The 115,343-nt window shown below is 39.4% G+C and carries 105 protein-coding genes and 2 pseudogenes (2 of these 107 only partly in view); 15 read left to right on the top strand and 92 right to left on the bottom strand.

Translation table 11 applies throughout. The annotated features are described in order from the left end of the window. Together I585_RS17625 and I585_RS17620 are read right to left on the bottom strand one after the other, a co-directional pair. On the bottom strand, positions 1–1,027 hold the 5' portion of the coding sequence (locus I585_RS17625; protein WP_010740674.1) for a glycoside hydrolase family 31 protein. The gene continues 1,241 nt to the left of window position 1, outside the view; 1,027 of the gene's 2,268 nt are visible here — the first part of the coding sequence; its start codon is at positions 1,025–1,027; the stop codon falls past the left edge of the window. 3 nt (positions 1,028–1,030) lie between these two features. Continuing rightward, complete coding sequence (locus I585_RS17620) at positions 1,031–2,038, bottom strand: LacI family DNA-binding transcriptional regulator (protein ID WP_010740675.1); 1,008 nt, start codon at positions 2,036–2,038, stop codon at positions 1,031–1,033. Between the two features lie 343 nt (positions 2,039–2,381). Between I585_RS17620 and I585_RS17615 the strand changes: the two genes are divergently transcribed. Beyond that, on the top strand, positions 2,382–3,701 hold the full coding sequence (locus I585_RS17615) for an IS1380 family transposase (RefSeq protein ID WP_010740676.1): 1,320 nt from the start codon (positions 2,382–2,384) through the stop codon (positions 3,699–3,701). Between the two features lie 357 nt (positions 3,702–4,058). Here I585_RS17615 and scrK read toward each other — a convergent pair whose 3' ends face one another. The 20 genes from scrK to I585_RS17515 form a co-directional block, all read right to left on the bottom strand. Next, on the bottom strand, positions 4,059–4,922 hold the full coding sequence (gene scrK / locus I585_RS17610; RefSeq protein WP_010740677.1) for a fructokinase ScrK: 864 nt from the start codon (positions 4,920–4,922) through the stop codon (positions 4,059–4,061). A 4-nt stretch (positions 4,923–4,926) separates the two neighbouring features. Beyond that, on the bottom strand, positions 4,927–6,345 hold the full coding sequence (locus I585_RS17605; RefSeq protein WP_249023829.1) for a glycoside hydrolase family 32 protein: 1,419 nt from the start codon (positions 6,343–6,345) through the stop codon (positions 4,927–4,929). Between the two features lie 237 nt (positions 6,346–6,582). Further along, complete coding sequence (locus I585_RS17600; RefSeq protein ID WP_010740676.1) at positions 6,583–7,902, bottom strand: IS1380 family transposase; 1,320 nt, start codon at positions 7,900–7,902, stop codon at positions 6,583–6,585. Positions 7,903–8,049: 147 nt separating this feature from the next. Further along, positions 8,050–8,502, bottom strand: coding sequence for a DUF624 domain-containing protein (locus tag I585_RS17595; RefSeq protein ID WP_010740679.1), 453 nt, complete (start codon positions 8,500–8,502; stop codon positions 8,050–8,052). A gap of 105 nt (positions 8,503–8,607) precedes the next feature. After that, entirely contained in the window at positions 8,608–9,717 is a 1,110-nt protein-coding gene (locus tag I585_RS17590; RefSeq protein ID WP_010740680.1) for an ABC transporter ATP-binding protein, read from the bottom strand. A 121-nt stretch (positions 9,718–9,838) separates the two neighbouring features. After that, the gene (locus tag I585_RS17585; protein WP_010740681.1) at positions 9,839–10,702 is read right to left on the bottom strand and encodes a helix-turn-helix domain-containing protein; all 864 of its coding nucleotides are present in this window, start codon (positions 10,700–10,702) and stop codon (positions 9,839–9,841) included. 442 nt (positions 10,703–11,144) lie between these two features. Continuing rightward, entirely contained in the window at positions 11,145–11,969 is an 825-nt protein-coding gene (locus tag I585_RS17580) for a mannose/fructose/sorbose PTS transporter subunit IID (RefSeq protein WP_010740682.1), read from the bottom strand. A gap of 16 nt (positions 11,970–11,985) precedes the next feature. Then, on the bottom strand, positions 11,986–12,780 hold the full coding sequence (locus I585_RS17575) for a PTS mannose/fructose/sorbose transporter subunit IIC (protein WP_010740683.1): 795 nt from the start codon (positions 12,778–12,780) through the stop codon (positions 11,986–11,988). A 17-nt stretch (positions 12,781–12,797) separates the two neighbouring features. Further along, the gene (locus I585_RS17570; protein WP_010740684.1) at positions 12,798–13,289 is read right to left on the bottom strand and encodes a PTS sugar transporter subunit IIB; all 492 of its coding nucleotides are present in this window, start codon (positions 13,287–13,289) and stop codon (positions 12,798–12,800) included. After that, positions 13,286–13,723, bottom strand: coding sequence for a mannose/fructose/sorbose PTS transporter subunit IIA (locus tag I585_RS17565; RefSeq protein WP_010740685.1), 438 nt, complete (start codon positions 13,721–13,723; stop codon positions 13,286–13,288). The genes I585_RS17570 and I585_RS17565 overlap by 4 nt, the downstream gene beginning before the upstream one ends. Before the next feature lie 183 nt (positions 13,724–13,906). Next, positions 13,907–16,708, bottom strand: a complete 2,802-nt coding sequence (locus tag I585_RS17560; RefSeq protein ID WP_010740686.1) for a sigma-54-dependent transcriptional regulator — start codon at positions 16,706–16,708, stop codon at positions 13,907–13,909. A 42-nt stretch (positions 16,709–16,750) separates the two neighbouring features. Next, the gene (locus tag I585_RS17555; protein WP_010740687.1) at positions 16,751–17,566 is read right to left on the bottom strand and encodes an HAD family hydrolase; all 816 of its coding nucleotides are present in this window, start codon (positions 17,564–17,566) and stop codon (positions 16,751–16,753) included. Positions 17,567–17,637: 71 nt separating this feature from the next. Beyond that, on the bottom strand, positions 17,638–18,384 hold the full coding sequence (locus tag I585_RS17550; protein ID WP_010740688.1) for a DeoR/GlpR family DNA-binding transcription regulator: 747 nt from the start codon (positions 18,382–18,384) through the stop codon (positions 17,638–17,640). Positions 18,385–18,514: 130 nt separating this feature from the next. Continuing rightward, positions 18,515–19,480, bottom strand: coding sequence for a carbohydrate kinase family protein (locus I585_RS17545; RefSeq protein WP_010740689.1), 966 nt, complete (start codon positions 19,478–19,480; stop codon positions 18,515–18,517). A gap of 54 nt (positions 19,481–19,534) precedes the next feature. Beyond that, positions 19,535–21,034, bottom strand: coding sequence for a glycoside hydrolase family 32 protein (locus I585_RS17540; protein WP_010740690.1), 1,500 nt, complete (start codon positions 21,032–21,034; stop codon positions 19,535–19,537). 43 nt (positions 21,035–21,077) lie between these two features. Beyond that, on the bottom strand, positions 21,078–22,190 hold the full coding sequence (locus I585_RS17535) for an ABC transporter ATP-binding protein (RefSeq protein WP_010740691.1): 1,113 nt from the start codon (positions 22,188–22,190) through the stop codon (positions 21,078–21,080). A 64-nt stretch (positions 22,191–22,254) separates the two neighbouring features. Further along, positions 22,255–23,619 carry a NosD domain-containing protein gene (locus I585_RS17530; protein ID WP_010740692.1) on the bottom strand — a complete coding sequence of 455 codons (1,365 nt, stop codon included), beginning with the start codon at positions 23,617–23,619 and terminating at the stop codon, positions 22,255–22,257. 69 nt (positions 23,620–23,688) lie between these two features. Next, positions 23,689–24,519, bottom strand: a complete 831-nt coding sequence (locus I585_RS17525) for a carbohydrate ABC transporter permease (protein ID WP_010740693.1) — start codon at positions 24,517–24,519, stop codon at positions 23,689–23,691. Between the two features lie 13 nt (positions 24,520–24,532). Continuing rightward, on the bottom strand, positions 24,533–25,420 hold the full coding sequence (locus tag I585_RS17520) for a carbohydrate ABC transporter permease (protein ID WP_010740694.1): 888 nt from the start codon (positions 25,418–25,420) through the stop codon (positions 24,533–24,535). Positions 25,421–25,443: 23 nt separating this feature from the next. Beyond that, a complete protein-coding gene (locus I585_RS17515) occupies positions 25,444–26,745 on the bottom strand; it encodes an ABC transporter substrate-binding protein (protein WP_010740695.1) in 1,302 nt (433 codons plus the stop codon). 553 nt (positions 26,746–27,298) lie between these two features. Here I585_RS17515 and I585_RS17510 point away from each other — a divergent pair. Then, entirely contained in the window at positions 27,299–28,279 is a 981-nt protein-coding gene (locus I585_RS17510; protein WP_010740696.1) for a LacI family DNA-binding transcriptional regulator, read from the top strand. A gap of 122 nt (positions 28,280–28,401) precedes the next feature. On the opposite strand, the gene I585_RS17505 is transcribed toward I585_RS17510, so the two are convergent. From I585_RS17505 to I585_RS17360, 30 genes and pseudogenes are all read right to left on the bottom strand, one after another. Further along, positions 28,402–29,043: a hypothetical protein gene (locus tag I585_RS17505; RefSeq protein WP_010740697.1), complete on the bottom strand. Its 642-nt coding sequence runs from the start codon at positions 29,041–29,043 to the stop codon at positions 28,402–28,404. Between the two features lie 12 nt (positions 29,044–29,055). Further along, positions 29,056–30,888, bottom strand: coding sequence for a phage tail tip lysozyme (locus I585_RS17500; RefSeq protein ID WP_010740698.1), 1,833 nt, complete (start codon positions 30,886–30,888; stop codon positions 29,056–29,058). 66 nt (positions 30,889–30,954) lie between these two features. Next, positions 30,955–33,018: a CD3337/EF1877 family mobilome membrane protein gene (locus tag I585_RS17495; protein WP_010740699.1), complete on the bottom strand. Its 2,064-nt coding sequence runs from the start codon at positions 33,016–33,018 to the stop codon at positions 30,955–30,957. Positions 33,019–33,086: 68 nt separating this feature from the next. Then, positions 33,087–33,530 (bottom strand): hypothetical protein, encoded by a 444-nt coding sequence (locus tag I585_RS17490; protein ID WP_010740700.1) that lies wholly within the window; start codon positions 33,528–33,530, stop codon positions 33,087–33,089. A 73-nt stretch (positions 33,531–33,603) separates the two neighbouring features. After that, positions 33,604–36,117, bottom strand: a complete 2,514-nt coding sequence (locus I585_RS17485; RefSeq protein WP_010740701.1) for an ATP-binding protein — start codon at positions 36,115–36,117, stop codon at positions 33,604–33,606. Between the two features lie 115 nt (positions 36,118–36,232). Further along, a complete protein-coding gene (locus tag I585_RS17480; protein WP_010740702.1) occupies positions 36,233–36,970 on the bottom strand; it encodes an AAA family ATPase in 738 nt (245 codons plus the stop codon). After that, positions 36,967–37,926, bottom strand: a complete 960-nt coding sequence (locus I585_RS17475; protein WP_002330482.1) for an IS30 family transposase — start codon at positions 37,924–37,926, stop codon at positions 36,967–36,969. Before I585_RS17475 ends, I585_RS17480 begins: the two co-directional genes overlap by 4 nt. Before the next feature lie 70 nt (positions 37,927–37,996). Then, the gene (locus tag I585_RS17470) at positions 37,997–39,490 is read right to left on the bottom strand and encodes an AAA family ATPase (protein WP_244266020.1); all 1,494 of its coding nucleotides are present in this window, start codon (positions 39,488–39,490) and stop codon (positions 37,997–37,999) included. Positions 39,491–39,615: 125 nt separating this feature from the next. Continuing rightward, on the bottom strand, positions 39,616–40,008 hold the full coding sequence (locus tag I585_RS17465) for a TcpE family conjugal transfer membrane protein (RefSeq protein WP_010740704.1): 393 nt from the start codon (positions 40,006–40,008) through the stop codon (positions 39,616–39,618). 2 nt (positions 40,009–40,010) lie between these two features. Further along, complete coding sequence (locus I585_RS17460; protein WP_010740705.1) at positions 40,011–40,229, bottom strand: TcpD family membrane protein; 219 nt, start codon at positions 40,227–40,229, stop codon at positions 40,011–40,013. A gap of 18 nt (positions 40,230–40,247) precedes the next feature. Continuing rightward, on the bottom strand, positions 40,248–41,204 hold the full coding sequence (locus I585_RS17455; protein WP_010740706.1) for a conjugal transfer protein: 957 nt from the start codon (positions 41,202–41,204) through the stop codon (positions 40,248–40,250). A 35-nt stretch (positions 41,205–41,239) separates the two neighbouring features. Next, on the bottom strand, positions 41,240–41,947 hold the full coding sequence (locus I585_RS17450) for an LPXTG cell wall anchor domain-containing protein (protein WP_010740707.1): 708 nt from the start codon (positions 41,945–41,947) through the stop codon (positions 41,240–41,242). Positions 41,948–41,964: 17 nt separating this feature from the next. Beyond that, the gene (locus tag I585_RS17445; RefSeq protein ID WP_010740708.1) at positions 41,965–42,342 is read right to left on the bottom strand and encodes a hypothetical protein; all 378 of its coding nucleotides are present in this window, start codon (positions 42,340–42,342) and stop codon (positions 41,965–41,967) included. 1 nt (position 42,343) lies between these two features. Further along, positions 42,344–42,703 (bottom strand): hypothetical protein, encoded by a 360-nt coding sequence (locus I585_RS17440; protein WP_010740709.1) that lies wholly within the window; start codon positions 42,701–42,703, stop codon positions 42,344–42,346. Positions 42,704–42,707: 4 nt separating this feature from the next. Next, positions 42,708–43,259, bottom strand: coding sequence for a hypothetical protein (locus I585_RS17435; protein ID WP_010740710.1), 552 nt, complete (start codon positions 43,257–43,259; stop codon positions 42,708–42,710). 64 nt (positions 43,260–43,323) lie between these two features. After that, positions 43,324–44,702: pseudogene (locus tag I585_RS23900) on the bottom strand (M23 family metallopeptidase). A 145-nt stretch (positions 44,703–44,847) separates the two neighbouring features. Then, a complete protein-coding gene (locus tag I585_RS17425) occupies positions 44,848–45,810 on the bottom strand; it encodes a class A sortase (RefSeq protein WP_010740714.1) in 963 nt (320 codons plus the stop codon). Between the two features lie 56 nt (positions 45,811–45,866). Continuing rightward, positions 45,867–49,139 carry a VaFE repeat-containing surface-anchored protein gene (locus I585_RS17420; RefSeq protein ID WP_010740715.1) on the bottom strand — a complete coding sequence of 1,091 codons (3,273 nt, stop codon included), beginning with the start codon at positions 49,137–49,139 and terminating at the stop codon, positions 45,867–45,869. 172 nt (positions 49,140–49,311) lie between these two features. Beyond that, positions 49,312–49,812, bottom strand: coding sequence for a hypothetical protein (locus I585_RS17415; protein WP_010740716.1), 501 nt, complete (start codon positions 49,810–49,812; stop codon positions 49,312–49,314). Between the two features lie 33 nt (positions 49,813–49,845). Next, positions 49,846–50,331 (bottom strand): antirestriction protein ArdA, encoded by a 486-nt coding sequence (locus tag I585_RS17410; RefSeq protein ID WP_010740717.1) that lies wholly within the window; start codon positions 50,329–50,331, stop codon positions 49,846–49,848. A 16-nt stretch (positions 50,332–50,347) separates the two neighbouring features. Beyond that, positions 50,348–50,896 carry a hypothetical protein gene (locus I585_RS17405; protein WP_010740718.1) on the bottom strand — a complete coding sequence of 183 codons (549 nt, stop codon included), beginning with the start codon at positions 50,894–50,896 and terminating at the stop codon, positions 50,348–50,350. Next, positions 50,886–52,136, bottom strand: a complete 1,251-nt coding sequence (locus I585_RS17400; protein ID WP_010740719.1) for a replication initiation factor domain-containing protein — start codon at positions 52,134–52,136, stop codon at positions 50,886–50,888. Before I585_RS17400 ends, I585_RS17405 begins: the two co-directional genes overlap by 11 nt. Positions 52,137–52,533: 397 nt before the next feature. Next, complete coding sequence (locus tag I585_RS17395; RefSeq protein ID WP_010740720.1) at positions 52,534–52,845, bottom strand: hypothetical protein; 312 nt, start codon at positions 52,843–52,845, stop codon at positions 52,534–52,536. 27 nt (positions 52,846–52,872) lie between these two features. Further along, on the bottom strand, positions 52,873–54,333 hold the full coding sequence (locus tag I585_RS17390) for a hypothetical protein (protein ID WP_244266019.1): 1,461 nt from the start codon (positions 54,331–54,333) through the stop codon (positions 52,873–52,875). Between the two features lie 88 nt (positions 54,334–54,421). Next, positions 54,422–54,832, bottom strand: coding sequence for a DUF961 family protein (locus tag I585_RS17385; protein ID WP_010740722.1), 411 nt, complete (start codon positions 54,830–54,832; stop codon positions 54,422–54,424). A gap of 2 nt (positions 54,833–54,834) precedes the next feature. Then, complete coding sequence (locus I585_RS17380) at positions 54,835–55,185, bottom strand: hypothetical protein (RefSeq protein WP_010740723.1); 351 nt, start codon at positions 55,183–55,185, stop codon at positions 54,835–54,837. Between the two features lie 403 nt (positions 55,186–55,588). Then, positions 55,589–55,855 carry a hypothetical protein gene (locus I585_RS17375; RefSeq protein ID WP_010740724.1) on the bottom strand — a complete coding sequence of 89 codons (267 nt, stop codon included), beginning with the start codon at positions 55,853–55,855 and terminating at the stop codon, positions 55,589–55,591. Between the two features lie 107 nt (positions 55,856–55,962). Beyond that, entirely contained in the window at positions 55,963–56,592 is a 630-nt protein-coding gene (locus tag I585_RS17370; RefSeq protein WP_010740725.1) for a GyrI-like domain-containing protein, read from the bottom strand. 66 nt (positions 56,593–56,658) lie between these two features. Continuing rightward, entirely contained in the window at positions 56,659–57,546 is an 888-nt protein-coding gene (locus I585_RS17365) for a helix-turn-helix transcriptional regulator (protein ID WP_010740726.1), read from the bottom strand. A gap of 100 nt (positions 57,547–57,646) precedes the next feature. Continuing rightward, on the bottom strand, positions 57,647–58,600 hold the full coding sequence (locus I585_RS17360; protein WP_010740727.1) for a zinc-binding dehydrogenase: 954 nt from the start codon (positions 58,598–58,600) through the stop codon (positions 57,647–57,649). A 126-nt stretch (positions 58,601–58,726) separates the two neighbouring features. Between I585_RS17360 and I585_RS17355 the strand changes: the two genes are divergently transcribed. Then, positions 58,727–59,092 (top strand): ACT domain-containing protein, encoded by a 366-nt coding sequence (locus I585_RS17355; protein WP_010740728.1) that lies wholly within the window; start codon positions 58,727–58,729, stop codon positions 59,090–59,092. 245 nt (positions 59,093–59,337) lie between these two features. After that, entirely contained in the window at positions 59,338–59,658 is a 321-nt protein-coding gene (locus I585_RS17350; protein ID WP_010740729.1) for a hypothetical protein, read from the top strand. Positions 59,659–59,694: 36 nt separating this feature from the next. Here the strand turns inward: I585_RS17350 and I585_RS17345 are convergent, their stop codons facing one another. Beyond that, entirely contained in the window at positions 59,695–60,198 is a 504-nt protein-coding gene (locus I585_RS17345; RefSeq protein ID WP_010740730.1) for a S26 family signal peptidase, read from the bottom strand. 305 nt (positions 60,199–60,503) lie between these two features. On the opposite strand from I585_RS17345, the gene I585_RS17340 reads away from it, so the two are divergent. Next, positions 60,504–62,078 (top strand): MFS transporter, encoded by a 1,575-nt coding sequence (locus tag I585_RS17340; RefSeq protein WP_034709506.1) that lies wholly within the window; start codon positions 60,504–60,506, stop codon positions 62,076–62,078. A 44-nt stretch (positions 62,079–62,122) separates the two neighbouring features. Here I585_RS17340 and I585_RS17335 read toward each other — a convergent pair whose 3' ends face one another. From I585_RS17335 to I585_RS17325, 3 genes are read right to left on the bottom strand one after another with little or no spacing between them, the layout of a single operon-like run. Beyond that, on the bottom strand, positions 62,123–63,118 hold the full coding sequence (locus I585_RS17335; RefSeq protein WP_010740732.1) for a sugar kinase: 996 nt from the start codon (positions 63,116–63,118) through the stop codon (positions 62,123–62,125). After that, positions 63,111–63,764: a bifunctional 2-keto-4-hydroxyglutarate aldolase/2-keto-3-deoxy-6-phosphogluconate aldolase gene (locus I585_RS17330; protein ID WP_010740733.1), complete on the bottom strand. Its 654-nt coding sequence runs from the start codon at positions 63,762–63,764 to the stop codon at positions 63,111–63,113. The genes I585_RS17335 and I585_RS17330 overlap by 8 nt, the downstream gene beginning before the upstream one ends. A gap of 14 nt (positions 63,765–63,778) precedes the next feature. After that, positions 63,779–65,608: a glucose PTS transporter subunit IIA gene (locus tag I585_RS17325; protein ID WP_010740734.1), complete on the bottom strand. Its 1,830-nt coding sequence runs from the start codon at positions 65,606–65,608 to the stop codon at positions 63,779–63,781. Positions 65,609–65,882: 274 nt separating this feature from the next. On the opposite strand from I585_RS17325, the gene I585_RS17320 reads away from it, so the two are divergent. Continuing rightward, positions 65,883–67,082 (top strand): enolase C-terminal domain-like protein, encoded by a 1,200-nt coding sequence (locus I585_RS17320; protein ID WP_010740735.1) that lies wholly within the window; start codon positions 65,883–65,885, stop codon positions 67,080–67,082. Between the two features lie 67 nt (positions 67,083–67,149). On the opposite strand, the gene I585_RS17315 is transcribed toward I585_RS17320, so the two are convergent. The 7 genes from I585_RS17315 to I585_RS17290 form a co-directional block, all read right to left on the bottom strand. After that, positions 67,150–67,683: a helix-turn-helix domain-containing protein gene (locus tag I585_RS17315; RefSeq protein ID WP_010740736.1), complete on the bottom strand. Its 534-nt coding sequence runs from the start codon at positions 67,681–67,683 to the stop codon at positions 67,150–67,152. Positions 67,684–67,790: 107 nt separating this feature from the next. Beyond that, positions 67,791–68,498, bottom strand: a complete 708-nt coding sequence (locus I585_RS17310; protein WP_010740737.1) for a GntR family transcriptional regulator — start codon at positions 68,496–68,498, stop codon at positions 67,791–67,793. 174 nt (positions 68,499–68,672) lie between these two features. Continuing rightward, positions 68,673–69,680, bottom strand: a complete 1,008-nt coding sequence (gene lplA / locus I585_RS17305) for a lipoate--protein ligase (RefSeq protein ID WP_010740738.1) — start codon at positions 69,678–69,680, stop codon at positions 68,673–68,675. Positions 69,681–69,787: 107 nt separating this feature from the next. Further along, the gene (locus tag I585_RS17300) at positions 69,788–70,525 is read right to left on the bottom strand and encodes an MBL fold metallo-hydrolase (RefSeq protein ID WP_010740739.1); all 738 of its coding nucleotides are present in this window, start codon (positions 70,523–70,525) and stop codon (positions 69,788–69,790) included. Beyond that, the gene (locus I585_RS17295; RefSeq protein WP_010740740.1) at positions 70,522–71,298 is read right to left on the bottom strand and encodes a DUF975 family protein; all 777 of its coding nucleotides are present in this window, start codon (positions 71,296–71,298) and stop codon (positions 70,522–70,524) included. The genes I585_RS17300 and I585_RS17295 overlap by 4 nt, the downstream gene beginning before the upstream one ends. A 94-nt stretch (positions 71,299–71,392) precedes the next feature. Continuing rightward, a complete protein-coding gene (locus I585_RS23460; protein ID WP_010740741.1) occupies positions 71,393–71,557 on the bottom strand; it encodes a hypothetical protein in 165 nt (54 codons plus the stop codon). Between the two features lie 75 nt (positions 71,558–71,632). Further along, on the bottom strand, positions 71,633–72,712 hold the full coding sequence (locus tag I585_RS17290) for a M42 family metallopeptidase (RefSeq protein WP_010740742.1): 1,080 nt from the start codon (positions 72,710–72,712) through the stop codon (positions 71,633–71,635). Positions 72,713–72,891: 179 nt separating this feature from the next. On the opposite strand from I585_RS17290, the pseudogene I585_RS17285 reads away from it, so the two are divergent. Further along, positions 72,892–73,298: pseudogene (locus I585_RS17285) on the top strand (NUDIX domain-containing protein). Between the two features lie 48 nt (positions 73,299–73,346). On the opposite strand, the gene I585_RS17280 reads toward I585_RS17285, so the two are convergent. From I585_RS17280 to I585_RS17230, 12 genes are all read right to left on the bottom strand, one after another. Continuing rightward, positions 73,347–74,519 carry an ABC transporter permease gene (locus tag I585_RS17280; protein ID WP_010740745.1) on the bottom strand — a complete coding sequence of 391 codons (1,173 nt, stop codon included), beginning with the start codon at positions 74,517–74,519 and terminating at the stop codon, positions 73,347–73,349. Then, positions 74,506–75,642 (bottom strand): ABC transporter permease, encoded by a 1,137-nt coding sequence (locus I585_RS17275; RefSeq protein WP_010740746.1) that lies wholly within the window; start codon positions 75,640–75,642, stop codon positions 74,506–74,508. Before I585_RS17275 ends, I585_RS17280 begins: the two co-directional genes overlap by 14 nt. A 15-nt stretch (positions 75,643–75,657) precedes the next feature. Then, on the bottom strand, positions 75,658–76,587 hold the full coding sequence (locus I585_RS17270; RefSeq protein WP_010740747.1) for an ABC transporter ATP-binding protein: 930 nt from the start codon (positions 76,585–76,587) through the stop codon (positions 75,658–75,660). Positions 76,588–76,903: 316 nt separating this feature from the next. Further along, positions 76,904–77,596 (bottom strand): winged helix-turn-helix domain-containing protein, encoded by a 693-nt coding sequence (locus tag I585_RS17265; RefSeq protein ID WP_010740748.1) that lies wholly within the window; start codon positions 77,594–77,596, stop codon positions 76,904–76,906. A gap of 18 nt (positions 77,597–77,614) precedes the next feature. After that, positions 77,615–78,460: a class C sortase gene (locus I585_RS17260; protein WP_010740749.1), complete on the bottom strand. Its 846-nt coding sequence runs from the start codon at positions 78,458–78,460 to the stop codon at positions 77,615–77,617. An 87-nt stretch (positions 78,461–78,547) separates the two neighbouring features. Continuing rightward, positions 78,548–78,676 carry an LPXTG cell wall anchor domain-containing protein gene (locus tag I585_RS22990; protein WP_081631762.1) on the bottom strand — a complete coding sequence of 43 codons (129 nt, stop codon included), beginning with the start codon at positions 78,674–78,676 and terminating at the stop codon, positions 78,548–78,550. A gap of 24 nt (positions 78,677–78,700) precedes the next feature. After that, positions 78,701–80,485, bottom strand: a complete 1,785-nt coding sequence (locus I585_RS17255; RefSeq protein WP_010740750.1) for a SpaA isopeptide-forming pilin-related protein — start codon at positions 80,483–80,485, stop codon at positions 78,701–78,703. Then, complete coding sequence (locus tag I585_RS17250) at positions 80,475–81,524, bottom strand: pilin N-terminal domain-containing protein (protein ID WP_010740751.1); 1,050 nt, start codon at positions 81,522–81,524, stop codon at positions 80,475–80,477. The genes I585_RS17255 and I585_RS17250 overlap by 11 nt, the downstream gene beginning before the upstream one ends. Beyond that, positions 81,525–84,233, bottom strand: coding sequence for a SpaA isopeptide-forming pilin-related protein (locus I585_RS17245; protein WP_010740752.1), 2,709 nt, complete (start codon positions 84,231–84,233; stop codon positions 81,525–81,527). It abuts the gene before it with no gap. A gap of 21 nt (positions 84,234–84,254) precedes the next feature. Then, entirely contained in the window at positions 84,255–85,445 is a 1,191-nt protein-coding gene (locus tag I585_RS17240; protein WP_147284188.1) for an ABC transporter permease, read from the bottom strand. Further along, positions 85,421–86,497 (bottom strand): ABC transporter permease, encoded by a 1,077-nt coding sequence (locus tag I585_RS17235; RefSeq protein WP_010740754.1) that lies wholly within the window; start codon positions 86,495–86,497, stop codon positions 85,421–85,423. Before I585_RS17235 ends, I585_RS17240 begins: the two co-directional genes overlap by 25 nt. Before the next feature lies 1 nt (position 86,498). Then, the gene (locus I585_RS17230; protein ID WP_010740755.1) at positions 86,499–87,434 is read right to left on the bottom strand and encodes an ABC transporter ATP-binding protein; all 936 of its coding nucleotides are present in this window, start codon (positions 87,432–87,434) and stop codon (positions 86,499–86,501) included. A 126-nt stretch (positions 87,435–87,560) separates the two neighbouring features. Between I585_RS17230 and I585_RS17225 the strand changes: the two genes are divergently transcribed. Further along, complete coding sequence (locus I585_RS17225) at positions 87,561–88,655, top strand: sensor histidine kinase (protein ID WP_010740756.1); 1,095 nt, start codon at positions 87,561–87,563, stop codon at positions 88,653–88,655. Continuing rightward, the gene (locus I585_RS17220) at positions 88,652–89,290 is read left to right on the top strand and encodes a response regulator transcription factor (protein WP_010740757.1); all 639 of its coding nucleotides are present in this window, start codon (positions 88,652–88,654) and stop codon (positions 89,288–89,290) included. Before I585_RS17225 ends, I585_RS17220 begins: the two co-directional genes overlap by 4 nt. A 102-nt stretch (positions 89,291–89,392) precedes the next feature. On the opposite strand, the gene I585_RS17215 is transcribed toward I585_RS17220, so the two are convergent. From I585_RS17215 to I585_RS17180, 8 genes are all read right to left on the bottom strand, one after another. Next, on the bottom strand, positions 89,393–90,457 hold the full coding sequence (locus I585_RS17215) for a DUF2922 family protein (protein WP_010740758.1): 1,065 nt from the start codon (positions 90,455–90,457) through the stop codon (positions 89,393–89,395). A 354-nt stretch (positions 90,458–90,811) separates the two neighbouring features. Then, on the bottom strand, positions 90,812–92,077 hold the full coding sequence (gene dltD, locus I585_RS17210; protein ID WP_010740759.1) for a D-alanyl-lipoteichoic acid biosynthesis protein DltD: 1,266 nt from the start codon (positions 92,075–92,077) through the stop codon (positions 90,812–90,814). Then, positions 92,077–92,310, bottom strand: coding sequence for a D-alanine--poly(phosphoribitol) ligase subunit DltC (dltC, locus tag I585_RS17205; RefSeq protein ID WP_010740760.1), 234 nt, complete (start codon positions 92,308–92,310; stop codon positions 92,077–92,079). The genes dltD and dltC overlap by 1 nt, the downstream gene beginning before the upstream one ends. Before the next feature lie 190 nt (positions 92,311–92,500). Continuing rightward, on the bottom strand, positions 92,501–93,754 hold the full coding sequence (gene dltB, locus I585_RS17200) for a D-alanyl-lipoteichoic acid biosynthesis protein DltB (protein WP_010740761.1): 1,254 nt from the start codon (positions 93,752–93,754) through the stop codon (positions 92,501–92,503). Beyond that, on the bottom strand, positions 93,754–95,265 hold the full coding sequence (gene dltA / locus I585_RS17195; protein ID WP_010740762.1) for a D-alanine--poly(phosphoribitol) ligase subunit DltA: 1,512 nt from the start codon (positions 95,263–95,265) through the stop codon (positions 93,754–93,756). The genes dltB and dltA overlap by 1 nt, the downstream gene beginning before the upstream one ends. Before the next feature lie 45 nt (positions 95,266–95,310). Continuing rightward, on the bottom strand, positions 95,311–95,460 hold the full coding sequence (locus I585_RS17190) for a teichoic acid D-Ala incorporation-associated protein DltX (protein WP_010740763.1): 150 nt from the start codon (positions 95,458–95,460) through the stop codon (positions 95,311–95,313). 263 nt (positions 95,461–95,723) lie between these two features. Next, positions 95,724–97,736 (bottom strand): FtsX-like permease family protein, encoded by a 2,013-nt coding sequence (locus I585_RS17185; protein WP_010740764.1) that lies wholly within the window; start codon positions 97,734–97,736, stop codon positions 95,724–95,726. Beyond that, positions 97,726–98,493, bottom strand: a complete 768-nt coding sequence (locus I585_RS17180) for an ABC transporter ATP-binding protein (protein WP_010740765.1) — start codon at positions 98,491–98,493, stop codon at positions 97,726–97,728. The genes I585_RS17185 and I585_RS17180 overlap by 11 nt, the downstream gene beginning before the upstream one ends. A 428-nt stretch (positions 98,494–98,921) precedes the next feature. On the opposite strand from I585_RS17180, the gene nrdD reads away from it, so the two are divergent. Both nrdD and nrdG read left to right on the top strand, forming a co-directional pair. Further along, complete coding sequence (nrdD, locus tag I585_RS17175; protein ID WP_010740766.1) at positions 98,922–101,114, top strand: anaerobic ribonucleoside-triphosphate reductase; 2,193 nt, start codon at positions 98,922–98,924, stop codon at positions 101,112–101,114. A gap of 119 nt (positions 101,115–101,233) precedes the next feature. Next, positions 101,234–101,836: an anaerobic ribonucleoside-triphosphate reductase activating protein gene (nrdG, locus tag I585_RS17170; RefSeq protein WP_010740767.1), complete on the top strand. Its 603-nt coding sequence runs from the start codon at positions 101,234–101,236 to the stop codon at positions 101,834–101,836. Here nrdG and dinB read toward each other — a convergent pair. The 8 genes from dinB to I585_RS17130 all read right to left on the bottom strand — a co-directional run bounded on the left by dinB (position 101,828) and on the right by I585_RS17130 (position 112,736). Continuing rightward, positions 101,828–102,949: a DNA polymerase IV gene (dinB, locus tag I585_RS17165; protein WP_010740768.1), complete on the bottom strand. Its 1,122-nt coding sequence runs from the start codon at positions 102,947–102,949 to the stop codon at positions 101,828–101,830. The genes nrdG and dinB overlap by 9 nt on opposite strands. Positions 102,950–103,625: 676 nt before the next feature. Beyond that, the gene (locus I585_RS17160) at positions 103,626–104,156 is read right to left on the bottom strand and encodes a hypothetical protein (RefSeq protein ID WP_010740769.1); all 531 of its coding nucleotides are present in this window, start codon (positions 104,154–104,156) and stop codon (positions 103,626–103,628) included. Between the two features lie 183 nt (positions 104,157–104,339). Next, positions 104,340–105,356, bottom strand: a complete 1,017-nt coding sequence (locus tag I585_RS17155; protein WP_244266018.1) for an HTH domain-containing protein — start codon at positions 105,354–105,356, stop codon at positions 104,340–104,342. A 132-nt stretch (positions 105,357–105,488) separates the two neighbouring features. Continuing rightward, complete coding sequence (locus I585_RS17150) at positions 105,489–107,588, bottom strand: heavy metal translocating P-type ATPase (RefSeq protein ID WP_010740771.1); 2,100 nt, start codon at positions 107,586–107,588, stop codon at positions 105,489–105,491. A 64-nt stretch (positions 107,589–107,652) separates the two neighbouring features. Continuing rightward, the gene (locus tag I585_RS17145; protein ID WP_010740772.1) at positions 107,653–109,827 is read right to left on the bottom strand and encodes a heavy metal translocating P-type ATPase; all 2,175 of its coding nucleotides are present in this window, start codon (positions 109,825–109,827) and stop codon (positions 107,653–107,655) included. Then, entirely contained in the window at positions 109,828–110,037 is a 210-nt protein-coding gene (gene copZ / locus I585_RS17140; RefSeq protein ID WP_010740773.1) for a copper chaperone CopZ, read from the bottom strand. Positions 110,038–110,060: 23 nt separating this feature from the next. Beyond that, the gene (locus tag I585_RS17135) at positions 110,061–110,501 is read right to left on the bottom strand and encodes a CopY/TcrY family copper transport repressor (protein ID WP_010740774.1); all 441 of its coding nucleotides are present in this window, start codon (positions 110,499–110,501) and stop codon (positions 110,061–110,063) included. A gap of 177 nt (positions 110,502–110,678) precedes the next feature. Next, positions 110,679–112,736, bottom strand: coding sequence for a heavy metal translocating P-type ATPase (locus I585_RS17130; RefSeq protein WP_010740775.1), 2,058 nt, complete (start codon positions 112,734–112,736; stop codon positions 110,679–110,681). A 248-nt stretch (positions 112,737–112,984) separates the two neighbouring features. On the opposite strand from I585_RS17130, the gene I585_RS17125 reads away from it, so the two are divergent. From I585_RS17125 to I585_RS17110, 4 genes are all read left to right on the top strand, one after another. After that, a complete protein-coding gene (locus tag I585_RS17125; protein ID WP_010740776.1) occupies positions 112,985–113,623 on the top strand; it encodes a TetR/AcrR family transcriptional regulator in 639 nt (212 codons plus the stop codon). Positions 113,624–113,697: 74 nt separating this feature from the next. Further along, entirely contained in the window at positions 113,698–113,949 is a 252-nt protein-coding gene (locus tag I585_RS17120) for a hypothetical protein (RefSeq protein ID WP_010740777.1), read from the top strand. Between the two features lie 42 nt (positions 113,950–113,991). Further along, entirely contained in the window at positions 113,992–114,192 is a 201-nt protein-coding gene (locus tag I585_RS17115; protein WP_010740778.1) for a hypothetical protein, read from the top strand. 18 nt (positions 114,193–114,210) lie between these two features. Beyond that, positions 114,211–114,411, top strand: coding sequence for a hypothetical protein (locus I585_RS17110; protein WP_010740779.1), 201 nt, complete (start codon positions 114,211–114,213; stop codon positions 114,409–114,411). A 49-nt stretch (positions 114,412–114,460) separates the two neighbouring features. Here the strand turns inward: I585_RS17110 and asnS are convergent, their stop codons facing one another. Beyond that, positions 114,461–115,343 carry the 3' portion of an asparagine--tRNA ligase gene (gene asnS / locus I585_RS17105; RefSeq protein ID WP_010740780.1) on the bottom strand. The gene runs 416 nt beyond the window's last position, so only the last 883 of its 1,299 coding nucleotides appear in the window; its start codon lies off the right edge, out of view — the gene reads right to left on this strand; its stop codon occupies positions 114,461–114,463.

The raw sequence follows: 115,343 nt of genomic DNA, 5'->3' as shown, positions 1-115,343 counted from the left end.
TGCTTTGATTTCCTTGTTGCCAATCAATCCACCAAAAATCTACTCCTTGATCCTCTAGAGGGTGATGCACATCGACAAAGTAACTTTCTACAAACGAATCGTCAGTCATATCAAATTCCGCTGGTTCTTCAAGTAAAACGTTTAACTTTAAACGTTTAGAAACAGCTGGATAACAGTCCTCAAATGCACGAATACCATCTGCTGGATGGACATTTAAGGTAATTTTCAATCCTCTATTATGAAGCTGTTCTAAAAACTTTTCTGGTTCTGGAAAAAGGTTTTTATTCCAGGAGTAGCCCGTCCACTCGCTGCCAAATCGCTCCGGTACATCTCGAATATGCCAATCCATATCCAGCACACTAACTGCAAGAGGGATTTCCTCACTTTTAAATCTGTCCATTAAAGCCAAGTAGGATTCATCCGTATATGCCCAAAAACGGCTCCACCAATTTCCTAGAGCATATCTTGGTATTACAGGAGTTGGTCCTGTTAGTTTATAAAAGTCATGTAAGGCATTTTTGTACTGATGCTGATACCCAAAAAAATAAATGTCAACATCGTTATCCGTCCTCGGAATAGCTTTCCCATCTTCCGCTACAATGAACGAATTGGAATCGTCGAGAACTGCATATCCTTGCTCAGAAATTATTCCTTCATCTAAGTCAGTACTTCCATTAATATTATCAAGTGTGCGAGTTGTACCTTTTAGCGTATCAACTACTTCACCATAAAACCATTTATTATTATAATCAGTGAAATTTGATTTCATATCTATGGTCAGCCCTTGACTTGTAAACTCTTGCTTATCATAACTTAGATGAAAATAGTCTGTATAGATTTCAAGGGAATTTTCCGATTCGACAAAATCAAATTCGAATTCAGGAAAATTTCTGTCCAGCACTACTTGTGTTTTTTGATTTATAAAACATCCTGATTTTGAGTATTCCATTCGTATTAAACACGGGGTTAATAATGTGAAACGATAATTATCCCCCATGATTTTGTTTTTGCTTGATGCCTTTACCATTCTCTATTCTGTCCTTTCTAAAACCGACTTACGTTTGATTAATTCCCCTTCAACTAGGAAATGACTGTCTACCGTTTGATCCGGATTTCGCAACATTGTATTTATTTTACTAACAGAAATCTTACCTTTTTCTTTCTGTCTAAGATCAACTGTAGACAAGGAAGGATCTAATAATTTAGCAAATATATTATTGTCAAAACTTACCAAAGATTTAAATTTCAATTTACAATCACGCAACCTATGAATATATTGTGCTGCCAGATAATCTGAGTTAATTACTGAGGCGGTATAACTTTGTTTTTCTGAAACAAAGTTCTCTAACTTATCCTCGGAAAACAAGAGCTTTTCATCTAGTTTTAAACCGTATTCTACAAGTGCATCAACATATCCAAGATACCTCTGAGGCACAACCCCGTCATCATTCAATGAAAACTTCGGACTAAAAAAAGCAATTTGACGATGACCATGTTCTAATAGTAATTTAGTTGCAGTGTAACTAAGCTCCCTATCATCATTATTTACAAAAACAATATTTGATCTTGTGATAGGAATATTATAATAACTATCAATAAAAATAATTGGTTTACTAATTTTATCGATCAGCTCAGTAATGATATGTTCAAATGCCCCTACAACAATAAAGCCATCAAAATTCCAATTTCGTTGTAATACATCTATATCCTTCAATTCATTAAATCCATGGAACATAATAAACATACCAAGTTTCTTTGCTTCGAATTCAAGTCCAGTCATCAAATCCGAAATAAAGGGATCGCCAAAATCAATTTCATCTTTTGTAGAGTAATATAAGATACCAATCATTTTTGATTCTTGGGCAACTAAAGAGCGAGCATTTAAATTAGGAGCATAATTATATTTATCCATTACTTTACGAATTTCTCTTTTTTTCTTTTCCGAAACTCGATTTGGTTTGTTGTTCATAACATTTGAAACAGTTGCTATGCTCACACCTGCTTCTCTTGCAATATCTTTGATAGTTATTTTTTTCATTCTTTTCTCCCCAGAAATACGTTAAACGTTTTACTTAACTCAACAAATGAATAATACCACCACGCAAAAAATATGTCAACGTTTTCAATAATTATTTTAAAAAAATTGGAATACTTATACTAAAAACCTTTCATATAGGGACTCAAATAAAGTTAAACGTTTAATCACATTTGCTTATAGTTATCTATAAACCTGAATAATTCATAGAATTTCTGAAACTCTATTAAAAGCTTATTAACGCACGGTTCTTCTTTTCTTTTACCGCACCCTTTGGGTGTACAAAAAGAACCCCAATCTGCTATGGTTAAAGTGTCTAAACTAAACCAAGAAAGGGGTTCTCTCAATGGCTACATTACAGGAAAAACACGTAAAATTCAACTCTAAAATGGTGGTGTCAAACACCGGTGGTAATCTTTCGTCAGATGCCGGTCTCATCTTGGTGAAGGAATTCATGAATTCGCTTGGATTTTATTCGTTCGCGAAGCAATTCCTCCACTTCAATGAGGACCGTATTTATTGGACTCATGACAACATCTCCCTGCTCGAACAGCTGCTCTTCCAGTTGATTGCCGGATATTCCGCAGATTCATCCGCCAATCTCTTGAAGGAAGATCCCATTTTTCGGTTGGTTTTGGATAAGGAAGCCATCGCCTCCCAGGCCTCGCTATCCCGCTTCTGGGACCGGATCAGCGAGGAGAACATTGCACAGTTCCAGGAACTGAACCAAGCCATGCTGGACAAGGTCCGCATGGAACGGAACAATACCCAAATGATCATCGATTTAGATTCCACACATTCGGATACGTTCGGGAATCAAGAAAAGACTGAGCACAATGCCCATTACGGCACACAGGGCTATCATCCGTTGGTAGCCTTCGATGGCCTTACGGGAGACTTTCTGAAAGCAGAACTTCGTTCTGGAAATGTGTATACGTCAAAAGGTGTAAAAGATTTTCTGGCACCGATGCTCACACATTACCGTCAAGTCCTTCCCTGCACTGATATTTTGGTCCGGGGAGACAGCGGCTTTGCGACGCCCGAGGTCTATGATACGTGTGAATCCAACGAAAGTTTCTATGTCATCCGCCTGAAATCAAATAAAGTCGTGGAAAAACTAGCGGAAACCTTTGTCCTGGTTGGGGACGACCATCCCTGGGAGGAAAGGGAAGTCCACTACTATTCCGCGTTCTATCAAGCCAATAGCTGGTCCCAAAGACGTCGAATCTGTATCAAATCGACTCGGGAATCGAATCAGCTGGTGTTCAGTCACGAGTACGTGGTCACTAATTTTCACGAGGAACTATCCGCGAAAACCATCTTCCAGATTTACCATAAACGCGGCACCATGGAGAACTTCATCAAGGAAGCAAAAAATGGGTTCTATTTCGACAAGACGGATAGCTCAAGCTTCTTGGAAAATCATGCACGGATGATGGTAAGCCTGTTGGCTTACAACCTGGTCAACTTCATGAAGACCATATGTCTACCTGAAAAGGAAGCGACATTCCAAGTCGACACATTGCGGCTCCGCCTGTTCAAGGTCGCGGGTAAATTAGTCCGCAGTGGCCGTAGATTGCTTTTACGGATGAGCTCCTCCCATGTCTATCAAGACTTGTTTTATCAGTTACTGGACAAAATCCAGCAACTCAGTTGGCAAGTGTAAAATAGCAATCAGCTTTTAAAAAGACATGGAATCACTAAGGGATTCGTGCGCCCAAAAACAGCTCCAGATTCCCTATCTTCGTTAAAAAAACAAAAGGAAATCTGTTTTCGCAAGTACAAACCGGTTGAAAAAAGAAAATTCAACTCAAATCGATGTATAAACGTTATTTTCCCAAAAAAATTAGATCTATGAATTATTCAGGTTATTCTTTCATTTTTAGAGATTCTTTCAAATATCGAAACGGACTTTCTGATCACTCTTACTCCTCATTTCCAATAAAGGAACTACATTTATATATATGATCAAGGATCGCACAACAACGTTGAGGCACAATTATTAATAAGCTAATTCATTATTTTAGATTTCTTTCTTTGCTAATGCTAGACAGCCAATGACTCCTGCATTGTTTTTCAGAGAAGGGGTTACAATATAATTTTTCATTTCTGGAGTTCTTACATAGTTCTTCATTAAAGAATGAAAGGCTGCACGAACTCGTTCTACCATGTGAGATTGCTGCATCACACCACCACCTAATATGATTACATCAGGAGAGAGTATCAGTGTAGTATTGTAGACGCATTGGGCAATGTAAAAAGCCTCGCTTTCCCAAACAGTATCAGTCTCAGAAATATCCTGCCCTTTTCGACCTGTTCTTGCTTCAATTGCTGGACCAGCCGCCATTCCTTCTAAACAATTTTTGTGAAATGGACAATTTCCTTGGAAAGAATCCCTTTCGTGTGGAACTACAAGCATATGGCCCATTTCAGGGTGACTAAACCCCTCGATGAATTCTCCTTTTTGAATTGCTCCTCCACCAATACCAGTTCCAATAGTGTAATACACAACACTATTTTTCCCTCGCCCCTCTCCGCAAACATATTCCCCATATGCTGCAGCATTTACATCTGTAGTCCAAGCAACGGGAACATCAAAGTGTTTCTTCAAACTCCCTACAAAATCAAAATCTTGCCAACCTGATTTGGGAGTAGAGGTGATATAGCCATAGGTCGACGAATCTTGTTGAACATCAATTGGCCCAAAAGAGCCAACACCGATACTCTCAAGTTCTGTTTGATAATCATTAAAAAAGGCGATTACCAGATTCATCGTTTCTTCAGGAGTAGTTGTAGGAAAACTAGCTCGTTTTTCAATGTTTAGATTTTTATCTCCAATAGCACAAACAAACTTTGTCCCACCTGCTTCAATTGCACCAAAAACCATATTTTTATCCCTCCATTTTGAGTGAATAATTTTCTAGTTGCTCTATGACTAATAAATCTTCTGATTTGATAACAAATAGTTCATCGCTATTTGTTGGATATACTCGGTTTGTAACGACATATTCCCCTTCATTAATAAATAGTTCTAGCGCATTTGTATCCAGAATCAGACGAACAAGAAGCTTTCCATCATTCACACTTAATGGAGCGACAGAATTATCTTTGTTCCCCACTCCTGAAAGCTCTCTATCTACCAAAACCGTCATCTGCTTCAAGTCAAAATGAATCCTTGTTTTTTCTTTCATGTCTTTTGAACATTTTACAAAAATGTCAAAGGCTTCTGCCTTAGATTTTTCCATATCGATGGTAAGTAATACGTCCGAAGCGCTCGTTAGTGAAGTATTGAAACTTGATTTAGAATCTATTTGAAGATCTTCCACAAGCTCTGAATCTACACGATAATCGTTCAATTCTACGATTGGGTATTGGTAAAGTTTGTTCTTCTTAATTGTTAACTCCCGTGCAATTGTCATCGCTCCGGCCCAACCATCATTCTTTTCAGGCATTTCAGCAAACCAGATGTTCATCCAAGCAATCATTATCCTTCTGTTTTTTCCATCAGTAAATGTTTGTGGTGCATAAAAATCCTTGCCATAATCTAAAGTGAAGAAGTCTTTTTGTTCAAACTTACATGTATCGTAGTTAAAATTTCCCAATAAGTAATACGGACTACTGTTTTTAGTCCCAAACATCGGAGATATAATTAAAATATCTTGTTCATCAAGTGTAAATAGATCTGGGCACTCCCACATATCTCCTTGCTGTCCGTTACTTTCAGTCGCGATGCCTCGATACTCCCAATCCTTCAAATCTTGGGAGCTATAGATTGCAGCCTTCCCTTTTCCATCCTTCTTTGTCCCTATGATGGCATAATACATCTCATCCTTTTTCCATATCTTAGGATCGCGAAAATCTTCGGTCGCTTCGTTTGGAAATGTAGGGATTGCTGGGTTATTTGAAGATTTTGAAAAACTTCTTCCATCTTTCGAAAAAGCAATATTCTGCGTCTGACGCGGCGTTCTACCATCAACATTTCCTGTATACATTAAGACTAGTTGCTCCTCTACCGAAATCGCACTACCTGAAAAACAACCATGCCCTTGTTCAACACTGGAATAGTCGTATTCTTCTGATGGAGCAAGAGCAACAGGAAGATATTCCCATTTAATTCCATCGCTACTTTTAGAATGTCCCCAATGCATCGGTCCCCACTCAACATCATAAGGATAAAATTGGAAAAACAAATGATATTCACCTTGGTGGAAAACTAAGCCATTAGGATCATTCATCCAACCTAGCGGTGTCATAAAGTGCATTTTCAATCTAGATTTTTTTCCCTGTACACTTGCTCCGTTCTCTTTAATATAGTCATTTGCTTTTTTTAACTCATTTTCATGATCCTGAATAATTCATAGATCTAATTTTTTTGGGAAAATAACGTTTATACATCGATTTGAGTTGAATTTTCTTTTTTCAACCGGTTTGTACTTGCGAAAACAGATTTCCTTTTGTTTTTTTAACGAAGATAGGGAATCTGGAGCTGTTTTTGGGCGCACGAATCCCTTAGTGATTCCATGTCTTTTTAAAAGCTGATTGCTATTTTACACTTGCCAACTGAGTTGCTGGATTTTGTCCAGTAACTGATAAAACAAGTCTTGATAGACATGGGAGGAGCTCATCCGTAAAAGCAATCTACGGCCACTGCGGACTAATTTACCCGCGACCTTGAACAGGCGGAGCCGCAATGTGTCGACTTGGAATGTCGCTTCCTTTTCAGGTAGACATATGGTCTTCATGAAGTTGACCAGGTTGTAAGCCAACAGGCTTACCATCATCCGTGCATGATTTTCCAAGAAGCTTGAGCTATCCGTCTTGTCGAAATAGAACCCATTTTTTGCTTCCTTGATGAAGTTCTCCATGGTGCCGCGTTTATGGTAAATCTGGAAGATGGTTTTCGCGGATAGTTCCTCGTGAAAATTAGTGACCACGTACTCGTGACTGAACACCAGCTGATTCGATTCCCGAGTCGATTTGATACAGATTCGACGTCTTTGGGACCAGCTATTGGCTTGATAGAACGCGGAATAGTAGTGGACTTCCCTTTCCTCCCAGGGATGGTCGTCCCCAACCAGGACAAAGGTTTCCGCTAGTTTTTCCACGACTTTATTTGATTTCAGGCGGATGACATAGAAACTTTCGTTGGATTCACACGTATCATAGACCTCGGGCGTCGCAAAGCCGCTGTCTCCCCGGACCAAAATATCAGTGCAGGGAAGGACTTGACGGTAATGTGTGAGCATCGGTGCCAGAAAATCTTTTACACCTTTTGACGTATACACATTTCCAGAACGAAGTTCTGCTTTCAGAAAGTCTCCCGTAAGGCCATCGAAGGCTACCAACGGATGATAGCCCTGTGTGCCGTAATGGGCATTGTGCTCAGTCTTTTCTTGATTCCCGAACGTATCCGAATGTGTGGAATCTAAATCGATGATCATTTGGGTATTGTTCCGTTCCATGCGGACCTTGTCCAGCATGGCTTGGTTCAGTTCCTGGAACTGTGCAATGTTCTCCTCGCTGATCCGGTCCCAGAAGCGGGATAGCGAGGCCTGGGAGGCGATGGCTTCCTTATCCAAAACCAACCGAAAAATGGGATCTTCCTTCAAGAGATTGGCGGATGAATCTGCGGAATATCCGGCAATCAACTGGAAGAGCAGCTGTTCGAGCAGGGAGATGTTGTCATGAGTCCAATAAATACGGTCCTCATTGAAGTGGAGGAATTGCTTCGCGAACGAATAAAATCCAAGCGAATTCATGAATTCCTTCACCAAGATGAGACCGGCATCTGACGAAAGATTACCACCGGTGTTTGACACCACCATTTTAGAGTTGAATTTTACGTGTTTTTCCTGTAATGTAGCCATTGAGAGAACCCCTTTCTTGGTTTAGTTTAGACACTTTAACCATAGCAGATTGGGGTTCTTTTTGTACACCCAAAGGGTGCGGTAAAAGAAAAGAAGAACCGTGCGTTAATAAGCTTTTAATAGAGTTTCAGAAATTCTATGAATTATTCAGGGTAACAAATAGAAATTAAGTTTAGGATTGATTAAGAAAATACCGACTAGTCTTTTTAAATTGTTTTTTTTATTATGGACAGGTGTGTTGATTGCATAAGCCACCAAAAGTAATAACATTGCTCCTGTCATGATGAAATATACTCTATTGAAAAATTGTCCAAGTAGCACAACCTGAGCACCCCAAAGAATAATCAAGAGCAACAGCATAAAATAGGAAGTGTTTATCGAAAAAAAAGATTCTTTAAATCCCTTAAAAAAATCCTTCGCCCTTATTTCTTCCCCATCGTTTATCCTACCTATTCCTTGAACAAGGTTATATCCGCTAGGTATGATACCAAAAATAATTCCGCCAAAAAGTACCCCAATGATGAAGAGAAGATTCAACACAATTAATTGATAAACCAATTCAAAAAGTCTATGAAATTTAGTAAACCGCTTAATATCCATATTTTTCCACCTTACTTATATTGTCGTAACAATAAATTACTCTTAACCTGAGGCACAATAACCAAATGAGCCATTCCCTTCAAACAAACGATCAACGAGTAACTTTTAAGGAATCGAAATAACTTCCTCAGTTTCTATATCAAAGAAATGAGCCTTACTACCATTAAACGCTAGTTTTATTTTCTCCTTTGGTTCTAAAAAGTCGCGTGCATCTACTTTGGATACAAACTCAGTTGTTCCTACTTTTGAATACAGCATTGTTTCAGCACCCAATAATTCAGAAACAACAACTTCTGCAATCACTGTTGAGTCTGGAGTTACTTCTATTGCAATCGGTTCTGCGTGGATATCTTCTGGACGAATTCCGAAAATCAACTTCTTACCTTCATACCCTTTGGCCTTTAAAACTTTATATTTCCCTTCTGCAACACGCAAGCGCAAATCATTACCATCTGTAATATATCCATTAGTAAGAGTAACATCAAAGAAATTCATGGCTGGTGATCCGATAAAACTAGCTACAAAAACATTTTTTGGTTTATTGTAGACTTCTTGGGGTGATCCAATCTGCTGAACAATACCATCTTTCATAATTACAATACGATCAGCCATAGTCATCGCCTCTGTTTGATCATGCGTAACATAAATAGTAGTCGTATTTAAACGCTGGTGAAGCTTAGCAATTTCTGCGCGCATAGCAACTCTCAGTTTTGCATCTAAATTTGATAAAGGTTCATCCATTAGAAAAACCTTTGCATCACGAACGATAGCTCTTCCAAGGGCTACTCGCTGTCTTTGTCCACCAGATAATGAGGCTGGCTTTTTATTCAAGTAATCGGTCAAGCCTAATATTTCTGCCGCATTCTCCACTCTCTTTTTGATCTCGTCTTTATCAAATTTCCGTAACTTTAAGCCAAAAGCCATATTATCAAAAACTGTCATATGTGGATACAGCGCATAGTTTTGAAATACCATCGCTATATCTCGGTCCTTTGGCGCAACCTCGTTCATTCTTTCTCCATTAATGAGAAATTCGCCTTCAGAAATACTCTCGAGACCTGCAACCATCCTTAAAGTAGTAGATTTACCACATCCAGATGGTCCTACAAAAACAATAAATTCCCTATCTGCTATTTCAAGATTGAAATCAGTTACAGAATAATTGTCATTGTTCTCGTATTTTTTATAAATATGTTTCAATGATAATTCTGTCATCAATAGTCCTCCATTTCTATTTGATATAAAATACCATAAATGAAAGCGCTGTATATTTCATCGTCAACCTGCCTAAAATAAAAGTTGATTACTAGGTAAAATATCCAAACGGAAAAGTCCCTCAAGAAAAAAGCGAGACGAGTAAATAGCATAAAAAAAGAGAATTATTATTTTTTAGATTGAGCATCGTTCGTTCTTGGAATTTATCAATTTTATAAAGTAACGAGTTCCGGTGCATAAACAATTCTTTTGCTGCTGAACTAAAATTACCTTGTTGTTCCCATAATACTCTAATTAAACGTCTCATTTCTTCATCATCAAACCAGTCTTGATATAATGACAATAAGAGTCCACTCTCACTAGCAATCTGGTTAGAAAAGACAGAAATGATGCAATCGGATAGTTCCAAACATTTCACGTTAAAATTCTTTTTCAAAGAATCAATGAATGCTTTCTTTTCTTCACGAAATAATTGGCTAAAATCATGTTTCCATACATGAAACGATCCTAAAAAAAGCCTTGTTGAAAAATCAAAATCCATATCTAAAGCAAGAAAAATCCCCTCTAAGTCATTCACAAATAAATTATCTAGACCTCTCTTTTCAACGATTAATAAAAATTGTTGGTAGAAAAAAAGGTCTACAGAATTCGGAAATATCTCTCGTATTTCTTTCAAGATGCTTTCTTTCTGAGAGTCTTCTAAATGTTTCATATAAACTTGGATTATCCGGTATTCACCATCCTCTGTATTTTGTTTGTTCTCAAACAAAATCTCATACCAAGGATGTCTTTTTTTGTTGATTGATTGACTTTGATTTAATCTAGAAAATAAGAGAACTTCTCGTTCAGTTAAATCCTCCCTCAAGAAACATGCATACCCATCTAAGATTGGAACGTTTATGGTTTCACTGGAGAATGGTCCTTTTTTTAACAACATTGCTTCTGGATAAATAGCTTGGATTTCTTTAAAGCTCATCCTTTCCATATTCTTCACCTCCTCTTCGGTAATCAAACTCCGCATCTTCTTTTCATAATAAATAAATCTGATAATAATTTCAATATCGCTACGAAAACGAGATTGAAATTATTAATCAATACAAATAATATGAAAATCGTCGCATTTACAGTATAAATTACTTTTATTTCAACCATTACCGAAACTTTCTGTAAAGAAAAAGCCCAATCATCAACTTAAATGACTGGGCTTCATGGTAGTATAAACGTATTTAAAGATAAAACAACACTTATCATCGGTAACCGAAAAAGTAATACGCTGCAAAATCTCTTTTTTCTTATGTCATAGCTAACAGATTTTCTATCTAATCTTTGACTATTATTTTATCTCACAAAGTAATTCTTTTTCTATAAATCACGTTTGATACGATCCATAGGTATGAGCATTAAGGTTTTGTCAAAGAAAATACAAACTATCCTAAAAATCCAAAGCCTTTACCAAGTATTCCAACAATAAAAATTGCAATAATGATTAACAGTGGACTAACATTTTTCTTTAATAACCATGAAACAAATAAGGTCAAAAGTAATGCCAACAATCCTGGCATAATACTATCTAAAACATCCTGAACAGTTTGTGTAACTACCTTACCACTGTCATTAGTAATCTTCGTGGCAACAATTGGAATGTTAATTGTAGTCCATTTATTGACCAATGCTCCCATTACGAACAACCCAACGATCGAGGCTCCTTCAGTCAATTTCTTGATACGATCGCCAGCCATCTCTTTAATGATTTCATTACCCTTTTCATAGCCTAAGGTTAAACCAAAATATTTGGTTGCTAAACGGATAACATTGATTGCGACAAAGAATAACAACGGACCTCCCATACTACCACTCAATGCCAATGACGCACCTAATGCTGCTAGTACTGGTCGTGCTGTTCCCCAAAAAATTGGATCACCCACACCTGCTAAAGGCCCCATCAATCCAATTTTCATTGCGGCAATTGAACTTCCAGGAAGGTTTTTCTTGTTTGACTTTTCTTCCTCCATCGCGGTAACTACACCAAATATTGGAGCCGTCAGCCAAGGTTGTGTATTAAACCATTCTAAATGACGTTGTAAGGCTTCATTCCGTTCCTTTCCAGGAGCATAAAGTCTTTTGATTGCTGGAATCATCACGAAACAGAATCCCATATTTTGAACTCTCTCAAAGTTAAATGATCCGAGTAAAAGGTTTGAACGCCAAAACATACTGTGTAAATCTCTTTTTGTTACTGCTTTATTTTCCATCTTTTTCCCCTCTCTATCATGCATCTAAATCGTCATCATCGTAGCTCATAGCTGCTTGCTCTGTCGCAACTACTGTTTTATTGCTGTTAATGTATTTCAACTGAATAAATAGTAGAGCGAAGCATAATCCTAGACCGCCAAAGCCAACAAGATTGAAATTTGTAAAAGCAGCGAATAGGAAACCAATGTAGAAGAATGGTTTTAGATTTGGAACATCCATCATATTGATCACCATGGCATAACCAACAACCACGATGATGCCTCCACCGATTTGTAAACCACCAGTAATCACCTCTGGAATACTATTCAAGAAGTTGCTTACTGCTTGTGCGCTAATCATAGAAATAATCAACGTCGGAATCATCACTCGAAGCGCCTGCATGGCTAGAGCCAACAAATGCATCGCTTCTATTCCACGAAAATTACCTTCCGCTGCATAGTTATCTGCCTTGTGGACAAAGAAAACTGTGATTGTTCGGACAAAAATGGTCAGTGCTTGACCAGCAGCTGCTAATGGTACAGCTATTGCGATTCCTTCTCCAATTCCCTGATTAGCTGTGATAACTAAGATAGTGGAGATAACTGATGCGATTGCTGTATCCGGCGCCATAGCAAGTCCAACATTCATCCAACCTAACGCCATCATTTCCAATGTACCACCAAGAATAATACCAGTAGTTATATCTCCCAAAACAAGTCCTACCAACGTACATGCCACTAATGGACGATGTGTTTGCGCTTCGTCAAGTACGCTTCCCATCCCACAGATTCCCGCTACGATTAATAGCAGAATTATTTGTAATCCATTCATATTTATCACTCCTTCTGCTATTTAGTTAACTCGGTTTCCAATACTTTGGAAAAATCAGCGCTATTATCACCAGGTAATTGACGCATCTCCAGTTTTACTCCGAGATTTGCCAACTGTCTAAATGCCGTGACATTGTTCTCGTCCACACTCACTGCTTTCGTAATGTGTATACGATCTTTTTCAAAACGCATCCCACCAACATTTACTTCCTTCAAATCCACTCCACCTTCAACTAATCGAACAATATCTTCAGGCTTTTCAAATAATAGAAATGCCGTTGTATTTTCATATCGTGGAGAATGATATGCTCGAATCATCTTGTCCACTGTTACAGCACTGGCCTTCATATTTGCAGGTGCGACTGACAAAACCAATGTTTTACGCATTTCATCATTTGCCACACCATCAGATACAATAATAATTCTTTCAGCAGGTCGTAACTTTACCCACTTGGTTAATACTTGTCCATGAATAAAACGATCATCAATTCTTGCTAATACAATGTTCACAGTAAATCATCCTCCTTCGTTTCTTGTTCCTGAATTACTTTAATCTGTTCCGAAAATACTTTGAAACTTTCTTGATTGATAGTTTTCAATGCACCTGTTAACTCTGAAATGGATAGGGACTCTTTCAAAGCACCAGCTTCCAAAAGTACCGGAAGGTTCACACCAGTTACAATATCCATGTTTTTCTTGTCAAAAACCAATTGTGTCGCTGAATTGTATGGGGTTCCTCCGAAGACATCTACCATGAATAAGACTTCTTCTTCAGGGGGAAATTGTTCCAACTGTTGTTGAAATTTTTCTTGTAATTGCGGAATTCCTTCTCCCTTTAAAAAGGGAATTGCAACTATCTTTTCATCTTTACCAAAAATCATTTGAAAAGCATCTAATAATCCGGTGGATAATTGTCCATGGCCACTTACAATAATTGCTGTCATCTACTTCTCTCCTCTCTACAATGAATAAAGCAATTTGTGTGCCAAACAGTGTTTCAAAATTCATATATCCTTCTAAATATTGTTCTACCAATCCATTTTTATTGAAAAAAAAGCAAGTATATCAGAAAATAAAACACTTTCTGAAACGCTTGCTTTTTACCCTTATTAGTTTTAAAACACTTTTTACAGTTCTGAAACACTTTTATCATCTATTAACATTTCTGCTATAAAAATTTTTTCATCTTTTGAAACTTTCAATTGCAATCCTTCCTCAATCCGTCGTAAGCTCTCTTCCACATGATCTAGTATCTCTGATACTTCTTTGGAAACAGTCTCCTCAAAACTCAATGGCGTCTGTTTAATCACGCGCTCAAATACAAAGGCCGTGTGAACAACTAGCTTAATAATTTGTGAATTAGGAAATGAAACACCTAATACTGATCCCAAATCTGAAACCCACTCTAAAAGCATATCAGTTACATGGTATGGATTCAGATATACTAGGTATGTTTTCAGTGTGTCTTCACACAGATCCTTGACTACGATATTCTTCTGACCAGTTTTATCCAAGGGTAGATTTGTTACACCAATCACCTGTTTTAATATCTCTTCTCCAGTACCTTCAATTAAGTACTCCAAAGAAATGTGAGGTGCGTCTATCTTCGGATCTTTCGTACCCACGCTAGCAATTATTTGAAATTTTTCTAAAAGTTCTGGAATTTTTTCTTTCAATTTTAATGCAGAAACCGTTAACACTTGAATAGCATCGTCTGTTGAATCATAGATGATATTTGTAATTAACCCCTCTATTTTTTTTGCTGTTCCACTACCGGTTGTACAAATTGACAAAATCGCTTTAGGCTTCCCTCGACTATCATCATGCAAATGGATTGAAGCAAAAAAATCCTTTTTTACTGAATCATAAACTGCATTCAAATCAAGATCCATATAATTAATTTTTCGAACAACATCAAGCACAATCGAAGTAGTTACGTTAGGAATCGTTTTGATTTTAACACCGCTTGTCTGTTCCAATCGTTCTCCCATCATCGCCGGTGATCCCATGTCCACCAACATCAAGACCCCTTTTCCGCAATCAAGCGCTTTGACTTTTTCAACCATCGCTTCAAATAATTCTTGCGGTGAAAGCGTCAGAGGCATATTTAACGCTTCGATTGGTGCTGCTCCTAAAAGATCAGTAGCCACCTCTACCATTGAAGTAGCAGTAGTATTCCCATGAGCTACGACTAAAACACTCACCTTTTGGGTTTCATCAAGTGTTTCAATGGATGCAATCAACATCGTTAAATAAATGACTTCAATTTCAGGAATCAAAAGATTGAACTCATTCTTGATTTCTTGTTTAAATAATAAAGCGACTTGATACTCCTTGTCGTGCTCACGCTTGACTTCTTCAATCTCACTATCAATTAAGATGTTGGATTGTTTTCCCCGCCTTAGATACGCATCAATATGCATACCAATGTAGTAAATAAAACGACGATCAAAATGGCAATCCAACTCTCTTTCAGCAATTTTTTTCAAACCTTCAGCAAACATGGGTATCTTTTTATCGACAAATTTTAACAAATTATAATTCGCACTGTTTTCTTTTACAAAATTGCGTATATATAGATGCAAGTCTGTTAAAATATATTGGTGAATATTCTCTTCATCAATTCCTTGGTCCTTTAATACCTTGACTTTTTCTTCAATTGATTCATAGATATTAAACTCATTGAACTCTTCATTCGACAAATTGGCTTGTTCTTCTGGATAGATCACGGTCATCACACTGATCAAGCCTGACAATTCCTTGGCTTTTTCGAGATTGGTACGACTTGATGCCCAATCAGATTGGATTTCGGCAGGCAAATAGCGTAAACGGATCTCGATCTCCTCAGTTTGATGTAAATTGTTAAGAAAAGCCTGTGCACAAATTAGTTGTACATGTGATTTCAATTGACCAACATTACCAAAATTCGCAGCTTGAATCAAAGCGCTGAATACATCAATATTAATTCGCATCGTCTTTTGTATGCGCTTGGACTCATTTCCAAATAAGAACTTGATTAATTCCACTCGCTCCTTTATTGAGCGCTCCCGTAAGGAAGGAATCATAATCGTCATTGGAATTCTTCTAAGAAAAGTCCCTAATAAAGCTGAAGAAGGATTTTCTGTTGTTGCACAGATTATCAATACCTTAGCATGCCGCTTCACGTTATTTTCACCTAATCGATTAAAGGTTCCATTATCGATGAAATAAAAAAGCATTTCCTGTCCTTCTGGTGGTAAACGATGCACTTCATCTAGTAATAAAATTCCACCATCCACTTGTTCAACTAAACCTGCATGATCTTCATCAGCACCGGTAAACGCTCCTTTGCAATAGCCGAAAAGATGTGACAACAGTAATTGTGGATTATGGTAGTAATCAGCACAATTAAAACTTTCAAAGGGGGCTTCTTCTGGTAATATATTTTCATACTTCGCGTATTCAAAGATTCGATTCGCAAAAAAAGTTTTCCCTGACCCGGTAGGACCTAACAACAACATATGTAAGCCAAAAGGAGGGTAATATACCGCCGCCTTGGCTTGCGAAATCGGTTTTTTTAAACTTCCATCATGACCAATTACACGATCAAAAGGATTTTTCTTTATCCTTTGAACTTTTACAGATTTATTTTTGTGATCAAAAGCTAGTAACTCTTGTAGGCTTTTCACTTCTGTTTCTTGCGAAATGGTCCTCTCAAATAGTTCTTCAATAAGTATAGTTGGAAAATATTTCACTGGATAAGTCTTTACCTTGATCAGTTTCTGGGCCCGAACTAGCTTATTAAGTTCTAAACTTGCATTAGAGCGAGTCAATTGTAAAGCAGAAGCGATTTCTTGTGCAGAACTGCCCTCATCAGAAAGGATCTGCTCCTTTGAGGCATTCTGCCAAATTTCCAACAATTTTTGATACACTTTATCGATTCGTTTCACCGTTTACACCTCAATTATTGATACACTTTTTCTCATTATATCTTAATGAAAGAAAGTTGCCAATGCGTGGTAGAATCCATTTTCATTATTTCCTCTAGTTACTATATCTGATGAACGTTTCACTACTTCAGGCGCATTCCCCATTGCAATACCAATCCCAGCTTTCACAAGCATCGGTAAATCGTTATAGTTATCACCGATCGCTAAAATTTCTTTTAAATCAACATGAAGCGCCTGTGCAATCAAATTCATGGCTGTCAATTTTGATACTTGCTGATGAGTAACTTCTAGATAGGTTTCTTTCGACCGATAAAAAGAAATATCCAAGAGTTCAGATTGTCTTAGCTTTTCTTCTACTATCTCTAGCATTTCTGGATTCCCCATTATTAAAAATTTATGGACAGGATGATAGTCTTTCAAGAATTCTTTTAAGTTCACTATTTTTGGCCGCATTTCAGTAATGGCGGCTTCTTGGCAGTGCCACCTATCGAGAGCTTCAACATACCAATGTTCATCAGAATAAACACTGATACTAACATCCGCACAGTGCTGTTTTACTAGTTTATAAATAAGCAATGCATCTAAGCGTTCTACTGGTAAACTATACAGTGATACAAATTTTTTGTTCTTCTCTTCTCGAACAATTAGTGCACCGTTATAGCAAACTAATGGCGTTTTCAGCCCTAACTCCTTCGTTACTTCCGTCATCGCCAATGGTGGTCTTGCTGATGCTAAAACTGTTGGAATACCAACAGTGTTCATTCTTTGAATGATTTCTTTTGTCTCACCTGTCAGCTGATGTCGTTCATCCAGCAAGGTCCCATCAATGTCACTAAAAACTAACTTAATCGTACTCATGCTATCCCTCCTAATGCTTTTGATCAGTTAAAAAAGACTTCCCGAAGCTACACGATTCGTTATTTTCACATCTAATACAAGATATTGGTACTCTTTTCAAACAACGATAATTGATTTGGTTTTAGCTCTTGATCGGTAATAAATACGTCAATATCTTCATATTCGCCACCCCTGAACGTCGACTGTTTTTGAAATTTTTGCTGCTCTGAAATCAAAACAACCTTGCGCGTTCGTTGAATTACTTTGCGTTTAATTCTAGCGTTCTGCTTTTCCTTAAAATAGAAACCATCTTCTTCAAGACTCGCAGCCCCAATTAGACTTAGATCAAACTTCACTTGACCTAATTGCTCCAATGCTTCTTCACCATAGAAAAAACGGTTCTTATCATCAAATTTTCCACCTAAAACGGTCAAGTTAATTAAGGGCTGATTTGCAAGTACAAATGCATTATCAAGTGCGTGGGTGTATATTTGACAAGGTACTTTAATATTTTGCGATACCTGTAAAAGTGTTGTTGACACATCGATGAAACAGACACTATTCGGTTGAATTTGTTTTACAGCAAGCTGAGCCATCTTTTGTTTTTCCTGTGAAAGCTGATTTAATCGCTCAAAGTAATTTAAGACCTGTAATTTTTCTTCAGGCATTATGATGCCACCATGCGTACGGATTACTTTTCCATTTTCAACCAATTGGATAATATCTCTTCTAGCGGTATCTCTGGAAATGTCAAATTGCTCTACGATTTCTTGGGTGCTAACCTCCCCTTTGTCCTCCAGCATCAACATAATTTTTTTAAGACGTTTCTCTTGATACAATTTCAACCCCTCGCTTTCATCCATATAGTAGCATTTTTAATAAGCATTTAAAAGTATTTTTAAGTTTTTGTATGCATTTAAACAAATATAAAAGCATAAATGCGCACATTTATGCTTTTATATTGTATTCTTATTTACTAATTGTCAGAAATTTATTTATAGTCTCAATCTCTGGCATCGAGCAAAGTGCCCCTTTTTTTGTAGTAATTAGTGAAGCTGCTCCATTAGCGAACGTCAACATCTCAGTTAGTTGTTCTTTCGTTAATTCTTTCAGACCATAGTCAAGAATAAATTGAAGTACACATCCACAAAAAGTATCCCCTGCACCAGTAGTTTCGATGGTCTGTTCATTCTTAAAAGCACGAACTTCAATCATATCTTCTTCATAATATGCTCGGCTTCCCTTATCCCCCATCGAAACAAGGATCAATTTAATCGGATATTTATCTCTAATTTTTTTAACCCCTTTTGAATAATCCTCTTCTCCTGTAAGCCATTGAATTTCGTTGTCTGATATTTTAAGAATATCACAATAACTAAGCCCGACTTCTACTTGTTTTCGAGCCTCTTCTAAATTCTCCCATAATGGTTCACGAATATTGGGATCAAATGAAATCAGGCAATCATTGCTTTTAGCGATAGTCAGTGCCTTTTTCGTTGCATTGCTTACTCCTTCATGGGTCATGGAAAGTGTTCCAAAATGAAAAATCCTTGATTGCTTGATTACCTCTTCGTTTACTTCCTGTTCATTTAATTGCATATCTGCTCCTGGATTACGACAAAAAGTAAAATCTCTGTCCCCGTCTTCCCCATTATGCACAAAGGCTAAGGTGGTGTGAACATCTTCATCAAAGGACAAATTGCTCATATCAATTCCCAATTTTTCGGCCTTTTCTTTCAAAAACCAACCAAAATTATCATCCCCGACTTTCCCAATGAACGCTACATTGCGATTAAATTTTCTTAACATCGCTAATACATTACAGGGTGCGCCACCAGGATTCATTTCCAATAATGGATTGCCTTGTTCACTTAGACCATTTTGAGTAAAATCAATTAGAATTTCGCCTAGGGCGGTTACATCAATCGTTTTCATTTTCATCCTCCATATTCAAATGCTCGAAGATCTGTACTTTCTTCGAGCATTTGGCTACATTGTTTTCGTTAATTCCCACGTTTCAAGCTGATCGATCACAAGTGTGCCCTCAGCAACAGAAACATAGTTCTTATTTTGATCCTCTTTAGCAAAAACATTTAGACTGTGATTCGTTTTATAATCATCAGTGAAAATCTCTATAGAGGATTGATCTACAAACAAGTGAATCTTTAGTGTTGCTTTATCCTTTAGTAGCAAATTACTTTTTGTAGTTCCTTGACTCCAATCGTCTGAGTTGTCGCGAGAAACTCTCAGCATCTGCTTTCTTAAATCGAAGGTCGCAATCGTAGCTAGATGATCGTTGCTCCTCAAGCGTAGCTCAAAGGAATCAGCGGTACTGTTAGCAAGATCGATCGTCATTTTCAGTTCAAAACAATTGCCGTTAGCTGTAGGAATCAATCGTTCGCCTTTTTCAATAATGGACTTTTCATGGATCGCTTCAACTGATTTCCGAATGGAGCGCAGCTCTTCTATAGGCACAAACTTCAATGTATTATCCGTGTCAAGAATTGCTTCTCGCGGAAGGTTAAAAGAACCACACCAGCCTTCTTTGAAGGTTGGCCCCCAATCCTTCCACCACGGCATCCAATCCCAACCATTCGCCCACGCAATAAGAATGCGTCTGCCGGATTGATCAACAAATGATTGCGGTGCATAATAATCAAATCCCCAATCAATATTTCCTACAGTCGTGTAATTGAACTTTCCAGTTTCATAATTCATATCTCCGACTAAATAAATACTCGTTCGTTCTTTCACTCCCATTGGAGAAAACGTTAGAACATACTTTTCTCCGTTGGCATTTTTCAATGGGAAAAAATCGGGACATTCCCACATATAGCCAAATTCTCCTCGGCTTTCTGCAAGAACATTAAAGAAGTCCCAATCTTCTAAATTTTTTGAACGATACAATAGTGCTTGTCCAAGCTCATCCTTTTTCCCACTACATACCAAATAGAAATAATCTTCATGCTTCCAAACTTTTGGGTCGCGAAACTCGCCCACATCATAACCACTTGGCGGAGCAGCAATAACCGGGTTCTTTTCACTTTTGACAAAATGGATACCATCATCGCTGTATGCCATACACTGATTTTGAACAAACCCGTCTCCATAAATTGTCGAGGCGGTGTATAAAAGATAGAGCCGCCCTTCATGTTCGATTGCACTTCCAGAGAAACAGCCACCTTTGGGATGATTGTCATAGGTTTCGCTTGGTGCTAACGCAAGAGGTAAGTATTCCCAGTGCAGCATGTCATCACTGATTGCGTGTCCCCAGTGCATTGATCCCCAATAGGAGTCATAAGGATTATATTGATAGAAGAAATGGTACTTACCTTTAAAATAAATGAGCCCATTCGGATCATTTAGCCAGCCTTCTTCAGCCATAAAATGATACTTTTGGCGCATTGCTCCCTTCCCCACTTCTGATCTTTTCTTATCTATTTCAGCTTGAGCACGAACAATATTTTTTTTCATTAATTCAATGGACAAGAGAATCCCTCCTAACTTTAACGATCACTTTCCAACGATAAACTTACTTCGTACACTTAATTCTCAATTCTGTCTTTGGATCAAAGAAATGCCCCTTTGAGAGTTCTAACGCTAAGCGAACAACCTCACCTGGACGATGGAAGTCTCTAGCATTAACTTTAGAAACAAATTCTGTTTCGTCAATTTTGCTGTATAACAACGTTTCTGATCCTAAAAGCTCTGACACGACAATCGTTGCATCTATTGCTGACTCAATAACTGAATCCAAGACGATCTGTTCGCTTCTAATATCTTCTGGCCGAATACCGAAAATCAAGTCTTTTCCTTCATAGCCCTTAGCCACGAGCACTTTATTCTCACCTTCTGGTACTTTTAACTTGAAATTTCGTCCATAAGTGATATAGCCATTTTTTAAGGTCACATTGAAAAAATTCATTGCAGGTGAACCAATGAAACTTGCAACAAAGACATTTTCAGGCAAATCATATACTTCTTTAGGACTACCAATCTGTTGAATCAAACCATCCATCATAATGACGATCCGATCCGCCATTGTCATCGCTTCTGTCTGATCATGAGTAACATAAATGGTTGTCGTTCCTAAGCGTTGATGCAATTTTGCGATTTCAGCACGCATGGATACACGTAGTTTTGCGTCCAAATTAGACAAGGGCTCATCCATCAAAAAGACTTGAGCATCACGGACGATCGCACGACCTAAAGCGACACGTTGACGTTGTCCTCCAGATAAAGCCGCGGGTTTTCTCTTTAGATACTCCGTTAAGCCTAAAATTTCCGCCGCTTCTTCTACCTTCTTTTTAATTTCAGCTGTTGGATATTTTCTGAGCTTTAAGCCAAAGGCCATATTGTCAAATACAGTCATATGTGGATAGAGCGCATAATTTTGAAAGACCATTGCGATATCTCGATCCTTTGGTGCTACATTGTTGATGACTCTATCACCGATTTTCAATTCTCCTTCAGTGATATCCTCAAGACCTGCTACCATCCGAAGGGTTGTAGATTTCCCACAACCAGAAGGACCTACAAAGACGATAAATTCCTTTTCATCAATTTCTAAATTGAAATCAGTTACGGTATAATTCTCCGCATTCGAATATTTTTTATAAATATGTTGCATGGAAAGTGTTCCCATCGTTTTTACCCTCACTTTTTATACTATTAAACACTGCTAAACCTTAAAGATAGTTTAATAGTGCTTACCTTAATTCGTTCAATATAGAATGCTTAGCTGGAGTCGGAGTTGCTCTAAAGGCATTGTCTTCTTTATCCAGTTCAACTTGCGCTTCAGAACCAGAGTCGAGCACCGTATTTCCAAAAGATTGTCTTTCAATTAATACCGTCTTGACCTCAAGAGCCTCGTTTGCATCATTGGTCAATAAGGCTTCTACTTGTGATGCAAAACAGGAATCACTGGATGTTAATTCTGATTTTGTAGCGACTATATGATTATTAGAAATATAATTTCCATTACCAGTAACAACATGGATAATTACAGGAGTTGCTCCTTTTGGTGAAATTTGATCCTTGTCAATAATTTCAGAAAAATGGTTGCCAATCACCGTGTTGCTGTTACCATTGATTGATAAAAGTCCGAAGGTATCATCTAAACCGTTATTCCTTCCTTGCAACGGTGCCCAAGGTTCATGATCATGCAAAAGATGGTTTGATGAAATAGAATTTTCGGAGCTATTTTTATCTAAAATAACCATTCCTGGGTAAAAGGCATGAAGTCTGTTATTGCTAATAAGTGAGCGAGTAACTCCTTCAAGATGAATACAGCTAGCTCCTCTAGGGAAAACATTATTTGCCGTCACTAGCAGTCCACCAAAATTCTCTGCATAAATGGAATAGCCCTTGAAACCTGCACCAATCAAATTATCTGTCACCTTCGATGCCTGTCCCCAACCGCGTAATTCTATACAGCTCCCACATTCCGCGATAAAATTATCATGAATTGTAAGTGCATCCGCGTGATAGGAAATAATTCCATGCTCCAAATAGACAAATCCCATGCCTGTAATTCGAAACGAATCATTCGCACTGGCAACGTGTATTCCCGTTATCCCATTTGTATAAGTGTTTTCTGGATTCGTTTCATCCGAACCATCATCGACAAAGTGTAAGCCGTCGATACAAAAATTTGAAAATTCAACAGAACTAATTCGCGGATCACCGCTACGCTGAATGTAGAATGCCGCGCCAGCAGCCTCTTCTTTCGATGAACCCGACAGATCGACAAGAATGCGACTGCCGCCAGGCCAAAGCTCATGTAGATCACTCCATTCATCCTCTGGCACATTATAGCGGATACTAGAAGAAGTAAAGCCATGTCCAGAACCCATGATCTTTAAGAAACTAATATCAATAACAACCTGTGTTTTCAAGTGATAATCACCTGGTGGAATATAGATGACTGCCCCTGGTTTCCCTCCATCATTTTCATCAATCTCTTTTTGTCTTTTTTTAATGTCTAAAAGAATACTGTTAATGACTTCGCCAATATCGTTAAATGGATCTCCTATTGCCCATTGGGTTACATCATAATAATTTTTACTCACCATTACTCCTCCTGATGAGCGATTATTTAATTAGAATCGCTCTTTTGTTCCTTCAAATACGTTTTGTTTTGACTAGCTCTTAACTGAACCAGCGGTTATTCCTTGAACAATGAATCGCTGTGCCACGATTGATAAAACCATTACAGGTAAACTAAAAATTAGAGCTCCCGCACACATCGGACCCAAGTCCATACTATAAGCTGATAAAAATTCGGATAATCCGACCGTAAATGTTTTTGCCTCTGTACTAGTCAATAACAACGACAATAAAAATTCATTCCAAGATAGAAATAGCGTAAATACAAAGGCTGTAGCCAAACCTGGTGTACAGATCGGCAAGATGATTCGAATAAATGTCTGGAGACTTGAAGCCCCATCCATACAAGCTGCTTCATCAATACTTGTTGGAATCCCTTCATAGAAACCAAGCATGACCCACATAACAAAAGGCATATTTATCGCTGCATAAACAATAATTAAGGCAACTCTCGTATCATACAAACCAAGATTTGTAATCAACTCATAGATCGGTACAGCAATACTCGATGTCGGAATCATTTTTAAACACAACACGACAATAATCAAAAAGGTGGCAATCTTAGCTCCTGAACGTTGAATAGCATAGGAAGATAACGCCCCTAAAATTACTGCAATCAAAGTACTGCAAACAGCAACTAAAAAACTATTAAAAATGTAATGAAAAGCCGGCATCCGTTCAAACAAGCCAGTGAAATTTTCCACAGATAGAACCGTTGGAAAAAATTTTGCAGGAATTGAAACAACTTCAGCACCTGGCTTGAAGGATGAACTAATCAAGTACAGATAGGGAAACAGCCAGACTACAGCACAGACAACCGCCAGAATTATCAGTAATTTACTTTGAACACTTCTTTTTTTCTCCACTTGATATCCCCTCCTACACCGATTGTTTTTTCTTCGGGTTCCATAGTCCTTGCATGAACACTAGAGTGAACACAACGAGTACTACCACAAGTATTAATGCCATGGCACTTGCATACCCGACTTTGTTGTATCTGGTCAGTGTTTTATAGATGACAACACTGATAAGTTCTGATGAATTGTTCGGTCCACCCTGCGTCATCGCCCAAACAATATCGAATGTTCTTGCAGCATCAATAATTCGGATGGATAATGCGGTTAATAATACTGGTTTAATATTTGGTAGTTTGATTTTAATAATTTTTTGCCACCAATTTGCCCCATCAATCGTAGCCGCTTCAATCATGCTTCCATCAAGCCCTTGAAGACCGGCAAGAATCATCAGCATCATGAACGGGGTCGTTAACCAAATATCCGCAAAACAACAAGCCAATAACGACCATTTCTCATCCGCAAGCCAAAGGATCTGGTTCGAATTTTCAAGAAGACCAACATTTACTAATAGTTGATTGATAATGCCAAACTGCGCGCTCAACATTAACTTCCAAATCAAACCAGCCACTAGCGGTGCAATCATTAGTGGGGTCAAAATGAGTGACCGGATGACCTTGTTTCCTTTAAAGTTTTCTTCAAAAACCAAGGCTAGGATCGTTCCTAATATTAGTTCGACAACAACAGCAATAAAGATGTAGACAAGCGTATTTTTTAACGGCTGTAAAAAGCTTTCATTTCCAAAAGCTTTAATATAATTGTCAAAACCAACAAACTCCTTCATACCATTTGGATCAAAGCTATATAGACTATCAAAAGCCATTTTGAAAATCGGATAAATCATAAAAATCCCCATAAATAATGCGCCTGGTAAAAAGAAGGCAAGCACGGTTTTTCTGGATATCAACTGCATGGTTTTTCCTCCTTGTTCTTGTCTTACTCTATGATGGTCTCAATTTCAGATTTCGCATCTTTAAGAGCATCTTTAGGAGTCGCTTTTCCAGATAACGCCGACTGAACAGCTTTAGCTAGCACTTCTTCAATTTCTGTCCAATAAGGAGTAGCAGGTCTATTTTGAGAGTAATCATTATCTAACGTTTCTAATACAGCTCCGAGATGCTCATCGCCTGCTTGTGTTTCATACTTTTCATATATGGACGTTCTCCCTGCGATCTTCAATGAACCTTCAGTCATATATTTCTCGTTATTGTCATACATAAATTTCAGATATTCGATTGCTGCCTCTTGATTCTCAGAATTTTTCATCACACATTGATACCATGGTCCTGTTGTAGCGGCTACACCAGCAGAGCCGCCGATCATTGGTGCTACACCAACTTTTTCCTTATTCAGTTCATAAGCAGCCGGATATTGATGGCTCCAGTTTAATTGCATCGCAAGTTTTCCATTATTAAACATTTCCTGAGCCTCAGTAGATGCGACAGATAGTGTTTCTTCAGGTGCATAGCCTTTTTCATAGAGATCACATAGATATTGCAACGCATCAACATAAGGTTTTTCATCAACCAATACTTCATTATCCTTACCTAAAACTAACGGTTTTGCTCCAGCCTGTGATGCTTGATCAAGGAAACTACAAACCGTATCTCCAGATGCCATCCCGAAAACAGCGGTTCCATACATATCATCTTTAGTAAAGAATTCCGCACATTCTTTGTATTCTTCCCAAGTAGTAGGGACTTTTAAATCGTGACCATATTTCTTGTTGAATTCTGTTTTATTTTTCTCATCTTCAAAGAGATCTTTTCTATAAATGAGTACTTTACTATTAATCCACATCGGAAGTCCTAACAACTTATCATTCAACGTCCCACCCTCTTCAAGTGTCGGAAGAAAATCAGAAGTGATCTTGTCATCCACTGATTTATTAAGTGGTGTTAATGCGTTTTCAAAAGCGGATAACCAGAGAACGTCCAGACAAACAACATCATGAGCCGCCGATTTTGATTTCACTTCTGTCGAAACTTTGTCATACATTCCAGAATAAGGAACTGAATCGACCACTACCTTATAACCTGTTTCCTTTTTGAAAGCATCAGCAGTACTATTAGCGATCTTCTCAGCAGGACTTCCACTTTCTACAAGGACTGTAATTGTCTTGTCCTTTCCTGCTTCTTTACTTTCCGAACCATTTCCACAAGCAGAAAGTACTAATGTGCTTACCAGTGTCAAAGCCGCTAAAGCAAACACGCCAAATCTCTTTTTATTCTTTTTCATTTTTCCACTACCTTTCTTTTCGACCATTTAAGAATTAAATGAAAATGACAATCAATTATTCCAGCAATACATTCAAACCTAATCTTGGCGGCTTTTTTATGAACCGCTTTCATTACAAATCTATACACAGTGTTAAAAAGGAACCAAGTTAATCTTAGTTGATTCACTACCTCCTTTTCATTTTTGTAAGCTCTTTCTAACACCCTACGCCGTAAGTATAAAATATGAAATTATTAATGTCAAACGTTTTCAAAAATATTTTCTCTAATTCGTTAAAATGGGATTAGAAATAAAAAAGGAAGGAACGAATTTTAGTTTAGAAAAAGGCCGTTCCCGATGGCACACTCTTTCTTATCCCAAAAAAAGTGTTTTAATATTGAAATCCAAATGACGCATTTTAATGAAAATATTTTCATAAATTGCTTGAAATTATCTATTCCACATTGTATGATAGCCGTATGATAACTAGACAGTAATTTACAAACGCTTCCACTCGAAGCGTTACAGTCATTTGAGTTACGTAAACCATCAGGTAAAGAGAGGCTGCACAAATATGGACAAAGTGGGAATAAAGGCGATCGCAGAAAAAAGTGGTGTTTCCCTAACTACTGTTTCAAGATATTTTAATAAACCAGAGCTATTATCACAAAAAACAAAAGATAAAATACAAGCAGTGATTCAAGAATTAAATTATAGTCAGGATAACGTTGCCAGAATATTAGTAACAGGAAAATCTAATCTTGTAGGCGTCATTTTCCCTCAGTTACACCTTAGCTTCTACACAGAATTGCTGAATCAGCTCATTCAATTTGGGGAAGAAAAAGACTACAGTTTTATTGTTTATACCTCAAGAGATACGAAAGAAGAAGAACTAAACGTCATCGACATGTTAAAGTCCTATCGTGTAAAAGGGATTATTTTATTAAGTCATATTCTGGATTCAGAGAACATTGAAAAATTAGATGTTCCCATCATCTCAATTGAGCGTGCTGGTGGGGATTTTTGCCAAATCAATAACGATAATTATACTGGTGGCAAGCTTGCTGGGGAAAAATTGATGGCTGACGGATGTGAAGTATTGATCCATATTAATAATGGATATTATGATGATTGGCCTTCCTTCAAACGAATTGTAGGATTTGAATTTTCAGTGAAGGATGCGCTTCATGAAACAATCATTCGTGAAGAACTGACCGACCCATATTCTGAAGAAGCATCCACTACTATGTCTGTGGTTCTAGATAATTTACTTGAAAAATATCCAAATAAAAAAATGGGTGTTTTCTGCTCAAACGATGATATTGCAAATATGCTTCAAAGAGACTGCATACGAAAAGGGATAAAAATACCAGAAGAGTTAGAAATAATCGGGTATGATAATTCCCCAGTATCTGACAACGCTATTTACCCCATCACATCAATAGACCAAAATATTCCATTGATGGCAGAAATAGCTGTGAATTCGTTAGATACGTACATCCCTCACGAAAATGTAGTAGCTGCGAAACTGATAGAAAAGGGTACCACTTTATAGATTGTCGTGATTTTAATCGTGCCTAGTATAATTACCTTTGTGAAATTTCATTGATATAATGATTTATTCACAAAGGTTAATTGTCAATCTAAACAGATTGACAATTATGATACCTTGAACAATCAGCTCGTCATATTACCGGAATAACCATTACCTAAGTTGATTATTTCAGTGAATTTATTAGTTTGGATATTATACTTAATTTTGAAAATATTCATTCCGTTAACCCACTCTTTGTTGATTTGTTTATTCCTATGATAAACAATTGTAACCCCTAACAACTCATTGTTTTTTACCTCTTGAGAATAAATTTCTAGAGATTCCAATTTAGAAGTAGTCTCATTAGCATCTTGATACGTATCTCTATTTTGACCGAAATACTCTTTTTTTAGCTCATCTGATAAATAGCCAGATACTTCCCGTTTTCTATTCTCATAATTTTCAGGCGTAAAATTCAAGTTAGCCTCGAACAACTTGGTAACTATATTGATGAAATCAGTGTTTAAGTCAACATCTACTCCCGAATTGATGCATTGCCTCTGAATTTTTTTCAATGACTCAGAAGAGTCTTCTGCCTGTTTTTCTAAACGCTCATTTTTCTGATGCAACTCTTCTTCCTTATCTGCGAGGTCTTTATTTTTCTTATTCAGAACTGCAATCGACTCTTTTAAAGAAATCGTTTCTTGCTGCTGCTTAGCATTACAAAAGCCTATACCAAGAGTAACTAACACAAAAATCAGTTTGATTAATATCTTTTTTCTCATATTTTCTCCTTCTTATTTTTTTGCTTCTTTTGCCAAGCCTCCAATACCAGCTCGAACACCTTGAGAGTTTGAAACATCATTCGTCAATACAACGATCGCATAAGGCTTATCACTCAGAACGATCCCTATATCGTTTTCCACCATCGCAAGTTCTCCAGTTTTATTTGCCACAGGAACATCTAACTGACTTGGTATTTTTGTCTTCACTTGCTGGCGCTTCATAATTTCAAGTATAGCGGAATACTTTTGATTCTCACGATTTCCGTATAAAGTCTTAAGAAATTTCATCGTGTCTTCAAGTGTGGTGTAATTTTCACTGCCTTGTGTCAACATTTTCCGCTGCAATTTCGTACCAGAATAGCCTTTCTCCGTGAAGTAGCTATTTAATGTTTCCATGTCAACATGATCAATCAACATATTCGTGGCGTTGTTATCACTAACAGTAATCATTTGCTCTATCAGACTTTGAACAGATTGACCTCCTGCTGTTTCACCAGTTCGGCCTTTGTCATATAGATACTCCATAATGAATACTTTAATGACTGAGGCTGAAATCATTTGATCATTATTATTGTTCGATAGATATTTTTTATCGTCGAAATAGTAGACGCCATATGCAACTTTCCCTGCGTTCTGATTGATTTGCTTCAATGCACTAAATGAACCTTTTTGACCTTTGCCCTCTGCTGGTGCGCCAACAGCCCTCGCGAAACAAATATCACCTGCTAAAAGATACCCGAATGACGTATCGATTTGCCCTTCATGTACTGATTCGGCACCGTATCCGCCCATTTCAATGATCTTTGTACTCGTACCATGATAATCTTCTGCTAGGATCGCGGTATGTCCGTCATTTCCGAACCCAGTCCCCAGATTCACCACGATAATATCGCCTGCTTTCGCTTCACTTTCTTGGATTTCTTGAAGGTATTGTTTTGCTCCTCGTGCATCCGTTGTCATGGAAGGTGTCGCCCAAGGTACTTGAGGCGTTTTATATCCAGCCTTCGTCAATACAAACCATACAAAACTGGAACAATCCGCAAATCCATTTTTATCAGGATTCTCGACCGTCCCAAGTTGAGTTCGTTTTTCTTGGGAATAACTAAAGTAACCCAATAGTCCTCGTGCCACTTCAAGAATGTCGCCGCCATCACCGCTATTGGCAGAGGCACATTCTGCTGCTAAACTTTCTAACTGACCTTTTGCTGCATTTTCCATAGCCGCCCCAGAAATGGGGTCGCTGCTGCCAAACTTCGCAAACCATTTGTCTGCCCTAGCATTTCGCTCTTCTGAATGCCATTGAGAAGAATCTTGGCTGAGTCCTTCAAACCAAAGCAACCATTGGTGCTGTGCTTCGTGAACATCGGTTAATTGTAATGCAGCTTTCGCTTTGGCATAATATGGATTCTCTAGTTCCTTTTTGAGAAATTCCAACTGGACTCCTAAGTTCGACATCTCTTTCCCTTTTTCTGCCGCAAACGATCGTAGCGCCTCTTTCCGAGAACCTAACCATTGCGCCAAACCGAACGCGCCACTTGATGGATTTTCAATGGCTGGATTAAATCCGCCGCTTTCAAAATCCATACAACCCATTGGCCCTGCTGCACCTTGACTCGTTGCATCAAGTTCCGTTATAAAAAAATCGTAAATAGCTTTTGCATTTTCTTCTGATCCAGCATTATCAATATTAATAGATACCGCACTAGGTCTATCTTCACAAAGGTTTTCATCGTCTACGCCCATAATGTACATTCCCAAGATGAACAAAAAAGCAACGACTAAAACTGGAATCAGACAGCCCAGGAGACCACATCCGCAGCCTCTTTTTTTTCTGGTTTCTTCCATCCCAGCAATCCTCTCCAAAAAGAAAAATCCCTAGAGACTGATTTTCTCTAGGGTTGAACGTACATGTTAAATTTGTGGGCTTCTGCCTTCCGGCAAAGTAAAATCTTTCCCCAGTTTTGCTTCAATCGTTTTACCTGATACACTATAATTCGAGTGGTCACTTGAACCTGGATCGATAGTAATCTGCTCTTTTGAGTTTCCCGTCATTTTTATTGTTCGATCATTTTTTGTGTGACCACTTATTTGTTGCACCGCTTGTAACGAGTTTTGATTAGTAATCATTGATCGAGATTGCTTCAATTGAGTAATTTGTTGCGTCAAAGAATCATTCGCAATTAACTTTGGTGTTTTCTGAGTTAATGGTACTAACTGACCAACATAATTTTTTGGAGGTTGTGCCAAGCTCATTTTCCAGTTAGGTTTTCCAGTAACTTTACCATTTTGAATCAATTGATCAATTGGCAAAGCAGAAACAGATAGTGGAGTGGGATCACCAATTGGAGTTGGTACTTGTACGCTGGGTGCCTCTATCGTCTTTCGTGGATGTGGCATTTTTGCAGGCGGACTTCCAATGATTGGTCGGCTATTTACAAGTAATTTCTCTCCTTCAAATGGCAATTGTTTTTTTCTGCCATAAGCAATTTCCGAAGGCTTGGCATTCGATTGTTTTACTGGTGTGGCGTGTTGCTGTTTTGTTCGTCGGAACAACTGACTTGCCGCTAATATACCTGGATGGATCTTCCCAGCAACATTCTCTCCTCTTAAAATTGCTCGTTCCGTTAAATCTTTTCCTCGATGAATGGTTCGGCTAACTTCTCTTGTCGTAGTTTGTGCTTTGGATTTTGCCTCAGCTAATGTACGATCCGCTTGTCCTAATCCCAGCTTTGCTAAAATATCTTTCCGTTTTACGAATACGGTCAACGAAACAATCCCTCGAACAAACATATTACCGATAAAACCAGCTACGGTATTCATTAGAATCAAATCATCAATAATATTGAAAACAAGGAACGCCACTAGAATTAACACACTATAAATCGATTTTTGAAAGACAAATCCCACAAACGTTTTTAACCCACGAAAAATCATATAATCCATGCCTGGAAAGAAGGAAACGATCAACATAAAAGCGATTGCCAACAGCATCAACAGCACTCCTAACTGGAATAAAAAACGAACCATTCCGATCATCAAGATAGGAATTCCAACAGATACATTTAAACTTGGACTCATTAATCCCACGATCATTTTGTAAATACTCTTTGTTGGTTGAATGAACGCACGATAAGATTCTGTTTTTTCATCATCTTCTTTTGCCGCATCGATCACAACATTAGAGATATTTTTTAAGGCTTCACTTTTGATACTTTCAGACAAGAACTCTGTTGGTTTGATCCCAGCCTTTTCTAACTCTTTAATATCAGTAGTTCCATAATTTAATAATAGATACGGATCGACAACCGCCTTCTGATAATACATTTCACGAATTTGTTTGATCGCATCATCACTGGTGGTCGCAACACTTAGATCATCAATTCCGTTGGTCGCTTCAAAAATTAACCCTTCAACAGCAGTTGACCAGGTATTTAAATCCTTCGTCATTTTTTCACCCTGACTGGTTACTGTGCCATTTCCAAACCAAAGAATTGAAAAACCAACTACACATAAAAAGCGGACAAGGGCTCGCTTTGCCTGATTTCCACTTCTACAAACCTTCAAATAGAAGATATAAACGACATATCCTCCAGTTAATCCTAGACCGACCACATTAAATAGCTTATCGTAGATATTTTTAGAGAATTGGAAAAAGGTATGGATAAGACCATCCATTGCCGCTCCTTTATAGAGTTTTTCGATAATAAAATCAAATACCTGCCAAATAATTTTGTTCGTGCTAAACGACATGTTAGTAATCATCTGGATAAAGTCTGTCCCGTTTTTTCCAAATAACATCTTTCCAAGTGAAAATTCTGTATCACCTATGTACGAAGAGAAAGTATCAAGGTGGTATTTGCCCACAGTATAGATCGCTTCTTTATCCGACTTTGCATAGGCTGATACAGATAGAAGCAGGATCAAAAGGATGGGAAGTAAGATAAACAACAGACTTCGTTTGTTCGTTCTGACCAATTTTAAATCCCTCCTTTTTTTTATTTTTAGACATCAAAAAAGAGTCTGCTTCCAGACCCTTTTATAAACTATTCTTTTGCTTCAAAAACTTTCGTCACAATTTCTTGTTCAATCGCTTGGATAAATTCCGTTTCAGAAATTGGTTCGAATTCCTTTCCATTTGAAGTTGCCGCAGATTCACGAACATGATCTTTTATTTTCTTTTTAAAGTCAGGATCAGAATACTCCGTTTCGTTATACTTGATATAGTAAACATTGTTCTCATCATTTTTTGCTTTCATCAAATAAACTTGCAATGCATCTTTTTCAGATAAATCAGTCGGAAAATAACCTGAATCAAAATCATAATCTTTTCGTTCCTCATTATCTTTCTTGTTGTATTTACTCTTAAAATCCATGACTGTTTTCACAGCAATTTTTGTTTGATCATCCATTTTATTCATGGATTTACCGCAGCCTGCCATAAGAAGACAAGTCAAAAATAGTAACGCAGCCATCCCATATTTTTTCATTTTGCCCCAACCTTTTAAATAGTTGCATAAAAGTATAGCAATGAATGATTTCATTTGTCTACAAGGAATTGATCTATGCGACCTGTTCTTCTGCTTCACTATTACTCGTTTTCTCTGTTGTTTTCAACGCTTCCGTGAACTCTTCAAACAGGCTGTGAACATTTAATTTCCCAACACGGCCATAAATATCACGCATCCAACATTGCCCCTTGATCATCCGTTTCATTTCTTTTCGGTTCTCTTCATTACATTCAAGACCCAAGTGAGTGAGTATTTTGTCTCGTTCGCTATCCTCGTCAAAAGCAAAGACGATCCCATAGTTTCCTTTTTCGTCCTCTGTGCCTAGATCATCAATAAACTGAGTATCCAACACCAATTGATTCATTTGAGATCGCCCTACACGAGCCATCGATGAAATAATTGCTCGACCGGAATTCGATTTATTAAAGACCCAAGCCTCCGTGAAGTAGACGGCTGTTTTCTGCTCAATGTCACGTTTCCCAAACATCTCACAAAAACGTCCCAAGCTGATCATCAAACACAAGGACTTTCTATCGGCATCAGAGTATAATTCAGGTGAAATATCATCTTTGGGCAACGTTAAATCTTGGATTTCCAGCACGGTTGTTTTCTCTTTGAAATCCAGTCCATTATTTTCGCCATAACTAAAACCTAAACGCAAGATCGAATCAGTAATCGTTAAATGTAGAAAACGACCGTATTCATGAATTTTTTCATCCATATGCTTTTCTAGCCAATCAACCACATGCATTAATCCTACCAGTTCACCCTTTTCACGTTGAGTCAATACTTTTTGAATGCCTTCTAATACCGCTCCTTTTAGCTTATGATCCTTTCCTAACGGACTCAATTCATTGATCATATCTTGTGCCACTTGTTTAGCATCAATTCGATCTAGATAAACTAGTGGGTCTAACACACCGTAGTTTTCCTTCTTTTTTGCATCCAATGTCACGTAATTAATGCTATTTAAATGTTGTACGAATAATGGGTAGTTCTGTTGGTAATATGGATTGTTGACCAGTTTCTTGAACCATTTTCTTTTTTCGCCTTTGGGATCTATCAGAAGGCTTTGGGCTTCTAAAAAGGAACTATAGAGGAAAATTAATCCCACAAGAAAGGTTTTCCCTTTACCGGTTTTCCCTGTAACTGCCATGTGTGGCGCATCATAAAGCGCACCTCTAATTCCTTCCGCAATTGCTAAAGGATTCAAAAAGACATACTTATTAGAGGCATAAATTAATTCTTCCAGCTCCGTTTTTTCACCTTTGGAACCATTCAATCCGACAACATCTTGACGGCCAATATACCAACCCGAATCCATTCCCAATTCTGTGATCGTCCCAAAAAGCAATTCTGCAATAGCATCAACATTTGTACGTTGCTTCCAATGCATCTGACCTCCTAACGGCTGTCCAATTAACAGTTTATAGAATAGTTTTACTTGATCATTTTTCCCACGACAGACTCGTACACTTTGACTCAATAGTTTGATAATGGATAAACTACGCTGCCGAACTTCTTCCTTCGTATTCCCATACACAACAAAGCAGCCCAGCCAGTCAATGATTGGCTCATTGTTACTCATACGTTCTCGCATATGTTTTAGTAAATAGCGAATGGTCAGAACACGATCCGTAGGTTCATCCCCATGTTTTTCTTGATCATTTTGTTCATCCTTGAACCGATTGTTTAACCAACCTGCTCGCATCTGGAGTCCTTGTGATCCCCCCAGTTCTGGATAATGAAGTTTCATTCTAAATTCTACGGGAAAATTCAAATCTTGAGCAAACTGGAAAATATTCATATTACTCATATTCTCTGGAAAAGTCCCGATCGGAAGAATAGATAAATAGCTTTCTCCTAGTTCATCCTCAATTCTTAATATGCCTTTTCCATTCTTTACCGGGCGAATGATTGCAGATTGAATATCTTCAATATCTTGCCAATGATCTTCATCCTCAATTTTATGCGGCATTCCTCTGATGTATTGCAGACGATTCACGTAAATCATTTCTTCTTTTGCCAAAGGACGAATCGAAAAAGAATACAACAATTGAGTGACTTCGTTTGAAACTGAGGCGATTTGTTCGAGGATCATTTCACCGTCAGTTCGTTCATACCCAGCGAAGCCCAATACCTCATCCGCTAGTTCATTGGATATTTTCTTAAATGCCTCCTTCAAGCTTTCAGCAATATATTGGTCTTTTATCTTTATTCCCAACAAAAAAGAAGGACGATAAATCGTGCCTTCTCGTTCCAATAAATTGACTGTTTCTTGGGAGTAATACTCGCCAAGCTCAGGATTATTTTGATCAAAACCTTCAGACAGTTTCGTGAATCGACTGGATAAATTCATGGTTCGTGGGAACATGATCAATTCCACATCTTCATAAGGTGCCAGTAGCTGCATTAGATTTGCCATTTGTTCTTTGTTTTCTTGAATCGCCTTGGGATTATTTTGCGAAATCGTTTTTGGCGATACTTGGTAGTATGCCCAAATATCGTTATTGCCAGTTAATAGCAAATTATCTTTTAAACTTCGTATCGGATTTTTTATACCCATATTGAATCCTCCAACTCTTTAGTTTAACAGATTGAAACGCTCAATCCGAAAGTGTAGCTATAATAATTGATTAACCCTCTAAGAAGAACCTCAGTTATCTGAGGTCCTTCTTGTCTTATCCATTTTTTTTAGCATTCTTCCAATGTTTATTAAAATGAACTTCCGCTCCATTATCACTAAAACATTTTTTTAACATATTTTTGATATCGTCTCTACCTTTTCCATTTAAATCAGCCTCCAAATCTGGAAAATAGTGAGAATTAGTATTGAATAAATTTTTTGCATCTTTGTTGTTCTTATAAAAGTCTTCCTTTCCATTGAAGACAACATATGTTTCAATAATACGTCTGATAGGATTTAACATCATTTCGGGTTTATCTTCTGTGTACAAGAATGCTAGTTCATGCCATAAAGCTTCATAGTTTGTCTTGAAGTCTTGATTCTTATTCTCAATTCTACTAATTTTTGTTTGATTATCACATCGTTGTAACTTGTAAAAATTGCTTTCTTCAAATGCATTTTTTTTATCTCTTCTATTTTTAATCTCAAACGAGCAATTCAAGTAGAAAAAAGTATTGTGTGTAAGCAAAATGAACTGGTCTGAACAACTTTTCTTATCGCACATTTTTATTACTTTTTGTAGTTCATCAATAATCAAGTATTGCATTGTATCATCATTTGAAGTCATTGGATCATCAAAAACAATAACCTTGTTAGTACCATTCGATGAATCTGAAACTTCCGAGAGTTTTTCAATAAAATATAAAAATGCAATAATATTCTTTTCGCCCGTGGATAACTCAGTTATGGGTCTTATTTCTCCTTGATGGTTTTTTATTTTCTTAATTGTCAAATTAAGTTAGACAAATCATCAATACTTACGTAACTCAAAAATACTTCCAAAGGTGTTCGATAATCCAGTGATTTTCTAGGAATATTATTTCGTTTAGATGTGACAGATTGAATAAAAGATTCATCTACTGAATTGAAATCCATAGATTTCAATAAACCATCTCTACGTAACAATCCGTTAGAATTCTCGTTTAGGCCTCTTTGAGACGGCGTTCCTGGATCAGCGAAATAAATGGCAATATCATTGGCATTACTGATTTGTTTCCAATTTGAAAATTCCTTTCCACAATCAAAAGTGATGGATTTGAATAGATTTTTCGGTACAGATTCAAACCAATGATTTAATTTTTTTTCAATATCAATCGCTTGTCTACCACACGGTTTCAATGTGATGATAACTTTTGATAATCGTTCAACTAAGGTAATTACAGCACTTTTATGTTTCAGACCTACGATAGTGTCACCTTCAAGGTGACCAAACTCATTTGAGAATTGGCTATAATCTTTTTCACGTTCATGAATAGAGCGGCGGAAAGCTTGTTTTCCACGCCTTTCTTGATGTCCATTCGGTTTACGCTTGCCTTTCATCGGTAAGTCAGAAGGATTAAATAGCCCCTTTTTGAACATACGATAAATGGTACGAGCAGAACAACGAATAGGAAACGCTGCACGACCAACAATCACATCGGGTGTCCATCCTTGAACAACCTTTCTTTGAATATATTCTGATTGTTCCTCGGGTAAAACAAGCGGGCGTCTACCACAGTTTGATTTGTTTTTCTTATACTGTTGATAGTATTCTAAGGCTGATTTTCCTTGCTTGAAGAATAGGTATACTTTATGGATCGTTTGTCTTGAACGATTCAAGCAATGCGCAGTTTTCGCAACAGATTGATTTATTTTGAAATAAGACTCTATCATTACAAGTTCATCCGTTGTAAGATGGGTATAGGTCATTTGTACTCACTCCTTATAATTCTTTGGTCAGAACTATTTTGAGTGTAGCACAAATGGCTTTTTTAGTTGTCTAGCTTAATTTTACAATCGGCGTTTCGTAAAATTCTTGATCGTCAACTTTCTTTCTGATCATTTCAAACGATACCAAATATCTTAGCTTGTTGTTGATATTATGCGCAAGCTTTTCTGTATTTTTTGTCTTGTTTTTGAGAGCGGATATTTCATTGTCAATTGCACCAATTTTATCGTTCTCTTTTCTTATTTTATCTACTTCAACATTAAAATTACTTTGTGCTTCTGCTTCTCTTCTATCTAGCGCTTCCAACTTAACTAGCTCAGAATCCAATTTGAATTTATCAATTATTTTTTTTACTTCATGAAGCCTTAAAGCTCGCATTTCCTCATCTTGTTTAGCTTTCAGATTATTTGAAAAATCATTATTTAATTTTACTATTTCTTCATAATCAGAAATAACATCATCAAAATTTTCTGGAAAATCTAAATTTAATGCTACTTCCTCTTTGAACAAGTTCTTTTCTTTTTCATTTAAGGCAGACAAAAGAGCCTCTAAAAAAGAAACTTGATCCTTAACTAATACGGTTATATTATCGTTGAGAACTCCTACCCTTTCTAAGTAATCAGGATAAAAATCATTTGTGTCTACTTTTATAGCTGAAATAGTGTTTCTCAAAGCTTCAATTTTTTCTTTTCCGTTTAGAATTCTCTTTTTTAAAAGCTCTACTTCATCTGCCGAAAAATATTTTTTTAGTATGGTCAATCGTTCTTCAGTAACAAAGTTTCCACAAAAAGAGCATTTCTCTCCAGAATTGTGTATATGCATTCCTTTTTCTGCAAAGTTGGTTTTTTGAGGATTATCAGATAATTCTTCTAATACTATTTTACTTTCTACTTTAGCGTCAAGTATCTCATTCACAGACTCTTGATATTTAGCAAAATTAATTTTTGGAAATGTTATAGTTTTCACTGTTTTCTTTTCAGATTTTAGTATACTGTTATTTTTTTCAATATCATTTTGTTCAAGAAGATTTGCATATGAAATCTCGCGCTTAAAGGTGTCTTTACGGTATGTGCGAGCATTTTCAACTAGTCGGTTATCCTTGGCTATTGTTGCTGCAGACTGAGTATAGAATGACTCGATTTCTTTACTCTTGTTTTTCTTTTCTTTATTACTATCTTCAAGTTTCGAAAATACATTCTTAATCTTTTTGTTTTCAGGCTCCCTAATTTCCTTTGACATTTTTTCTATGTCTAAAATTAGATTTTCTTTTTCAGCTTCTTTATCTGTAATTTGTTCATTTATAGAAGTATTCTCTTCACCGAGTGTAACAGCATTCAATTTTTTATCTTCACCGACAATAGAATCAAAACCTTGAAATACCCGAATATCCAGACTATCGCCATACTGTTCATTCATAAGACTAGTAATTGTTGATTTACCAGTACCATTTTTTCCAAAAACAAAATTAATAGGTTTGTCAAATTCAATATCACTATTCGAAAAAATTACCGTGGTACTAAAATCCAGCTTCATAATTGCCCCCATTTCTCTTCTCATAAGGAAATAACTTGTTCTAATATAAGAAAACGATTGTGATTTATTTCATTATAACAGAACGAATTGGAGCATAACTAGTTGAATCGTAATGATATTATAAACAATATTTGTACCTATTTCTTGAATCTAATTACTTCGTTTATATCTGATTGTCTAAATGCTGCTCCGTTAAAAAAGTATATATCTCGCCAATGAATTATTATCAAATAAATTACAAGATCAAAGACATAATAATAAAGCTTCTTCCCGTCCGGTTGAACCTTGTTTAATAACAATACGCTTGCTATTGGGAAACCTATATAACATAGTGCTGGTAAAAATGGCAGAATTTCAGCCCCTCGTTGAATAGGATCACGAAAAGCTCTCCACATTAATCCAAACACAAAAAGGAAGCTGCCAATGTTCACCACCGCTATTGGTGCAGGCAAACGACCTAAATTCCCTAAATCTTGTATGCGATAGGGTTCTTTAAATGCTGCTGAGTAATTGTGCGGTTCCCATTTCATGATTAACCACCAAACAACTTCTCAATAATCGTACCCATGCCACCAAATACTTTTTCTGGATCATTCAAGAAGAAATAAGCGATCGCTCCACCTACAAATGCAGAAATAATCTGAACGACTTTTGACTTCGCAAAGTTTTTGGAAGCCAAATAGACGACCAACATGATAATCGCATATTTCCCTTGTTCCAATATAAAATCAGACAGTTGTTTTAATCCCATCTTGTGATTCCCTCATTTCTACCATGTATGGTTTAGTTTCTGGACATAATACTTGCCCAATTTTTTTACTACTTCAAAAGACATATTTTCTTGCCAAATCAATTCTGTTCCTTTGTCTTTGAACTTGACCGCTGCTTTCACTACAAAATGGTCTTTTTCTTTGAATACCTGGCCTGTTACTTCGTCAATGCTCGCTGAACCTTGCAGCCCTTCTGGATCATCCATCATATAGCGCATATCTGCCGAAGAGCTTTTCGCATACTTCTCCAAAAATTCCTCAATATAAGTCATTACTTCTCTACGGATATGACCATTGACTGAATCAAAATCATTCGGATCGAAATCTAAGATTTTTGCCTTCTCTTTGTTTTCCTTTAACGCAGTGAAATAAGGATAAGAAATCACTCGACTTCCTGCCATAGAAGTTTGGAAAGGAATATTCAATAGTTGACTGGCCGTGACTTCCTTTGGTTGATCATCCTCTCCTTTTGTTTCGATAATATAAGTAACTTTGTAAGAAGCAGTCGAAACACCTGACACTTTTTTCAACGAGATAAAAGCGGCTGACTTTAATGTTCGCTTTCCTGAAAAGATCGAATTACCTTCCTTGATTCCTTGGGCAAAGTAATCGTTCATTAGAGTTTCTTGTCTCAATTTTTGAGTCTCACTATCATCAGAAACCGCCATGTACAATGCGACAAAGCGGTTCATAAAGGATTCAATTTCAGGTGTGAGCACTACCGAGCTACTAGCCTCTTCTTTGCTTTTCTGTTGAATAGTAGTGACCACTTTGTTTAGTGAACTCACTTTTACTCGTAAGCCTTGAGTTTGAAGAAAGGCAAATACTCCTGAAACACTTAGAAAAAGAATTCCTAACCAAAACAAACGTCTCATTGCTTTGGTTTGAATCCTTCGTACTTTCGGTATTTTTTCACTAGTTGTTTTATCTTTCTTTTTAATTCGCCGCTCCTTCATTCAATAGACAACTCCTTTTGATTATTCGAGCCATCTTACCGTTTGAAAAATCGAAACTTCCAGATCAATCCAACCATTGACATCAAGCCTAAACCTAAAGCGGATAAACTTTCGTAAGAGGCTTCGCCTGTATTTGGTAAAACTTTTGTCGATCCATCCGCAGCCTTTATAGAAATGTTTCCATCTGGTAATGGAGTGACTTCACTTTCAATGGGTGCTAATCCGGCTGCCGTTTGTTTATAGGCTACGCCGTCTTTCACTGAAACAATTTGTTCTCCTGTCGCCGTTTCTATGGGTGCCTCTACTGTTGGATTCAATACAACGTCTTCTCCTGGATTGGATGGTGTGGGTATCTGTGGTTGTTCTGGTTGAGCAGGTACCTCTGGCTTACTAGGTTTTTCCGGCTGTTCTGGTTTCTCTGGCGTTTCAGGGACTTCCGGTGTTTCGGGAATCTCCGGTACTTCTGGCGTTTCGGGAACCTCGGGTGTCTCTGGTACTTCTGGTGTTTCAGGAACCTCCGGAGTTTCGGGTAATTCTGGATCGGTCGGTAGCTCTGGGGCTGTTGGTAGTTCTCCAGGCAATTCTTCACTCAATCCATCTTCCGTAGAAACACGTTCAACTTGATTTCCCTGTTCTACCATTGGCATATCTACCTCACCAGCTTGTACAAAAGAACTTCCAAATTGTAAACCATATAAAGTTACACTGGTAATTGTTAAGGTTGTGATCATTATTTTTTTCATGTTCTATTCTCCATTCACTAAAAATTTATTTCTAAAGAGTACATTGTCAGGCTTTCATAATGCTCTAAAAATACTTGATTCAATCCAGAAATGGTTTCCGACACAATTTGTACACGATCCACCTCTGGATAAATTTGAGTTAACTTTTCAATGACTTCTTCACTACACCATTTGATAAATCGCTGCCGCTGTTGCTCCCTCTCATTGATATAACGTACTCGTTGATTCACATAGCGTTGGTATATTGTTGGTTCATTCTTATACTTCACTTTCAATTCCTTTGGTAAGCCAATGAATGGCTCATTTTGGGGTTTCAACGTAGTTAAAACAGCCTCGATCAATTGGCGAAACTCTTGAAACTGATCATGCTCATACCAGATTAAAAAATCAGACACATCAAAACAGACCTTTCTTTCCCATTTTTAGCGGATATTTTTCAGATTCTATCTTTTCAATTTGAGAATAGCGATAATAGAAGACTCGTCCATTCTCTTCAATCCCGACAAATGGATTACTTTCAAAAAGCTTGAGCAATAAGTCGGCTGCTTGATACTTTGTATAGTTGGCAAATAGCTGATAGCACGCAAATCGTCCATCATCAAATGTTAGGAATAGCTCATACCGATTCCGTTTGAAACCTTGCTTCCAAGCCAAGCGATCCTTCTTTTGTAGACATTCAAATTTGGCACCCAAAAAAGGCCAAATAAAACTGACTATGAAAAATCCGATCAATGTATATAGGATCAATCGAAGCATTCTCTTATCCCTCCTGCCGTTTCTTCATGTACACCGAATAAAGATCAAGAAACCCATCCGCCAATTGCTGGATCACAAAGTTTTGCAGGAAACGATTATTCTGAATGCGCATCATTTCATAGCCTTCAGTAAAGGTATCTTCCTCGTCATACCGTTTGACCGCTCGGTGTCGCTCACTTTCCATGATGAAGGCAAAGTCAGTGGCTCCAAAAACCACAGGTGTGAGTAACCCCTCGGATCGTAGAAGAACAATATAGCGTTCCGCAAAATGTTCCGAATTCATCATGTTTTTTTCTCGTTCTTGGAATAGGTACTCACGAGCAATCACGGCATTCGTCACACTATCACTGAGGAAACGGTAGTCCGGCGGACGTTTTTGTTCTGCTTCAAACTTTTGATACAACAACCAGGCGCAACGATACTCTGCTTGCAGGTATTCTTTTTCCTTTGGCAAAAATTCATCAATTGAACATAGCTGACGAATCGAAGACTCAAACAGATACATGTAATGCTCAATAAATTCCTCTTCAACAATTGGTTCTCCAATAAATTCCATTTTTATGCGTCACCTCCACAAAAAAGAGGCTCCATCGAGTCTCTTGAATTCAAGTGATTCATTTTTAGTTTTCGAATAATACACTTTGCGGATCAACCAACATTCCTTGAGAAAGGCTGTTGTCCATGCAAAGCTCAAAATGTAAATGGCTGCCTGTACTGTTTCCGGTGCTGCCTACATAACCGATTATCTGGCTTTGCGAGACAGTATCGCCTACTTTGACGATAGATTGTTGTTGATGTGCATATAGAGCGGTTGTACCATCTTCGTGTTGGATCACCACATAGTTCCCCCAAGAGGTATGGAATTCTGCCTTGATCACTCTACCGGACTTCACCGCATAAATTCGTTCGCTCTGAGCTGCCACCATATCTAACCCACGATGAAACTCGCCATTGCGATTGCCAAACACACTCGAAATAGTGTGATTTTGCAAAGGAGTTTTGTAGCCTGAGCTACTAATAATTGGTCCTTGAAGATCCTTGTCATAGTCTGTTAAATCATAAGTTTCAATAAGACCATTCAGTTTTCGATCGTACTGAGTATCTGTGGCATATCGTCCTGTTAAATACTTTGTTGCTTCTTGATAGGTTTTCGCATTTGATTTCCAAACGCCTGCATAATAATTGGAATCACCAGTAATCCCCTCTTTTAAAAGTGTGGCATAATCATTGAAGCAATCTTCATAATTTTCATACACCCGAAAACCTGCTTGGGTCGCATAAAGCGTGCCGTTCCCTAAGTCTTCTTGTGTTGCCATTGAGACGGATTTCCCATTGTGTGTTCCTTTAATCCCGAACAAGTTATAGTTTGGTTCCTGGGCTAACTGGCTTTTACCCGAAGCCGATTCCAAGATGGCTTGAGCGATCATCACAGATGCATACAACTCTTTTTCCTTCCCTATCTTTCGAGCCGACTCACCGATCTTACGAATAAAGTGATCCACGGATTCATCTTTTTCAAAATGAATCGATCCATCTTGTGTCACGATACTTGAAGGAACCGTTCGTGATAGATCAACGGTCGCTTCTTGATCGACAATCGTTTCTGGTGTTGGGACTTCTTGAGAAATCTGGTTTGATTGTTCTGGCGCTGATTCTTCTTTTGGTGCTGCCGGTTTCTCTGTTTCTTTTTTTGTTCTTCCTTTTTCGGAGTTTCTTGATCACTCGGTGTCGAAGATTCCGAAGGTTTCGTGCCACTACTAGTTGATTCTGTAGTCGATTCACTGCTTGAAGAGCTGCTTTCGGTAGATTCTTTTGTCGAAGACTCTTCTGTAGAAGCGGTACTACTTTCTGATGTTTCTGTGGTATCGGTAGCTTTTTGGACTTGTTCTGTCGCTTCTTTGGTTGAGGGCATGTCACTTGCCAAGACTGCCATTGGTGTCGAAAGAAACGCTTGTAACGTAAAAATAAAGGCCGAAACCATTCTCGAAAATGTCTTCATCTAGTCCATCCTTTCTCATTCAATTCTGTTGTTTACCATATCGTCATATTTTCCAGCGCTCAGTATTGCCATAATGATCACACCGAAGAAAGCACCGATCATAAAGGCTACGATGATCCAAAACATACACAACTCCCTTTTTACGTTAAATTTCATACTGTTTTCGTGTGGCTACATGGCTCAAAGCTAGAAGCCCAGTTAAATAACCGATCCCGATTACAATAGGTACCTCATTTAGAATCGTAAACAAATAAATGCAGGCAACTTGAAACAGTGAGTAAATCGGTTCGTTGGATGTTTCAACTGAATGCGTTCGTATTCGTATCGTGGGTTCTTCACTAGCATTAGCCCTTTGTTGGTTCGAGATTTTTTCATCATTGGCCCAGCGCTCTTCAATGAGTCCCAAACCAAGTTTCACGGCTTTGGTAGCTTCACTTGCCGGATATTCCTTCAAGAACTCGCCTTGCACAACCGCTCGATTGGAGGTGTTTAGTCCACCTTCACACCGAATAAGCGTCACAATTGATGTCTGATCATCGGTAGGAATAGCCATCAAGTCTCCTCGACTTTGATCAACGACATCATTTTTAATCGCCACGTACTCATAAACTTTCGTAAAGTCAGTTAGATAAAAGATTTGCTGCAAGGTTGTTTTCGGCAGATTTCCAAGCGATCCGCCACTTTGAACCAGATTGTGAGCAAGGAGTACGTAGTTGCCTTTTCCTAACTGCTGATTCTGATAGTACGTTCCGACCCCAACCATTAGATTCTGATTGTCGATTCCTGCAAGAATTTTCGAATGAATATCAGCGCTGGGGATATACAACGCCCCTACGCCCCACTGATTCACGATCTCGGCATACCGCAACTGATCTTTCGCGTAAGCAGCGGGCGTAACTGGTTTGATTTGACGTGGACAGTAAGTCGCTTTTTGCAGTTTCTTTTTTTGTTTATCTCGATTGCTTTGTTTCAAATCAATCGGTTGTTTGATTTGTTCTGCTTGGTCATTGGCTTGTAGTAATAAGTGATACCCGTAGTAACTGGCACAAGAAATCACAACCCCTAAAACGATCCATAGAAATGGTAGGTTCTTCCATAGCTTTTTCACGATACCCTCCTCTAAAAAATAGAAGCGCCCTGGTACGGACGCTTCGTTGATCTAGCTTATTTTTTATTTTGACGTTTCTGGTTTACAACGATAAAAAGAGCACTTGCGGCGAACACAAGACCTAAGAGTATCCAAGTAACTGGACTTCCCAATGATCCTGATGTTTGAGGCAACGTACCTGCTGGACTAGTCGATTTTGCTGGTTCGATTGGTTTATTTATTGTAATGGTTTGGCCTTTGTTGTTGAAATCTTTTTCAGAAGCTACAGGCTCATCGTTATAAGTTGTTTCTTCAAAAGCGACCAATTGGATTTGACTGTCTTTACCAAATAATTGTTGAACAGCGACATCTTCAATCGTGACTGTGACCGTTCCTGTTGATTCTTTCGGTGTGAACTTGATGGTTGAAGTTAATTCTTTTCCATCGATCATGACTGGTAATTTTGTCCGTGTATCCATCCAAGTAACTTTTTGATCGTACTCAACGTTAGGCGTTAAGTCTTCAAAAGCAACTTTATCAGTCAATGTTACTTTGCCATCGGAAGTGACTTCTACTTTGCCATTCACGAGAGCTTGCGTACCGATCTTAGGATTTCTTACTTTCCCGGTTTGTTTCTCATTCTCAAGTTCTTTTTCATCGGCAATCGGTGTGTCATTTGTAGATAGCTGCTCGTAGGCAACTAAGACTTTTCCTTTCGCAGCGGATAAGTTGGCTTCAAACGGAACATCGACATAGCCTTCCAACAATTCAACGTCATTCAGTGTTGAAAATTCAGTCGCCTCTTCTTGTTCTTCCACATCTGCTGGTTCTTCGGTATCAACAACTTCTTGCGTGGCTGCTTTTGGTTGAATCGTTTCTTTTGATCCATCCGAATCTTTTGTCGTTTCTTTTTCTTTGTCGCTATCGTTTTCTTTTGATTCTTCTTTTTCAGCCGCTTCTTTGGCAAGATTTTCATAGTATTCTCTCGCATTGATAGTAGAAGTGACGGTGCCATCCTTCCCTGCAACAACAGTGATCGATCCTGTCACGCTATTTCCGTTCGGGTCTTTGAATTCTTTTTCAGATTCACGATCCATCATGATTAAATCAAATTTGTAAGTCTGACCTGAGATAAGGTTCTTATAAAATACTCGGTCGAATCCTTTCACTTTTGCCAATGGATCAGATAGTTTTGTTTCGTTTTCGTTCTGATCATAGAAGAAAAACTCGGTATGGATTTCTGGAGTCACAAATTGAATCGCTTCTGCTTCATTCGTCAAATCATCATGACGAGCGACTTCTTCCCACTCACTCGTTGAAGGATTGTAGAATTCTAAGACATTGATCCAAACACCCTTTTTACCATGCATTCCTGTAGCATCAAATTCTAAATACATGTTTTTAACGAATTGGGCCTGTTTTGCTTCGAACTCATTCACTTGCTTCAATGATTCTTCGCCAAGCTGTTCACCTGTTCCAAACTCGACAAAATCAGAAGTAAGGCGTAGTTTTGCATTTGCAGGTGCTTGGTTCGGCTGGATCATGACTTCATCTCGTAGCTTTTGTCCGATCATTGGATTCACAAATTGTGCCCCGTCTTGGTTACTTGCTTGAGAAGTCAACCCAAAATTAAGTGTTGGATTATTTACGTTAATCGTGTTTTCTCCAGATTTCACTACGATTGATCCTTTTGCTTTTTCTGGATCAATGTAGTGCCCTTTGATGGTTTTAAGCTCTTTCCAATCGACTTTTGTGTTGTTCTTCAAGTCATTGGTGATCTTTATTATCCCATTTTTATCCGTCTTCACTTTATGATCCTTGCCATTGTACTGAAGATTAAATTCTACGCCTTCAAGGTTTTTCCCTTTATCATTTTGTTTGATCAGTGTTAAATTGGCATAACGTGGATTACTCACATTAATCGTATTTGAACCGGATTTCACTACTAACGATCCCTTCGCATTGGCTGTATCGATGTAGTGACCAGCAATCGTTGCCGTTTCTTCCCAATCAATTTTCGTATTATTTTTCAGTTCATTCGTCACTTGAATTTGACCGTTTTTGTCAGTCTTGACGGTATGTTCTTTCCCGTTGTAAGTCAGTTTGAATTGAACACCTTCAAGGTTAAGGCCCACATCATTCTTCTTGTTCAGCGTAACGTTCGCATACCGTGGATTGGTCACTTTGAGTTCATTGGAACCTTCCTTGATGGTGATCTTGCCTTTAGATGACGCAGAATCAATATAGTGACCAGCGATCGTAGCCGTTTCTTCGTACTCTACCACTGTACCGATAGGATAATTTGGTGATTTTAAATTCCCATTTGCATCTGTTTTTACAGTGGTGGATTTTCCATCAGCCGTTAGTTTGAAAGAAACGCCAGCCATATTATCGCCTTTATCATTTACTTTTTTCAGTGAAATATAGCCCTCTTCCTTTGCATTATGGAAGACATAAATTTTTTCAGCAGGTGACTTCGTTTTAATATCAGAAATAATATTTCCATCAGGATAATAGGAATGCCAGAATTTATTGTCGCGTGGTGTATTTCCCCAGAAGAATCCAATGTGGCAGTCATAGTTGGTTACCGACACATCCGGTTCAAAATAAATAATATCTCCTTTACGCATGGTACCACTAGCTAACATTTCAGAAACCGTATTGTACGTGTCCGCATAAGTTGTCGCACGTAAAACATCACGCCAGTTATAAGCGTTCGCTGCACCACCAAATCCCGTACTATTATTCGTAATTCTTGAAATATCGCCTCCAGCTCTACGAATAACCATAGCTACAAATCCTGTGCAGTTCATCCCAGGCCCATAGCTTGTCGGTGCTCCGTTTGGACTTAGGCAATACCCTTCGTCTGGATTTAAATACAATCCACGATACGGAGTTCCCAAATAGAAGGAATCATTTTGGTGAGCGGTCAATTCAGCGTTAATTGCTTTTGTAGAAATACCGAAAAAGGTTGGTAAATCTGCCGATAATGCTCTCGCACTCCGGAAAAGAACTGGATCACCAGGAACGCCAGCTCCAGAACCATAGACACTTTCATCCAAGGCTACTTCTCTTTGTGTATCTTCTTTATCCTCAGATTCCACATTCTCCTGGTCTTTTCTATTTTCAGAAGACTCCGTGCTGCTTGTACTTTCCGAGGTTTCCTGACTTGATTCAACCGGATCAGCTTTCGTGGCTTCTGTGGACTTCGGTTTCTCATCATTCTTTTGTACCTGAGTTGCACCGGTGTTTTCCGCATAAGCCGTGATCGCTTGAATTGGAATGATTTGCGTAAGCAGCGTGACGATCATCACGAGCGAAACAATGATTCTACTGATTTTCATTTTCATAAACTTCCTCCAATAATAGTTAGTATTTTTCCATTCGAGTTCACTTATGGACTTCGATTTCTTACCTGATGAAAGGCGTTCACCACCTTTTTAGACAAAAAAATAGCAACGTTCTATGAATGAGGCTTCTTAGGACGTTGCTTTAGGTACTTTATTCAATTTTAGACAATCACTATTTAATAATTTTCAAATGACACTTTTCTACAAAATCGACTGGGATCAGCTTTTCTGCATAATCCGAATTGATTTCCGTAACACGAACTTCACCATATTCTTGAAGATATGACCAAAACTGTTCTGTCACATCCCATTGCCTTTTTTTGACATAATTCATAAAGTAGGTTCGCTCTTGATTCACTTCATCCATACGCTCAATCACCTGAACAAAGATCGGATCATAGATGACTTGTTTAAATTTTCCATCTAACCATTCAAAAGTAACTGGATAGTCTAAACTATCCAACTGTTTCAGTTCTCGTAAAAATAAATTTCTAAACTGTCCGAAGAATTCATCAAAGCTCAAGTCTTTAAATGGAATCTTCAAAAGATACTCAGTCAATTTCGCTTTGTACCAATAATAAATTTCACCAAAGAAGGCTTTCCCTTCTTCGATATTTTGCAATAAATCTTGATTCCCAAGGTGAAAGGAACCTGCATATTTGATCAACTCCATCGTATGAGAAACACCTTTCTAACCAAAGAAGAGCTACTTCATGAAACAGCCATCCGAAACATAGACAACTTGTCCTTCCAATCGAATATCTCGCCCAAGAGCTTCTTCATCAATGTAGTTTTCTAACTCCTTGGGTACAGTGATCAAGCCTTGATCAACCCAATAACTTCCCAGCTTTTCATCCGTATCAACATCCGGTAGAAACATGACATCCTCAGCATTCTCCAGTAAATCTTCTTCTGACGAAAACAAATCTCCAATTAATTCTTTTGCATGATCTCGTACCTCGCTGGGTAATTCCGAATACTGTTCATATAATTCATTTAAGCGATCCAAACTATCGTATTGAGTCACAGTAAATGGCGCATCCGAATCCAAAATGATGGTTTCTTCTTCGGATTCATTTAAACCTAGTTTCGGTGCTATATCAGAGTAGTCTACTGGTAGGTCAAACCAGCCGCCTTGAATAGTTCCACTGACATATTTAGACAAATTAGCTATATATATTTGTGCTTCCATCGAATGCACTCCTTATCTAAACAAATACATTTTCTATCAGTAAGACTGATCCTTGATAAAATGATTCATTGACATATCGACCGAGATCAAGTAATTCTTCTTGAATGCTCTCTTCCGTCATACCATGATTAGTATCTTCACAAATAGACCGGCTTAATAATTGCCGCACTTCATCAACTGATAGAGAACTGTATTCAATTTTTTTGTTATACACTTCGATCACGCAGTTCGAATAAACGATCAGTGGCTTTACACCAATCTTCACAGCGATCAAAGCACTTTTCGGGACACTGAAAGAATAAAATTCAATCTGACTTAAATCACTTGGTTTCACCTGCCAACTTAACTCCTCCAATTTGAGTTCGTAACTTTTTCTCACCTCCAGCAATCGTGCAATTTCTTGCCATGCCGGATCACCCTGAAATTCACCACGTTCAAGAATTCGTTCAATCAAATCCATCGAATTATTGAAGACACTCAATGCTCGAACTCGTTGATTAATCGCTTCGATTTTTTCCTGACAGTGACTAATTCCTGAAAAAAGATAGTCCTTGTTATCCTCCAACTAAATCACCTCCTGATGATTGAAACCAAGTAAGATAGTTTTCTTTATCCTCACTCAACTCCACATTTTCAATCGTTGCGTTCACAAAATCTCTACCAGAAAGTTCATCGACAATTTTTAGTAGCTTTAGTGTGGGCGCTACTTGGGTTTCAAACCATCGTTCCGCTCGTTCGATCGAAAACTTTTCTGCTTTCATGGAAAAGTTCAACTCTCTGACTGTCCGAAACATTTTGGCCCACCGCTCATTCACAATTCTTGATTCAGAATCAAGCAAGTCATAAACCGTCAATTTGTCATTGATCAATCCAGCGCCGATCTCCCCTAAGCTCGTTCCGGTAATAAAGCGATCAATAATCTCAGTTGCTTTTTCAGCAGCGCTACGCAATTCGTAGCGATTGTAGATACCATATTTTAGTAAGGCATCTTCCACTGAAATACGCTCACGATTGGCAATCTCATAGCGTTTTTCATAGAAGTTGAAGAACATCGGGGATTTTCTTGATCCAAAATAAAGGGATAGCCCCTTGTTTCTAGCTACCCCTGATTCTGTATAATATCCCCCATAGTTTTCAAATAATTTGAAGCTATCTTCGATCAGTCCTTTGTGTTCCTTTTCCAGAATAGAAAACAAATCAAAGTATTCGTCATCATCTCGCATCCACATTTCATCAATGGCAATATCGATCCGGCTGCATTGAACACGGCTATAGCAACTTTCTAGCATTCCTTGTTTTTGCCAAAGGTGTAATAGGTATTCCTGCCAGTCTGTTTTTCGTTCCTTCAACACCAGTTCATACTCACGGCAACCTTGTCCTGAGAATTGAATCAATACATTTTTCGTTGTTTCTTTTGTATGCCAAAACACCCAGATATTTCCTCGTACAGATACCTGGTCAAACATGTAGAGTCCTGTTGAACGGGTTTCAAACTCTAACTCATCCATGCCTAACACTCGTTGGATAATATCTTTAGGTGTTGCATCAAAAAAGGACAAGCGCAAATAATCGATCATGACTCTCATTTCTACCCCATGTTTCATGTAGACACGAAAATACTCTTCGAGCTTTTGTTTCACCTCTTCTGGAATCGGGCGCTTGCCTTGTTCCATTTTTTTGTAATAGGACAAAGAGATGTCCAGTATTTGTGCAAATTTTCGTTGAGAAACTGGCTTTTGTTTTCCAGTCTTCGCATTGGATAACCCAAATCTGTATCGATAGTTTCGCAGTTCTTTAGGCTCCAATTTTTCTACACCTCAATTAAATAACGAAATTGATTTTTTTCGACTCTTCAAAAAGAGCCATCAAACCTTTGGGATTATTGACTCTTAATTTTTGTGTCCCTTCAAAATCGTTGAAAAGCACACAAACGTTCATCTTCGATGAAGCCTTATATAGCCATCTTTGTTGAGCTTTTTTTGTTTCGTTATTTTATTTCTACCCCCCCTATTAGATACTGGGGGGGTAACGGTTTAGGGCAGGCGCAAGCGCCTGCCCTAAACCATCCACGCACACACTTGGCGTGTGCGTTTGCCCTTGCCATACGCGGCTGGCGCCGCTGCCAGTGCAAACGCCACGCTCTAATGAGTGCATGGCTATGCGGGCATAGTTTCCCCTCCAGTATCTACAGTGGATCATTTTTTATAAAATGTTTTCTTCAATCATCAATCGTTCCGCAAGATCTTCCGGTGACAAAAAGGTGGCGAAAATCGCAGCCGTTAACTCTTTCCTCTCTCCATTTCTCAACCGATGAAGCTTTTTCAACAATAAAATATCTTCTTCTGTCAGTAAAATTTGACTTACAGGAATCCCATTCCTCAAAATATCCTTTCGCAAGAAAAGATAGGTGGTCCGTTTTTCAATTTTAGCGATCCACGAATACAGTGTCCTTGAAGAGAATTCCGAATCAATCAACTTTGCGGCCGTTCGTACTCGATAATATTTTTCACTCACATGTCATCACCTCACTCGCTTAATAGATTACTCGATGGTAATATCACCAGCTTTATTCAACTTCTCTTGCCGCTTTCTCTGATATTCTTCTGAAACCATTTTTCTGAGTTGCCTTTCATCATCAGCACTATACATGTCATCCATCAATTTTTGGTCTTCTACAGTTATTCGTGCTGGTTCAAAATCCAGTTCGATCATGTGATCAAATTTGGCAAACTCCGTTAGAAAATCAAAATCATTCGGAACAAAGGGACTATACAATTCTTGGGGAATCCCTTTCCCAATATCTAAATAGCCCCGACCAACTCCTGATTTATTAACAAAACTTTTATTTTTATTTTCGTCGCCAAAGCTCATTTTATAGCCCAGCTCAGATAATCTTCCCAATGACACTTTTGCGAGTAGATTGTCTCGAATACCATTCGGCAAACTTTGAGCATCTGGACGCTGCAAGGCAATGATCATATACACACCAGCTTGACGACCTTGAAGAATTAACGGCATTAATACTTTTAAAACCCTATCCGTTTCTTTGTAGTCCAAGGTACTAAAAAATGCGGCCCATTCATCAATGATCACAACGTAAGGCGGCATGTCATAGAAAGCATAGTTTTTTCCCATAGTATAATTTTTGTGTTCTCGCATGTACTTGTAGCGCTTGATCATCATTTCAAAGCTGTCTTCTAGCAAGCGAAATATTTCTTCTTTTTCCATCACTACGTGTCCTTTAAAAGCTGGTAAATCCGCTAGAACACCTAAATCTGATTTCTTTGGATCAGCAATTTTCACCGTGCCGATTTCCATAAACACCTTGATTAGCGTATAAATGAAAAAGGTCTTCCCACCACCGATCCCGCCGCTAATAAGTAGGTTCGGCAGCTTGTCATATTCCCAAAAGACACCCTTCATGATTTCAATTGAGCCATTTTCTGCTTTGACCTCTCGAATAGACAAGCGGCGCTCAATGGTATCCAGCAATAACTTGTAGGTGACTAACATCGGTTTCCGATCAATCTCAACTAAATCACCAAGAAATAGTTCCTCCAATACCGATCCCATCATCAGAAATTCCTTATGATTTTTCCCACCAAGCTCGAAGGTGAAACAATCCAATGAATTCTTTTTTTTATAGTATACCTTTGGTAATTGGATCAGTTCTTTCGAACCAGTTTCAGTTTTCACCTTTTTAATATCTACCAAATTGTTTTCAATAAGGTATTTCAACAACCATTGGCAGCGTTGAAGTCTGCTAAAGTAACCACCGTTTTCTTTGGATCGCTTCATAGCAAAAAGAGAAACAGCAATCGTTAGGAATAGTAGCCCTGACACTAATATTCCTAGCATGATTATTTTGGCCAAAGCCTTTTGATTTCCATCGATCACTGAAACAATGTTTGTCCAATTTTTCCACCATAACCAAGCTGCTAAAGATAAAGTCGGGATCGAAAAGAAAAACGTATACCAGCCATTTAGATACCGATAATACAATTGGATTCTCTTTCCTTTATAGGAGAATAGACCTCTCACATCTTCACCTTTCCTTTCTTAATGATTAGCAGCAATGGCAAACTATCGTTTATTTTTTATTCTTATCACTTTCACCGGATTGAGTTGGATTTGCGACAGCTTTTTGAACGGTCACTTTCTTCAAACCTTCGGCATAAATATCTAATTCGTAATACTCTCGATTCCCATCTTGTGCTGCAATGTACGTCAAATGGAACTCTGGATTTACTAATTCAACCGCTTCACGCCATTTAAATGTTTCGATCTCAGCAGTTGGCGGGAACGTAACCCGACTTGAAATTTTCTTTTTATCGCCAAAGACTAGTTCAGCCCTCTTTTTCGTAATCTCCCCTGTGCTTTGTCTTGTTTCATCGTCAAAACCAAGCACTGAGTCTTCCAGCGAACTAAAGCGAATTGCTCCTAGACTAGAAACATCTAAGGCTTCTGTAATGTTGTTGTTGTCTTTAAATTTTAAAACCATAGTTACACACCTTCCTTAACTGTCGCATTCGATAAATAAAGCGAGAAATCTAAATAACCATTTACCGAGTTGATCGTTCGTCCATCATCATTCGTTTCTCGACTTGAAATTCGAACTTTATCAGGAACCAAGTAGGCTTCGTCAAAATCAATCTCAATTTCACCTTCTGGTAACACCGCAGCACTTTTATCGATCACGATTGGTAAAGCGCCATGTTTTTCAGAATCACCATAGAATTTCACGTAACTACCAAGAACACCGTTCACTTCTTTTGGTGCTTCTTTGAATTGTGTTCCTAGAATAAAGACTCTTCCGACCCATTCTTTTTTTACTTTTAGCTTCGTTAGTTTCAATTCCTTTCCTTCTTTCCAAGAGTTTGTTTTTCAATGTATATGAAGAATCTTATGTTTTCTTTCGACAAAAAAATTGAACTGTAGAATAACAGAAAGACACACTCAAATATTGAATGTGTCTAATCTATACGTATTCAAATTTTTCTTTCAAGCTAGTAGGTCTGCTAACAGCTTGCTAACACTTTTTTGTCTTTTTAGTTTATTTGCTACCACAAACTATTAAATGTCAGATTCAAATTTTTGTTTTAAATCCCGAAATGAAGCTATTCTATAGCATTCTATGGGATAATAGTGAGAAGGGGCGCCTCTACTTCTAAGCGGACGGTCGGGGGTTCGAATCCCTCCTGTGATATCTAAAAAACCGCTAGAGACTTGGTCTCTAGCGGTTTTTCTTTTGTATTTTTTATTCTTTCACGGCTTTTGGTGCCACAAGCAGCGCACACATTGCTATGCCAAGAACGATAAATAGGACAGCTCCTAACATATTCCCTTTCGTCAGCATCGCAAATGCGATCGTACCGAATAGGCTGGCAACGGTTAAAACAATGCCTGATTTTTGAATCCCTGTCAATTTGGCGAAAGAATTTCTAAAACCAATCGTCAATAATAATGAGCCGATAAATGAAGCGATACCAAAAATAATATGACCAAGCAAAATAAGATTTTCCATGTCTTCACCTCCTTTGACCACTATACTAAAAAGACCAAAAGAAGACTAAAGTTGTGCTTAGAATCAGAGTAAAAAAATAAACCTTAGAATCCTAAGGTTTATTTTTTTTAATCTACTTGATAACGCAAGATAGTCCGACGTTTCTCTGGCGCTGTTTTTCTGGCATCGTTTAGATAAATTTCACGATGATCAAAACTTCTGCGCTTCAGTCCCTGCTCTGTTGCAAATTGATCTAGCTTTAGAAAAGAGGCTGGCTCATCATCAAACGAACCATGATGCAGAATTTGGACACATTTTCCATCTTCAATCGTCTCCAAGGAAAGTTTTGTTAACAAGTCATTCGGCTCTTTCTTTGCTACTGCTGCTAATGCCGCTTCGAACATCTCTTGGGTGATCCAATCTGGTTGTCGCAGCATGATTTTGTATTCAAAGCTCTCCTTATCGGTAATATCTTTGGTGTTCTTCGTGGACCAGATTCCTTCTAATGGAAAGATTGCGAATTCAGAATAGTCGAACTCACTTTGTAATTCTAAATGTGTCTTATAAAATTTTTTGAACCCCATCTTGATAGACCAAGCCACAGGATAAAGCACGCCTACTCGAGCTGAAAAATCTTCGTTATTGGGATTTCCTTCTCCTTGGATCGTAAGAAACTTTTGCACTGGAACAGTTACCAGCTCTGCTTTCTTTTTTGTACCATATAAGTCTTTCTCTTGTTTTTTCCAATCATACTTCATTTATTTTTCCTCGCTTTCAACTTTGACTTCATTATAGCGAGCTAAACCTGCAACCTCGTGTCAGGTTTAATAAATAGTTTTCAATTGATCGATTTTTTTAATTAATTCGCTACGTACAGAAGCAGGCGATAGGACTTCCAGCTGTCCGCCAAATGACAGTAGAAAACTATACAGACTATCATTCACCGGAAAATCTTTCGACACCAACAACCGACCATCCTCAGCTTCTTGGACATCCTCAAAATTTTCATAGACGCGATAGGCCAATTCTGGCGCAAAAACTAGTTGAAGCTGCTGCTTTTCTGTCGTATAAATCTTTTCGGGTTCAAGAACGATTTCTGGTGCTGTACGTTCAAACGTTTCCGTCGTCATCTCCAGCTCTTTGATCCGTTTTAATTTGAACAAACGATTGGCCTGTTTCTCACAACAATAGGCGTATAAATACCATTCTCTGGCCTTGAAAATCAGCTTCAACGGTTCGACCTTACGATCTGAGCCAGCCTTCGCTCGACTAAAATAATGAAAACTAATCCGCATTTTTTGAGTGATCGCTTTTTGCAAAGTTCGAAACAATGCTTCATGTTGCGGTTGCCAATCAGAAAAATCGATTTCGATCCAATTAGTCGTCTGCTTCTGAAAGACAGTCCCTAATTTCTTCAACAGTGCCTGATTGCCCATTTCATCAACACCGCTGAGTCCTTGCAGCGCGGTCAGGATTTGATTTTGCTCTTCTTCGGAGATTAATGAGCGGTTCAAGACAAAATTTTCAGGCAGGAAGATTCCTCCGCCCTTCCCTTGTGTCGTGTATACGGGAATTCCCGCAGCACTCAAGATATCAATATCGCGATAGATCGTTCGAATAGATACTTCAAATTTTTCTGCCAATTCTGGCGCTGTCGTATTTCCTTTATCCATTAGGTAGTAAACCATTTGAAATAGACGATATTCTGCCACTGTACTCACCTCCATGATCAGTATATCATCGTAAACCTGCAAACACTTGTCAGGTTACAAAAAAAGCATCATCTGAAAATCCAGATGATGCTCGCTTTAACTATGGTTTAAGCAATACTTTTCCAATACTTTTTCCTGTCTCCAAAAATTCATGCGCCTGTTTACCCTCTGATAATGGAAAAATAGTTGGTTCGCTGATTTCGATTTGTCCTTTAGCAAAATAGCTGAACAAACGCTCACTGCGAATTTTTCGTTCTTCATAGCTGGTTAAGTAATCCCAAAGATCTCCAGTTAGAATACTTTTTGATTCGGACATCAATGCAACGGGATCAATTTTTACCGGATCACCGCCGGCCATTCCAAAAAAGACTACCTTTCCGCGGTGCTTGATCAGATCCAAGCTCTGCTGAATCGTTGAACCAACCCCATCATATGCAGTGGAAAATTGCCCTTCGACTGTTTCAACCCATGAATTTTCACGACTTGGGAAAACCTGCTTCACTCCATGGGATAACGCCAATGCTTGTTTTTCAGTCGAAGAGGCAGAACCATAAACTTCAATTCCATCAGCTACTAGCATTTGCGAAAGTACTTGTCCGACACCGCCGCTGATTCCTGTGATAAATGCTTTTTCACCAGGAGTATTTTTCCCAAGGTCATGAGCCAAAAAATCAGCCGTCATTCCTTGCAGCCCAATACTGGCCGCTAACTTACTATTGATGCCAGCTGGTAAGCGAATCGCCTGCTCGCTAGGAACCGCCACATATTCGGCATTGGCAAATGGAACATCAACAAAAAGGACCGTCTCCCCAACTTGTTGGTTCGTTACATTGGCACCGATAGCCTCAATGACTCCGGCACCTTCATAACCGTTGATGTAAGGCGTGTGTTTTTCAATATGATAGTCACCACGTCGACGATAAATATCCGCAAAATTCAATCCGATATATTCGACTTTTACTAATACATCGTTTTCGCCAATCTCCGGCTGCGGCAGTTCTCCATACTGTAAAACCTCGCTAGCGCCAAAATGTTCAAAATACAATGCTTTCATGGAAAGGACTCCTTTAATTATTTCCTCAAATATACTATGTAGCAGTCTTTTCAGCAAAAAATCAGATTGCATTTCTACATCCCCTCTGATAAATTTAAATGATTACGAACTGGGAGGAGCATTATTATGAAATTAGTAACTTTGCCAAAAGATTTATCCGTTTATAAGGTTGTCGACTTAACGCAGGTTGATCTAACTCAGCAGCCGCTTTTTATTGGAGTAACAGATGAGGAAACCTCGATCGTTTCTTCTACTGATAATGTTCCTGCTGATACGATTGAACGAGAGGATGGGTGGAAAGCCTTTAAGATTGAAGGGGTCTTGGATTTTAGTTTAGTAGGAATTTTAGCAAAAATTGCATCCCTTCTAGCTGATGCGGGGATCAGCATTTTTGCAGTTTCAACCTACAATACTGATTACATTTTGATCAAGGCTGATAAATATGATACTGCTGTTGCGACGTTGCGTGAAGGCGGATATTCAGTCGACTAATAGAACGCAAGTTTAATATAGTCCCGTTTTAAAAGAGCCGATAATGGCTCTTTTTTTCATGCTTTTGTCATTTTTATTTTCTTACCAGTCCTTTATCCGAGAAGAAAATACGACTTTGGTTGGACGAAACGCTTCCGCTTTTCTCTTATTATGAGAGTGTAGTAATAAATCAGAAACGAATATAAAAATGATATTTAGAAGTGGCGTTTGACGTTGTTGGTATTGAAAGATCGGGAGGAACGAAAATGAAAAGAAATGGTTTAGATATTACCGTGTTGGTTTTAGGAATTGCTTGTATTGGGATGTTGACGGTGAATCGTTATATTTTCCGACCTGTATGGAAAACAGAATTTCGGACAGAACTGAAACAAGTAAAAAAAGAACTCAAAAAGGATTTACACGATAGCAAAGATGAAATCAAGGAAGCATCAAAAGAAGGAAAAAAGGAAATGAAAGAAAGTCGTAAGGAAACCAATAGCGCACTTAAAGAAAGTCGTAAGGAAGTAAAGGTAGACATGAAAGAGGCCAAAGATGACTTTAAAGAATCAATGAATCTTTCTTATTAAATAGATTGAAAAAAGACCTTCATCGTGAAGGTCTTTTTATTCGGCCTGTTGACGCAACCTTTGTTTCCTCTCTGTTTGAAAAAGCAGCGTAGAAAAAGTCATGAGAATAGCTCCGACAAACAGGCTGCCTTTGATTACATTCATCACTTTCGTATCAGCTAAAAAGCCAATATAACGTAAATAGAAATGAGGCCGGCCGATTAAGTTTCTTTTGTGGACCATTCCCATCTCCGCTTTATCTGAGTTGTCACCTTTGACAAAGTAACCGTCAATTTTATGATCCACAGCGATCACTCGCCGCGTTTTAATTACTTTTCCTTGATTTTCATAATATGTGATCGTATCGCCAACATGGATCGGCTCCATCACATCCTTCACAAAAACCAAGCCGCCCTTAGAATATTCCGGTCCCATTTTATTATCTGATACAACATAGGGTGTCACGTTCAACACTTTTGGAATAACAATTGTCAAAACGGCCAACAAGAATAAGGAAAAGATCAAAACGGCATAAACAACCGTTATTTTTTTATTTTTCAAATTCTTCTATTGCCTCCTTAAAAAGAAAAAACCTCTTCATAATCATCATATCATATTAATCAAAAAAATCTATTTTTAACTTGCTAATTGAATAAAATTTCGAATTTATTTTGACTAGACCTCGTGATATGTTACTATTATTATACATTACGTCACAGTTTATTTTCTTTTTTTAAACGAAAGGGTGTTATTTCATCATAACTACTACATGCCAAGAGCGTTTTCCGTCATTGTATGCAAAACGCAATCTACTTTTAATAATATCGGTTATTTTAATAGCTGCTTCATTGACTACTTTTAAGATTATGAACGAAATAAAAAAAACAAATGTCCACGCACTGACTGATCGCTGGACGTTTATTGTTAAGGATCACTCCGATCACTATATCTTTGGGAAAACCGAACAACGTTTGAAGAATGTACCTCCAAACAATGCGCTGATCATGCAGCAGCAGCTAGAAATGAAGCTGAAAGATCCGCAATTAGTTGTCCGAACCAATCATCAATGGCTCTCTGTTTATCTTGGTGAGAAGCTCCTCTACAAATACACTGCCAACGAGAAACAAAAGGCCCCCGGCTTATTGCAAACAACGATCCATTTGCCGCAGAATTATCGGCAGCAGAAGCTGCGGATCGTTACCAAGACGCCCTATGAGTATTATGCGGGAATTCCTGCTCAAGTATTTATTGGTGAGACCGCGGAAGTAAGCCGCTTCTTCCTCCTTCGTTCTCTGCCGCAATTTTTACTTTTGATTATCTGTACAACCTTGATTGTTCTGATGCTGGTTCTGCTCTTTTTGAAACCTAAGGACTCAAAAAAGGAGTACGTTTCAGCACTGCTGTTGATCGGTCTCATATTTTTAGTTGGACTGCAATCAATCGTTTTGAATGTCCCGGCCTGTACGTTGTTTGGACCGAAGACCTTGTCGCTCTTTTATAATTTAACCGCGATCCTTGTCCCAGTTTTTCTGACCAATTATTACTTATTGCGAACCAATAAATATCAACATTACTATCTTTACGGTGTCGGTTCGCAGGTCTTTCTTTTAATCTTCGGAGTTCTTTGTATTGTCGCAGGAAAGTTATCCTTGCCGATTGCTATGCAGATTTTTAGCGGCTTTAACGTCTTTATGACACTATTTACAGCGGCGATCGCTTTAGCCGAGTCCGCCGACCACAATCGCTTTTATACAATATGCTCGCCCGGAATTATCATGGCTGCTTTTATCCATTGCTTCTTCTATATCCAGCTTTTTGCCGGAGCTGCCAATTTAACGATTGATTGGCCGTTGATTCTATTTAGCGGATTGATGTTCTTGATTTGCGGTTATCACTTTGAAGAGGATATCAGCTTTATCCAGCGGCATCGAATCACTCAGCAGGAAAATGCCCAAAAAGAACTATTAGCGAAAGAAAAGCAGAAAAATTTATTGGCAACCTTTAACCTATTAGCTGAAAAAGAGGCCCATGGCGAGCAGCAAGTTCCTTCATTAACTCACCAGCTGCAGCAGCTGCGAGATTATTATCAAAAGGAATTTCGAAAACAGGCAAAATTTTTCTCTTGTCAGCTTACGATAAATCAAGATACTGAACTTTTGGATGATGAGAATGTATCTTTGCTGATTCAATTATTTGAGAAATTTTTGAATGATCCCACTTTCGGAACTGTTGATATTTCGATCCAGCAGAAGCAGGATCAATTAGTGATCGAAAGTAATACTAGTACGTTTACTCGGCATTCCTTTGATGAATCTGTTGCAGCCGCGTTGCCATCTGATCCTCATCAAGAATTGGAGCGGGCCGTCAAAAACTCTAATGGAGAATGGCATTGGCAGAATAAAGAAAAGCAGCAATACTTTAAAATCACCTTAGGCTTATAAAATAAAAACCGGGAACAATCCTTTGTAGGACTGTTCCCGGTTTTTTAGCGTTCGATTTTCGCGTTGTCGCTTTTGATGAACTTCAAGACTTCCTTTTCACTGAACTGATTGCAGTCGCCTTTTACGGAATGCTTTAAAACAGCTGCAGCCGTCGCAAATTCAATGATCTCATTAGGAGTCTTTTCTTTGAGCAAGCCATGTAATATCCCGCCGGTAAACGCATCCCCGCCGCCGATTCGATCAATGATCGGATCAATCACATGATTTTTCGATGTATAACACTTTCCATTGATCCAGAGCGTCCCTTGCAATTCGTTGATACAGGTCGAATGGACGATTCGGTTCGTTGAATAAAAGGCTTGGATCGTTGGGAACAACTCCTGCAATTTTTGGTAATAATAGGTGGCATCCGCCTCGACTTCTGGAACTCCCAATAAGTAGATCGCATCCATTTTCCCAGCTGAACAATAATCCACCAAAGGCAGAATCTTGTTTAAAAAAGCTCCGGCGGCTTTTTGACTCCAGAGGTTTTGCCGATAGTTGCAGTCGAAGCTAACTTTACAGCCGGCCTTTTTTGCCGCTTTAATCAGTTCCAATGTCAAGTTTTGCCACTGTTCTGAGAGTGCGGGAGTGATGCCGGAAATATGGAAAATATCTGCCCCGGCAAATAATTCCGCAAGCGGCCATTCCAACTCATCCATCAAAGCAAATACTGAAGCTTGTCGATCATAAATGACGGACGTCGCCCGTTGACCAGTTCCTTGCTCCACATAATAAGCTCCTAGTCTGCCGACTGCTTTTAGTAAATGGTCAGTTGCTACCCCGTAGCTTCTTAAATGACGCTCTGCCGCTTGACCAAAACCATTGTCTGAAACCTTGCTGACAAACTGGACGGCATGACCATAATTAGCTAAAGAGACAGCGACATTCGCTTCGCCGCCTCCATAGAAAACTTCCAGCTGTTGCGTTTGATTCAGGCGGGTGCCCGCTTCGGCAGACAGCCGCAGCATGATTTCTCCCAAGCAAACTACCTTAGCCATTGACTGCTCCTCGAATCTCAGTCAGTTTAGCCGCATATTGCTGCGCGATTTCTGTTACTTTCGCGAAATTCCCCTCTGCTGCTGGGGCTAATAGATTACCTCCGACACCAACTGCAACGACACCTGCCTTAAACCACGTTTCCATATTCTCAAGGTTCACTCCGCCAGTCGGCATCAGGTTGATATGAGGCATTGGTGCTTTAACAGCTGAGACCATGCTTGGTCCGCTGACACTTCCCGGAAACAGCTTGATGATATCTACCCCATTTTTCAGAGCCTGCTGCATTTCAGTAATGGTCATACAGCCCGGCAGGTATGGAATTTGATATAAATTACATAACTCAGCCGTTTCCTGATCAAAACTTGGGCTGACTACAAATTCTGCTCCAGCCATGATCGCCAAACGAGCGGTTACCGCATCTAATACTGTACCTGCCCCAATAACTACGTCTTGACCTTGATAGCTTTCCACTAATTCTTGGATCGCGGATTGTGCGTTAGGAACCGTGAAAGTGACTTCGATCCCTTTTACTCCGCCTGCAATGATCGCTTGGCTGGCTTTGACTGCCTCTGCTTGGTTCTTTCCGCGAACTACCGCGATCACGCCCGCCTTTTCTAGTCGTGATAAGATTTCCATTCGTTTCATTTAATCACTATCCCCTATCCATTCAACAAAGCGCGTTCTAATAGAGCACCTGCTTGATGTTGTCCTTCTAGATTTCTTTCACCTGAGAACTTCAATACTCGATCCATGTTGGTGATGACTACGATGATCATCGTTTCCTTGCCTTGACTATGGATATAATCTAAATCCATTTGTGCGATTTTTGTATCGGCTGTCACTTTATCGCCAACCTTAATCGGAACATCGAAGCCTTTGCCATCCAATGTGACCGTATCGATCCCCATGTGAACGAGAACTTCAACACCATTGCCGGTTCTGATGCCAATCGCATGTTTTGAAGGAAAGACAGTGGTTACTGTACCGCTAACTGGAGCGAACACCGCGCCGTCGACTGAGTTGATAGCATAGCCGTCACCCATCATTTTTGTTGAAAAAACTTCATCAGGAACATCTTCCAGCGGTACATAACTGCCTTCAGCAACTGAATGTAAATCTACTTCATTGGTAAACTCGTCATCTTCCGCCTGTTCTGTCGGAACCAGCATATACGTGATCACAAATGAAGAGATCAAAGCGATCAGAATGCCTAGCACAGCGAAGATAAAGTATTGACCGATATATGCTGGCAAGCTGAAAATACTTGATAAGATATAGCCGTAAATCCGAACACCGAAGAAACTAATAAATGCTGAGGCTACCGAACTGCCGACTGTTGCCGCAATAAAAGCCTTCTTGTATTTTGATAGAATCCCGAATAATGCAGGTTCCGTAATGCCTAACAGACCAGAAACAGCAGAAGACAAAACAAGTGATTTTTCTTCTTTTGATTTTACTTTCGTATAAATCGCTGCTGTGGCACCTGTAATTGCCATGTTTGCCATAAACATCATCGGCATTAACATGTCATAACCTTGGTTGGCAAAGTTCTGTAACGCAATCGGTGTCATCGCATGGTGCAATCCGGTGAAAATCGCAATCGGACGAATCGCTCCTACCACGATTCCAGCCAATACTGGTGAAATCGAGAACAACCAGGCCACACCGGCCGCTAATAAGTTGCCTAAATGAATACTGATCGGTCCAATGATCGTCAACGTAACTAAGCCTGCGACAAACAATGAAATAGTTGGTGTGAATACGGTTCGTAAAACCTGCGGCAGAACTTTGTCGACCCAACGGTAAATGTAACTCAGAGCCAATACCGCAAAGATGATTGGGATGACCGTACCGGCATAGTTAAAGACAGGTACAGGAATCACACCGAACAGTTTGAATGCTGAGAGTGACCCTTCAGCGACTGCATTCGTCATGGTAGGGAACTGTAATGTCGCGGCGATAGCAACTGCCAAGTATTGATTTGTCTTAAAGATCCTAGCAGCCGAAGCAGCAACAAAGAATGGCAAGAAAGTAAATACGCCGCTAGCGATCATATCAATAATCAAATAAGTGTCCGTCTGGTTGGAGATTACGTTTAGCGCGACCAATCCCGCCATCAATCCTTTGATCATTCCGGCACCGGCAATCGCTGGCACGATTGGACCGAACACCCCGGAAACGGTATCCATAAATAGGGATACTGCTCCTTTTTTCTCTCCATCGTCTTGCTGACTGTTCTCATCAAGACCTAGCTCCTTAGCAATTGGCGCGAAGTAATCCGCTACATCTGTTCCGATGACCACTTGCAGCTGATCACTTTGATACTTCGTTCCAACCACTTTCGCTATTTTTTCCAGCGCGGCATAATCGACCTGTTTTTCATCTTTTAGATTGAAACGCAACCTGGTCATACAGTGCCAAGCATTATTGATATTATCCGCACCGCCAACATTTTTTATGATTTGTTTCGCTACATCCTCGTGCTTCACTTTTTTTCCTCCTTATTCTTCGAAACCCGACGAATCGTGTTTCCGTTTTCACCAACATAGTAGCACGGTCGACAACTCTTGTAAAACCAGTCCTTTTTATCTTAAAATCAAAAAAATACGCTTTATATCAATGTTTATTAAAATATTTTTATAAAATTGGACTGTTTTTACGTGGTTTAACTCCTTTTTTTCAGACCAAATTGACAGCCCTATCATCTACATGTTTCAATGAGTTTGCAAATGATTCATATTTACGTATATTGGAGTGAAAAAAATGACACCAACAATCATTACGGATATTAAAAGCTATGCAATCAAACCCGACCGCCACAATTTATTAGTAGTAAAGGTCGAAACAGATAAAGGAGTCTCCGGCGTCGGCTGCGGCACCTTCCAATTTCGTCCATTGGCAGTTCAAACGGTCGTGGATGAATACTTGAAACCATTATTGATCGGCAGAGACGCCAATCAGATCGAAGATATTTGGCAAGTGATGACGGTCAATTCTTATTGGCGCAATGGTCCGATCACCAATAATGCCATCTCTGGTGTCGATATGGCATTATGGGATATCAAAGGGAAGCTGGCGGATATGCCGCTCTATCAATTACTAGGCGGAAAAGCCCGTACAGCGATTCCCGCTTATACTCATGCCGTAGCGGATAACTTAGACGATCTATATGGCGAAATCGATAAATTTTTAGTTGAAGGCTACCGCTATATTCGCTGCCAGCTTGGTTTTTATGGCGGAAATCCGAGCAATTTAACCACACCCGAAAATCCAATTGATGGTTCTTACTTCGATCAAGAGGAATACATGCAAACTACCTTGAAAATGTTCGCAAGCGTCCAAGATAAATATGGCAGCCAATTCCAAATGCTCCATGATGTCCATGAGCGTCTGCATCCTAATCAAGCGATCAACTTTGCGAAAGCGGCGGAAAAATACAATCTTTTCTTCTTAGAGGATATCCTGCCGCCGAACCAAAATGAATGGCTGGCTCAACTACGCAGCCAATCTACAACACCGATCGCTACTGGCGAGTTGTTCAACAATCCGATGGAATGGAAAGAATTGGTCCGTAATCGCCAAATCGATTATATGCGGGCACATGTCTCACAAATCGGCGGAATCACACCGGCTTTGAAACTGGCCCATTTCTGCGAAGCGATGGGGATTCGGATTGCTTGGCATACGCCATCCGATATTACACCCGTTGGTTTAGCGGTCAATACGCATTTGAATATCCACCTGCACAATGCCGCCATCCAAGAAAATATCGATGTACCAGAAAATACTCAGAAGCTCTTTGGCAATATTCCCACACCAGAAAAAGGCTTCTTTTATCCAATTGAACAAAGCGGAATCGGAGTAACCTTCAACGAAGAGTTAACCGCTGAATATCCGGTCGTCTATCGTCCACATGAATGGACGCAAAGTCGGACTCCCGATGGAACGATCGTGACACCATAAAACAATAAAAAAGGTAAAGTCTGTTGCTAGGACTTTACCTTTTTTCGAATCAATCGATATTTGCTTGTTAACGATCCATCTCATAATCAAATATCCCACGCTTTTTCACGGGAACATCATACTTCAATTTGTAACTAGTCTCCCCTTTGGCAATTGCCGAATAAATAGCTTCAATTTCTTTTTGCGCATCTTCGTTCGTGGCATACCAGCCTAAAGAATTTAGATTATCGCCCCAAAAAGAATGCGAATCAACACCCAATAATTGAGTCGCCGGATGATAATCCTTTTTTCCAAAGACCTTGGCCAGCTGAAATTTATAATAAGAAGACATCTTTCCATCAATCGTGCTGATGATAGAAATCCGATTGCCTTTTTCCTTTAAAACAATCTTATCGGCCGCCGCATTTTGGTCCTCTCCTAATAAATAATCAAAAGACACATCAAAAAAATTGGCGATGATCGCCAGCTTATTGAAGTCTGGCTGAGCCATTCCATTTTCATATTTCGAAATTGATTGTCTGGATACATCTAATACTTCAGATAATTCTTCTTGAGAAACACCTTTGGCTTTTCTCAATTCTTTTAGTCTTTCACTAAACATATTGCCTCTCCCCCTTATTTCCATCCTCTTTCAAGAGGTCTTTTTTTACAAGAAAGCAATGGTAGAATATTGGCAACTTTAGGTTGCATCGCTGTTAAATCAAGCTTTTAGTCAATCCTTGACCGATGAATCTCGCGATCAAAAGGACGGATGTAGGTTACTGAATAATCAATCGCCACGATACTGCTGTATTCAAAAACCTGCCCATCTTCTAAGATGGCACGGTTGGTAATCTGCATCGCGGGGGTGCCTCGTTTACACAAAAGCAGTTTTGACTGTTCTTTTGAAGTCGTGATTGGATCGTAGCTGGTGATGTAATGGGAGATACGAAATCCTTTTTGCTCCACATAATTCTGGATCGAATGCTCCACCACTTCTTGTGACAGGTCCGGGAACATCGCTACTGGCATTTTTGAGATTTCCAGCTGTTCGATCTTGTAATTGACGATCCGAATCCGCTCAAAAGTCCATACTTCATCTCCCTCATTAATTTGAAAGATCTTTTGCTCATCTAAGGTCGCAGGGGATTTTTTTAATTCAACCATTTTCGAATCAATACGATCATAGGGTGTGCGGGTCAAAGAATTGAAAATCAACGGATTCTTCACCCATTTTTCGTGGACAAAAATTCCTGATCCTTGAACGACCCGAACGATCCCAATCTCTTCCAAATTTTTTACCGCCTGCTGGATCGTAAAACGTGAGACACCATAGATTTGTGCCAACTTTCGCTGATTCGGCAATTTCCCGTCTTTGAATTCTTCCTGATAAATTTTGCTTAATAAGTCTTGAACGATGAATTCACGCTTTTTCATGTGTGGCTCCTTTGCCGGATTATTTCTTAATCCCTATCTTAACAAAAGAAGCGGAAATTTTCAGTCGGCTGTCTGATATTCATATACTCACTTTTTAAACTTACGATTGAATTAGACCGCTGCAAGATTTAACTATAAAAAAAGACCCCTCGAAAATCGAAAGGTCATTGACTATTAATAAATTAGTGACAAGAAATCTTCTTTGGTGATGTTTCCGAAGTAATGGGTCAGATCGATTTGATCGACACTTTCTTCTAAGGCTTTCTTCTCGTAACGAGTACCGATCAATTGATTTTCAACATCCTTGATCTCACCTAGTCCAAAGAAGTCGCCGAAGACTTTGGCTTTTTCGATCTCACCATTAGCAACATCTAAGCGAACTTCGATCGAACCGATTGGGAAACGTTTTTGGCGTTCCAAGTTGAATTCTGGTGAACGGCCATAGTTCCAATCCCAATTTTTATAGTATTCTTCAGAGATTTGATTGATTACTTTCCAATCTTGCTCATTCAATTCATGAGTCTTGATTTGATCCACGCTGTCGACACCAAAAATCTGCAAGAGAATCGCTTGACGGAATTCTTCGGTAGTCATATTTTGCTTGTCAGCTGGCAAGTAGTCTTTAATATTGGTCACACGAGAACGGATCGATTTGATTCCTTTCGATTCGATCTTGTCTTTTTTAACCTTCAAAGCGTTAACGACTTCATCAATATCGCTGTCGAACATCAAAGTACCATGAGCAAACATCCGGCCATTCGTTGAATACATCGCATTGCCGGAGAATTTTTTATCATCAATTACTAGATCATTTCGGCCTTTTAATTGCGCACCTTCAATCCCTAGTTTATGAAGTGCTTCAACGATTGGTTCCGTCAATTTTTTAAAATCTCTAAAGGAGTTGCCATCATCCGGCATGATAAAGCTAAAGTTCAAATTGCCAAAGTCGTGATAAACAGCGCCTCCGCCACTTAGACGGCGAACAACGTGAATCCCCTTTTCGTCTACGTACTCTTTATTGATTTCTTCGATCGTATTTTGGTTGCGACCGATAATGATTGATGGTTCGTTAATGTAAAAAAGTAAGATCGGCTCATCTAAAGGCATGTTCTGCAATAAATAAGTCTCAATGGCTAAATTTACTCGTGGGTCACGTTCTTTGTCATTTGGTACGTATAGCATGGTTCCAACTCCTATTCGGTTCGAATTTTTCTAACACAAAAATTTCAGTAGATCGTCTTTCACATACGACTCTGCTAACCTGCTGATACAGGAAGGAGAACTCGCATTTAAATAGTGAACACTTTGTGGGGCTGTGCCAATTCGACAGGAATACCTGCGCTGGTGGCAGCGGCCTGCTGACGTAATTCTTCTAGGTCGCCGTGTTGCGGCAAATGGGTCAAGACTAATTTTTTTACTGCCGCATTTTTAGCAAATGTACCGGCTTCGCCAGCTGTGAAATGGGCTTTGTGATGTTCGTTGCCGTCAAACAAATAGGTGTCGGCTAAGAACAGGTCGGCCTCTTTGGCAAACTGATTGAAGGATTCCAAATAGCCAGAATCCCCAGTAAAGACAAAGACTGCTCCAGTCTTTTCTTCCACAAAACGCATGGCATAGCAAGGTACCGGATGAATCGTCTTCATAAACGTAACAAGAAACGGTCCAATTTTCAATTCTTCTGCTTCAAAGTAAGCATGGCCTTCGGTAACCCCTTCCATGGTCAAATCATCAAAGTGGAAGGTATCTTCCGTGTGACCATAAATCGGCAGAATCGGTTTTGGTGTTTGCGTTGGATACAGCTGCCAATAATATTGCAGCACACCTAGATCCGCAATATGATCGTGATGATAATGAGTTAGGATTACGGCATCCAAATCCAATGGATCAAGCTCTTTTTCTAATTCCACCAAGGTCGAGCTGCCGGCATCCAACAATAAATTAAAGCCGTCAGACTGAAGTAAATAACTGGTGGTTCCTTGCCCTTCATAAGGATAGGCGCCTAAACAACCGAGAACGGTCAATTTCATGCCAATTCCCCCTGCTCGATTTTTTCTTTCAAGGCTTGGTCATAAAAGGCCGCACTTGCGGTATTCACGTAAACCGCTACGAAAAGCAATCCCACGAAGAGAGCAATGAAACCAAGGATATACCAGCCAATGAAAGATAGTTGCAATAAGATATATTTGCCCCAACGATCTTTAATTAACAACCACGCACGCTTGATACAGTCCCCCACGCTTAGATCAGGATAATCAAATTTCACCCAAACAGCGAATTTGAAGAGAATGCTGACGATCGTTACTACTAGTAAATAGATCAGCATTAAAATAAAGTACATAGTAAATAATCCAACATTGAACAGCATGCCCATATCGTCCACATTACTGACTACCCCGCCGGATGTGATAAGGGATAAATAGAGGCCACTGCCTGCTTGAAGCAATAGCGGGATGAAGAAAATCGCTGCTAAGATATACTGTACGATTGTTGCGACGATATTGATCACCATCAACGGTACATAATAGCCTTGTTGAAAGACCACAAAGATTTGTCCTAATTCAGCTCTGCCGCCTCGTACCACATATAAGCTGACGTAATACAGTGCATAACTAAAGGCAAATAAGACTAAGATGCCCAATAAAAATGAAATTCCTATCTGAAGACTGCTGTTATCAGTCATGGTTGAGACATTGCCGATCGCCGCTGTCAGGATTCCGACAATCACGACCAGCCCGATATTGATTCCCCATTGACCGCTTAAACGATCCTTGGCTGTTTGACGATATTCGCTAAGACGCATAACACTCACTTCCCTATTCTGTTAGCTGAACTTTCTGGACTTATTCGATTGAAATGGAAAATGACCGATTCATTCAGCTTTATTGTGTATTTTTTTATTGCAATGCTTCGATTTCTTTCGTTAACTTCTGAATTCTTTGTTCAACTCGTTTTGCTTCGAGCGCAATCGGAACATTGGCATAGTTGAGCCGCTCAAATGTTTTCAATTCTTTTTTTAACAGACTCAGTTCTGTACGTTTCGTATCTATTCTCGTACTCATTCATTCACTGCTCCTTATTTCAAAGGCATGAACAACAGACATAAAATCAATAGCGACTAACGCTGGCTAAACGGTCTAATAGTTCTTGATCTCGCCGACCGTCTCGTAATCTAGACGAGCAACAACTTCAGTGACTAATTTCACTGTATTGAAATAATCCTCTTCATGAATGATCGAGGTATGAGAATGCAGATAACGAACCGGCACTGTGATCGCCAATGATGGTACACCATCGCGGGTCAAGTGCATTTGTCCGGCATCCGTTCCACCACCGGCAATTACAGTGTATTGGAATGGAATCTCCAGTTCTTCCGCTACATCAATCACAAAATCCAATAATTTTTTATGGGGCACCATTGAAGCATCGTAGATCAGGATCTGCGGTCCTTTACCAAGGACCGAATCTGCTTCCTTCGGTGTCATTCCCGGTGTATCGCCAGCCGTTCCTGTATCTAGCGCAAAGGCGATATCTGGATTGACGATATGTGAGCTTGTCCGCGCGCCACGCAAGCCGACCTCTTCTTGAACATCGCTGCCGGCAAACAACACGTTGTGATGTTCTCGTTTAGATAGATTTTCTAACACGCGTAAAGCCACGGCCGTACCGATCCGGTTATCCCACGCTTTCGCCAGTAAAAATTTTGAATCGTTCATCCGTTGATATTGGATATACGGCGTCACCATATCGCCAGGACGAATGCCCCATTCTTTGGCTTCATCCGCACTTGTTGCACCGATATCAATAAACATATCTTTGATTTCAAAAGGGCGTTTACGTGCTTCTGGTGTTAATACATGCGGTGGTTTTGACCCGATCACCCCATGAATAATCTTGCCTTTGCGGGTTTTGATCTCCACTTGCTGCGCCAGCATGACCTGATTCCACCAGCCGCCGATCGTTTGAAATTCAAGGAAGCCCTTTTCGGTGATCTTCGTAACCATGAAGCCGACTTCATCTAAATGACCAGAGATAAATACTTTTGGTCCGCCGCCTCCACCGTGCTTGGCAATGACACTGCCTAAGCCGTCAAAGAAAATATCGTCCGCAAAATCATGTGCGTAACTTTTGAAAACCTCTCTGACCTCTTCTTCATTGCCTGCGATTCCTCGCGCTGAAGTTAGGCCAATCAATAATTGCTCTTCCTTTTTATCCACTCTTACTCCTCCTGCTTCGCCTAAAAATAAAAATCCCTTTTAGTTCGAATACCCATCCATAAAAATAATGACTACAATAAATAAAAAAATAGAAAGGGTATCCTTTTTTCTCTAAATTCAGTATACCATTGTCAAAAAATTCTGCGTAGTATGTTGTATAATCACTACGAGGTGATTAAATGGCGCGGGTATTAGCAATTGAATTGACTATGCTGGTAATGATCGAAAATGAATTTGGCGAAATCTTGGTTCAAGATCGCCAGAAAAAAGACTGGCCCGGCTGGACCTTCCCCGGCGGACATGTCGAAAGCAATGAAGGCAGTTAGCTGCGGTGCGGGAAATTGAAGAAGAGACAGGATTGACGGTGCAGCCAATCTTGCAAGGGACCGCTGAATGGAACAACCTGACTAAAGAAACGCGTGAGTTGGCTTTTCTCTACACGGCCAAAGTGAACAAGCAAGCCGTTTCCAAAGACCTCTTTTGGGTCAAAAAATCAGAGCTTGAAGCACAAAAACTGGCAGGCACCTTGAATGAGCTGCTGCCGATCTTTTTCGGTGAGGAGCAGCAGATTTATTTTGAAGTATAACTAAAAAAATCGTTCTAGAGGATCAATTCTAGAACGATTTTTTATTGGTTAAGCTCGTGCTTTTTTAAATGAAAAGCTGCCTTTCTCCCGCATAGTGATTAAATGAATCACCCAGAAGACTGCCGCGAAAACCAGCAGCATTCCTGATTGGAAAAGGAATTTGTCCATAAATTTCTGATTAAAATCGACGGTCTTGCCGATCAGCTCATTGTTTTGCGCAAACCAATAGGTTGGTGTAAACGCCGCGATCTTGTTGACGATATCTGGTAAAAACTCCCCTGGTACAAAGATCCCGCCGACGAAACAACTTCCCATGATGAAAATATTATTGATACCTGCAATGGCGTCTTCGTTTTGCAAAACACTGGTGATCATGATTGAGAAACTGATTATCGGTATAAAAAAGGCGACTGTATTCAAAATGAAATAGCCCATCACTTGATCGAAACTGCCCTTCGTGATCACCACCACGAACGCGACAAAGAGTACCCAGCAGAAAACTGCATAAGCCAAATTACCAGTTGAGATTCTGCGAGCTAATTTACGGCGCGAAACAGGTGAACAACTATTCCGTTGTCGTATTTCCTCTCGATTAAACGCTAAATTGACTGCGGCATATCCGCTAAAGATCGATAAGAACATCCCGTATGCTAGTAAGTTGTAAATCTGTCCGCTAACACTTTGCTTTTGCTTTTTATGGTAAGTAGAATCAAAATGAACCTTGCCATCTTTGCTTAACGTCTTCTTGGTCATTTGCAACAATTCTTGTTGATTTTGAGCAGGCATTTGTTTTTGATAGGTCAAATAGGTGTTCAGATAATTATTTACCGTCGTATCCACTAACGATTGAGAAAAAGTCGCAGGCCGTGTTTTGCTTGCCAGCTTCACTCGCTCGCCATTGGCTAATTTTTCAGAGAAGTCTTTTGGTATTTCTAAAATATATTCCACTTCGTCAAAATACAACGCGTCATCTAGACTCTTTTGCGAGGTATCTTTCAGTTTTACGATCGTGTGCTGTTTCCCTAAATAATCCACAAACCCCTTTTCAATCGCGGAGTCGTCTTCTGACAGGATGGCAATCTTTGCACCCGTCAGCTCTTCCGCATCTTTTGTCATCTGCCCGGCATAGAACATGGTAATGATCGCCATGATGATCACGCCAAGTAAAAGACTGCCCTTATTCTTTTTCAGAATTTGCAAAATCGCTCTATAAGTGGTCATATTGCACCTTCCTTTCAAAAGAATAATTTAACAGAATGAACAAGGCCGCAAAGCCTGCCAACCAAGCGAGGTTGTAATAAAACGGTCGCAAGGATTGATAATAAAACAATTGATACAGGCTTTCACTGATCAAATTAACAATATTGATTCGTCCCAGCAAAGGCAGATGGACATCGATCCAATATTTAATCGATTGCGAACCCATCATTCCAGCTAAGAAACTCATGATCATCGAAATCGAGATACCGATCGATATCTTCTGTTGGAAATCTAATTTTGAGAATAGATTGCCGATCAACGTGCCAAATGATATAGCGGTAAAAGCCCCAAAGGCACAGACCAGCAGAATGTAATTCCAGTGATCGCCAAACTCGACTTGATACACAAAACGATAAAATAGTAAGATCAAAACAATTTGAACAAAGAATAAAACAAAACTGGCCAGCATATTGGCAAATGATACAAACAGTTTGTTGCGCGGTATCAAACATAAACGCATACCTTCCGGCGATTGATTTGCCTGTTGGTCATTGGCATTGCGTAATCCCCACATGAAACCATACATCACAGTCATTCCCACTAAGGTAAAGAAGTAGAATGATTTCAAGTTAAAATTCCCTGTCCCGTTCCCATCTTTGACGAAGTTCTGCTGCTCCAGTGCTTGGCTGATCGCCTGCGGCTGAACCGTTCCAGAAGCCAACAGGGTTTCAACTTTATCAGTATTTTGTAAATATTGATTCAACAGTTCCTTTAAAACGGTCTGTTGCGTACCGCTTTTACTGACAAACAATTCGATTTTTTTGGCGTTTATCTCAAAATAGCCAGAAATCTTATCATCCGCCAACTGCGCTTTCGCTTCTTGCTCAGTCATTTTTTTACTTTTAAAAATGACTTTCCCATCATCTTTGATTTCTTTTAATACCGTTTCAAATTGATCGGATTTAGTTTGGTCGGTGGAAACAATCCCTACTTTAGATGTCTCCAACCCCATGATCTCATCCAAATTTCCAAAGGCCAAATTGAACAGCAATCCTAAAACGATTGGGAAAGCGAATGTCCAAAAAAGCAGACTCCGATTTCTCAGCAAGACACGAAGCCGGTAAATAAATAAACGAATAAACATGTCGCGTCCTCCCTCCTAGTCTCTCAACTCTTTCCCGGTGATCTCCAAGAAGACATCGTTCAGCGTGGCTTCAAGGGTATGGATATTGGTGTAAGAAATCTTTTCTATTTCAAAATAATTTAGGATCGGCAGCAGCGTTTCCTTCATCGCTTTGGTCGTTACCGTCAGATAAGTCTCGTCATAAACGGCTTCGATCACATTAGACATCTTGCCGATCAGCTGAATCTGTTCTTCACGTAGTCCTGGTGCTTCGATCACCAGCTTCTCATTCTCACGAACCCGATTCTTCAGCTGTTCCTTGGTTCCTTCGGCAATGACCTTGCCCTGATCAATAATCACGATATTGTTGCAAAGGATCTCTACTTCTTCCATATAATGCGTTGTATAAACGATCGTCGCACCTTGGCGATTCAATTCTTTGATACTATCCAAAATCTTATTCCGACTTTGCGGGTCAACGGCAACTGTCGGTTCGTCTAAGAAAATCAATTCCGGTTTATGCACGATCCCGCAGGCAATATTTAGACGCCGTTTTAATCCCCCACTCAACTGTTTAGGATAAAATTTGCGAAACTCTTCTAAACCAACTAATTGAATCACTTCTTCCACATATTGCTCCCGCTTGGCCTTTTCTTGAATGTAGAGTCCACAAAAATACTGAATATTATCCGTCACATTCAATTCTTCGAAAAGGGCGATCTCCTGTGGAACGACGCCGATTTTTTGTTTGATATTGTACTTTTCTGGGCCCATCTCTTCCCCAAAAATCTTGATACTGCCGCTATCATAGGACAGCAGCGAAAGAACACAGTTGATCGTGGTGGATTTCCCACTCCCGTTGGGTCCTAACAATCCTAAGATGTCTCCTTTTTCTACTTGCAAATCCAAATGATCTAGTGCCTTAAATTTCCCGTAATGCTTTACCAAATTTTCGATTTTAATCATTTTCTACACTCCTCCTGCTATCAACCTCACACTTTTTAATAAAACTCTTTTGTTTTTTTAGATTCTTTCTTATACCTGCGTTTATGCTGATTTCCCAGCTTAAACACGGTCTCATCTTAAAGATATAGTATAGCCTAATTACTACGACAGATAAAGTAAAATTAAAACAAATTGTCACTATCCTTCAAAAAAAATACATTTTATAAATACAAAACAAATAAAAAAGGAAATAAAAAGAATATCCAGTCATCAGACAACGCCCATCGATCAAATATGTAGTTGAGAGATTCCTAGATATTCTTATGACTAGCTGCCGTTAATTGGCTTTTTCGAAAAAATGTCTTTCCGCTAAAAACGAAGAAAACTGACGATCAATAGTGTAGCCTTGACCCCAAATCGTTTTGATAGCATTCTCGCTAATGTCTGCCCGTTTGCATTTTTCTTTGATTTTATTAATCAATACAGACATTTGAGACAAATTGGAGTTGGTCGCTCCTGCTCGCCATAAATATTCGCACAGCGTATTGCGAGCGACACATTTGCCGGGAGATTCGTAAAGCGCTTCGATTACTTTTCGTTCATTTTTTGAGAAATTCAGGCGTTCAAACTCGACATTGCTGAAAAATAATTTTTCCGCCTGTTCAAAGTCTTGGCCGACTCGCTGCCGCTCTTGAAATTTTTCTCTCAATTCCTCAATCGTCGCTTCCGTGTGCAGGCACTCAACCTCCTCAGCTTCTAACTCTTCATGAAGCTGCTCGACTTTTCTTAAAATCGTAATATCATATTTTTTTTGATTGAAAAAGCGGATGGTCTCGACACTTTCCCGCTGCGAAATTGTTTCGCTGATGACCACCGATTCAAAAATATTAAACAGCACCTTTGTATAGAGCGGATTAGTAAAATCGGCGACACTCTGCTGGGTACAAAAAACCTCGTGTCCTAAATACTGCAGCCGTTCCTGCAACTTTTGCTCCGCCGTGATATTCTTTGTTAAAATCAACACTTTCATACAGTCATTCACCTCTTTCTAGCTAGCCTGCTTCTTTCTTTTTCTGCGATACAAAAGAAAGAGCAGTAATACGATTAAAACAGCAGCCCCCACAATCAAATACATCTTTTGGTTTTGTTTTTGCTTGTTTTGTGCTTTCTTCGCTTTACTTTCAACGTATGGCACACGATGTCCGCGGACCAATAAACGATGCGAGTTCACCATATAGGGTGTGCAAGTAATCAACGTCGCGTAATCTTTCGTTGGATCAATACTGAGTGCATCTAGGTCTTCCGGTTCGACTGTCTTTATCTGATCCACCTCATAGGCGAGTTTCTCATCCAAGAAATCAATCACGAATTGATCCTTCAATTTTAATTTCGGCAGATCAGTAAAGAGCTTCGCTTGCGGCAGACCACGATGCCCAGTTAGAACCGTATGTGTCCCTGTTCCGCCAGTAGGTAATGAACCGGATTCTAAAATTCCGATTCCCCGCTGCAAGACCTCTTCGCTGGTTCCTTGATAGATCGGTACTTCTAAGGATAGCTTGTCAATCTCAAGCGTCGCGACGACCGGGCCGATCATCTCCGCGATATAGTCGTAAAAACCATCGCTCTCCGCTTCAGTTTCCTTCTTATCATCAAAAGCATCAACTACCAGCTTCGTGCTGTTCTTTTTCTTTTCGTTATGCTGCTTGGCCTTTTTCTTAATCTCTTCTCTCTCAGTTTCCTTTAAGCTGGTTACCTTAGCATCGTGTTTGATAATTTCTAATTTTTGCGAACGGACTTGTAAATAATTCGAGACCGTCGGATAAAACAAAATAGCCAGTCCAACAAAAATAATCAGAAAGAAGCAGACTTTATAGAATAACTTTTTGTCTTTCATTGCTTCCGCTTCCTTCCCATTTGATAAAGTTTTGGGAACAAGCCGGTACGACCCAACTTGCTCCCATCACGAATTACTGTTTACGCATTAAGCAATTTTTTTACGGTAGAAGATTACTCCGCCTGAAAGAATCGCTAATCCGGCTACAGCAAAGGCAATTGTTCCCATACCACCGGTAACTGGTAATTTAGATTTCTTTTTGTTTTTGATAGACATTAATTTTGCTGCATCACCATAAGATCATGGTGTTTTCAATGAACCATCCGCATTAAAGGTAGGTGCGATGATTGTAAAATCAATCGTTTCTTTCGCTAATTGATAATCCGTAGGCGCTTCAACTTCTTCTAAAGTATACGTTCCTTCAGCAAAGCCTTTGACTTCAAACAATCCTGTAGCAGTTGTTTCAAATTTGAATGCATTCGCTTTTGTTGTGGTCCATTTCGGTGTAACGCCGTCTGTATCATAACCTTCAAAGTAATTCGTTCCTTGGCTGACAATGAACTTAGCCCCAGGTAATGGTGTTGTACCATCATCGCCAACTTTTTTGAACTTGTGTCCGCCAGTCGTTACAACGACTGGTTTGTTTGGAATATTTTTACTTGTTTCATTTTCTGGTCCATTGTTGTATTTGATTTCCCAATTGTTTTTAACCGCTGATTCAACAACTGCATCTTTGGTAACAGTCATGCTATAAGTTAGAGTTAATTTCTTTCCTGCAAGCGCTGGGTTGATTACTTTTCCAGTCAAATCATCGAACAAGTTGATATAGAAGCCTTCATTTACATCTTTTGTTCCTTGATATTCAAAGTGATAGTCCGTCCCAACTTTTAGCGTTGTTGCGCCATCCTTTACTACTAATGATTGACGCTTGTACGTTAATCCGTTAGAAGGTGTATCCAAGAATTTTAATGCCGCTAATTTGCCAGCTTCTGTTTTCCAATCAGCTACATCCTGAGGAACGTCAATTGTCGCTGTATATTCTACTTCTGAACCAATCTCTTTCGCTTTGCCAGCTTCATTCGAGTCTTTTTCCCCGCCAGGTTTCGCGTAGTCTTTTAAGCTCATTACTGTTTTGCTAGTTGCTGCACCCGTCTTATCTAAGAAAACATACCCACTATTATCAATTTTGAATCGTAATTCATTGTTTGCATCATTCAGTGCTTTTGGACTAACCAAATATGGATCTGGAACACTTTCTTCGACTAAGTAATACGTTCCTTGTGCATAAGCTTTGTCCATGCTGATTTCACCACTAGCACTTGTTTTAATTCCACTAGAAACTTTTGTTCCTGATCCAGGGGTTCCTTTGTAAATAGCGAAGGATGCATTTGGTAAATCAATTTCAGTACCATCAAGTGCAACCCCGGTTTTTTTCAAAACTTTTGTTTTTTCAGTAGATATCTCATTTTTTGCGTACAATTTAACAGCATCAAGAAAACCTGTTCCATCAACTTTAGTCATTGGTAAAGCAAAAACTAACGGAACAGATGCTTCTGTTACAACTGCTGGCTTTTTCGTTTCTAAAGCAATGTAAACTCTATTTTTATTGTCAACATTATTAAACGTAACACTTCCATTTGGATAACTTAATGCATTGATTTGCTCTACCTTCTTAATTCCCATTGTTGGTGAGAAGGTTCCATCATTATAAGCACCGTTTGTTCCCGTTTTATGTGTATTTGCCAAAGTAATAAGTTGATCAATATAAGAGTTCAATTGTGTAGTGGTCAATTTATCAACTGTTGTACTAGCTTTTACCGCTATCCAAGAAGTTGCATCATATAACGTAAAACCGACTGCTCCTTTTGATGGACTGAATACATTATGCCCAGTCGTTGTTTGAACCTCCCCAGTATTGGTAATATCTGCGCCGCTTCCTTTTTCTAATTTGAAGATTTCCACGCTAACTGTATCTTTCGGTGTCGCTGCCTCAACGGATTTGCTTCCTAAAGCAAACAAACTTGAAACACAGGTTGCTCCGATTAGAGCGGTACATACTATTTTTTTCCACACTTTACTTTTCATACTTCTCTCTCCCTTTTTTTAAATAAATCATCAATAATCCAGCAATTGCTAAAATTGCCGCCCCTAAAAGAATGTAGTGATTCCGAGCCTCACCTGTTTTTGGTAATACTCGTCGTGCATATCTTTTTATTTGCGTTATATAGCTACCAGCATCCTCTTGCGTATTCGGCAAATTTTTTACTGGATTATTTTCTACTCGTGCATCATTTGTGACAAAAGCTTGTTTCCCTACAACAATCGAAATCTCTTTATTGTAGTTATTCGGAATAACGACTTCGATACTCGTTGCTTCCTCTGTGATTTGGTAGCCTTCTGGAGCTTTGATTTCTTCGACTGAATAGGTTCCCGTAGTCAAGCCGATATTGAATGCCACTTCGCCCTGCTCATTGGATACAAAGCTTTTCGCTTCTGCTTTTGATTCAATCCAATGCTGAACACCGATCAATGCTTGTTCACCTAGATAGAAGGTTTTTCCATTGATCTGCTTCGAAAGGATAAAGGCCGCTTTTCCTAAGAACTGCTCCCCATTACTTTTATCACTTGAAATCTTTTTAAAAGAAAAATTTCTAGAATACGTGACCGGCTTCCCATATAGATCGTAGGTTTGACCTAAATCTTCTTTAGGAATAGTCAAAATAATCGGCATGGTCACGATCTTATCGGTTTGATCCTCTGTATTGTGTTCAAGGATCAGATACGTTTTACTATTCTCTAGCGTAAAGCGGGCAATGCCGTGTTCTTGTAGCAACGCATCATAAGTCGTGGTAAAACTTGTTACCGACTTGGCTTCATTCGCTGCAAGAGTGCCTAGCTCAAATATTTTTTCTTTGGCTGTATCCTCGGAGTGCCCATTTTGAGTAATAGTTGAATATTTCTCAGTTACATCAAACACACGATATGTGACGTCATTCTTCTCCGATAAATTATGAAAAATAATCTGACTGTTTCCTTCTGCCGCATTGGTTAGTTGAGGTTGAATAAATACTGAAAGTAATAGAAACACACTAAATAGTTTCATTAATAGTTTGCTCTGCTTCATTTATTTCTCCCCCCAACTAATTTTTTGCTGATAGAACACGAATCCACTGAACAGTGTGAGTACACCAAGCAGATGAATTAGAATGCTTCCAGTTCCGCCAGTTTGAGGTAGTTTTGTTTTCTTTTTGTTGTAAACCTTCAAGTTCAAGGTATCCTGATTGGCTGGCACATCATTTGGGATGTCGATCAGCTGTTCTCCGCCCATTTGATAGCCGTCGATAGTCGAAACCTCGACCAACTTATATTTTCCAGCTAGTAAACCGATATAACCGACTTTTCCATCTTGATCCGTTGTTTTTATACCTTGAGAGGTCCAACCACCTGAACCGTTGTCTTTAAATAGTTCAAATTTTACGTCTTTAAGTGGTGTTGATTTATCATCAAAATCCAGTTTTTCGATGTTTACCTTGAATTGCTCTGGTGCTTTGATTGTCACCGATCCTTTTCCGGACACATCATAATAATCTGCTGCATTGTTGTCATACCAAGTATTATCGGCCTTTCCTTCAAGCACCTGACCTACATTTCCCGTAGCAATCGTTTCAAACGTAACAACAATTGTGTCAGTTTTTTGCAGTGTTCTTTTTCTGCTTCCGTCAATGTAAGTCATGTCACGAATGCTGCCTCCAAAATTAATCGTTGACTCATCGATCACTAATCCTGTCGGTAAGTTGATCTTATGGGTAACTTGCGAAGCATTTATTTGAGTGACATTTGTTGTAGTCCAAGTCCATTTCACACGTTCACCAGAAACAACTTGTGTTTTATCTGGAACAAGTTTAGTTTCTAACTCACTAACAGTTATAAATCGAACGGTTCCAGAAAAACTTTTATACCCGGTCCCTTCTGCTAACTGGCTTGAATTGTACGCAAACGTATAACTTCTATTAGTAGTTATATTATGTGGTTCAAGATTCGCGGCTTTCACAGTATCTCCTGCAATAGAGAACGTTGGCGATCCTGGAAGATCCACATTTGAAGCAGATAATCCTGTATTATTCGTTGTTTTCAAAACAAAATCATGTTTTCCATCAACAATTTCCTTGGTTAATATGGTAAACTCTTGTCTCCCACCTTCCATTGAACTCAAATTAGGCAAATTTTTAAGCCTTGTAATATCACGAATATGATTTACCCCAAAATCTAACTCTTGTAATTTTTGATTAATCGTTAGGTCGGGCAGTGTTTCGAATTTATTTTGTTCAAACGTTAAAGTTTTTAATTCAGGATTGTTACTGACATCTATAGCAGATAGTTGATTTTTCCCAAATTTTAACGTGGTCAATGCTTTATTCTCAGAAACATCCAACTCAGTCTGTTTGTTAAAAGTGCTATCCAAGAATTCCAACTTTTTATTATTTTTCAGATTAAGCTCAGGAATACTATTTTGTCGACAATTGAAATGTCTCAGATCAGGCTGCTTAGTTACATCCACTGCTGGCAATAGATTGTTTTGAATATCCAAATAAGTCAATTTTGTATTTTGGCTAAGATCAATACTTTCCAAATGCGCATTATTGGCTATTAATGTTTCCACCGCGGGAGCTCCGCTGATATCGAAGTTATTCCTCATGTCATTTGAACTACAATTAATTATCTTTAAAACTGGATTATTTGTTGCTTTTAATTCACTAAAGTTGTTCCCATTATCGTCACAATATAATTGTTCTAATTTTGGGTTCAAACTAACATCTATTCCACCGCTAATTCGACAACCTGAACAATCTACGTATGTTAATTCAATATTTTTTCTTACATCTATCGTCTTTATGTCGTAACAAGCATTACAATCTAGATAAGTTAATTTTGTTAGTTTGCTTATATCTAATCCTGTTAAATTAAAACAAACTTGAATTTCCAATTTTTCTAAATTTTCTGCGTTAGACAAATTTACTGTAATTAGCTTGGGATTGTTATTTAGGTCTAGGCTCTTTAGTTTTGATAACTTCTCATTTATCGTAAAGTTGGCCAAGTCACCATTTGAACAATCTACTATCTCTAAATCTTTATTTTTGGAAATGTCTAAACTGGATATTTTTGTAGTGTAGCAGTACAATGACGTCAATTTGATATTCTTGCTAACGTCTAAGACCGAAATATTTGTATTATTAAGATTGACTGTTTCCAACTTGGTATTCTTAGTAATATCAATACTATTGATATAAGTCGACGGTGCTTCCAAAGTAACCAAATTGGTCGCATATTCGATTCCTTTCAGACTGTCCATTCCTGTAAAACGATAATCGAATTTAATCAGGGTCAGTTCAGCCATCATTTCATCGGTTAGTTGGTCTTGAGCCTTTCCATACCCGCTCCAACCGCCGCCCTTATCTTGGACGGACATATTGGTTCGCAGATATTGAGCAAATTTCGCATCGATATCTGTTCCTTCGATCAAGAACTTAGCTGCTCTTGGTTTAGGTGATAGCGTATCTTCCTCTTTTTTGGGTTCTTCCGCTTGCGAATCGCTGGTACTTTCCTCGGATTGTTCCGTTGCTTCGCTTGTCTTTTTGATTTTTTCTTCGTTGCTTGTTTCCTCTGGCGGAATCGCCTCACTGCTTGCTGCCGGTTCTTTCTCGACTTTTTTTGTGGAGCTGGTTGCCATTTGATCAGATGATGTGGTTGTTTCAGCAGTAGCGATCAATGGTACGATGTTTGCCAATACCATCAGCAATAAACAAAGCAGTGTTGATAGTTTCCTCTTTTTCATAGTTTCCTCCTTTAGCAAAACTCATTCCTTTACTCCCATCCTTTTTAGTGATTGTTCTATGACTAAGACCCCTTTTTCTTTCAAAGTAATTAAATAGATCACTCCAAAAAGAATTGAAAAAGCGGCCACAACCCCCAGATTGCTTAAAAAAGCTTTGTAAAATGTTTCATCAAACATTGAGACGGATTCGATCAATCGATTGTTTCTCGCAAACCAATAGACGAGCGTTAAGGATGCAATGTCCTGCACCCCTTTGGATAGGTAATCGATCGGTATTAACAGACCACTGATAAAACAAATCCCGGTAATATAGACATCCTTGATCCCATTTAAAATTTTGGCTTTAGAAAAAATACCGCAGATCATCATCGAGAAACTGACGATACTAAAATAGAAAAACAAGGTATTTAACAAGTACAAAGGAAGTGATTGCCCATACTGAGAATAATTAAAAAATAGTGTCAGCAGCGTGAAAACGATCAATAAGAAAAAGGAATAGAGAAAGACTCCTAATGAAAGTTTTGTAAAAAGCTGCTTAGCTGTCAGCCGTCCCTGTAAGATTCTTGCCTGCAGCTCGCGCTGATTAAAGGAAATGCTGACGATGCAATAGCCAGAAAAGATCGTGAAGAACAAACAATAGCCCAGAACATTCACATAATTGCTGACCTCTACTTTTTTTGGCTTAGTCATTTTTTGTAAACCCTCTGTTTTGCTTAACTCATTCACCGTCTGAGTCAATAGGCTTTTTGAGTCACTCGCTGTTGTTTGATTTCGTTGATAAACCTGAATAAATTGCCCGACAGCTTTTTCGACATATTCTTTTGCCAGCTGGTTCGCCGTTGCTGTATAAGTCAGCTCGATTTCCCGCTGCTGTTTCAGGCTCGCGGAAAAGTTCTGCGGAATCGTTAAGTAATAATCGATTTCTTCAAAATAGTTCGCTTCGATTGTTTGAGCTTTTCTTGGAATTACTTTGATGTTGGCGTTTTCTTGCAAATAGTCTGTTAATGCAGCACTTTCAGCCGATTGGTCTTGATCCTGAAGACCAAGGCGCATGACCTCTTGCTGCGTTGAGTCACTATCAGGCAGTTCGAAGTGATAGAAAACAGTGACACCCAGCATAATCAGAATGCTGACGATCAATCGATATTTATTTCGGCTGAAGACTTTAAAAATCGCTTGATAAATCGTCATATCATCACTCTTTTCTGACAAAAGTAAGTACTCAGACTAAAAACAATAGTGAGTCCTAAAAGATAAACTATATTTTTATAAAAAATGTCAGCCGTAAGAGAATAATTTAGATAAAAGAGACTTTCGCTGACTACGTTGACTAGATTGATCTTGCCTAAAATCTCAGCATTCTGATCAATCCAATTCTTTGCTCCCATTGAATTGAACATCCCGGCTAAACAGCCCATCCAAGTACTCAATGAGATCCCTAGAAAGATCGCCGCCTCCGTTTTGAATCGACTCATGACTGTTCCTAACAGAGCGCCCAATGACAGGCTCGCGCCTATTGCTGTTATGCAAAGCAGTAATAGCTTTGTAAGAGACATCGTGAATTCGATTTGAAAGATGATCCTGAAGAAACCAATTAATAGTAGAACTTCCGTAAATAAAATAATGAAGGCTGCCGCTATTCGAGTGATCATCGCTTCGGTGTTTGATAAGCGCGAAGCTCTCAGTCTGCTTTGGAGACCCTTTTGTTTCAGATCATTGACCAAGTAGACACCCCAGACCATGCCGTATCCGATCGCCATTCCGATTAAAGTAAAAAAATAAAAATTGCGGTAATTGATTGTTCCTCTGGTTTCTTTTTTAGCCGTAAATGTCAGATTGGCACTTGATTCATTCGATTGTTTCTCTTGCAGATACTGATCTCTTTCTAGCTTTAATTTTCTTTGGATCATGCCTTGAGCCTTTGTTACAAGTTGGATTGTCTGCGGACCTTCGATCTCAAAGTAGCTGATCATTTTTCCCTGCCGCAGATTTTCTTCCGCTTCTTTTCTAGAAACAAACTGAAAATCATAAACAAAATTTGAGGACGTTTCCTCCGTTAATGCCGTCGTAAAATCATTCGCAGTCATGGAATCTTCGCCAACAATCCCAATCGCATATTCATTGGAGATATCGGCCTGATACGTATTGGTTAGTCCCAAATAGAAAAGCAACCCTAGAAAAATGGGAAAGGCCAATGTCCAAAAGATCAATTCCTTTTGTCTGATCAGCAGCTTTAGACGGGCAGCTAATAAATAGTTAAACAATCTACCCCTCCTTAATCGAAATACCAGTCAATTCAAACAAGATTTCACTTAATGAACTTTCCTGTATCTCTAGGTTAGAATAATAAATCTCTGCCTGTTCAAAATAATCCATAATTTGAAACAAGCTTTTATTCTTGCTATTGACAGTAAACGTAATTTTTTCGGCTTCGTAATGACTGTCTAAAACACCGGGAAGAGCAGATAAATTTTTAAGATCTTCTTCCGTTAACAATGAGACTTCAAAGAAAATTTTCTCCTTCTCCGTTACCATCCCCCGCAATTGTTTTTGTGTTCCTTCAGCAATCAGATTTCCCTGATTGATAATAATGATGCGATCACAGATTTGTTCAATATTGTCTGCGATGCTGGATGTATATAAAACAGCCTGCTTACGTTGCTTAAACTGCTTGATCAGCTGAATCACTTGTTTTTTATTTTCCATATCTAAACCTAGAAACGGTTCATCGAACAAGATCACCTCTGGTTTATGGACGATACCGCAAGCGATGTTCAGTAATTTCTGCTGATTCTTATCTAGCTTGGCCGCTTGACGATCCTTAATACTTTCCAGACTGGTCAGCTGCAATACGTCGTCCACGTTTTCTTTGCATTTATTTTTGTCATGAATATATAACCGGCAGAAGAAAGCTAAATTTTCCGCGACGGAGAATTCATAAAAGAAAGCCGATTCTTGGGGAATGAGTCCAATTTTATTTTTTAAACTCTTTTCCTGCGAAATTTTTTTATTAAAAAGTTTAATTTCGCCGCGATCGTATTTTTCATTTTCCAAAATGCATTCCAGCAAAGTTGTTTTGCCGCTTCCGCTAGGACCTAATAAAACCACTGTTTCTCCAGCATTTAGGCTCATTTCAAAATGATTCAGCACCATTTTATTGCTGATGCGTTTCGTTAAATTTACAACCTCAATAATTTTCATCTTAAAAACCTTTTGTTTTTCTTTTATTTTTTTAATATAATATGAATATAATGAAATTAATTGTTAATATTTAGTGAAAAAAGTCTAAATCGCCATGACATTTGTCACTTTTTTGGAGGATGTACTGTGAATTACAAACAGATTTTTTATTTCGAATACTCATTTTTGTTAATAACAGGTCTTATTCTGTTAGTTATAAAAGAATCTTTAGTCAGCTCTATCATTTTCTTATTGATCAGTCTGATCGTGATCGCTCCTAGTATCTTTTTCGAAAATGAGCAGAGTCGTTTTATTTCGCTAGTCTCGCTGCTTTTACTCAGCAGTATCTGGCCCAGCTTTTTATTCTTTCTGCCGGGAACACTAAAAATCGCTTTTCAAAGGAAATCAACACTTCTATTGATTGTTTGTTTCCTATTCATTGTTCCGCTATTTATTAGAGAGAGTTTCTCTCCGCTTTTTCAACTGATCATTTTCAGTCTCTCGATGATCGCCATTTTGTTGAACCTTAAGGAACAAAGCAATCGAACGTTAGAGAAGTCTTTGCTTGAGATGCAGGATGAGAGTTGGGAGAAACAAAAATTGCTCGAAAAGAAAAATGCGGAGTTGTTGGATTCTCAGGAAAGTCTGCTTAACCTGCAAATTTCTGAAGAGCGCAATCGCATCGCGCGGGATGTCCATGACAATGTCGGTCATTTCTTATCCAGTGCGATCATCCAAGTCAGTGCGATCGAAACGATTAATCAAAAACAGCAGCTGATTCATCCATTGAGTCAATTGAAATCGACGATCAACGATGGCATGAGCAACATTCGCGAGAGTGTCCATAACCTCCATCACGAGTCGGTCAATTTGGATGAGATCAGCAAGCTGTTGATTCAAGACTTTCATTTTTGTCCGGTGGAATTTAGGGGAGAAATTCCTCGTGATCTATCGAATCAGCAAAACAAAGTATTATTGATGGTGCTGAAAGAAGCACTTTCAAATATCATGAAACATAGTCAGGCGAGCTTTGTTTCAATCAGCTTTGAGCGCTTAACTGCTTTTTACTGCATTGAAATAAAAAATGATGGGGTGATCGTAACTAATGATCAGACAGGTTCGGGGATTGGTATTATGAATATGCGGCAACGAATGAATGAAGTGGGCGGAAAATTAAGTATAAATACACATGAAGATACTTTTTCATTGATTATCTTTTTATCGAAGGAGGAAAATATATGATTCGAGTCGCTGTCGTAGACGATGACCGTTTAGTAACGGAATCATTGTCAACGATTTTAGAATCAACGGGGGAAATAAAAGTGGTGGGCAGTGCTTACTCTGCGAATGAGGCGGTTTCTCTTTACCTAAAAGAAAAACCGGATGTCTTGCTAACCGATATTCGAATGGGGGAAAACACCGGTATCGACGCCGCCAAAGAAATTTTTAAGCACCATCCAGAGGCAGCAATTCTATTATTGACGACCTTTTCTGATGATAATTATATTCGCGAAGCCTTATCGATCGGAATCAAGGGGTATCTGATCAAGCAAGATTTGGCCTCAATCTTACCGGCAATCAAGGCCGTAAATAATGGACAATCGGTTTTTGGAACAGAGATTGTCGGCAAGCTAAATACCTTTTTGAGAGAAGGACGTTCTGCCTTCAATGAACATGAATACCCGCTCTCAGAAAGAGAACGATCCATCCTGCTGCAAGTTGCCAATGGCAAGAACAACAAGGAAATCGCCAAAGAATTATTTCTAAGTGAAGGAACCGTTCGAAACAATATCAGTCAGCTGCTGGAGAAATTGGAAGTTCGCGACCGCACCCAGCTGGCGATCTTCTACTACAAAAACTACCAGCAGCCAGTTTGACAGCAAAAATAACCTAGGGAGACAGCTCTCCTTAGGTTATTTTGTTTGTAAGTAATTAACACGAGCCAAAAATTAGTCACTTAAATGGAAAATGGTCTGCTATCACTGTTTCCATTTATTAATCAGATCTTGTACATAGGCTTGTTTATTCGTAAGCGGCCTATGCCGTTGCTTGGTACTTTTCGGCGGATCGGCAAGCCCGATAGTATTGGATTCTTTTGGTAGTTGTCCTTGATTTCGGGTCTGTGGGTGCGGGACAACAGAACTGGACGCAGTCCCAGCGAGTCGACGTTGAATTTCTGACTGCTCGATTGGCGGCTCCTCCTCTTCCTTCACAAAGACCACACGGATATCCGCTAAACTCCTCACTTCTGGTCGAACCACTTGAACCAATGCCAATACTTCTGCTTCACTCAATTTACTTGGATCAACACCTGCTGGCGCAATGATCTTTAATGTCTCAACAGTTGTTTCCTCCGCTTCAGTAATTTGAGTAGACTCCACCCCTGTTTCTTCTTGCTGTACAACTTCCTGCAAGACTTCTTCCTCAAACGTATCCTTCGTTCCTGGGCGAGCGACTTTGACAAATTTTACAAAGCGGCGTACGCCATCCGCTTTTTTGAAAATGCTCAACGTCGTTAGAATTTCTAAGATTTCAGCAACTTCGGCTTTTGTGCGCGTTTCATCCGCATCTCGGATCGTCAGCGTATGCTTTTTGCCAGTGGCATCTTCAAAAACGGATACTAAACGCAGATCAAGTTCTGAATGCTTGCATGCTCTCGTTCCTGGAGTATCCAAAAGCTTTTTATATAAACGAGTTTCCTCAGAAAAACGATAGTATTCCTTCTTATTGCTAAATAGACGTCCAATGACTTTCTCCCATTGTCCGCCTTTTTCAAAATAATCTTTGAAATAACTACAATACTTGCGCAGCACATCGCTTGGCGCCGCGGTCATGAACAAATCACAAACTAACTCTCTGCATAAGAACGAATAGTCACCGCAAATTAACGCATTCCGCAACATGACCACAACCAGATACTCAATTACCGATGCCGTATCTTTTGTGTGTTGGAAATAGCTGATGATTTTTTGCTCTAATGTAGTGCTTTTCATACTGAATAGCTGTCTTTGAGTTAATGGTTCTGTCTGCGCTTTTACTTTCATGTCCGTCCGCTCCTTTTATTTATGCACACGCTTTCTTTTATTCACAAAAACAGCATACCGTTAAACCTTAAAAATGGCGAGTTTTATATTTAACGTTGGAGATCACTAAATGTTCATGTACCCATTTTATGTGTTTTTCTTAATAATAATGAGTAATTTAAAATAACTAACAAAAATAATACAAGCTCAACTAATAATTATTCTATCTGGCTCCTGCTATAAAAAAAAGAACAGTACTCGATCATAAAAAATCGAAGCACTGTTCCTTTTCGTGTTTGTGAAACGTCATTTTCACGCTTCATATTTTAGTTAAAAATCCAAGGTAAAAGACAAGATTTTGTTTCTATCGACTATTTACTTAATCTCACCCGGATTCATTTCTTGCCATTCTTTGCTTAAGAAATATTGGTTGTTGATTTGGTAATTTTCTGCTTGAGATTTGCGATCCTTCAAGAATGGGGCAACTTTTTGATCAGCCGCTAACCAGCCTTTCCAACCTAAGTGGATCGTATCTTGCATAAAGTATGGTGTATTCTGCTGATTGGTATAATCAGCAATATTCGTAAAGCCTTGAGACGTTAATTGATACTTGATCTTGTTAGAGAACTGTTGCAGCATCTCGTCTGAAAGTCCGGTAAATTTCGCCCAACGACCATTCACTGGCGGAATAATAAAGAGCGCATCCGTATGTTCTTTGGCTAGTTGATCCAGTGCCAATTGGAAATCAGAAAATTCTGGTGAATAACGATAATCCCAATTTTTTTGTGAATCAGCTAAAAGATTCATATGCGGTTTGATCCGTTGTTTGTAGAATCGTTGTTGTATCCCAAACTCATTTCCTTCGGTCGCCCGCTTGCCTAAGCGATTGGCCAACGTATTCAACTCATGCTGATCGTAGTTTTCAGGTAAAGCCGACACGTTTTTATCGATCGCATCTTGTTTACTGATCATACCGATTGTACTGAATAATTCGTCTTCTCGTTCCAGCATATTCAATTTCAATTTGCTGAAGGTGATATCGGTTTTGTCTGGCAATTGACCATCCATTACTGCATCCAGCATTCGTTCTAAACGTTCATCTTTTTTTACTACACCATAATGAGTCAAGCGTTGCGCCAAATACTGATCACTTGCTTGAACTTTTTTCAAATTTAACAGCCAATTCAAGGTTTGTTCGGGAGAATAATACGCGTCAAAGTAATCTCGTTTGATCCCCTGTTTAACGAACCATTGCGGAGAAATGATGAAAACTACTTTCCGATCTTTCAGCTCATTTCCCAACGACTGCATCATCATAAATTGAGTCAGTGATTGCGTTCCTGGCGCCCCCATCAAGAAGGGAGTATAGCCGCGGTCATATTTTTCTGCTAAGACCGATGGATGAAACGGACTGATCCGGCTCAATTCAGAAGAGCCAAAGAATGGTACATAGTTGTCGGTACTTAGAGCTTCCTTTGTAATACTGTTTCCTCGTAAAACGTTTCCCGCCATCGAACTTGAAGCAGCTTTGATCAGCTTCGGATCATTGCTGTTGATTTTGAATGGTGAGAAAAACAGAAGAACCAATAAGACCGTCGCCAAAAGAATCGGCCCAAAGATACCGAAAAGTTTCTTTTTCATTAAGCTTGCAAAGCCTTCACTTGTTCAATGATTTTATTGGGTGTATTCCATTGAGCACGGTCAAACTCTGAAACTGGAACTTGTACGCCTAATTGTCCTTCGATCTCAACTAATAGTTGAACCGTTGCTAAAGAGTCCATCAATCCTTCTTCAAACAAATCTACATCTGGATTGTCTCTTACTTCATCCGTACCTGTGATATCTTCTAAAATACTAAATAATGTGTCTTCCATGTTAATCGCTCCATTTCGTTTTTTGTTTAATTTATTAGTTGATAAAAGCTAAATCATTTTTCTTGTTTTAGTGCGTAAAGGCTAGCTCATTTTATAGTATTCATTTTTTCAAAAACCTAAAAAATGAGTTTTTTTTTTCGTACGCATACCATCCAGCTAAACGGTTCACGCCTCGTACTTTTTTAAAGCATTACATCAGCTTGAACTTTAGCAAACTGTGAAAAGCTGGACTGGCAAATATATTATGGAACCATAATTTATCCAAGAAGCCTGAGAAGATCAAAAAGCTCAAGCAGACTGCGTTGAAGGTTAAGAAGATCGCCAACGCATGGGTAAATTTATTTGATGGTAATTGTTTCTTATGTTTTTTCTTGAAGCGCAGCCACGCGTCGGTCAAGCAAATCAAAGCAGCGTGGTAGAAACCGTACAAGATATAATACCAAGTCAAACCGTGCCAAACACCCATGATCAGGAATAAGGCGAAGTAGCCGACATTTGAGGCCACGATCCGGCTCTTGAAGGTTTTCTTTTTGATCAAGGTGAACATCAAACGCATATAGATGTAATCACGGAACCAGAAAGACAAGGTCATGTGCCAGCGATTCCAAAATTCTTTGATGTTCCAAGATAAGAACGGCTTGTTGAAGTTTGGCGGTGTTTCGTACCCCATCAACTTGCTGGTACCAACAGCGAACAAACTATACCCGGCAAAGTCGAAGAACAAATACATGCTATAAACATACATGTAGCCGACTAGCCCCCATGAGAGACCGCCGTTATGCATCGCAATGCGATCCACAATTGGCAGCAGGACTTGACCAAAATAATAGCCGATCACGAATTTGTATAAGAAACCGACGAAAATATCGTGAACACCAGAACCTAGCAGATCTACATATTTTTCTGGGGTTGGCGGTTCATTCAAATCTTTTTCAAAGCGGCGGTAACGATCGATCGGACCAGATGAGATCGTTGGGAAGAACAGCAGGAACTTAATGTAGTTCAACGGGCTGTATTCCTTGATCATACCGTCGCGCATTTCCATGATGAGCTGAACAGATTTGAAGGTCAAATATGAAATTCCTAAAAAGCCGACGATCGAGTTTTGTCCATCCAGAAACGGTGTTACCTTCACAAGAATCAGCGGTACGATACTTAGGAAAACCGCGAGGTAAAAAATGTTCGCTTGATTCTTGTTTTGACGATAGTGATGATAGCACCAAACCAAAATACTTTGGAAAATCACATAGCCGATCAATGCTAATCCTTGGCGATAATCTTTCCCGCCAAAGGAGATAAATAGAAAGAACAGTGTGATCAGTGATTGATACCAATTGATTCGTTTGCCGCGAATCAGCAAACTCAAAATCAATGGCAGCAGTGTCACGAATAGAATGACAAAGTAAATTGGCGATGCATAAGGTACCATATGAGGGATCAGCATCAACTATTCACCTCATTGATTAGTCTCTTGCGATCGATCTTGCCATTCGCGGTCAGCGGTAATTGATCTACATAAACAAATTTTTGCGGAATCATGTAATCCATGACGCCTTCTGACAACTCTTCCTTGATAGCCTTTGTCAGTTGATAAGCTTTTTCAAAGTCATTTTCATTAGCAACGACATACGCAACTAATTGTTGGACCTTGTGCTCTTGATACTTCGGAACAACAGTCGCTTGTTTCACATAAGATACCTTTTCCAAATGGTGATCGATATCTTCCAATTCGATCCGGAAGCCATGTAATTTGACTTGGAAATCGATTCGTCCTTCATAAAGAAGCAACCCATCCGCTTGCAAACGGCCAGCGTCTCCGGTGTGATAGGCAGGAACCCCATCAATCTCGAAGAAAGCCGCAGCAGTTTTATCTGGATTGTTCATATAGCCTTTTGAAACACTTGGACCCTTGATGATGATTTCGCCGGCTTCACCAGCCGCTGCTTCTTGGTCTTCATCGTAAATCAAGACTTCAGTGTCTTCTTTGATATAACCGATCGGTACCCGATCATATTTTGCTAAGACATCTTGTGTTACTTCGATTTGTGTCATCGCAACCGTTGCTTCAGTTGGGCCATAAGTATTGAAGACTTTGGCATTTGGGAAGCGTCGCAATAATTCCTCCGCCGTTTTGCGCGGAAGCTCTTCCCCGCAGAATTGGAAAATCTTTAGTGACGGAACATGTTCGCCGTCGAATGTTTTTTCCATCAAACAGATGTCCATGAAAGAAGGAGTCGAAACCCAGACTTCCAACGCTAGATTCGGCAAGAAGCTGAATAATTTCTTGAAATCATTGATTACCGCTTTTTCCATCGGAACCAACGTCCCGCCGCTGCACAATGCGGGATAAACACTCATGACTGATAGATCGAATGAATACGGTGCTTGCGATAAGAATCGCATCCCTGATTCGATTCCAAAATCCTTCAAATCCCAATTAGTGAAGCTTAATAGATTTTTGTGGCTGATTTGAACACCCTTTGGTACACCAGTCGTCCCAGAAGTAAAGATAATATAGAACGTCTCATCATCTGTAACTGGCTGCAAGTCTTTTTGTGCTTGCTGCGTAGTAAAGATTTGTGCTAATTCTGTCGGTGCCACGACTGGAATCTCTGCCGTAATTTCTTCCGGCCAAGGTAAAACACTCAGAATCATCGCCGGTTTTGCCACCTCTAAGATCAATTGAATCCGATCTAACGGTGTATTCGATTCAATCGGAATATACGCATGCCCGCTTTTGGCTGCCCCGATGAAGCTGGCAATCATTTCAAATTCCAGCTCGCCGAAGACTACGATCGGTGTTTTGGCTGCCGTATTTTGGTTTAAGTACTGTGCTAAATTATCTGACCACTGACGCAGTGTTTGATAATTGAATTGTTCTGTCTCTGATTGATACGCAATGGCATCAGGCTTGTCGCTGGCCCATTGATCAATTGCTGTAATGATATTTTGCATAACTAACTATCCCCCGTTCAGTACAAGAACGTACCCTTAATTTCACTAAAATTCGTTATAGATAAAATTGCCGCCTTGAATGCTCTTATAATGGTATAAGTAAATCAGAATCAAAAGAACAGCAAAGTAGAACACCGTCTTTCCAATAAAACTTAACCAATAACGAGTAGCGGGACGCTTAAAAAAATCTTTCATCTTAGTGCCCTCTCCCTTTTATTTAGTGCAATTATAGTTCGTTGTAAAAAAATTTACCATTTTATACCCTTACATATAGCGTTTTCAAACGAACAGTTTTGTCACATCTAATAATCCTAACAGCGAAAAAGCCCTCAATGCTATGAGACGCAAGCGTTACAAGGTTCGACCAGCTTTTTTGCCTAATTATTCCATTCGGAAAAAATCGTCAAAAAAATGTAAAAAGAGCGGCATGGATTTTTAAACCATGCCGCTCCTCTTACCTATAATATTTTCTTCTGATACACACATGTTACCCAATAAAATAGCGCATAGACGATCAGCATCAAGCCGCAGAAGAGATAAACAAAGCCATAATTGGCATTTTTGGCGATGTGAGAGAATACCGAGATTGCCAGCATGCTGTGAATCAACGCTAAAATCGCCGGAATGAAGAACACTACTCGATTCTCACGATTGATTTCGCGGTAAATGGCTTTATCGGGAATTCCCATTTGCCGCAGCAACCCATATTTTTTCCGTTTCTGCTTGAATTCCGAAAGCTGCCGCAACGTAACCATACTGGCCGTCGTAATGATGAAAGTGGTCGTTACGAAGGTCACTACGAATAGGATCAAACCGAGGCTGCTGCGTGTCGATCGATAATTTTCCTGATGCGACGTATATTCTGATCGATAAATCGTCGATCCATCCTTTTTAGGTCCTTCTCCTACTGTGATCTCCCCGACGATCTGTTTATTCTTCCATGATAGATCATAATGAATCGGATAATCCCAATCCCCTTTAAGATTTTGACGAATCAGATGATTCAATTTGTTCTCATTCTGAGGTGCAACGTCAATCGCTTCGATCGTATAGGAAAGCCCAGGTGTTTCATTAAAAATTTCATCCGAAACAACGATCATTCCGGTTCCATACCGCAGGCTCATATCACCAAAGAAGTTCGGATGCGTTCTTTGCACCGTCAGCTTGCCTTGTTTTAAGTAAATACTCTTGCTGTAACGGGTGTAATCATTAAAGTAGCGTTGGTAAGAACTCAAAACAACGGCCGAACGAGCAGACTTTAATTGAATATCCTCCAATGTAGGATTTATCTTTTGAAAGGCACGATAATCCGAGATAGAAACCATGTCCATAATTTCCGGTTGCGAATTCGTCCCTTCACCCGAAATTTCGACATTTTGTTTTCCCGGTACTGCTTTGAAATGAAGTGATTGCCGCTGATACGGTGCCACGCTTTGCAATTTTGGTGCAAGCTTTTCATAACTTTGCCGTGTGATCATTAATGAAGTCGGGGCAATCTCGTTTACCGAACGCATTTCCAGCGAGGCGACCGCTGCCATCCCACCTAAAAATGCTAAAGCCAGCCCTAAGGCGACTGTAATGGACCCGAAGAAGCGCCATTCACTAAAAAGCCGCAGCTGCCATTCACTTCTTGATAATATACCAAGATTTTTGTTTAAGCGTTTGGGGCGGTAAGAATTGTACCAGCGTAATGTAAAGGCAAAGAACAAATAGCTGCCGATCACACATAGCACAAAAATGAGACCCATCAGCAACGCATTTCCTTGAAACAGGCCGAAATAATCACTGGCTTTGCGGGCAAGAATAATATAGGCGATCGCCATTAGCCAACCGCTCAGTAAAAATAGTGCACCAATCGAGCCAAAAACTTTCTGCCACAATGGAATCTTCATGGCCTGAATCTTACGCAGTCGAAGTTTTTTTAAATGTGAGAACTTAGAACCCGATACCAGCCATAAAATCTGAAAAGAAACTACCGCCAGAATAAACAGAATAACTAACCCGGTTGCCAGGATCGCATCTGTTGAGAAAAAGAAGTGAACCTTCAGCGGCAGATCCATTGCTTTGACTAGAATCATACTAAAGAGCTTTGACAGCAAAACACCCAAACTAATGCCTACCGCAAAAGAAAAAATCCCAATGAACAGAATCTCTAAAATAAACCACAGACAGATCTGATAGTAATTTAAGCCATATAAATGAAAGATACTAATGTCCTTGCGGCGATTTTCAATAAAAAAGCGGTTCGTATTGACCATAAAAAACAGCAAGATCACAACCACCGCAAAACTGCCGAAGCCCAACATCCCAACCAGCTGAGTATTCTTGCCGGCACTGCGGATCAGCGGCTGCTCATAGGTCATTGCTGTGAAGGAATAATAAACCATTACCGCAAAAATCAGACTGAAGAAAAAGATCAAATAGTTCGACAGTTGTTTTTTAAAGCCGCGCCAAATGATGCTAATCAGCATTGGCCTTCCCTCCTCCGCCGATCGTCGCCTGCATATCGATAACTTTTTCAAAGAAATCTTTACGAGAAGAACGCCGCACGATTTCAGAGAAGAAACGTCCGTCTTTAATAAACAAGACCCGATTACAATAACTGGCAGTGTATGGATCATGCGTTACCATCAGAATCGTCGTCTCTTCATGCAGATTGACTTCATCCAAGTAATTCAAAAACTCCGTTGCCGCCTTCGAATCCAATGACCCCGTCGGTTCGTCCGCAAAAAGAACCTTGGGCCGGCTGATCAGTGCCCGCGCAGCCGCGGTACGCTGCTGCTGTCCAATCGATATTTCTTCTGGATAGCGATCTAAAATACGATCGATTTTTAAAATTCTCGTCAAACGAGCTACCCGTTCTTCAATCTCGTCATTTGAAAGCTTGCTGACTGCCAGCGGCAAAATAATGTTGTCTTTCACAGTCAAACTATCGACCAGATTGAAATCTTGAAAAATGAAGCCCAGATTTTCTCGTCGGAAATCAGTCAGCCGATTTTCACGCATCTGAGTAATATCCAATCCGGCAATTTTTACAGACCCCATCGTGGGTAACAAGATCGTCGAAAGAATATTCATCAAAGTCGTTTTTCCGGCCCCGCTCGGCCCCATGATACCGACAAACTCGCCCTTTTCTACAGAGAAGTTCAGATCGTTCAGGACCTTCACTTTATTGTTTCGCGAACCATAACTTTTACTTAGATGCTGGACGTTGATAATTTTCTCCATGTGGTCCTCCTATCTCGGATTCAAAGATTTATTTTTGATACTCCGCACATGCTGCAAATTCCGGCAGATATTCTTAAGTGAACGCCTGCGCAAAGAATGAATTTTTCTGAGTTAAAATTTTAAAGGAAATCCTTTTTTTGTATCCAAATTTTTTTCTTTTATGGTATCATAGTTGAGTCGGATTCTTATGTGAAACGACCTTCAATAATCTTACATTTTTTTCACTTTTCTGGAAAAACATTTTTAAGTTATTTTATCTTATTTGGAAGCTTGCCCTTATCAGCTTTCTTTTATCTTTCAGTAAACCAACACACTATATATAGTGTGTTTTTCTTTTTTGTCGAAAAATAAGTACCATATATCGTTGCAACCACATCAGAAATACTATATGATTGATAATGAACTTTAAAGGAAATGGAGTGTTTGTAATGATGGAAATCCATACTAAGGATTCGTTAATTAACGAATATCAGCCGTCGCTAAAAAATATTAAGGTCGTAAAACGTGATGGTCGTCACACAGCGTTTGATGATCAAAAAATTTATGATGCCTTGATCAAAGCAGAAACTAAAATTAAGGGATCAATCGACCCATTGGCTCATGAACGTATCCAATCAATCGTTGAACGGGTAGATGCAGAAATTTCAGAACGTTTCACCAGCGACATTAAAATTTATGAAATCCAAAACATCGTGGAGCATATCCTATTAGAACACAATGAATATGGATTGGCTGAGGAATATATCAATTACCGGACACGTCGTGATTTCCAACGCAGCAAAGCAACTGATATCAACTTTACGATCGGGAAATTGATCAATAAGGATCAAACCGTCGTTAATGAAAATGCGAATAAGGATAGTGATGTTTTTAACACACAGCGTGATTTGACCGCCGGAATCGTCGGTAAATCCATCGGGTTAAAAATGTTGCCGCCGCATGTCGCAAATGCCCATCAAAAAGGCGACATCCATTATCATGATTTGGATTACCATCCATATACACCAATGACTAACTGCTGTTTGATCGATTTCAAAGGGATGCTAAACGACGGTTTTAAAATCGGGAATGCCGAAGTAGAAAGCCCTAAATCAATTCAAACTGCGACTGCACAGATTTCTCAGATCATCGCGAATGTGGCATCAAGCCAATACGGCGGCTGTTCTGCGGATCGTACGGACGAACTATTAGCTCCTTTTGCGCGCCTAAATTACGATAAACACTTAAAAGACGCTGAAGAATGGATCGATAATCCTGAAAAACAAAAAGCTTTCGCTAAACAAAAAACACGTAAAGATATTTACGATGCGATGCAAAGTTTAGAATACGAAATCAATACATTGTTCACTTCAAATGGTCAAACACCGTTCACCTCTTTAGGTTTCGGTCTTGGCACGGATTGGTTCGAACGTGAAATCCAAAAAGCGATTTTACAAATTCGGATTGAAGGACTAGGCAGTGAAAAACGAACAGCGATCTTCCCTAAACTAATCTTTACCCTACGTCGCGGTACAAATCTAGAACCAACAGATCCAAACTATGATATCAAAGAATTAGCTTTAGAATGTGCAACTAAACGGATGTATCCGGATATTTTGAATTACGATAAATTGATTGATTTAACTGGAAGCTTCAAAGTACCAATGGGCTGCCGCTCATTCCTACAAGGCTGGAAAGATGAAAACGGCGAAGAAGTTAACGCGGGCCGTATGAACCTTGGGGTTGTTACCTTGAACTTGCCGCGGATCGCTTTAGAAGCAGCCGGCAACAAAGAAAAATTCTGGTCATTGTTGGAAGAACGCCTGCAAATCGCTAAAGACGCGTTGGTTTTCCGGATCGATCGTTGCAAAGAAGCAACTCCGGCTAATGCGCCGATCCTTTATCAATACGGAGCTTTCGGCAAACGTTTGAACCGGACAGATTCAGTCAACGAACTATTCAAAAACAAACGGGCAACGATTTCTTTAGGCTATATCGGTCTTTACGAAGTGGCTAGTGCCTTTTATGGCGGCGAATGGGAGAATAACCCGGAAGCCAAAGAATTTACTATCGACATTATGAAAGACTTGAAAGAACATGCGGATACTTGGGGCAACGAATACGGCTATCACTTCAGTGTTTATTCAACACCAAGCGAAAGTTTGACTGACCGTTTCTGCCGTTTAGATACAGAACGTTTTGGGATTGTTGAAAACATTACGGACAAAGACTACTATACAAATAGTTTCCATTACGATGTTCGTAAAAACCCAACACCGTTTGAAAAATTGGACTTCGAAAAAGATTATCCTAAATATTGTTCCGGCGGTTTCATTCATTACTGCGAATACCCTGTCCTTCAACAAAATCCAAAATCATTGGAAGCTGTTTGGGATTACGGCTATGACCGCATCGGTTACTTAGGCACCAATACACCGATCGATCACTGTTATGAATGCGGCTTTGAAGGAGATTTCAAACCAACTAAACTTGGCTTTGAATGTCCGCAATGCGGCAACCACGATCCAAAAACGTGTGACGTTGTTAAACGGACTTGCGGCTACTTAGGAAATCCTCAAGCACGTCCAATGGTTCATGGTCGTCACGAAGAAATCGCTTCGCGCGTAAAACACATGAAATAAAAAAGACTTCACGAATCCGCTCAACTTTTTGTAAAGCGTGTTGGTAAAGCCAAACAGAAATACGATTGACAGGGACGGCGCTCTTTGCCGCTCCCTGTTTTACTTGAAAGGTGAAAAATATGCGTAATCCTAAACCAAAAGAATGGCTGGCAAGTGATTTAAGCCAGCAATATATCGCCGACTATAAACCCTTTAACTTTGTCGATGGTGAAGGTGTCCGCAATAGTTTATATGTCAGCGGCTGTCCCTTTGCTTGTGAAGGCTGCTTCAACGCCGCGGCGCAAAACTTTCATTACGGCAAACCTTTTACTCAAGAAATAGAAGATCAGCTGATTGCTGATACTGCCCACGATTATGTCCAAGGAATCACCCTCTTGGGCGGCGAACCCTTTTTGAATACCCAAGTCTGCTTACGAGTGATCGATCGGATTCATGCGGAGTTCGGCGACAGCAAGGACATCTGGTCTTGGAGCGGCTACACCTTCGAAGAGCTGCTGCAGGATAGCGAAGATAAGCTTGAAATGTTGAGAAAGATCGACATTCTCGTTGATGGCCGCTTTGAAATTAGCCAAAAGAACCTGATGCTGCAATTCCGCGGCAGTGCCAACCAACGGATCATTGATGTTAAAAAATCTTTAGCCCAAGGTGAAGTCGTCATCTGGGAAAACCTGCATGATTCAGAAAAAGCTTTTGAACAAATCAAAAAGAGCGATCTAATTTGATCGCTCTTCCCATAATGGCAGTACAATATTTTCATAGGCAACGGGATCTAGATTGGTCAAGGTAATACCGACCAAGCGGATCCCTTTTTCTACGCCGCCGATCTCCTCCCAAATCAAACTCGCTTGAGAAAACATTTCTTCCTTCTTTTCTATGTAATAAGGCAACGTCACACGCCGAGTTACCGTCGTGTAATCAGCATAACGAATCTTGACCACAACAGTCTTACCATGCTTCTGCACCCGCTTCAACGAACCTTCAACTTTCTCCGCCAACTGCCGCAGCTGACTCAATACCTCATCCTCTGTCGATAACGGCCGGCCATACGTATGTTCTTTGCCGACAGATTTCCGTTCACGCGTGATATTCACTGGTGAATCATGAATCCCGCGAACCTTTCGGTATAAAGAATACCCCATCTTGCCAAACTCTTGAATCAAAAACATTTCACTTTTTTCATACAGATCCGCTCCGGTAAAAATCCCCAAATCATTCATTTTCGGTACGGTCTTCTTTCCGACACCATGAAATTTTTCAATGGGCAGACGCTTCAAGAAAATGACGGCTTCATCTGGTGAAATCAATGTCATCCCCTGCGGCTTTTGATAATCCGAGGCTAGTTTGGATAAAAATTTATTGTAGCTGACACCCGCGGAACACGTCAGCTGCAGCTCTTGCCAAATATCCTGTTGGATCAAGCGAGCGATTTTTATTGCTGAACGAGCGTCGATTTTATTTTGCGTCACATCAAGATATGCTTCATCAATAGAGACCGGTTCGATAATATCCGTATAGCGATGAAAAATTTCACGCACCTGCTTTGAGACTGCGCTATATTTTTCATGATCGCCAGGTTTAAAAATTGCCTGGGGACACAATTCATAGGCCTTTTGCGCACTCATCGCCGAATGAATCCCATAGATTCGCGCTTTGTAATTGGCCGTTGTCACCACGCCTTTGCCGCCAGTATCTGAAGGGTGGCGAGCAATCACTAAAGGATGCTTCGCCAGCTCTGGATCATCACGTTCTTCGACTGATGCAAAAAAAGCATCCATATCAATATGAATAATTTTTCTAGACGTATCATTTTTCAAAGGAAAAATCAACTCAGCCATCCTGCTCTCTCCCCTCTAACTAGTAGTCATTTCTCTCTTTCATTATAACCGAACATCTGTTCACAGACAATTATTCATGCCGAAAGTAAGAGGAATTTAAGAAGGCTGAAGCAATTATAAAGATCTTGCGATTTGAGCAGCTCGCAGCTAGCTCACTAGTAGTGTGAGAATTTTTCTATCGTCAAAATTCTTATAGTTTTCGTACGCATATCATTTTTCTAATCACGCGAATTGTAGAGCTATTTAAAGCTAGTTCAGTTTAAGGGATTCATTTTTCTACCGAAAAATGAGTTCTATCTTCACTGCGCATACGATTCAACTATACATCTTGTAAATTCAATATATCTGAATAACTAAGATATCTTCTCATACATGAGCAAACTGCGAAAGTTGAACTCGCAGCTAACTCACCAGTAATGTGAGAATTTTTCTATCGTCAAAATTCTTATAGTTTCGTACGCATATCATTTTTCTAATCACGCGAATTGTAGAGCTATTTAAAGCTAGTTCAGTTTAAGGGATTCATTTTTCTACCGAAAAATGAGTTCTATCTTCACTGCGCATACGATTCAACTATACATCTTGTAAATTTAATATATCTGAATAACTAAGATATCTTCTCATACATGAGCAAACTGCGAAAGTTGAACTCGCAAAAATAGACAGTTTGCACTGTCTATCGTTCGATCAGATTCACTTTTCGGATCATTAGCTTGTCGGCGGAGCCGCGTTGGAATTCTTGCGGTTCACCATGGATTTCTGCATAAATGACTTTGTTGTGTTCGCGGCGACGTAGTTGATAGATAATTTTTCCGGTATCCTCCAACTCTTTCATCATTTCTGTGACACCGCCAAATCCGGTTTTTTTAGTGATAAAGCCGGTCGCAACCATGCGTTCATCTAAGTACCGCGCAGAAATAACTGACCCTTTGGCTAGTGTCGTTCTTAATGCGGTTGCTAGTTCTTCCAACTCTTCGGGAACTGGTAATTCTCGTTCCACTGGCTGGTACAAGGTGTCTCGCAATGTATTTAGTTCTTCCACCAATGCTTCATATTGTTCTTTTGTCAGCATCACACCGGCAATTTTTTCACGGTTGAAAATATAAACCCCGGTCTCGGCTTTACGAGCTTGAGCAAAAACATCCATAGGTGATTTTTTTACTTCTGTAATCGAAGATGTCGGAACATCTAATTTTCGTAATCCCACTCTGCTCTCCTCCTACTTCATATTAATGTAATTCAGCTTTTTCATTGGAAAAAACCAAATTCTGTTTTTATCCACATACCTTTTTACTAATCAACAAAAGTAGAAAGTGAAACTAGTAAACTGGCATCCCCAATGTAGTCTTCACCATTATAGCATAACCTTTCTTGAAGCAAAATCTACACCTTAGATTCCTTCATGAGAAGAAAAATATGCCTGATAGCCTTCTTGAATCACTAAAGAAGTTTTTAAATTAGGATTCAACGATAACGCTGTTTTGTAGCTGACATGAAGAATATTTTTCAATGCAACCGCCAAATCATCTACCCGGCAATTACTTAGTACAGGCAGTCTTCGTTTCAGTTCCTTGCCTAGAAAATAAAAGTGGGGTGGAATGGCGTCCTGCTTCCATTTTAGATTGAAGAATGTAACTGGAAGACCTTGATGAATTCCAAAAAATAATTCGAATAATTGAACCGTCGCTATTTTTTTCATCAGATGTATTTCCCACGATCGTGTCTCTTCTATAATCGAAATCACCTGTTGAATCTCTTGATAAATAATCGTTTGATGCTTTTGATGTGAATGATAAAGATCGGAGCGGGCACGAAAATGATAACGAATATAGTCGGAGTAAAAGAATTCAACAAACTCCGTCTGCAGACCAAATTCATTCGTAAATGCCGTTACCATCTCCTGATCGGGAAATAGATTCTCTGTTACTGGAAAAGCTGCCCGTTCTGCGTAGTACTCATCCAACTGCTGATAAAGCTCCTGTTCATCAAAATAGTAGAAGTCTCTCAAATAGCGCAATTGTAACAGGAAAATTATCGTTGGCTCTCCCCTCAAACTGCCTGTTCGCCGATTGGCTGAAAGGTTTAAACAAATCAACTGCCTGTTCAATTGCCTCAACTTTGTATAATTTATTTTTTCAGGTCCCAAATCCCAAAGATATCGACGAAAAAGCTGAAAATGCGGGTCCTCAAATAAAATTTTTCGACAAAGTTCTAGATAACTTGTTTCATAACGCCAATCGATTCGCCAATAGTTGTCCTTTGTCACATATTTCTTTCGCTGCAATTCATCTAGATATCGTAAAATGGTTCTTCTGCTCACCTTGGTCTGTTTGGCCAACTCAGCTACCGTGTAGCGTTCCTTTTTTAATAATTCAATCAACTGCAAATGCCGTTGACACTTTTTCATTGTTATAAATCGCCAGATCATACGTGGAATCCTCTTTTCTGCTCATCGCAATTTCCTCTAATTCAAAAATAGCACAAGTTAACAGAAAGTTTTTTCTCAATTTTTTACCGAAAAAAAAAACGTCTGAATATATCAGACGTTTAAAGTCATCGCATTGATCGCTACAATGATCGTACTTAAGGACATTAAAATCGCGCCAACTGCTGGGCTTAAAAGGATTCCAATCGGTGCTAAGACGCCGGCAGCTAATGGAATTGCCAAAATATTATAGCCCGCTCCCCACCATAGATTTTGAATCATTTTACGGTGCGTTCTTTTCGCTAACCGAACAAATTTCAAAATATCCTGCAAGTTGCTGTTGGTCAAGACGACATCGGCCGAATCAATCGCGATATCCGTTCCAGCACCAATCGCCATTCCGATAGACGCTCTGGCTAACGCTGGTGCATCGTTGATTCCATCGCCGACCATCATTACCTTTTTCCCTTTATCGGTATAGTCTTTGATAATTTTTTCTTTATCATCCGGCAATAGTTCGCTGTAAAACTCCGTGATATTCAAATAATTTGCGACTGCTTTTGCCGCCTCTTGATTATCCCCGGTCAGCATTACAGGTTCAATCCCAGCATCACGCAAGTTCTTGATAAAGTCTCGTGCTTGATCCTTTAACGTATCGCCCATTGCGAAGAAGGCAATTAATTGATCATCAACTAATAGGAAGGAAATCGTATTGCCTTGAGCTTGATAATCCTTTAATTTTTCTTGATCAAAGTTTAATCTACGTTTTTCGATCTCTTTTTGATTGGCTAAAATCACTGTATGACCTTCAACTGTTCCGCTTACGCCGATTCCCTTTAAGGTCGAAACATCTTGGGCTTGATAAGCATCGATCGCTTCAGTTTTTAAGTAGTTCATGACGCCGACAGCCAACGGATGATTGGTTTGTGCTTCCAAAGCACCAATATATTTCAAGGCATCAGCTTTGTCCATGTCAGCCAAAACTTCCACACCAGTCACGGTGAACTTGCCTTCTGTCAACGTTCCGGTCTTGTCAAGGAACACATAATCCAATTGATTTCCTTGTTCCAGTGCTTGGCGGCTCTTCAACAGCAAACCATTTTTAGCCGCTAAAGAAGTAGAACGCGCGATAACTAATGGAATCGCTAGTCCCAAGGCATGCGGACAAGCAATCACGAAGACTGTTACCATTCGATCCAACGCTTGCGGCAAATCCGCCACGATCAGCCAAGCAATAAAGGTTAAAATACCGGCAGCCAATGCAATATAGAATAGCCATTTCGCTACTTTATCCGAAATTGATTCTAATTTTGATTTTTCCTGTTGGGCTTCTTTTACCATCGTCATAACTTTGGCTAAGTAGCCGTCTTCACCAGTGCCTGTAACCTTTAACTGAATAGTGCCATCACCATTGACGGAACCTCCGATGACAGAATCACCAACCGCTTTCTGGACACCTTTTGATTCGCCAGTCACCGCCGATTCGTCTACGATCGTCGAACCATCGGTAATCTCGCCATCCGTCGGCATCTTATCGCCTGCACGAACGAGCAATAAATCGCCACGATGGATTTCCTGCAATTTGACTTGTTTAGTAGAACCATCTGCTTCGATCTTATTAACTTCATCAGGCAATAATTCGGCCAGCTTCTTCAATGCATTACTAGCATTTGAAACGGCGTTCATTTCCACCCAATGTCCCAGCAGCATGATCACGATCAAGGTTGCCAATTCCCAGAAGAAATCCATCACATGTTCATGGGGATTCACTTTGTTAGCAATAAATGAATACAAACTATAAATATAGGCGACCGAGATTCCCATTGCGATCAAGGTCATCATCGCCGGGCTCTTCATTTTCAATTCCATTTTGGCGCCGCTCAAAAATGGCTGACCGCCATAGATGAAAAGAATCGTCGCTAAAACCAATACGAGCCATTCAGAACCCGGAAAAGTAAATTGGAAAGGCAGCTGCATCCCCATCATCGGTGAAAGAACGATGATCGGGATCGACAAAACAAGCGAGAGCCAAAACTTCTGTTTGAAATTTCCCATATGCATCGAATGATCCATACCTCCATGATCCATCTCATGATGATTATGCCCGTTCATTCCGTGATTCATATCGTGATGGTCGTGTCCGCTCATTTCATGATGTTCATGCTGAGAGTGATCCATCTCCATCGATTCATCCATTTGTTCTCCTTGCTTCATTACAAACGCCTCCTAATTCATTTTGATACAATTCACTTTTCTTCCGTAAAAGAAGAGAGTGAGCTTACAACTTTTTCTGATTTAAGCTGAGCGAGTTCAGCAATACACTGACCGAACTAAAAGCCATCGCGCCACCGGCAATGATTGGATTCAAGAAACCGAATGCGGCAAATGGAATTCCGATCACATTGTATAAAAATGCCCAGAATAAATTTTGTTTGATTTTTCTCAGTGTGAGTTTGGATAAACGAATACTTTTTTCAACCGACAAGAGATCGCTGTTCATCAACGTAATGTCCGCTGTCTCCATCGCAATATCCGTTCCACTACCCATCGCGATGCCGATATCCGCTAAAGCGAGTGCTGGTGCATCATTGATTCCGTCACCAACCATACCCACGGATTCGCCGTTGGCTTGCAGCTCTTTAACAACTTGTGCTTTATCCTCAGGTAAGACTTCCGCAACAATATCTGATGCTTGCAGTCCAACTTGTGCGCCTATATAACGGGCAGTCTGGGGATTGTCGCCAGTCAGCATCTTCACCTTAAGCCCTAACTGATGCAAGGCTTCGATTGCCGCTTTAGAAGATTGCTTGACTTGATCCGTTACCGAGATCAATGCAAGAACGTTCACTTGATCGGTCAAAAACATCACTGTTTTCCCCTCTGCTTCTAACGCTAACACACGTTCCTCAGCAAATGAAATTTTTCGCTCTTTCAAGCCGCGCTTTGAGCCGACAAAATACTGCTTGCCTTCGATCATCCCGGTGACACCTTGTCCGGTTAAACTTTCAAAATTTTCAACCGGCAAAATGTCGGTTTGATCTTTCCCATATTGATAGATCGCTTTGGCCAAAGGATGTTCTGAATGCTGTTCCAAACTCGTCAAGTAAGCCAAAGCCTGCGGATCAAATGCCTCAAAATCCGCCACCACTGGTTTTCCTTCTGTGATCGTGCCGGTTTTATCCAATACGACCGTTGTCAAATGAGCAATTTTTTCTAACGCTCCGCCGCCTTTGATCAAAATACCCGACTTCGCACCCAAACCAGTTCCTACCATAATAGCTGTTGGTGTCGCTAAACCTAACGCACACGGACAGGCAATCACTAGAACAGAAACACTATGAACGATCGCTTGCTGCCAGTCGCCGGTCAATAACCCGGTCGCAATCAAGGTAATCAAAGCGATCCCTAAAACCGTCGGTACAAAGATCTTTGAGATTTTATCCGCGATTTGTTGAATCGGTGCCTTTTCTCCTTGCGCATCTTCTACCATTCGAATGATCCGTGAAAGAACCGTCATGCTGCCGACTTGTGTCGCGTTGAATTGAATACTGCCGGTCGTGTTGACCGTTCCGCCAAAAACTTGATCCTCGACATTTTTGTCTACTGGCAAACTCTCGCCTGTCAACATACTCTCGTCAATCGTCGTCTGTCCACTAAAAATCTTTCCGTCGACAGGAATCTGTTCTCCTGGACGAACCCGCAAAAGATCGCCAACCTGCACGTCTTCGATTGGTACTTGCTTTTCTTCACCCGCAAGAATAACTGTCGCTGTTTTGGCTTGCAGACTCATCAATTGTTTGATAGCATCACTGGTTTTTGTTTTAGCCTTTTGCTCTAAATACTTGCCCAACAAGATCAACGTAATGATCATGCCGCTGCTTTCAAAATATAAGTCCGAATTGTGAGGATTGAAAAAGCCGTTATAAACACTTAATGCGAAAGCCGCTGATGTTCCCATTGCTACCAAAACATCCATATTCGGTGCTTTCGTTTTCAATGCATGATAGGCACCACGATAGAACCGCAGCCCGACACCAAACTGCACAGGTGTAACTAGAATCAGTTGTACAAGCGGTATGTGAAGGAAGTGAACCCAGCCCGCATGACTGCCTAACAACATCGCGATCATGGCGATCATCAATGGTGCGGTTAAAATAGCACTCAAAATCAAGTCGCGTTTCATCCTTTTAAGATAGGCTGCTTTTTCTTGTTCGATTTTTTGCTTATGTTCCTCATCAAAGAGAATCGCACCATAACCGATTGCTTCGACCCGTTGGATCAAATTATCCGCAGTAAGACTCTCATCAAACTGAACCGTAGCCTTTTCTGTCGCTAAGTTGACATTGGCTTCCAACACGCCGTCAGTCGCTTTGAGTTCCTTTTCCACCCGCGCTGAACAGTTGGCACAGGTCATGCCGGTGATCGCGAATGTTTCTACTGTTGCCTCTGCCAATTAAATCACCTCAGTTTCATACCCTGCTTCGGTCACTGCCGCTGCAATTTGGTCTGCTGATACTTTTGCTTCATCGAATTTCACGACACCATTGTTTTTCTTCAAATTGATTTTCACTTTATCGATTCCGTCCAATTGGCCGATCGCTTTCTCTACGTTTGCCACACAGTGGTTACAGCTCATTCCATTGATTGCAAATTGTTTTTTCATGTTATTCCGCCCCTTAATATTTTTTATTTATGATGATTGCATTCACATTGACCGGGAATACAATTACATTCGATTGTTTCAACTGTCTTCTTATTAACTAGTTGCTCTTTGATCAATTCCACATCTGCATCCGTCAGCGCTGCTTCAGCTACCAACTCCGCGATTGTTTCTCCGATCCGTTTGGCACAAATGTGAGAAAATAAATTCTCCGTTGCACTTTTGACTGTTTCACCTTCACTGATCGCAGGATAATAAATATATTTTTTCCCGGACTGCTCTGTTCGAACGGCTTCCTTTTTTACCAAGCGGCCCAACAGTGTTTTGATCGTCGCTGGTTTCCAGTCCATCGTTTGTCCCAAAATATTGATAATTTCTTGTGCGGTAGTGGACTCTTGTGTCCAGATTACCCGCATGACTTCCCATTCCGAATCACTGATCTTAATTGGCGTAATTGTCATCGACATCTTCTTCACCTCTTTCGTTTACATTTGTAATCTACATTTTTAAGTTTACAGTTGTAATCATCATTCGTCAACCAATATGGTCAATAAATTGTCTATTTCTTTTAAAAGGTCATTTTTCCATAGGCGGTGAAACAAAAAAGGACCTGCGGCAAGCTTCGCCGCAAATCCTTTTCATTACTATTTTATTCTTAAGCAACGCATCGCATTCAAGACTGCGATCACAGTCACGCCGACATCAGCAAAGACAGCCGCGTACATCGTAGCAAATCCTAATGCACCTAGAATCAATACTAAAACTTTCACACCGATTGCAAAGACGATATTTTGTTTAACGATCCCCATTGTTTTACGAGCAATTCCAATCGCTACTGGAATTTTAGCAGGCTGGTCGTCCATAATCACCACGTCAGCCGCTTCAATCGCAGCATCGGAACCAAGTCCGCCCATAGCGATTCCGACATCTGCTCGTGCCAATACTGGGGCATCGTTCATGCCATCGCCAACAAATGCGGTTTTCTGTCCGCCTTTTAATTCATCCTCTAAATGAGTGACCTTATCCTCCGGCAGCAATTCACTGTACACTTGATCGATCCCGATTTTCTTGCCTATGGCATCGGCGATTCCGCGATTGTCTCCTGTCAGCATCACTGTTCGTTTGACACCAAGATTTTTCACCTCCGTCAAAGCATCAGCGACATGATCTTTCAACTCGTCAGCGATCACTAAATGGCCGATATATTTTCCATCCATTGCCACATAGACGATCGTTCCTATCTCATTGACCGCTTGGAATGGAATGTCATATTTAGCTAACAGTTTTTCATTTCCGACTAAGAAATGATGCCCTTCAATTTCAACAGAAATCCCAAATCCAGCAATTTCTTCTAGTTGACTGACTGCCGACAACGGTTGATCTACATAGTTAACGATCGATTGCGCGATCGGATGACTGGAACTTTGTTCTGCACTAGCTACATAACGTAGAAAATCATTTTGGTCGATTGTTGTTTCAACCTTCTGAACTTCAAAGACTCCCTTCGTCAACGTTCCTGTTTTATCGAAGACCAAGGTTTCCACATTGGCTAAGGTTTCAATATAGTTGCTTCCTTTAATCAACACACCTGCTTTGCTTGCACCGCCAATCCCGCCGAAGAAGCTCAACGGAACAGAAATAACCAAGGCACAAGGGCATGAGATCACTAAGAAAGTCAAAGCCCGGTAGACCCAATCATAGAATGGTTCGCCAGTTACAAGCGGCGGAACAACTGCTAACAAGACAGCCAATCCAACAACGATCGGCGTATAGTAACGAGCAAAACTAGTGATAAAGTTTTCAGCCGGCGCTTTCTTACTGCTGGCATTTTCGACTAAATCTAAAATCTTGCTGACGGTTGATTCACCAAAAGTGGTTGTGACTTCAACGGTTAATTGACCGCTTTGATTAATGAAGCCGCTAAGAATCTGCTCATCTGGATGAATACTGCGAGGAACGGATTCACCAGTTAATGCCGAGGTATCCAGCATCGAGTTTCCTTCTTTAACGATTCCGTCCAACGGAACCTTCTCACCTGGCTTAATCAAAATGCGATCGCCGACGTTGATCGCTTCCGGCGCAACCTTCTTGACTTCGCCGTTTTGAATCAAGTTGGCTGAATCGGGCCGAATGGCTAATAAGGAACTAATTGATTTTCTCGATTTCGCCACTGCGTAATCTTGGAAGAATTCACCGACTTGATAAAACAGCATCACGGCTACGGCCTCTGGATATTCCCCAATCGCAATCGCTCCTACCGTCGCGATCGCCATCAAAAAGTTTTCATCGAAGATCTCCCCATGAAAGATATTGGTAATGGCGGTCTTCAATACGTCGTAACCAATCCATAAGTACAAAATCAAATACGCGATCATTTTCCACGGCATTGCCGGTGTAAAAATAGACAGCAGCCCTAACGCGATAATTGCCACTGCAATCTGAATGATCTTGCCTTTCGAGCTTTCTTCCACTTTCTCCGTCTGGACACTATTGACTTCAACATCTGGTTCCAATTTATTCACGATCTCTTTCGCTTCGCCGCTAATTCGTTCAATTTCCTTTTCTGGTGCGACGATCGTGAGCTTGGTGCTCATAAAATCGACCTGTGCTTGCTCCACACCTTTGATTTGTTGGACCGAACGTTCAATTTTGGCTGCGCAATTCGCGCAATCTAACCCATCTAACCGATATACTTTTTCCATGAGATACCCTTCTCTCTAAATTACATATGAATGTTTCTTCATGTATATTATATATGAATGGTTACTCATGTGTCAAGTATAAAAAGAAAGCTTTTTCAAAAAAATATGGTCGGGAAAACGTTGATTTAAAAGGCTTCGCTAAATAATATAAAATTTAATTCAAAAAAGTGTTGACAACTAGACCGACGGTCGGTAATATAAGGGTGTAGAAAGCGACCGACAGTCGGTTTAGAGAAAGGAGAGAAGATATGCGCATCGTAAAAGAGCATGATGAACGAAGAAATGAAATTATCACTACTGCCGAAGAATTCTTTTTAACCAAGGGATTCAATAAAACGACCATCAATGATATTTTGAAACGAATCGGCATCGCCAAAGGGACCTTCTATCATTATTTCGTTTCTAAAGAAGAAGTGCTAGACGCGGTCATCGGTCAAATCATCGATCAAGAAATCTTACGAGTGAAAGAAATTCAAAAATCAGATGTCCCAGCATTAGAGAAACTGATTGTCTTCCTTTCCCAAGATAATTCAAAAGATGAACGTAAAGAAGAAATCGTCGACAAATTTCAAATGCCAGAAAACGCCTTAATGAAACAGCGAGCGTTGGAAGGAACGATCAACCAAGTTTGTCCCTTCCTAGCAGAAATTATTGAAGAAGGAAAACACCAAGGCGAATTTAGAACCGAGTATCCGCTTGAAAGCATTCAGTTCTTGATTGCAGGGATTCAAACAATGTTTGATACAACTGAAAATTTATCCGCTGAAACAATTCAAAACAGAGTTCTTGCTGCTACCGACCTGATTTTTAAAGTGCTCGACATTAATCCAAGCGTCCATCCCTATGACCAAACAAGATCACAATTACAAACAATTTTTAACTCATAACTCAACTGCATCTGTTGAGTTTAACTATTAAACTAAAACAGACCGACAGTCGGTCAAAAAAAGAGGAAAACATCATGAACAACACACAAACAATCAAAACTTTAGCCGGACAAACAAACGAAAGCATTCAAACAGTAGAAAGCATCTTACAAAGCTATGAAAACTATTGCGATAAGAACATTACCCGCTACTCGAAAAAACATTTAGCAGCAATCACAGATTTTATCGCCAACGAAACACGTTTACCTGAAGAAACCTGTACAAAAGTAATGACCCAGTTCTTTGGCTTAGTGAAAAGTGAAATCAAAGGAAAATTTTTTAACTAATCGAACCTAAAAAAAATACAAACTCTAAAGGAGAAATTTAAAATGAAAAAAATTACTATTATCGCATTGGCACTAATCACTTTAGGTGCAACTTCTCAAATCGTCGAAAAGAATATCGACAAAGAAGAAGTAAAAACTGTTGTTACTACCAACCTCAAAGAACATGACGAAAAAGACAACGACATTGATTTTGGCCATGACAACGATGACGAACATACTTTAGCCGAAAAAATCGGATTTTAATTTAGGAGGATATTTAAAATGAAAAAAATTACTATTATCGCATTGGCATTAATCACTCTGGGAGCAACTTCTCAAATCGTCGAAAAGAATATCGACAAAGAAGAAGTAAAAACAGTTGTTACTACTAATCTCAAGGAAACTGACGAAGGCAATGAACAGATTTATTTTCAACATGATGACGACAAGCACAGTTCTTTAATAGAGAAAATTGGATTTTAAAAGCAAAAAAACGCCGAGACGATGCTCGGCGTTTTTGAATTCATTGCAATTATGGATAAATACGGTTTAACAAACGTGGGAATGGAATAGCCTCACGCACATGATCGATCCCTGAGATAAAAGTAATCGTCCGTTCAAGTCCTAAACCAAAACCTGAATGCGGCACAGTCCCATATTTACGCAAGTCTAAGTACCATGAATATTCTTCTTCACTCAAGCCTGCTTCACGAATTTGTTCCAACAAGTAATCATAATCCGTCGCACGTTCTGACCCGCCAATGATTTCACCATAACCTTCAGGTGCGATCAAATCGGCACAGATCACTACATCCTCACGGGTTGGATGTGGTTTCATGTAGAATGGTTTGATTGCTTTTGGATAATTCAAGATGAAGACTGGACGATCAAATGAGTTAGCGATAAAGGTTTCGTGCGGCGAACCAAAATCATCGCCCCATTCAATGTCGTCAAAATCGTTTTTCTTCAACAGTTCGATCGCGTCATCATAAGAGATTCGCGGATAAGGAAGTTTGGTATAGTTTTTCAAAATTTCTTTATCACGACCTAGTACATCTAAAGCGTAATCGCAGTTATCAAGAACACTTTGCACTAAATAAGCAACATATTGTTCCTGAACTTCCAAACTATCTTCCTGATGCATGAAGGCCATTTCTGGTTCAATCATCCAAAACTCGATCAAATGACGACGTGTCTTTGATTTTTCAGCTCGGAAAGTTGGTCCAAAGGAGAACACTTTGCCTAAAGCCATAGCTGCCGCTTCCATATATAATTGACCACTTTGAGAAAGATAAGCTTTTTGATCGAAATAATTTGTTTCAAATAAATCACTTGTTCCTTCAGGTGCTGAACCTGTTAGAATCGGTGGATCAATTTTCACAAAGCCATTATTATTGAAGAATTCATAAGTCGCA

The sequence above is a fragment of the Enterococcus malodoratus ATCC 43197 genome, from assembly GCF_000407185.1.
Classification (GTDB): domain Bacteria; phylum Bacillota; class Bacilli; order Lactobacillales; family Enterococcaceae; genus Enterococcus_A; species Enterococcus_A malodoratus.
Note: the sequence above shows the minus strand (reverse complement) of the source record. Positions and strands in the feature narration are given on the sequence as shown.

Excerpts from the sequence above, each read along its gene's own strand:
- dinB (WP_010740768.1), bottom strand. The coding sequence starts at position 102,949 with ATGGCTGAGTTGATTTTTCCTTTGAAAAATGATACGTCTAGAAAAATT.
- I585_RS17255 (WP_010740750.1), bottom strand. The coding sequence starts at position 80,485 with ATGAAAAGTAAAGTGTGGAAAAAAATAGTATGTACCGCTCTAATCGGA.
- I585_RS17465 (WP_010740704.1), bottom strand. The coding sequence starts at position 40,008 with ATGAAATGGGAACCGCACAATTACTCAGCAGCATTTAAAGAACCCTAT.
- dltD (WP_010740759.1), bottom strand. The coding sequence starts at position 92,077 with ATGAAAAAGAAACTTTTCGGTATCTTTGGGCCGATTCTTTTGGCGACG.
- I585_RS17500 (WP_010740698.1), bottom strand. The coding sequence starts at position 30,888 with ATGGAAGAAACCAGAAAAAAAAGAGGCTGCGGATGTGGTCTCCTGGGC.
- I585_RS17155 (WP_244266018.1), bottom strand. The coding sequence starts at position 105,356 with ATGAAAAAGTGTCAACGGCATTTGCAGTTGATTGAATTATTAAAAAAG.
- I585_RS17515 (WP_010740695.1), bottom strand. The coding sequence starts at position 26,745 with ATGAAAAAGAATAAAAAGAGATTTGGCGTGTTTGCTTTAGCGGCTTTG.
- I585_RS17455 (WP_010740706.1), bottom strand. The coding sequence starts at position 41,204 with ATGAAGGAGCGGCGAATTAAAAAGAAAGATAAAACAACTAGTGAAAAA.
- I585_RS17460 (WP_010740705.1), bottom strand. The coding sequence starts at position 40,229 with ATGGGATTAAAACAACTGTCTGATTTTATATTGGAACAAGGGAAATAT.
- I585_RS17510 (WP_010740696.1), top strand. The coding sequence starts at position 27,299 with ATGGACAAAGTGGGAATAAAGGCGATCGCAGAAAAAAGTGGTGTTTCC.
- lplA (WP_010740738.1), bottom strand. The coding sequence starts at position 69,680 with ATGCTATACGTACCAAATGACAAAGAACGTGACCCACGAGTAAATTTA.
- I585_RS17470 (WP_244266020.1), bottom strand. The coding sequence starts at position 39,490 with ATGGGGGCAATTATGAAGCTGGATTTTAGTACCACGGTAATTTTTTCG.
- I585_RS17580 (WP_010740682.1), bottom strand. The coding sequence starts at position 11,969 with ATGGAAAATAAAGCAGTAACAAAAAGAGATTTACACAGTATGTTTTGG.
- I585_RS17295 (WP_010740740.1), bottom strand. The coding sequence starts at position 71,298 with ATGCGTCTTAGCGAATATCGTCAAACAGCCAAGGATCGTTTAAGCGGT.
- I585_RS17545 (WP_010740689.1), bottom strand. The coding sequence starts at position 19,480 with ATGAAAACGATTGATGTAACCGCCCTAGGCGAAATTCTAATTGATTTT.
- copZ (WP_010740773.1), bottom strand. The coding sequence starts at position 110,037 with ATGAAAAAACAATTTGCAATCAATGGAATGAGCTGTAACCACTGTGTG.
- I585_RS22990 (WP_081631762.1), bottom strand. The coding sequence starts at position 78,676 with ATGTCTATCAAAAACAAAAAGAAATCTAAATTACCAGTTACCGGTGGT.
- I585_RS17115 (WP_010740778.1), top strand. The coding sequence starts at position 113,992 with ATGAAAAAAATTACTATTATCGCATTGGCACTAATCACTTTAGGTGCA.
- I585_RS17190 (WP_010740763.1), bottom strand. The coding sequence starts at position 95,460 with ATGAAAGATTTTTTTAAGCGTCCCGCTACTCGTTATTGGTTAAGTTTT.
- I585_RS17330 (WP_010740733.1), bottom strand. The coding sequence starts at position 63,764 with ATGAAACGAATGGAAATCTTATCACGACTAGAAAAGGCGGGCGTGATC.
- I585_RS17575 (WP_010740683.1), bottom strand. The coding sequence starts at position 12,780 with ATGAATGGATTACAAATAATTCTGCTATTAATCGTAGCGGGAATCTGT.
- I585_RS17360 (WP_010740727.1), bottom strand. The coding sequence starts at position 58,600 with ATGAAAGCATTGTATTTTGAACATTTTGGCGCTAGCGAGGTTTTACAG.
- I585_RS17600 (WP_010740676.1), bottom strand. The coding sequence starts at position 7,902 with ATGGCTACATTACAGGAAAAACACGTAAAATTCAACTCTAAAATGGTG.
- I585_RS17250 (WP_010740751.1), bottom strand. The coding sequence starts at position 81,524 with ATGAAGCAGAGCAAACTATTAATGAAACTATTTAGTGTGTTTCTATTA.
- I585_RS17485 (WP_010740701.1), bottom strand. The coding sequence starts at position 36,117 with ATGGGTATAAAAAATCCGATACGAAGTTTAAAAGATAATTTGCTATTA.
- I585_RS17185 (WP_010740764.1), bottom strand. The coding sequence starts at position 97,736 with ATGCTGATTAGCATCATTTGGCGCGGCTTTAAAAAACAACTGTCGAAC.
- I585_RS23460 (WP_010740741.1), bottom strand. The coding sequence starts at position 71,557 with ATGAGTACGAGAATAGATACGAAACGTACAGAACTGAGTCTGTTAAAA.
- I585_RS17280 (WP_010740745.1), bottom strand. The coding sequence starts at position 74,519 with ATGACCACTTATAGAGCGATTTTGCAAATTCTGAAAAAGAATAAGGGC.
- I585_RS17450 (WP_010740707.1), bottom strand. The coding sequence starts at position 41,947 with ATGAAAAAAATAATGATCACAACCTTAACAATTACCAGTGTAACTTTA.
- I585_RS17320 (WP_010740735.1), top strand. The coding sequence starts at position 65,883 with ATGACACCAACAATCATTACGGATATTAAAAGCTATGCAATCAAACCC.
- I585_RS17355 (WP_010740728.1), top strand. The coding sequence starts at position 58,727 with ATGAAATTAGTAACTTTGCCAAAAGATTTATCCGTTTATAAGGTTGTC.
- I585_RS17565 (WP_010740685.1), bottom strand. The coding sequence starts at position 13,723 with ATGACAGCAATTATTGTAAGTGGCCATGGACAATTATCCACCGGATTA.
- I585_RS17585 (WP_010740681.1), bottom strand. The coding sequence starts at position 10,702 with ATGGAAAGGATGAGCTTTAAAGAAATCCAAGCTATTTATCCAGAAGCA.
- I585_RS17505 (WP_010740697.1), bottom strand. The coding sequence starts at position 29,043 with ATGAGAAAAAAGATATTAATCAAACTGATTTTTGTGTTAGTTACTCTT.
- I585_RS17410 (WP_010740717.1), bottom strand. The coding sequence starts at position 50,331 with ATGGAAGCACAAATATATATAGCTAATTTGTCTAAATATGTCAGTGGA.
- I585_RS17440 (WP_010740709.1), bottom strand. The coding sequence starts at position 42,703 with ATGCTTCGATTGATCCTATATACATTGATCGGATTTTTCATAGTCAGT.
- I585_RS17340 (WP_034709506.1), top strand. The coding sequence starts at position 60,504 with ATGAACGAAATAAAAAAAACAAATGTCCACGCACTGACTGATCGCTGG.
- I585_RS17530 (WP_010740692.1), bottom strand. The coding sequence starts at position 23,619 with ATGGTGAGTAAAAATTATTATGATGTAACCCAATGGGCAATAGGAGAT.
- dltB (WP_010740761.1), bottom strand. The coding sequence starts at position 93,754 with ATGCTGATCCCTCATATGGTACCTTATGCATCGCCAATTTACTTTGTC.
- I585_RS17270 (WP_010740747.1), bottom strand. The coding sequence starts at position 76,587 with ATGATTAAAATCGAAAATTTGGTAAAGCATTACGGGAAATTTAAGGCA.
- I585_RS17300 (WP_010740739.1), bottom strand. The coding sequence starts at position 70,525 with ATGAAATTGACCGTTCTCGGTTGTTTAGGCGCCTATCCTTATGAAGGG.
- I585_RS17110 (WP_010740779.1), top strand. The coding sequence starts at position 114,211 with ATGAAAAAAATTACTATTATCGCATTGGCATTAATCACTCTGGGAGCA.
- I585_RS17275 (WP_010740746.1), bottom strand. The coding sequence starts at position 75,642 with ATGTTTATTCGTTTATTTATTTACCGGCTTCGTGTCTTGCTGAGAAAT.
- I585_RS17620 (WP_010740675.1), bottom strand. The coding sequence starts at position 2,038 with ATGAAAAAAATAACTATCAAAGATATTGCAAGAGAAGCAGGTGTGAGC.
- I585_RS17335 (WP_010740732.1), bottom strand. The coding sequence starts at position 63,118 with ATGGCTAAGGTAGTTTGCTTGGGAGAAATCATGCTGCGGCTGTCTGCC.
- dltA (WP_010740762.1), bottom strand. The coding sequence starts at position 95,265 with ATGCAAAATATCATTACAGCAATTGATCAATGGGCCAGCGACAAGCCT.
- I585_RS17260 (WP_010740749.1), bottom strand. The coding sequence starts at position 78,460 with ATGAAAGACAAAAAGTTATTCTATAAAGTCTGCTTCTTTCTGATTATT.
- I585_RS17215 (WP_010740758.1), bottom strand. The coding sequence starts at position 90,457 with ATGAAAGTAAAAGCGCAGACAGAACCATTAACTCAAAGACAGCTATTC.
- I585_RS17415 (WP_010740716.1), bottom strand. The coding sequence starts at position 49,812 with ATGGAGTTGATCAAATATGCAGGTTCCTTTCACCTTGGGAATCAAGAT.
- I585_RS17490 (WP_010740700.1), bottom strand. The coding sequence starts at position 33,530 with ATGAAAAAATATGGGATGGCTGCGTTACTATTTTTGACTTGTCTTCTT.
- I585_RS17135 (WP_010740774.1), bottom strand. The coding sequence starts at position 110,501 with ATGTCGATGACAATTACGCCAATTAAGATCAGTGATTCGGAATGGGAA.
- I585_RS17130 (WP_010740775.1), bottom strand. The coding sequence starts at position 112,736 with ATGGAAAAAGTATATCGGTTAGATGGGTTAGATTGCGCGAATTGCGCA.
- I585_RS17315 (WP_010740736.1), bottom strand. The coding sequence starts at position 67,683 with ATGTTTAGTGAAAGACTAAAAGAATTGAGAAAAGCCAAAGGTGTTTCT.
- I585_RS17615 (WP_010740676.1), top strand. The coding sequence starts at position 2,382 with ATGGCTACATTACAGGAAAAACACGTAAAATTCAACTCTAAAATGGTG.
- I585_RS17150 (WP_010740771.1), bottom strand. The coding sequence starts at position 107,588 with ATGAAGCAAGGAGAACAAATGGATGAATCGATGGAGATGGATCACTCT.
- nrdD (WP_010740766.1), top strand. The coding sequence starts at position 98,922 with ATGATGGAAATCCATACTAAGGATTCGTTAATTAACGAATATCAGCCG.
- I585_RS17220 (WP_010740757.1), top strand. The coding sequence starts at position 88,652 with ATGATTCGAGTCGCTGTCGTAGACGATGACCGTTTAGTAACGGAATCA.
- I585_RS17555 (WP_010740687.1), bottom strand. The coding sequence starts at position 17,566 with ATGAGTACGATTAAGTTAGTTTTTAGTGACATTGATGGGACCTTGCTG.
- I585_RS17180 (WP_010740765.1), bottom strand. The coding sequence starts at position 98,493 with ATGGAGAAAATTATCAACGTCCAGCATCTAAGTAAAAGTTATGGTTCG.
- I585_RS17230 (WP_010740755.1), bottom strand. The coding sequence starts at position 87,434 with ATGAAAATTATTGAGGTTGTAAATTTAACGAAACGCATCAGCAATAAA.
- I585_RS17375 (WP_010740724.1), bottom strand. The coding sequence starts at position 55,855 with ATGGAAAATCTTATTTTGCTTGGTCATATTATTTTTGGTATCGCTTCA.
- I585_RS17520 (WP_010740694.1), bottom strand. The coding sequence starts at position 25,420 with ATGCAGTTGATATCCAGAAAAACCGTGCTTGCCTTCTTTTTACCAGGC.
- I585_RS17420 (WP_010740715.1), bottom strand. The coding sequence starts at position 49,139 with ATGAAAATGAAAATCAGTAGAATCATTGTTTCGCTCGTGATGATCGTC.
- I585_RS17475 (WP_002330482.1), bottom strand. The coding sequence starts at position 37,926 with ATGACCTATACCCATCTTACAACGGATGAACTTGTAATGATAGAGTCT.
- I585_RS17535 (WP_010740691.1), bottom strand. The coding sequence starts at position 22,190 with ATGGGAACACTTTCCATGCAACATATTTATAAAAAATATTCGAATGCG.
- scrK (WP_010740677.1), bottom strand. The coding sequence starts at position 4,922 with ATGGTTTTTGGTGCAATTGAAGCAGGTGGGACAAAGTTTGTTTGTGCT.
- I585_RS17595 (WP_010740679.1), bottom strand. The coding sequence starts at position 8,502 with ATGGATATTAAGCGGTTTACTAAATTTCATAGACTTTTTGAATTGGTT.
- I585_RS17245 (WP_010740752.1), bottom strand. The coding sequence starts at position 84,233 with ATGAAAAAGAGGAAACTATCAACACTGCTTTGTTTATTGCTGATGGTA.
- I585_RS17370 (WP_010740725.1), bottom strand. The coding sequence starts at position 56,592 with ATGAAGTATGATTGGAAAAAACAAGAGAAAGACTTATATGGTACAAAA.
- I585_RS17265 (WP_010740748.1), bottom strand. The coding sequence starts at position 77,596 with ATGAAAGTGTTGATTTTAACAAAGAATATCACGGCGGAGCAAAAGTTG.
- I585_RS17435 (WP_010740710.1), bottom strand. The coding sequence starts at position 43,259 with ATGGAATTTATTGGAGAACCAATTGTTGAAGAGGAATTTATTGAGCAT.
- I585_RS17590 (WP_010740680.1), bottom strand. The coding sequence starts at position 9,717 with ATGACAGAATTATCATTGAAACATATTTATAAAAAATACGAGAACAAT.
- I585_RS17120 (WP_010740777.1), top strand. The coding sequence starts at position 113,698 with ATGAACAACACACAAACAATCAAAACTTTAGCCGGACAAACAAACGAA.
- nrdG (WP_010740767.1), top strand. The coding sequence starts at position 101,234 with ATGCGTAATCCTAAACCAAAAGAATGGCTGGCAAGTGATTTAAGCCAG.
- I585_RS17310 (WP_010740737.1), bottom strand. The coding sequence starts at position 68,498 with ATGAAAAAGCGTGAATTCATCGTTCAAGACTTATTAAGCAAAATTTAT.
- I585_RS17385 (WP_010740722.1), bottom strand. The coding sequence starts at position 54,832 with ATGGTTTTAAAATTTAAAGACAACAACAACATTACAGAAGCCTTAGAT.
- I585_RS17350 (WP_010740729.1), top strand. The coding sequence starts at position 59,338 with ATGAAAAGAAATGGTTTAGATATTACCGTGTTGGTTTTAGGAATTGCT.
- dltC (WP_010740760.1), bottom strand. The coding sequence starts at position 92,310 with ATGGAAGACACATTATTTAGTATTTTAGAAGATATCACAGGTACGGAT.
- I585_RS17125 (WP_010740776.1), top strand. The coding sequence starts at position 112,985 with ATGCGCATCGTAAAAGAGCATGATGAACGAAGAAATGAAATTATCACT.